The organism is Vibrio sp. R15-SG3-ISO1A (assembly GCF_059833955.1).
Genome location: NZ_JCBDGH010000057.1, coordinates 1 through 115,343 on the forward strand (window position 1 = coordinate 1; position 115,343 = coordinate 115,343).

Annotated in this window: 104 protein-coding genes, 5 tRNA genes and 1 pseudogene (1 of these 110 running past the window's edge); 48 read left to right on the forward strand and 62 right to left on the reverse strand. The window is 49.0% G+C overall.

The annotated features are described in order from the left end of the window. Window positions 1–44: 44 nt before the first annotated feature. Window positions 45–1,184, reverse strand: a pseudogene (locus AC6R0L_RS08010) (acyl-CoA dehydrogenase); the annotation flags it as partial. A gap of 321 nt (window positions 1,185–1,505) precedes the next feature. On the opposite strand from AC6R0L_RS08010, the gene lpcA reads away from it, so the two are divergent. Together lpcA and AC6R0L_RS08020 are read left to right on the forward strand one after the other, a co-directional pair. Beyond that, window positions 1,506–2,081, forward strand: a complete 576-nt coding sequence (gene lpcA, locus AC6R0L_RS08015; protein WP_334554503.1) for a D-sedoheptulose 7-phosphate isomerase — start codon at window positions 1,506–1,508, stop codon at window positions 2,079–2,081. A 35-nt stretch (window positions 2,082–2,116) separates the two neighbouring features. After that, window positions 2,117–2,962: a class II glutamine amidotransferase gene (locus AC6R0L_RS08020; RefSeq protein WP_500628811.1), complete on the forward strand. Its 846-nt coding sequence runs from the start codon at window positions 2,117–2,119 to the stop codon at window positions 2,960–2,962. A gap of 33 nt (window positions 2,963–2,995) precedes the next feature. On the opposite strand, the gene AC6R0L_RS08025 is transcribed toward AC6R0L_RS08020, so the two are convergent. Together AC6R0L_RS08025 and tsaA are read right to left on the reverse strand one after the other, a co-directional pair. Next, on the reverse strand, window positions 2,996–4,846 hold the full coding sequence (locus AC6R0L_RS08025) for a proline--tRNA ligase (RefSeq protein WP_500628812.1): 1,851 nt from the start codon (window positions 4,844–4,846) through the stop codon (window positions 2,996–2,998). 109 nt (window positions 4,847–4,955) lie between these two features. Next, the gene (tsaA, locus tag AC6R0L_RS08030; RefSeq protein ID WP_500628813.1) at window positions 4,956–5,651 is read right to left on the reverse strand and encodes a tRNA (N6-threonylcarbamoyladenosine(37)-N6)-methyltransferase TrmO; all 696 of its coding nucleotides are present in this window, start codon (window positions 5,649–5,651) and stop codon (window positions 4,956–4,958) included. A 119-nt stretch (window positions 5,652–5,770) separates the two neighbouring features. On the opposite strand from tsaA, the gene ykgO reads away from it, so the two are divergent. The 3 genes from ykgO to AC6R0L_RS08045 all read left to right on the forward strand — a co-directional run bounded on the left by ykgO (window position 5,771) and on the right by AC6R0L_RS08045 (window position 8,401). Continuing rightward, window positions 5,771–5,896 carry a type B 50S ribosomal protein L36 gene (gene ykgO / locus AC6R0L_RS08035; RefSeq protein WP_500628814.1) on the forward strand — a complete coding sequence of 42 codons (126 nt, stop codon included), beginning with the start codon at window positions 5,771–5,773 and terminating at the stop codon, window positions 5,894–5,896. Window positions 5,897–6,123: 227 nt separating this feature from the next. Beyond that, complete coding sequence (locus AC6R0L_RS08040) at window positions 6,124–7,710, forward strand: AbgT family transporter (protein ID WP_500628815.1); 1,587 nt, start codon at window positions 6,124–6,126, stop codon at window positions 7,708–7,710. Between the two features lie 163 nt (window positions 7,711–7,873). Beyond that, window positions 7,874–8,401, forward strand: a complete 528-nt coding sequence (locus tag AC6R0L_RS08045; protein ID WP_500628816.1) for a cytochrome b — start codon at window positions 7,874–7,876, stop codon at window positions 8,399–8,401. Window positions 8,402–8,520: 119 nt separating this feature from the next. Here the strand turns inward: AC6R0L_RS08045 and AC6R0L_RS08050 are convergent, their stop codons facing one another. From AC6R0L_RS08050 to metN, 3 genes are read right to left on the reverse strand one after another with little or no spacing between them, the layout of a single operon-like run. Continuing rightward, on the reverse strand, window positions 8,521–9,330 hold the full coding sequence (locus tag AC6R0L_RS08050; RefSeq protein ID WP_487901256.1) for a MetQ/NlpA family lipoprotein: 810 nt from the start codon (window positions 9,328–9,330) through the stop codon (window positions 8,521–8,523). 28 nt (window positions 9,331–9,358) lie between these two features. Further along, the gene (locus AC6R0L_RS08055) at window positions 9,359–10,036 is read right to left on the reverse strand and encodes a methionine ABC transporter permease (RefSeq protein ID WP_500628817.1); all 678 of its coding nucleotides are present in this window, start codon (window positions 10,034–10,036) and stop codon (window positions 9,359–9,361) included. Further along, window positions 10,026–11,060 (reverse strand): methionine ABC transporter ATP-binding protein MetN, encoded by a 1,035-nt coding sequence (metN, locus tag AC6R0L_RS08060; protein ID WP_500628818.1) that lies wholly within the window; start codon window positions 11,058–11,060, stop codon window positions 10,026–10,028. Before metN ends, AC6R0L_RS08055 begins: the two co-directional genes overlap by 11 nt. A gap of 300 nt (window positions 11,061–11,360) precedes the next feature. Between metN and gmhB the strand changes: the two genes are divergently transcribed. From gmhB to treC, 5 genes are all read left to right on the forward strand, one after another. Beyond that, window positions 11,361–11,912, forward strand: coding sequence for a D-glycero-beta-D-manno-heptose 1,7-bisphosphate 7-phosphatase (gmhB, locus tag AC6R0L_RS08065; RefSeq protein WP_487901255.1), 552 nt, complete (start codon window positions 11,361–11,363; stop codon window positions 11,910–11,912). Window positions 11,913–11,985: 73 nt separating this feature from the next. Further along, entirely contained in the window at window positions 11,986–12,318 is a 333-nt protein-coding gene (locus tag AC6R0L_RS08070) for an MliC family protein (RefSeq protein ID WP_500628819.1), read from the forward strand. Between the two features lie 66 nt (window positions 12,319–12,384). Beyond that, the gene (gene treR / locus AC6R0L_RS08075) at window positions 12,385–13,332 is read left to right on the forward strand and encodes a trehalose operon repressor TreR (protein ID WP_500628820.1); all 948 of its coding nucleotides are present in this window, start codon (window positions 12,385–12,387) and stop codon (window positions 13,330–13,332) included. 209 nt (window positions 13,333–13,541) lie between these two features. Further along, window positions 13,542–14,966, forward strand: a complete 1,425-nt coding sequence (gene treB / locus AC6R0L_RS08080; RefSeq protein ID WP_500628821.1) for a PTS trehalose transporter subunit IIBC — start codon at window positions 13,542–13,544, stop codon at window positions 14,964–14,966. 72 nt (window positions 14,967–15,038) lie between these two features. After that, the gene (treC, locus tag AC6R0L_RS08085; protein ID WP_500628822.1) at window positions 15,039–16,733 is read left to right on the forward strand and encodes an alpha,alpha-phosphotrehalase; all 1,695 of its coding nucleotides are present in this window, start codon (window positions 15,039–15,041) and stop codon (window positions 16,731–16,733) included. A 196-nt stretch (window positions 16,734–16,929) separates the two neighbouring features. Here the strand turns inward: treC and AC6R0L_RS08090 are convergent. From AC6R0L_RS08090 to AC6R0L_RS08105, 4 genes are all read right to left on the reverse strand, one after another. Further along, a tRNA-Tyr gene (locus AC6R0L_RS08090) sits at window positions 16,930–17,014 on the reverse strand. A gap of 67 nt (window positions 17,015–17,081) precedes the next feature. Further along, window positions 17,082–17,166: transfer RNA gene (locus tag AC6R0L_RS08095), tRNA-Tyr, on the reverse strand. Window positions 17,167–17,233: 67 nt separating this feature from the next. Then, window positions 17,234–17,318: transfer RNA gene (locus tag AC6R0L_RS08100), tRNA-Tyr, on the reverse strand. A 67-nt stretch (window positions 17,319–17,385) separates the two neighbouring features. Beyond that, window positions 17,386–17,470 (reverse strand) — tRNA-Tyr (locus tag AC6R0L_RS08105). A gap of 267 nt (window positions 17,471–17,737) precedes the next feature. Between AC6R0L_RS08105 and AC6R0L_RS08110 the strand changes: the two genes are divergently transcribed. After that, on the forward strand, window positions 17,738–18,808 hold the full coding sequence (locus tag AC6R0L_RS08110; protein ID WP_500628823.1) for an efflux RND transporter periplasmic adaptor subunit: 1,071 nt from the start codon (window positions 17,738–17,740) through the stop codon (window positions 18,806–18,808). Continuing rightward, complete coding sequence (gene vexH, locus AC6R0L_RS08115; protein WP_500628824.1) at window positions 18,808–21,918, forward strand: vibriobactin export RND transporter permease subunit VexH; 3,111 nt, start codon at window positions 18,808–18,810, stop codon at window positions 21,916–21,918. Before AC6R0L_RS08110 ends, vexH begins: the two co-directional genes overlap by 1 nt. 32 nt (window positions 21,919–21,950) lie before the next feature. Here the strand turns inward: vexH and AC6R0L_RS08120 are convergent, their stop codons facing one another. After that, window positions 21,951–22,550 (reverse strand): DUF6198 family protein, encoded by a 600-nt coding sequence (locus tag AC6R0L_RS08120; RefSeq protein ID WP_487903187.1) that lies wholly within the window; start codon window positions 22,548–22,550, stop codon window positions 21,951–21,953. 437 nt (window positions 22,551–22,987) lie between these two features. On the opposite strand from AC6R0L_RS08120, the gene glyA reads away from it, so the two are divergent. Next, window positions 22,988–24,238, forward strand: coding sequence for a serine hydroxymethyltransferase (gene glyA / locus AC6R0L_RS08125; protein ID WP_487903188.1), 1,251 nt, complete (start codon window positions 22,988–22,990; stop codon window positions 24,236–24,238). Window positions 24,239–24,342: 104 nt separating this feature from the next. Here glyA and AC6R0L_RS08130 read toward each other — a convergent pair whose 3' ends face one another. The 13 genes from AC6R0L_RS08130 to leuS all read right to left on the reverse strand — a co-directional run bounded on the left by AC6R0L_RS08130 (window position 24,343) and on the right by leuS (window position 37,455). Next, window positions 24,343–24,654 carry a hypothetical protein gene (locus tag AC6R0L_RS08130; protein ID WP_487903210.1) on the reverse strand — a complete coding sequence of 104 codons (312 nt, stop codon included), beginning with the start codon at window positions 24,652–24,654 and terminating at the stop codon, window positions 24,343–24,345. A gap of 174 nt (window positions 24,655–24,828) precedes the next feature. Continuing rightward, complete coding sequence (gene lipA / locus AC6R0L_RS08135; protein WP_334555136.1) at window positions 24,829–25,794, reverse strand: lipoyl synthase; 966 nt, start codon at window positions 25,792–25,794, stop codon at window positions 24,829–24,831. Between the two features lie 25 nt (window positions 25,795–25,819). Beyond that, window positions 25,820–26,470 carry a lipoyl(octanoyl) transferase LipB gene (gene lipB, locus AC6R0L_RS08140; RefSeq protein ID WP_334555137.1) on the reverse strand — a complete coding sequence of 217 codons (651 nt, stop codon included), beginning with the start codon at window positions 26,468–26,470 and terminating at the stop codon, window positions 25,820–25,822. A gap of 178 nt (window positions 26,471–26,648) precedes the next feature. Continuing rightward, window positions 26,649–26,927, reverse strand: coding sequence for a DUF493 family protein YbeD (gene ybeD, locus AC6R0L_RS08145; RefSeq protein ID WP_334555138.1), 279 nt, complete (start codon window positions 26,925–26,927; stop codon window positions 26,649–26,651). A 191-nt stretch (window positions 26,928–27,118) separates the two neighbouring features. Continuing rightward, window positions 27,119–28,297 (reverse strand): serine hydrolase, encoded by a 1,179-nt coding sequence (locus tag AC6R0L_RS08150; protein ID WP_500628825.1) that lies wholly within the window; start codon window positions 28,295–28,297, stop codon window positions 27,119–27,121. Window positions 28,298–28,387: 90 nt separating this feature from the next. Next, window positions 28,388–29,164 carry a septal ring lytic transglycosylase RlpA family protein gene (locus AC6R0L_RS08155; protein WP_334555140.1) on the reverse strand — a complete coding sequence of 259 codons (777 nt, stop codon included), beginning with the start codon at window positions 29,162–29,164 and terminating at the stop codon, window positions 28,388–28,390. A gap of 2 nt (window positions 29,165–29,166) precedes the next feature. Then, complete coding sequence (gene rodA / locus AC6R0L_RS08160) at window positions 29,167–30,288, reverse strand: rod shape-determining protein RodA (RefSeq protein ID WP_487903190.1); 1,122 nt, start codon at window positions 30,286–30,288, stop codon at window positions 29,167–29,169. Next, window positions 30,288–32,174 carry a penicillin-binding protein 2 gene (gene mrdA, locus AC6R0L_RS08165; protein ID WP_487903191.1) on the reverse strand — a complete coding sequence of 629 codons (1,887 nt, stop codon included), beginning with the start codon at window positions 32,172–32,174 and terminating at the stop codon, window positions 30,288–30,290. Before mrdA ends, rodA begins: the two co-directional genes overlap by 1 nt. A 7-nt stretch (window positions 32,175–32,181) precedes the next feature. Next, entirely contained in the window at window positions 32,182–32,652 is a 471-nt protein-coding gene (gene rlmH, locus AC6R0L_RS08170) for a 23S rRNA (pseudouridine(1915)-N(3))-methyltransferase RlmH (RefSeq protein WP_334555143.1), read from the reverse strand. Between the two features lie 3 nt (window positions 32,653–32,655). Continuing rightward, on the reverse strand, window positions 32,656–32,973 hold the full coding sequence (gene rsfS, locus AC6R0L_RS08175; RefSeq protein WP_334555144.1) for a ribosome silencing factor: 318 nt from the start codon (window positions 32,971–32,973) through the stop codon (window positions 32,656–32,658). 96 nt (window positions 32,974–33,069) lie between these two features. Next, window positions 33,070–34,083: a DNA polymerase III subunit delta gene (gene holA, locus AC6R0L_RS08180; RefSeq protein ID WP_487903192.1), complete on the reverse strand. Its 1,014-nt coding sequence runs from the start codon at window positions 34,081–34,083 to the stop codon at window positions 33,070–33,072. A gap of 20 nt (window positions 34,084–34,103) precedes the next feature. Continuing rightward, a complete protein-coding gene (locus AC6R0L_RS08185; protein WP_334555146.1) occupies window positions 34,104–34,724 on the reverse strand; it encodes an LPS-assembly lipoprotein LptE in 621 nt (206 codons plus the stop codon). 157 nt (window positions 34,725–34,881) lie between these two features. After that, on the reverse strand, window positions 34,882–37,455 hold the full coding sequence (leuS, locus tag AC6R0L_RS08190) for a leucine--tRNA ligase (RefSeq protein ID WP_500628826.1): 2,574 nt from the start codon (window positions 37,453–37,455) through the stop codon (window positions 34,882–34,884). 129 nt (window positions 37,456–37,584) lie between these two features. Here leuS and AC6R0L_RS08195 point away from each other — a divergent pair, with 129 nt between their 5' ends. After that, window positions 37,585–38,055, forward strand: coding sequence for a zinc ribbon-containing protein (locus tag AC6R0L_RS08195; protein ID WP_487903195.1), 471 nt, complete (start codon window positions 37,585–37,587; stop codon window positions 38,053–38,055). A gap of 13 nt (window positions 38,056–38,068) precedes the next feature. Here the strand turns inward: AC6R0L_RS08195 and lnt are convergent, their stop codons facing one another. The 5 genes from lnt to miaB form a co-directional block, all read right to left on the reverse strand. Beyond that, on the reverse strand, window positions 38,069–39,601 hold the full coding sequence (gene lnt / locus AC6R0L_RS08200; protein WP_500628827.1) for an apolipoprotein N-acyltransferase: 1,533 nt from the start codon (window positions 39,599–39,601) through the stop codon (window positions 38,069–38,071). A gap of 17 nt (window positions 39,602–39,618) precedes the next feature. Next, window positions 39,619–40,518, reverse strand: a complete 900-nt coding sequence (gene corC, locus AC6R0L_RS08205; RefSeq protein WP_334555150.1) for a CNNM family magnesium/cobalt transport protein CorC — start codon at window positions 40,516–40,518, stop codon at window positions 39,619–39,621. Between the two features lie 108 nt (window positions 40,519–40,626). After that, window positions 40,627–41,088, reverse strand: a complete 462-nt coding sequence (gene ybeY, locus AC6R0L_RS08210) for an rRNA maturation RNase YbeY (RefSeq protein ID WP_500628828.1) — start codon at window positions 41,086–41,088, stop codon at window positions 40,627–40,629. Beyond that, entirely contained in the window at window positions 41,085–42,197 is a 1,113-nt protein-coding gene (locus AC6R0L_RS08215; protein WP_334555152.1) for a PhoH family protein, read from the reverse strand. Before AC6R0L_RS08215 ends, ybeY begins: the two co-directional genes overlap by 4 nt. Window positions 42,198–42,303: 106 nt before the next feature. Next, on the reverse strand, window positions 42,304–43,728 hold the full coding sequence (gene miaB, locus AC6R0L_RS08220) for a tRNA (N6-isopentenyl adenosine(37)-C2)-methylthiotransferase MiaB (protein WP_487903199.1): 1,425 nt from the start codon (window positions 43,726–43,728) through the stop codon (window positions 42,304–42,306). Window positions 43,729–44,004: 276 nt separating this feature from the next. On the opposite strand from miaB, the gene AC6R0L_RS08225 reads away from it, so the two are divergent. Continuing rightward, on the forward strand, window positions 44,005–45,168 hold the full coding sequence (locus AC6R0L_RS08225; RefSeq protein WP_500628829.1) for a 2-octaprenyl-3-methyl-6-methoxy-1,4-benzoquinol hydroxylase: 1,164 nt from the start codon (window positions 44,005–44,007) through the stop codon (window positions 45,166–45,168). A gap of 56 nt (window positions 45,169–45,224) precedes the next feature. On the opposite strand, the gene crr is transcribed toward AC6R0L_RS08225, so the two are convergent. From crr to cysZ, 5 genes are all read right to left on the reverse strand, one after another. Then, a complete protein-coding gene (crr, locus tag AC6R0L_RS08230) occupies window positions 45,225–45,734 on the reverse strand; it encodes a PTS glucose transporter subunit IIA (RefSeq protein WP_334555155.1) in 510 nt (169 codons plus the stop codon). A 174-nt stretch (window positions 45,735–45,908) separates the two neighbouring features. Continuing rightward, window positions 45,909–47,633, reverse strand: a complete 1,725-nt coding sequence (ptsI, locus tag AC6R0L_RS08235; RefSeq protein ID WP_334555156.1) for a phosphoenolpyruvate-protein phosphotransferase PtsI — start codon at window positions 47,631–47,633, stop codon at window positions 45,909–45,911. Between the two features lie 195 nt (window positions 47,634–47,828). Continuing rightward, window positions 47,829–48,086 carry an HPr family phosphocarrier protein gene (locus AC6R0L_RS08240; protein ID WP_334555157.1) on the reverse strand — a complete coding sequence of 86 codons (258 nt, stop codon included), beginning with the start codon at window positions 48,084–48,086 and terminating at the stop codon, window positions 47,829–47,831. A 297-nt stretch (window positions 48,087–48,383) separates the two neighbouring features. Continuing rightward, window positions 48,384–49,352 (reverse strand): cysteine synthase A, encoded by a 969-nt coding sequence (gene cysK, locus AC6R0L_RS08245; protein ID WP_500628830.1) that lies wholly within the window; start codon window positions 49,350–49,352, stop codon window positions 48,384–48,386. 142 nt (window positions 49,353–49,494) lie between these two features. Beyond that, window positions 49,495–50,238, reverse strand: a complete 744-nt coding sequence (gene cysZ, locus AC6R0L_RS08250) for a sulfate transporter CysZ (protein ID WP_334555159.1) — start codon at window positions 50,236–50,238, stop codon at window positions 49,495–49,497. Between the two features lie 186 nt (window positions 50,239–50,424). On the opposite strand from cysZ, the gene zipA reads away from it, so the two are divergent. The 3 genes from zipA (at window position 50,425) to AC6R0L_RS08265 (ending at window position 55,190) form a co-directional block, all read left to right on the forward strand. Next, the gene (gene zipA, locus AC6R0L_RS08255; RefSeq protein ID WP_500628831.1) at window positions 50,425–51,387 is read left to right on the forward strand and encodes a cell division protein ZipA; all 963 of its coding nucleotides are present in this window, start codon (window positions 50,425–50,427) and stop codon (window positions 51,385–51,387) included. Between the two features lie 148 nt (window positions 51,388–51,535). Then, window positions 51,536–53,548 carry an NAD-dependent DNA ligase LigA gene (gene ligA / locus AC6R0L_RS08260; RefSeq protein ID WP_500628832.1) on the forward strand — a complete coding sequence of 671 codons (2,013 nt, stop codon included), beginning with the start codon at window positions 51,536–51,538 and terminating at the stop codon, window positions 53,546–53,548. Window positions 53,549–54,056: 508 nt separating this feature from the next. After that, window positions 54,057–55,190: a porin gene (locus tag AC6R0L_RS08265; protein WP_500628833.1), complete on the forward strand. Its 1,134-nt coding sequence runs from the start codon at window positions 54,057–54,059 to the stop codon at window positions 55,188–55,190. 129 nt (window positions 55,191–55,319) lie between these two features. Here AC6R0L_RS08265 and AC6R0L_RS08270 read toward each other — a convergent pair whose 3' ends face one another. The 3 genes from AC6R0L_RS08270 to AC6R0L_RS08280 all read right to left on the reverse strand — a co-directional run bounded on the left by AC6R0L_RS08270 (window position 55,320) and on the right by AC6R0L_RS08280 (window position 57,558). Next, the gene (locus AC6R0L_RS08270) at window positions 55,320–55,955 is read right to left on the reverse strand and encodes a YccT family protein (RefSeq protein ID WP_487903204.1); all 636 of its coding nucleotides are present in this window, start codon (window positions 55,953–55,955) and stop codon (window positions 55,320–55,322) included. Between the two features lie 185 nt (window positions 55,956–56,140). Beyond that, on the reverse strand, window positions 56,141–56,995 hold the full coding sequence (locus AC6R0L_RS08275) for a tetratricopeptide repeat protein (protein WP_500628834.1): 855 nt from the start codon (window positions 56,993–56,995) through the stop codon (window positions 56,141–56,143). A gap of 131 nt (window positions 56,996–57,126) precedes the next feature. Next, entirely contained in the window at window positions 57,127–57,558 is a 432-nt protein-coding gene (locus AC6R0L_RS08280) for a type IV pilin protein (protein ID WP_500628835.1), read from the reverse strand. Window positions 57,559–57,660: 102 nt separating this feature from the next. On the opposite strand from AC6R0L_RS08280, the gene AC6R0L_RS08285 reads away from it, so the two are divergent. From AC6R0L_RS08285 to tadA, 6 genes are all read left to right on the forward strand, one after another. Continuing rightward, window positions 57,661–58,164, forward strand: a complete 504-nt coding sequence (locus AC6R0L_RS08285) for a GspH/FimT family pseudopilin (RefSeq protein WP_500626603.1) — start codon at window positions 57,661–57,663, stop codon at window positions 58,162–58,164. Further along, window positions 58,145–58,801 carry a PilW family protein gene (locus tag AC6R0L_RS08290; protein WP_500628836.1) on the forward strand — a complete coding sequence of 219 codons (657 nt, stop codon included), beginning with the start codon at window positions 58,145–58,147 and terminating at the stop codon, window positions 58,799–58,801. Before AC6R0L_RS08285 ends, AC6R0L_RS08290 begins: the two co-directional genes overlap by 20 nt. After that, complete coding sequence (locus AC6R0L_RS08295) at window positions 58,798–60,036, forward strand: hypothetical protein (protein ID WP_500628837.1); 1,239 nt, start codon at window positions 58,798–58,800, stop codon at window positions 60,034–60,036. The genes AC6R0L_RS08290 and AC6R0L_RS08295 overlap by 4 nt, the downstream gene beginning before the upstream one ends. After that, window positions 60,026–60,451 (forward strand): type IV pilus modification PilV family protein, encoded by a 426-nt coding sequence (locus AC6R0L_RS08300; protein WP_500628838.1) that lies wholly within the window; start codon window positions 60,026–60,028, stop codon window positions 60,449–60,451. Before AC6R0L_RS08295 ends, AC6R0L_RS08300 begins: the two co-directional genes overlap by 11 nt. 266 nt (window positions 60,452–60,717) lie before the next feature. Further along, window positions 60,718–62,277 (forward strand): AbgT family transporter, encoded by a 1,560-nt coding sequence (locus AC6R0L_RS08305; protein ID WP_500628839.1) that lies wholly within the window; start codon window positions 60,718–60,720, stop codon window positions 62,275–62,277. Window positions 62,278–62,464: 187 nt separating this feature from the next. Continuing rightward, on the forward strand, window positions 62,465–62,992 hold the full coding sequence (gene tadA / locus AC6R0L_RS08310) for a tRNA adenosine(34) deaminase TadA (RefSeq protein ID WP_500628840.1): 528 nt from the start codon (window positions 62,465–62,467) through the stop codon (window positions 62,990–62,992). A gap of 375 nt (window positions 62,993–63,367) precedes the next feature. Here the strand turns inward: tadA and mltF are convergent, their stop codons facing one another. Continuing rightward, on the reverse strand, window positions 63,368–64,909 hold the full coding sequence (gene mltF, locus AC6R0L_RS08315) for a membrane-bound lytic murein transglycosylase MltF (protein WP_500628841.1): 1,542 nt from the start codon (window positions 64,907–64,909) through the stop codon (window positions 63,368–63,370). 371 nt (window positions 64,910–65,280) lie between these two features. Here mltF and purL point away from each other — a divergent pair, with 371 nt between their 5' ends. Next, the gene (gene purL / locus AC6R0L_RS08320; RefSeq protein WP_500628842.1) at window positions 65,281–69,174 is read left to right on the forward strand and encodes a phosphoribosylformylglycinamidine synthase; all 3,894 of its coding nucleotides are present in this window, start codon (window positions 65,281–65,283) and stop codon (window positions 69,172–69,174) included. A 173-nt stretch (window positions 69,175–69,347) separates the two neighbouring features. Then, on the forward strand, window positions 69,348–69,563 hold the full coding sequence (locus AC6R0L_RS08325; RefSeq protein WP_500628843.1) for a DUF3622 domain-containing protein: 216 nt from the start codon (window positions 69,348–69,350) through the stop codon (window positions 69,561–69,563). Between the two features lie 96 nt (window positions 69,564–69,659). Here the strand turns inward: AC6R0L_RS08325 and AC6R0L_RS08330 are convergent, their stop codons facing one another. The 4 genes from AC6R0L_RS08330 to purM form a co-directional block, all read right to left on the reverse strand. Beyond that, window positions 69,660–69,851, reverse strand: a complete 192-nt coding sequence (locus AC6R0L_RS08330; RefSeq protein ID WP_500628872.1) for a DUF4250 domain-containing protein — start codon at window positions 69,849–69,851, stop codon at window positions 69,660–69,662. Continuing rightward, window positions 69,851–70,057: a YaeP family protein gene (locus AC6R0L_RS08335; RefSeq protein ID WP_334555175.1), complete on the reverse strand. Its 207-nt coding sequence runs from the start codon at window positions 70,055–70,057 to the stop codon at window positions 69,851–69,853. Before AC6R0L_RS08335 ends, AC6R0L_RS08330 begins: the two co-directional genes overlap by 1 nt. A gap of 192 nt (window positions 70,058–70,249) precedes the next feature. Then, window positions 70,250–70,891, reverse strand: coding sequence for a phosphoribosylglycinamide formyltransferase (purN, locus tag AC6R0L_RS08340; protein ID WP_487903165.1), 642 nt, complete (start codon window positions 70,889–70,891; stop codon window positions 70,250–70,252). 2 nt (window positions 70,892–70,893) lie between these two features. Continuing rightward, window positions 70,894–71,934, reverse strand: a complete 1,041-nt coding sequence (purM, locus tag AC6R0L_RS08345; RefSeq protein WP_500628844.1) for a phosphoribosylformylglycinamidine cyclo-ligase — start codon at window positions 71,932–71,934, stop codon at window positions 70,894–70,896. Window positions 71,935–72,111: 177 nt separating this feature from the next. Here purM and upp point away from each other — a divergent pair, with 177 nt between their 5' ends. After that, the gene (gene upp / locus AC6R0L_RS08350; RefSeq protein WP_500626327.1) at window positions 72,112–72,738 is read left to right on the forward strand and encodes a uracil phosphoribosyltransferase; all 627 of its coding nucleotides are present in this window, start codon (window positions 72,112–72,114) and stop codon (window positions 72,736–72,738) included. Window positions 72,739–72,860: 122 nt separating this feature from the next. Here upp and rluF read toward each other — a convergent pair whose 3' ends face one another. From rluF to AC6R0L_RS08365, 3 genes are all read right to left on the reverse strand, one after another. Continuing rightward, window positions 72,861–73,868 (reverse strand): 23S rRNA pseudouridine(2604) synthase RluF, encoded by a 1,008-nt coding sequence (gene rluF, locus AC6R0L_RS08355; RefSeq protein WP_500628845.1) that lies wholly within the window; start codon window positions 73,866–73,868, stop codon window positions 72,861–72,863. Window positions 73,869–73,990: 122 nt separating this feature from the next. Next, on the reverse strand, window positions 73,991–74,572 hold the full coding sequence (smrA, locus tag AC6R0L_RS08360; protein ID WP_500626329.1) for a DNA endonuclease SmrA: 582 nt from the start codon (window positions 74,570–74,572) through the stop codon (window positions 73,991–73,993). Window positions 74,573–74,717: 145 nt separating this feature from the next. After that, the gene (locus AC6R0L_RS08365; protein ID WP_334555181.1) at window positions 74,718–74,858 is read right to left on the reverse strand and encodes a DUF3149 domain-containing protein; all 141 of its coding nucleotides are present in this window, start codon (window positions 74,856–74,858) and stop codon (window positions 74,718–74,720) included. A 238-nt stretch (window positions 74,859–75,096) separates the two neighbouring features. On the opposite strand from AC6R0L_RS08365, the gene AC6R0L_RS08370 reads away from it, so the two are divergent. After that, window positions 75,097–75,173 (forward strand) — tRNA-Pro (locus AC6R0L_RS08370). A 204-nt stretch (window positions 75,174–75,377) separates the two neighbouring features. Here AC6R0L_RS08370 and AC6R0L_RS08375 read toward each other — a convergent pair. Then, window positions 75,378–76,244 (reverse strand): TraB/GumN family protein, encoded by an 867-nt coding sequence (locus AC6R0L_RS08375; protein ID WP_500628846.1) that lies wholly within the window; start codon window positions 76,242–76,244, stop codon window positions 75,378–75,380. Between the two features lie 216 nt (window positions 76,245–76,460). Here AC6R0L_RS08375 and rfaH point away from each other — a divergent pair, with 216 nt between their 5' ends. Continuing rightward, on the forward strand, window positions 76,461–76,952 hold the full coding sequence (gene rfaH, locus AC6R0L_RS08380) for a transcription/translation regulatory transformer protein RfaH (protein WP_500628873.1): 492 nt from the start codon (window positions 76,461–76,463) through the stop codon (window positions 76,950–76,952). A 104-nt stretch (window positions 76,953–77,056) separates the two neighbouring features. On the opposite strand, the gene asnB is transcribed toward rfaH, so the two are convergent. The 4 genes from asnB to nagA all read right to left on the reverse strand — a co-directional run bounded on the left by asnB (window position 77,057) and on the right by nagA (window position 82,964). Further along, window positions 77,057–78,721: an asparagine synthase B gene (gene asnB, locus AC6R0L_RS08385; protein ID WP_487903170.1), complete on the reverse strand. Its 1,665-nt coding sequence runs from the start codon at window positions 78,719–78,721 to the stop codon at window positions 77,057–77,059. Window positions 78,722–78,944: 223 nt separating this feature from the next. Further along, the gene (locus tag AC6R0L_RS08390; RefSeq protein ID WP_500628847.1) at window positions 78,945–80,534 is read right to left on the reverse strand and encodes a cation:proton antiporter domain-containing protein; all 1,590 of its coding nucleotides are present in this window, start codon (window positions 80,532–80,534) and stop codon (window positions 78,945–78,947) included. Window positions 80,535–80,610: 76 nt separating this feature from the next. After that, on the reverse strand, window positions 80,611–81,825 hold the full coding sequence (gene nagC, locus AC6R0L_RS08395; protein ID WP_334555186.1) for a DNA-binding transcriptional regulator NagC: 1,215 nt from the start codon (window positions 81,823–81,825) through the stop codon (window positions 80,611–80,613). A gap of 2 nt (window positions 81,826–81,827) precedes the next feature. After that, a complete protein-coding gene (nagA, locus tag AC6R0L_RS08400) occupies window positions 81,828–82,964 on the reverse strand; it encodes an N-acetylglucosamine-6-phosphate deacetylase (protein WP_500628848.1) in 1,137 nt (378 codons plus the stop codon). A gap of 516 nt (window positions 82,965–83,480) precedes the next feature. Between nagA and nagE the strand changes: the two genes are divergently transcribed. Both nagE and glnS read left to right on the forward strand, forming a co-directional pair. Beyond that, on the forward strand, window positions 83,481–84,968 hold the full coding sequence (nagE, locus tag AC6R0L_RS08405) for an N-acetylglucosamine-specific PTS transporter subunit IIBC (protein WP_487903173.1): 1,488 nt from the start codon (window positions 83,481–83,483) through the stop codon (window positions 84,966–84,968). Between the two features lie 269 nt (window positions 84,969–85,237). Further along, complete coding sequence (glnS, locus tag AC6R0L_RS08410) at window positions 85,238–86,908, forward strand: glutamine--tRNA ligase (RefSeq protein ID WP_500628849.1); 1,671 nt, start codon at window positions 85,238–85,240, stop codon at window positions 86,906–86,908. A gap of 120 nt (window positions 86,909–87,028) precedes the next feature. Here the strand turns inward: glnS and fcrX are convergent, their stop codons facing one another. Then, the gene (fcrX, locus tag AC6R0L_RS08415) at window positions 87,029–87,478 is read right to left on the reverse strand and encodes a ferric iron uptake transcriptional regulator FcrX (protein ID WP_334555190.1); all 450 of its coding nucleotides are present in this window, start codon (window positions 87,476–87,478) and stop codon (window positions 87,029–87,031) included. A 203-nt stretch (window positions 87,479–87,681) separates the two neighbouring features. On the opposite strand from fcrX, the gene AC6R0L_RS08420 reads away from it, so the two are divergent. Continuing rightward, window positions 87,682–88,185, forward strand: coding sequence for a DUF4442 domain-containing protein (locus tag AC6R0L_RS08420; RefSeq protein WP_334555191.1), 504 nt, complete (start codon window positions 87,682–87,684; stop codon window positions 88,183–88,185). Window positions 88,186–88,244: 59 nt separating this feature from the next. Here the strand turns inward: AC6R0L_RS08420 and fldA are convergent, their stop codons facing one another. The 3 genes from fldA to AC6R0L_RS08435 all read right to left on the reverse strand — a co-directional run bounded on the left by fldA (window position 88,245) and on the right by AC6R0L_RS08435 (window position 89,919). Next, window positions 88,245–88,778: a flavodoxin FldA gene (fldA, locus tag AC6R0L_RS08425; protein ID WP_334555192.1), complete on the reverse strand. Its 534-nt coding sequence runs from the start codon at window positions 88,776–88,778 to the stop codon at window positions 88,245–88,247. Window positions 88,779–88,840: 62 nt separating this feature from the next. After that, window positions 88,841–89,062, reverse strand: coding sequence for a DUF2788 domain-containing protein (locus tag AC6R0L_RS08430; RefSeq protein WP_053440537.1), 222 nt, complete (start codon window positions 89,060–89,062; stop codon window positions 88,841–88,843). A gap of 92 nt (window positions 89,063–89,154) precedes the next feature. After that, entirely contained in the window at window positions 89,155–89,919 is a 765-nt protein-coding gene (locus AC6R0L_RS08435) for an alpha/beta fold hydrolase (RefSeq protein WP_500628850.1), read from the reverse strand. 105 nt (window positions 89,920–90,024) lie between these two features. On the opposite strand from AC6R0L_RS08435, the gene seqA reads away from it, so the two are divergent. Next, a complete protein-coding gene (seqA, locus tag AC6R0L_RS08440; protein ID WP_334555194.1) occupies window positions 90,025–90,564 on the forward strand; it encodes a replication initiation negative regulator SeqA in 540 nt (179 codons plus the stop codon). A 110-nt stretch (window positions 90,565–90,674) separates the two neighbouring features. Further along, complete coding sequence (gene pgm / locus AC6R0L_RS08445; protein WP_487903177.1) at window positions 90,675–92,321, forward strand: phosphoglucomutase (alpha-D-glucose-1,6-bisphosphate-dependent); 1,647 nt, start codon at window positions 90,675–90,677, stop codon at window positions 92,319–92,321. Between the two features lie 167 nt (window positions 92,322–92,488). On the opposite strand, the gene AC6R0L_RS08450 is transcribed toward pgm, so the two are convergent. After that, on the reverse strand, window positions 92,489–93,238 hold the full coding sequence (locus AC6R0L_RS08450) for a DUF1853 family protein (protein WP_500628851.1): 750 nt from the start codon (window positions 93,236–93,238) through the stop codon (window positions 92,489–92,491). A gap of 85 nt (window positions 93,239–93,323) precedes the next feature. Here AC6R0L_RS08450 and AC6R0L_RS08455 point away from each other — a divergent pair, with 85 nt between their 5' ends. Next, window positions 93,324–94,082 (forward strand): Nif3-like dinuclear metal center hexameric protein, encoded by a 759-nt coding sequence (locus tag AC6R0L_RS08455; protein WP_487903179.1) that lies wholly within the window; start codon window positions 93,324–93,326, stop codon window positions 94,080–94,082. A 72-nt stretch (window positions 94,083–94,154) separates the two neighbouring features. On the opposite strand, the gene AC6R0L_RS08460 is transcribed toward AC6R0L_RS08455, so the two are convergent. Continuing rightward, on the reverse strand, window positions 94,155–95,444 hold the full coding sequence (locus tag AC6R0L_RS08460; RefSeq protein ID WP_487903180.1) for a citrate synthase: 1,290 nt from the start codon (window positions 95,442–95,444) through the stop codon (window positions 94,155–94,157). Window positions 95,445–95,838: 394 nt separating this feature from the next. Between AC6R0L_RS08460 and sdhC the strand changes: the two genes are divergently transcribed. From sdhC to sucD, 8 genes are all read left to right on the forward strand, one after another. Then, complete coding sequence (sdhC, locus tag AC6R0L_RS08465; RefSeq protein ID WP_334555199.1) at window positions 95,839–96,231, forward strand: succinate dehydrogenase cytochrome b556 subunit; 393 nt, start codon at window positions 95,839–95,841, stop codon at window positions 96,229–96,231. Then, the gene (gene sdhD, locus AC6R0L_RS08470) at window positions 96,225–96,569 is read left to right on the forward strand and encodes a succinate dehydrogenase, hydrophobic membrane anchor protein (RefSeq protein ID WP_334555200.1); all 345 of its coding nucleotides are present in this window, start codon (window positions 96,225–96,227) and stop codon (window positions 96,567–96,569) included. Before sdhC ends, sdhD begins: the two co-directional genes overlap by 7 nt. Next, complete coding sequence (gene sdhA, locus AC6R0L_RS08475) at window positions 96,570–98,336, forward strand: succinate dehydrogenase flavoprotein subunit (protein WP_334555201.1); 1,767 nt, start codon at window positions 96,570–96,572, stop codon at window positions 98,334–98,336. It abuts the gene before it with no gap. Between the two features lie 14 nt (window positions 98,337–98,350). Further along, window positions 98,351–99,061 carry a succinate dehydrogenase iron-sulfur subunit gene (locus tag AC6R0L_RS08480; RefSeq protein WP_500628852.1) on the forward strand — a complete coding sequence of 237 codons (711 nt, stop codon included), beginning with the start codon at window positions 98,351–98,353 and terminating at the stop codon, window positions 99,059–99,061. 96 nt (window positions 99,062–99,157) lie between these two features. After that, complete coding sequence (gene sucA / locus AC6R0L_RS08485; RefSeq protein WP_487903181.1) at window positions 99,158–101,983, forward strand: 2-oxoglutarate dehydrogenase E1 component; 2,826 nt, start codon at window positions 99,158–99,160, stop codon at window positions 101,981–101,983. A gap of 28 nt (window positions 101,984–102,011) precedes the next feature. Next, window positions 102,012–103,220, forward strand: a complete 1,209-nt coding sequence (gene odhB, locus AC6R0L_RS08490) for a 2-oxoglutarate dehydrogenase complex dihydrolipoyllysine-residue succinyltransferase (protein WP_334555204.1) — start codon at window positions 102,012–102,014, stop codon at window positions 103,218–103,220. A 206-nt stretch (window positions 103,221–103,426) separates the two neighbouring features. Continuing rightward, window positions 103,427–104,593 carry an ADP-forming succinate--CoA ligase subunit beta gene (gene sucC, locus AC6R0L_RS08495; RefSeq protein WP_334555205.1) on the forward strand — a complete coding sequence of 389 codons (1,167 nt, stop codon included), beginning with the start codon at window positions 103,427–103,429 and terminating at the stop codon, window positions 104,591–104,593. Then, window positions 104,593–105,465 (forward strand): succinate--CoA ligase subunit alpha, encoded by an 873-nt coding sequence (gene sucD / locus AC6R0L_RS08500; protein WP_334555206.1) that lies wholly within the window; start codon window positions 104,593–104,595, stop codon window positions 105,463–105,465. The genes sucC and sucD overlap by 1 nt, the downstream gene beginning before the upstream one ends. An 82-nt stretch (window positions 105,466–105,547) precedes the next feature. Here sucD and AC6R0L_RS08505 read toward each other — a convergent pair whose 3' ends face one another. The 3 genes from AC6R0L_RS08505 to AC6R0L_RS08515 form a co-directional block, all read right to left on the reverse strand. Continuing rightward, window positions 105,548–105,829, reverse strand: coding sequence for a hypothetical protein (locus tag AC6R0L_RS08505; protein ID WP_487903182.1), 282 nt, complete (start codon window positions 105,827–105,829; stop codon window positions 105,548–105,550). Window positions 105,830–106,560: 731 nt separating this feature from the next. Further along, the gene (locus tag AC6R0L_RS08510) at window positions 106,561–106,860 is read right to left on the reverse strand and encodes a DUF3301 domain-containing protein (protein ID WP_500628853.1); all 300 of its coding nucleotides are present in this window, start codon (window positions 106,858–106,860) and stop codon (window positions 106,561–106,563) included. A gap of 12 nt (window positions 106,861–106,872) precedes the next feature. Continuing rightward, window positions 106,873–107,916: a DUF3549 family protein gene (locus AC6R0L_RS08515; RefSeq protein WP_500628854.1), complete on the reverse strand. Its 1,044-nt coding sequence runs from the start codon at window positions 107,914–107,916 to the stop codon at window positions 106,873–106,875. 76 nt (window positions 107,917–107,992) lie between these two features. On the opposite strand from AC6R0L_RS08515, the gene AC6R0L_RS08520 reads away from it, so the two are divergent. Together AC6R0L_RS08520 and truC are read left to right on the forward strand one after the other, a co-directional pair. Continuing rightward, a complete protein-coding gene (locus AC6R0L_RS08520) occupies window positions 107,993–108,313 on the forward strand; it encodes a YqcC family protein (RefSeq protein ID WP_500628855.1) in 321 nt (106 codons plus the stop codon). Beyond that, a complete protein-coding gene (truC, locus tag AC6R0L_RS08525) occupies window positions 108,304–109,038 on the forward strand; it encodes a tRNA pseudouridine(65) synthase TruC (RefSeq protein ID WP_500628856.1) in 735 nt (244 codons plus the stop codon). The genes AC6R0L_RS08520 and truC overlap by 10 nt, the downstream gene beginning before the upstream one ends. A 92-nt stretch (window positions 109,039–109,130) precedes the next feature. Here truC and dxs read toward each other — a convergent pair whose 3' ends face one another. From dxs to xseB, 3 genes are read right to left on the reverse strand one after another with little or no spacing between them, the layout of a single operon-like run. Further along, entirely contained in the window at window positions 109,131–111,014 is a 1,884-nt protein-coding gene (gene dxs / locus AC6R0L_RS08530; RefSeq protein ID WP_487902607.1) for a 1-deoxy-D-xylulose-5-phosphate synthase, read from the reverse strand. Between the two features lie 20 nt (window positions 111,015–111,034). Continuing rightward, window positions 111,035–111,919, reverse strand: coding sequence for a (2E,6E)-farnesyl diphosphate synthase (ispA, locus tag AC6R0L_RS08535; protein WP_500628857.1), 885 nt, complete (start codon window positions 111,917–111,919; stop codon window positions 111,035–111,037). A 20-nt stretch (window positions 111,920–111,939) separates the two neighbouring features. Beyond that, entirely contained in the window at window positions 111,940–112,182 is a 243-nt protein-coding gene (xseB, locus tag AC6R0L_RS08540) for an exodeoxyribonuclease VII small subunit (RefSeq protein WP_500628858.1), read from the reverse strand. A 216-nt stretch (window positions 112,183–112,398) separates the two neighbouring features. On the opposite strand from xseB, the gene pomA reads away from it, so the two are divergent. From pomA to thiI, 3 genes are all read left to right on the forward strand, one after another. Continuing rightward, window positions 112,399–113,163 carry a flagellar motor protein PomA gene (pomA, locus tag AC6R0L_RS08545; RefSeq protein ID WP_334555215.1) on the forward strand — a complete coding sequence of 255 codons (765 nt, stop codon included), beginning with the start codon at window positions 112,399–112,401 and terminating at the stop codon, window positions 113,161–113,163. 9 nt (window positions 113,164–113,172) lie between these two features. Then, window positions 113,173–114,120: a flagellar motor protein MotB gene (locus tag AC6R0L_RS08550; protein WP_500628859.1), complete on the forward strand. Its 948-nt coding sequence runs from the start codon at window positions 113,173–113,175 to the stop codon at window positions 114,118–114,120. A 221-nt stretch (window positions 114,121–114,341) separates the two neighbouring features. Beyond that, window positions 114,342–115,343, forward strand: the 5' portion of a protein-coding gene (thiI, locus tag AC6R0L_RS08555; RefSeq protein ID WP_500628860.1) for a tRNA uracil 4-sulfurtransferase ThiI. 447 nt of this gene lie beyond the right edge of the window; only the first 1,002 of its 1,449 coding nucleotides appear in the window; its start codon is at window positions 114,342–114,344; the stop codon falls past the right edge of the window.

Below are 115,343 nucleotides of genomic sequence, written 5' to 3' on the forward strand. Positions count from 1 at the left end.
GCTAAGGTTAAAAGAAACAGGATGACAGAACCCTCCAGCACCTACGGTAAGGTGATCCCGCGACCCACAGACAAACATTCGACCAGCATGCGCCAACCTTGACCGGCCATTGATGGGCCACCAATGATGAAATCTAAAGGTACAAACAGATCATTGGCTCGTGTCGGGCCGTTTTGGAAAGGCACGTTGAGCGGGAAGTGGCGATTGCCTATTTCCACCCCTTTTAGGTGTGTGGGAATCAGCGCGCAGGTGATGCCAAGTTCTTCCGTCTCGCCGAGTAAGCCGTCTGGATCGCGCAATTTAAAGGCGAGGCCGAGAACGGTGGCGACTGGGGCGAGCGTGATGTAGCGCTTGTTCCAAGTTAGGCGCATGCCGAGGACTTCTTTGCCCTCCCATTCGCCTTTACAGACAATACCGAAGTCTGGAATGGAGCCGGCGTCTGAGCCTGCTTCTGGGCTGGTCAGTGCAAAACAAGGGATCTCTTTACCTTCGGCTAAGCGTGGCAAATAGTAGTTTTTCTGTTCGTCGGTGCCGTAGTGTTGTAGCAGTTCGCCCGGGCCCAATGAGTTAGGCACGCCAACGGTAGAAGAGAGCACGCCTGAGACGCCAGTGAGCTTTTGCAATACCAGCGACTGAGCGTAGGCAGAGAACTCAAGCCCGCCGTACTGCTTCTTGATGATCATTGCGAAGAACTTGTTGTCTTTTAGGTACTGCCAAACTTGCGGTGGCAGATCGGCCAACTCGTGAGTGACCTGATAGTCGTTCACCATCGCACACACTTCATTGACGGGGCCATCGAGGAAAGCTTGCTCCTCGGCACTTAACGTTGGCGCTTTAATGTCGTGCAGCTTGTTCCAGTCTGGTTTGCCTTTGAAAAGCTCAGCTTCCCACCAAACCGTACCAGCATCCAACGCTTCTTTTTCGGTTTGAGACATGGCGGGCAGCACTTTCTTAAAGAGAGAAAGGGCTTTTTTACTGATCAGAGACTGACGAATCGATGGAACGGCCAAAACCGCAGTGGCGGCGATGTACAGTATCCAACTCAACGATCCTGCGCTGCCCCAGATGGAGAGCACGACCATCGTCAGTGTTAACGCAAACAGTGAAAGGATTAAGGAGCTGCGGTGGTACAAGCAGGTCGCCAGTACCACCGTAAAGCCTAATATTGAGAGCAAGATGTCCATGTGTATTTCCTTCTTCGACGCCCCAAAATGTAGGGTTAAGGGTTATACGTCGTTTATCTTATAAGAGGTCTAACCAGTTAGAGTGTAAACAACTCATTAATGAAATGTAAAACCCAATCGTGCTTAAAAAGTGATCTAAGTAGAGTGAAAATTCTAAAATTGTCGGTCCGTGCTGAATTTGTGGGCGAAGTAGGGGGAGGAATTGGCATTAGTTGACGCGCAGCTATCGACACTCTGGATGGTTCGAGTAAACTCGTAAACAATGGTATTTAGCTTTGTGGCTAAATTTCCCCATCGAAGATAACAATTAGAGAATTCCCTATGTACCACGATCTGATCAAAAGTGAATTAACTGAAGCGGCGAACGTCTTGAATGCCTTTTTAAGTGATGAGCACAACATTGCTCAAATTGAAGCCGCAGCGAAACTCATTGCCGATTCATTCAAGCAAGGGGGCAAAGTGCTCTCGTGCGGTAACGGCGGCTCACACTGCGATGCGATGCATTTCGCCGAAGAGCTCACTGGACGCTATCGTGAAAATCGTCCGGGTTACCCTGGGATTGCCATTTCAGATCCAAGTCACCTCTCTTGTGTTAGCAACGATTTTGGCTATGACTTTGTTTTCTCTCGTTATGTTGAAGCGGTCGGTTCGGCTGGGGATGTTCTGTTTGGCCTCTCTACCTCGGGCAACTCAGGGAACATTCTTAAGGCGATAGAAGCGGCAAAAGCGAAAGGCATGAAAACCATCGCTCTGACGGGTAAAGACGGTGGCAAAATGGCGGGGGTAGCGGATATCGAGATTCGTGTTCCTCATTTTGGCTATGCGGATCGCATTCAAGAGATCCACATCAAAATCATCCACATTGTGATCCAATTGATTGAAAAGGAGATGGCGTAATTACGCCATCACGTTGACAGGGAGTGGTTTGAAGCATGTGTGAATTGCTCGGTATGAGTGCCAACGTTCCGACCGATATTTGTTTCAGTTTCACTGGCTTAATGCAGCGTGGGGGAAAAACTGGCCCGCACAGTGATGGCTGGGGGATCACCTTCTATGAGGGGAAAGGTTTTCGTAATTTCAAAGACCCTAACCCTAGCTGTCAGTCGAAAATTGCCGAGTTAGTGCAAAACTATCCGATTAAGAGCCGCGCGGTCATCAGCCATATCCGCCAAGCCAACCGTGGTGGTGTGAATCTGGAAAATACCCATCCGTTTACCCGCGAGCTGTGGGGGCGTTACTGGACTTTTGCCCACAATGGCCAGTTGACGGACTACCAACAGATGGACACAGGTCGGCATCGTCCAGTGGGGCAAACTGACAGTGAGATGGCGTTTTGTTGGCTGCTCAAGCAGATGGAAGATCGTTACCCACAACCACCGCACGTTATGGTGGGAGTATTTCGTTTTGTGGCCATGTGTTGTGACATGCTCAAAGAGAAAGGGGTCTTCAATATGTTGCTCTCTGACGGAGAGTATGTGATGACGTATTGCACCAATCATCTGTATTGGATCACTCGTCGCGCGCCTTTTGGGCAAGCGACATTGATTGATGAAGATGTCACCATCAACTTTCAAGAAGAGACGACGCCCAACGATATTGTTTCAGTGATTGCGACTCAACCGCTGACGGACAATGAAACCTGGCATCGGATGAAGCCGGGTGAGTTTGGTATTTTTCACTTTGGCGAGCTGATTGATGGCAATGCGGATGCGCTGGTTGATGTGGCTTATGCCGAGAAGAAGGTCGCCAGTCAAGCGCCGACAGAGCCTTTGGAATAATAAGCTGGTGCCAGTTGGCACCAGCTTTAGTTGTTAAATGAATTCTCTCCAACGGTTTCGGGCTTTAGTTATTTTATTCTTGATTTCTTTTAGAGCCTCGGGATTGTTGTTTGCGAGGTTCACCAACTTATTAACATCGTCAACAGTGAGTTGCTTGCTTGGAATCTTTGCGATAGTACTAATGAATAGTTCAATAGCATTTTTGACCACTCTAAATTTATCATTACCGAGAGATCTGCACTTATATTCAATGTACCCTTCCTCTAGGCTTTTTCCACCAACAACAATCGTATGAGGTACACCTATTAGCTCCATATCTGCGAACATCACGCCGGGTCTTTCATTACGATCATCCAAGATAGTTTCCAACTTATAGACATTGGACAAACGTCGATATAATTTTGGGGCAAGCTCTTGAACATCTTCTGATTTTTTCATGTTAAGTGGCACGATCGCCACTTGGAACGGCGCAAGTGCGTCTGGCCAGATGATACCGTTTTTATCGTGGTTTTGTTCAATCGCTGAAGCCACAACGCGTGACACACCGATACCGTAACAACCCATCTCCAGGATGACGTTCTTACCGTCAGGGCCCAGCACGCCACAGTTCATCGCTTGTGAGTAAACATTGCCAAGCTGGAAGATGTGACCCACTTCGATACCACGCTTAAGCATTAGGGTACCTTTTCCACATGGGCTTGGATCGCCTTCGACAACATTACGCAGATCTTCAACTTGGCCAAGCTCAACGTCACGACCCCAGTTGATACCGAAGTAGTGCTTGCCATCAGCGTTCGCACCCGCACCGAAGTCGCTCATTACGGCAACAGTGCGGTCAACGATGAATGGCAACTCAAGACCAACAGGACCAAGAGAGCCAGGACCTGCGCCGATCAGTGCGCGAATCTCTTCTTCGCTTGCCATCTCTAGAGGAGCAGCAACTTGAGGAAGGTTTTCTGCTTTCACTTCGTTTAGTTCGTGGTCGCCACGGATGATTAGCGCGATGATGTCTGCGTCTACTTCATCAGAGGCTTTTACGAACAGCGTTTTGACTGTCTTCTCGATAGGTAGACCGTGTTGCTCTACAAGCTCTGCGATGGTTTTCGCGTTTGGCGTATCCACCAGCGTCATCTCTTGAGTTGGCTCAGCGCGCTCACCAGCAGGTGCGGCCGCTTCGGCTTTTTCGATGTTCGCTGCGTAATCAGACTCAGTCGAGAAGGCGATGAGGTCTTCGCCGCTTTCTGCAAGTACGTGGAACTCTTGAGAACCACTACCACCGATAGCGCCAGAGTCAGCCAGTACTGGGCGGTACTCAAGACCCATGCGATCGAAGGCTTTACAGTACGCATCGTGCATTGCTTGGTAAGATTTCTCTAGACCTTCTTTGTCGATGTCAAAGCTGTATGCATCCATCATGCAGAATTCACGTGCACGCATTACGCCAAAGCGTGGGCGACGCTCATCGCGGAATTTGGTTTGGATTTGGTACAGGTTGAGCGGCAGCTGTTTGTAAGAGCTCACTTCGTTGCGCACTAGGCTAGTGATCACTTCTTCTGCAGTTGGGCTTAGAACAAACGGACGCGTATGGCGGTCAGTAAAGCGAAGGAGTTCAGGACCCATCTTCTCGCTGCGGCCTGTCTCTTCCCATAGTTCAAACGGCTGAACAACGGGCATCAAGGTTTCGACGGCGCCTGCATTGTCGATCTCTTGACGAACGATGTTTTCGACTTTACGCAGCACACGCAGACCAGTAGGCAGCCAGGTGTATAGACCTGAAGCCAGCTTACGGATCATACCTGCGCGGAGCATGAGCTGGTGGCTCACGACCTCTGCGTCGTTTGGAGTCTCCTTAAGAGTAGAAAGAAGATAGTTACTGGTACGCATTCAATTTATCCGTTTAGTAAAGTTAGATACTCAAGCCAACAGGCTGAAGTATGAAGATCCCACAAAGGGAAAACAGTTAGCCGCTTATGATATCAGCCAAAGAGTGTTGTCAAAAGCTTTCAATCGCAGTAACTGTTATGAAGTTGTCGTTGACGGTGAACTTGACGTTCAGATCGAACAAATTTACCGCATATTCCTTGTCGTCGGGCTTATTCTTTTTGTAGGCCGGACGAGGGTCTTGCGCCAGTACTTGTTCGATAACAGTTTTGACATACTCCGCATCGTGGTGCTTGTCGAGCGAGGCTAGTGCAGTCGAGGAGAAGTGGACTTGAGAGGTTTCAGGCTCTGCTTCTGCGTAGCCTCCTTTGGCCTCAGCCACTGAATCTGAGTAGGGGATATAGGGCTTGATGTCGATAATCGGGGTGCCGTCGACCAAGTCGACGTTGCCCAGATCCAGATAGATCTGATCGCCTTGCTTGCTCACCCCTTTAACTTCGACTGCCGACATGCCGATACCGTTAGGTCTGAATGTCGAGCGCGAGGCAAACACACCAATGCGCTCATTGCCGCCCAAGCGAGGCGGGCGCACAGTGGGCTTCCATCCCGCTTGCAGATTCTGATCAAACAAAAACAGCAACCACACGTGAGAAAACTGCTCTATTCCACGCACGGCTTCTGGGCTATTGGCAGCCCCTTGCAGTTTGACGCGTGATCGCGCAGCAGGGACCAAGCGAGGTTGACGAGGAACGGCGAATTTCTCTTTGTAAGGGCTTTCGATAATGCCAATCGGTTCTATGGAATACATGGCTAAGGTCTTCAGTACGGATTGATACGGCAAAGTATCACAAATTTTGCTTGCTTTTCTTATTGATAATGATTATTAATTAATATGTTATAACATAACGATTGATGGAGAATTAAGAGATGAAAATCGTGAAATCATTAAAGAGTGCAAAAAGCCGTCATCCTGATTGCCAAATCATTAAGCGAAGAGGGCGCTTATACGTGATCTGCAAAACCAATCCTCGCTTTAAGGCGGTGCAAAAGTGACAAATGATTGATGGTGTTTATTTTATTTGTAGTTTTTTATGTTGATATCTATCGTTTAATTAGTGATATTTTTCATTATAAGCTAATTTATTTGGTTAATTATTCTTTCATTTGATACGTTTTGTAACATTTAGGATTTCTAATTGACCTTCTTGTCGAGTACTCTGCCCAAGCTTTTGTGACAGCCCTGTCACAAAAGCGTAGGAAAAACGACAAGGAGGGAACAGATGAGTTCATCTGCTTCAATGAAACAAAGCTCGCCGAAAAAGCCTATTTTTACCCGCTTTCTTGACACGGTAGAGTATTTGGGGAACCTATTACCCCACCCAATCACACTATTTGCTATTTTCTGTCTCGCGATTCTCGTGCTATCTGGCGTTGCCGGGTACTTCGAAGTGTCAGTCATCGATCCTCGTCCTGAAGGGGCAAGCGGTCGTGCCGCAGATGGAATGATTCATGTGGTCAGCTTACTGAACGCTGAAGGCCTTCAACTGATCGTGACCAACCTGGTGAAGAACTTCGTTGGCTTTGCGCCGCTCGGGACGGTATTGGTCGCAATGTTAGGTGTTGCGATCGCTGAACACTCGGGTCTACTTTCTGCCGCGATGCGCGGTATGGTGATGGGCGCGTCTAAGCGCATGGTTACTGTGACCGTGGTTTTTGCTGGTATCATTTCTAACACCGCGTCTGAGCTAGGCTATGTGGTTCTGATCCCACTGGCAGCGATGCTATTCCACTCTTTGGGTCGTCACCCCTTGGCGGGCTTGGCGGCGGCGTTTGCCGGTGTATCCGGTGGCTACTCGGCGAACTTGCTTATTGGTACGGTGGATCCACTGCTGTCTGGTATTACCGAGACAGCCGCTCAGATGATCGACCCAACTTACACCGTCGGTCCTGAGGTGAACTGGTACTTTATGTTCGTCTCCACCTTCTTTATCGCCATTACCGGTGCCTTCGTGACTGAGAAAATCGTTGAGCCAAAACTGGGTAAATACAATGACGAAGAAGCGGCGGAAGATCTGTCTCAAGACAAAATGGGTAGCCTGACGGCTATCGAAAAGAAAGGCTTGAAGTTGGCAGGTATTGCGATCCTAGTGGTATCGGCGCTGCTGGCTTGGACTATCGTTCCAGAAGATGGCGTATTGCGCTCAAGTACAGGTACTGTCGCGGGTTCTCCGTTCCTTAAGAGTATCGTGGCGTTTATCTTTGTCTTCTTCGCGATTCCTGGCTTTGTTTACGGCCGCGTAGTGGGCACGATGAACAATGACCGTGACGTGATTGATGCGATGTCTAAATCCATGTCATCAATGGGCATGTACATTGTCTTAGTCTTCTTTGCTGCGCAGTTTGTTGCATTTTTCAAATGGACGAACTTTGGTCAAGTGTTTGCCGTAGCCGGTGCCGGTTTCTTGCAAAATATTGGTCTTACTGGCCCAATGCTGTTCTTCGCCTTTATCTTGATGTGCGGCTTCATCAACTTGATGATCGGTTCAGCGTCAGCGCAGTGGGCGGTCACCGCACCGATTTTCGTGCCTATGTTGATGCTGGTTGGCTACGCACCAGAAACGATTCAAGCGGCTTACCGTATTGGTGACTCAACGACCAACATCATCACACCTATGATGAGTTACTTTGGTCTGATCCTCGCTGTGGCAACGCGCTACATGAAGAATCTCGGTATCGGTACTCTCATCGCGACGATGCTGCCGTACTCAATCTGCTTTATCGTTGGTTGGAGTGTACTCTTCTACGTATGGGTCTTCATCCTTGGTCTACCTGTTGGTCCGGGCGCGGCGACCTACTACACGCCGTAGTCGATGGACTCACACTTTTCCTAAGCCGAAGCATTTGCTTCGGCTTTTTTTCGCCTGCTCTTTACGTTTTTTGCTCTTTACGTTTTTTTACTTAGAAGTCTCTGGATTGATGGCTAGGGTGACCAGATAATAGACAGCATACTTTTAATAAGAGACCGTCATCATGAGCAATCCACATTCTAAACCCACCCTCTTTTTTCACTGGTTAACGGGCCTTGGTTTTATTGGCGTGTTAGGCCTTGGCTTGTATCTTGAGCAAATGGAGCGAAGCCCAGCCAAAGGCGAGTTAATGGGGATTCACAAATCCCTTGGCGTGATTATTTTGCTGATCGCTGTGTTGCGCGTGGCGTGGCGACTCAAAGAAGGGCCGATTGAAAGCTCGGCGGTGTTGACCCGAGTACAAGAGATTCTAGCCAAGTCGATTCATGGCATTTTGATGCTGGCGACACTATTGATGCCCATCTCAGGCATTGCCATGAGCGTCGGCGGCGGGCGAGCACTGGAGGTTTTTGGCGTCGAGATCCTTGCTGCAGGGGAAAAAATAGAGTGGCTGCAATCGCTAGGAGGGGCGGTGCATGGGTTTGCCCCTAAGATCATTATTGCGGCCTTGGTGCTCCACATTACTGCGGCGCTTAAGCATCAATGGGTCGATAAAGATGGCACTTTGAGTCGTATGTTGGGGCGTAAATAATCCACGATGACAGGCTGATGGGAATGCATTTCGATCAGAGAATGCCAAGATAGAAAAAGGGTCGACATGAACGTCGACCCTTTTTGGTATTTATTGGGGTATTGTGCACTTAGGTCAGATTACCAACCTTTAACGACACCACCTTGGAAGATGTCTGAAGCAGCGTTGTACACTTCGTCAGTTTGGTAAGCTTTTACGAAGTTTTGTACATTCTCTGCTGAGACGTTGTTTTCACGCGCAACGATAAGGTTCACGTATGGTGACTCTTTATCTTCAACAAACACACCGTCTTTCTCTGGCGTCAGGTTGATAGAGCTTGCGTAAGTGGTGTTGATGACAGACAGCGCAACATCATCAAGAGAGCGTGGCAGCTGGGCAGCGTCTAGCTCAAGAATTGAGATGTTTTTTGGATTTTCAACGATGTCGCGTACCGTTGCCAGTAGACCAACGCCTTCACGCAGTGTGATCAGACCTTGCTGCTCTAGTAGAATCAATGAGCGACCCAGGTTAGTTGGATCGTTAGGAACGGCGATACGTGCACCCTCTTCGATCTCTTCCACAGAGGTCACTTGCTTAGAGTAACCCGCGATTGGGTAAACGAAAGTGTTACCTGCGATAGCCAGCTTGTAACTACGGTCAGCAATTTGCTGATCTAGGTATGGTTTGTGCTGGAACGCGTTGATGTCGATTGAACCGTCATCCAGGGCTGCGTTAGGAGTAACGTAATCCGTGAATGTCACCAATTCCACATCCAGACCGAACTGCTCTTTCGCCACTTTTGCTGCTACTTCAGCAACTTGTGCTTCTGCACCCGCCATCACGCCGACTTTGATTTTGCTGTTGTCCGCTTCTTTTTCGCCACAACCAGACAGAACCAATGCAGATGCCGCAGCGGCAATCGCCAAAAGACCTTTAAGATTAAATTTCATGACCTTCTCCTTGTGAAAATCTTAATGTTTATCTGTGATCCACTCGGCGCACAATCGCATCGCCGATAGATTGAATAATTTGAACCAGTACGATGAGCATCACCACTGTCACGGCCATGATGACCACATCGTAGCGGTGGAATCCGTAACGTATCGCGACATCACCTAGACCGCCGCCGCCCACTGTCCCCGCCATTGCTGAGTAGCTCACCAATGTCACCAAAGTGATGGTGACGGAGTTGACGATGGTCGGCATCGCTTCAGGAAGCAATACTTTACTGATGATTTGCATTGGCGTCGCACCCATAGATTGCGCAGCCTCGACCAAACCGCTTGGTACTTCCAGTAGTGCGCCTTCAATCAGGCGAGCGACGAATGGAATCGCACCAATCGTGAGAGGCACGATGGCGGCGGTGGTACCGATAAAAGTGCCCACCAACAGTTTCGTCACAGGGATGATGGCAACCATCAACACCAAAAACGGCACGGAGCGACCAATATTGACGATTGCGCCCAACACACCATTGAGTTTGGTGTTTTCTAGTAGGCCACCTTTTTTGGTCGTGTGTAAGATAACGCCAAGAGGGATACCGACAGCAAAGCCCACGATACCCGCAACGGCGACCATGTAGAGGGTTTCCCACGTCGCGCCGATCAGCAGTTTACTGTTAAGCTCGAGCCATTGTGAAATCGAGTTAAAGGACATAGCCAAGCACCTCTACCTTTACATTGTGTTCACGCAGAAATTCGATTGCTGCGTTGTCGTCTTGCTCATTACCAAATAGCTCGGCGACCATCATGCCGAATTTTACGCCCCCGGCGTAATCTAAGTCTGAACTCAGAATGCTGACATCGATATTGAATTTACGCGCAATTTGGCTCATCAGCGGTGCATCGACGGTTGCGCCAGTGAATTCAAGGCGTACCAGAGGGTAGCTGTCTTCAACGCGGCTGCTTTGCAAGCGAGCCTCGTAATCTTCTGGGATCGATAAGTCGAGCGTAGAGCGGATAAATTGGTGCGCCAGCTCGGTTTTCGGGTGAGCAAAAATATCACCAACCGTGCCTTTCTCCACCAGTTCTCCACCACCGATGATCGCCACTTGGTGACAAATGCTTTTCACCACGTCCATCTCGTGAGTGATCAAAAGCATAGTAATGTTCAGCTTGCGGTTGATCTCTTTTAACAGCTCAAGAATCGATTGAGTGGTCGCGGGATCGAGCGCGCTGGTCGCTTCATCACATAGCAGCACTTTAGGATCTGATGCGAGCGCACGAGCGATCGCAACACGTTGTTTCTGACCACCACTGAGGTTTGACGGGTAGCTTTCATGCTTATCAGCAAGGCCGACCAGTTTCAGCAGTTCGGTTACCTTAGTGGTGATGGCGTTTTTGTCTTTGCCCGCCAGTTCAAGTGGCAGTGCGACATTATCAAACACAGTGCGGGATGAAAGCAGATTAAAGTGCTGGAAAATCATACCGATATTGCGGCGTGCTTGGCTCAGCTGTGATTTAGACAGTGTCGTCAAATCAACACCATCAACCTTGATTGAACCTGAGGTGGGCGCTTCCAACATGTTCACGCAGCGAATCAGTGTACTTTTCCCTGCTCCAGAAGAGCCAATAACACCGAAAATCGTTCCTTGAGGAACCGTAAGGTTAATGTCTTTCAGCGCATGGATTTCCTTGCTGCCCTGATAAAACACCTTGTTGACTTGATTAATTTCAATCATCAGTTAACCCGCTTGCAAATAACTTGGTGAGAAGTCGATTATTTTGAACTACCTCTCATTTGGTAGACGATGCTATGGGTTTGCAGGTTTAGTGTCAATAGATATTTTTACGGCTAGACGTCCAAACGCCTTTTTTCACTCTCTTGCGCGGAGATTGTTTCGTCATGAGATAGATAAGAAAGAAATAACGCGGGCAAATGGCCTTATTCACAGGCGCTAAAGCGATAGTGCTCGCCTTGCTGCAATTCGCTCGTTTTAAGGTATAATTCGAGCCAAACACAGCAGACAGAGACACATATTTTGGCAAAACCAGCAGTCTTTCTAGATAGAGATGGCGTCATCAACGTTGACCACGGTTACGTGCATGATGAGCATGATTTCGAGTTTATCGATGGCGTATTTGAGGCGACGAAGCAACTCAAGCAGATGGGCTACCTATTGGTGCTGGTGACCAATCAGTCGGGTATAGCTCGTGGCAAGTTTAGCGAAGATCGCTTCTTGTCGCTGACGCAATGGATGGATTGGAACTTTGTCGATCACGGTGTCGAGTTTGATGGCTTTTATTATTGTCCGCATCACCCTGATTATGGCGACGATCGGGATTGCGAATGTCGTAAGCCAAAGCCGGGGATGTTCCAGTCAGCGCAGCGCTTTCTCGATATCGATATGGCCAAATCGGTCATGGTCGGTGATAAGGCGCAAGATTTGATGGCGGCAGAGGCTGCTGGGGTAGGGCAGAAGATTTTGGTCCGCTCAGGCAAACCGGTGACCGAACAAGGTGAAGCGCTAGCAAGCGTGGTGCTTGATAGTCTTGCCGATGTGCCGCACTATCTAACAAATACCGTTAGCTAACAAAGACCGTTAACCAATAAAACCATTGACGGACAACGAACAGTCAAAGGCACAAACACTCAAGGAGTCGAGTATGAACAAGCATTTAGCCTTGTGGGCAGTCGCGGGATTGGTGTTGGGCTGCGCGCAAAGCGAGCAGGCGAGCGCGCCAGTAAAGTTCCATACCTACCAGTGTGATGAGGGCAAGCAGTTTTCAGCCGCTTACCTTTCTGGTGAAGAGGCCGCACTGGTTAAAGTAGAGGGCAAATCGCTGCGTCTCACTCAGCTACCCTCAGGTTCGGGCAGCCGCTACGCGCTAATGGACGATGGCCAAGAAGTGACGCCGGCTGTCAATTTGGCCATTAAAGGCAACGAAGCGCGTTTGAACTATCAAGATCAGCGCTTTACCCAATGTGTCACTGATTAAATCCAAGTTACTGCACCTCAATAGCCAAGGCATTCGCCTTGGCATGGCTTTTAATGACGTAGGAACATGAGCAAAAAACTCACCATTGTTGATATTGCCAAGCTGTCTGGCGTCGGAAAGTCGACCGTCTCACGTGTGCTGACCAATGACCCGAAAGTCAAACCGGAAACCCGCGCCAAAGTGGAGCGAGTGATTCAGGAGTCGGGTTATGTGCCGTCCAAATCGGCGCAATCAATGCGTGGTGGGCGACAAAAAGTCGTTGGGGTGATCATCTCTCGTCTTGACTCCCCTTCAGAAAACAGGGCGGTGAGCAGTATGCTTGCCGTCTTGTATCAACAAGGCTACGACGTGGTGATCATGGAGAGCCAGTTTGATCGCCAGATGACCAATGAACACTTAGAGGTGTTGAAAAGACGCAATGTGGATGGCGTTATCGTCTTTGGTTTTAGTGATTTGGACGTCGCGCGTCTAGCGCAGTGGCAGGCGCGCTGTGTGGTGATCGCGATGGAGACGGACGTTGTCTCTTCGATCAACTACGACAACCAAGGCGTCATCACGCACGCGCTCAATCACCTCCATCAACGTGCGTGCCGAAATATCGCGTTTATCGGCGTCGATCCCTGTGATAAAACCACAGGTAAACTGCGGTTGGACGCCTACTTGAGCTGGTGCAAGCACAACCAGATCGCCCCTTGCTATCAAACCGGTCAGCTCAGTCACGACAGTGCTTACGCGTTGGTGGATAAGGTATTGTCAGAGCGCACCGACGCGATTGTGTGTGCCAGTGACACCTTAGCACTTGGCGTCATCAAGCGTTTGCAAGAGCTCGGTCGTGATTCTGTCAACGTGACAGGCGTAGGCGGCAGCGAACTGCTCTCTTTCCTATTTCCGAATGTCTTTAGTATCGACCCTGGTTACGCTCAAGCGGGTGAAAAAGCGGCTAACGTATTGATCAATAAGATCAATGGTAGTTCTGATCAGGTTCACATCACTCAACAACCTATCCAATTTTAACTATCTGAATCTGTTGGTAATTTCTGATTTAGTGTGATCATTTTCAATTTATGGGACTGTTCCCATTTTAATGTCATGCGCTTTTTGGGATTATAATGTCGAATGAGTGGGAATGTTCCCATTAATATAATAACAATCAAACAGAGTCAGTTTGAATGTCTGCAATCGCAGACTAACATCAATAGAATCCAATTAGGGTGGACATGGAAATGAGTAAGATAGCCAAGCAAGACGTCGAACGTCTGATTGAGCGAGTCGGTGGACGTGACAACATCGCCAGTGTAAGTCACTGTTTGACGCGGCTACGCTTTGTGTTGAACGACACCGGTAAAGCCGATGAAAGAGCCCTTGAAGCGTTGCCAATGGTAAAAGGTTGCTTCACCAATGCCGGGCAGTTTCAGGTGGTGATTGGCACGGAAGTCGATGAAGTCTACAAAGTGTTGATTGAGCTATCCGGTCAATCTGCTGCGTCGAAAGAGGAAGCCAAACTCGCGGCAAGACAGAACATGAACCTGCTTGAGCGTGGTATTTCCCATCTTGCGGAAATCTTTGTTCCGCTACTGCCTGCGATCATCACCGGTGGTCTGATTTTAGGTTTCCGCAATGTGATTGGCGACATCCGGATGTTTGATGGCCAAACATTAACGCAAATCAGCCAGTTTTGGGCCACGGTGCACAGTTTCTTGTGGTTGATTGGCGAAGCGATTTTCTTCTTCCTACCGGTGGGTGTGTGTTGGTCAACGGTGAAAAAACTGGGTGGTACGCCGATTCTGGGCATTACGCTCGGGGTAACCTTAGTCTCACCTCAGCTCATGAACGCGTATTTGATCGGTAAACAAGTGCCCGAAGCGTGGGATTTTGGCCTATTTGTGATTGAAAAGGTCGGGTATCAAGCGCAGGTGATCCCCGCGATGTTGGCTGGGGTCGCCTTGGCGTTGATTGAGACCAACTTAAAGCGCATTGTACCCTCTTACCTCTACCTTGTTGTGGTGCCGTTTGTCTCCATTATTCTCTCTGTCGTGTTGGCGCACTCCCTGATTGGTCCATTTGGCCGCGTGTTGGGTAACGGTGTTGCGTTTGCTGCTAAGGCTGCCATGACCGGCGACTTTGCGGTGATTGGCTCGATGATATTCGGCTTTTTGTACGCGCCTTTGGTGATCACGGGTATCCACCACACCACCAATGCGGTTGACTTGCAACTGATGCAAGAATTAGGTGGCACGCCGATTTGGCCGTTGATTGCTCTATCGAATATCGCTCAAGCATCAGCGGTAGTGGGTATCATCCTCATCAGCAAAAAACACGGTGAGCGTGACATCTCTGTACCTGCTGCCATTTCTGCTTACCTAGGGGTCACTGAGCCAGCAATGTACGGCATCAACTTAAAGTACAAGTTCCCTATGCTAAGCGCGATGATTGGCAGTGCGGTCGCGGCGGCGATTTGTGGCAGTGCTGGCGTCATGGCGAACGGTATCGGGGTCGGTGGCTTGCCGGGTATTCTCTCTATCCAGCCCCAGTACTGGAGCGTTTACGCGATGGCGATGTTGGTGGCCATAGCTCTGCCTGCCATGCTGACACTCTTCTTCTATAAACGTGCGCAGTCTAAAGGCGAACTTGAGCCTGCGAACGCATAACGCTGACGGAGCGGCCTTGGCCGCTCCTTATTCTCAGCGCCCCTTCTTTGTTACTGAAATTTTAGGCGTGATATGACACGAACAACTCAAGAGGCCAATTGGTGGAGAACTGCCACCATTTATCAAATCTATCCAAAAAGTTTTTGTGATAGCGGGGCGAAAGGCACTGGTGATCTCCAAGGGATCATCGCTAAGCTGGATTACCTCAAACACCTTGGGGTTGACGCCATCTGGTTAACACCGGTTTATCAATCACCTATGGTCGACAATGGTTACGATATTTCTGACTACTATGCCATCAATCCCGAGTTTGGCACCATGGCGGATTTTGATGCGTTGCTCGCCAAGGCCCATCAGCGTGGGATTCGAATCATCATGGATATTGTTGTGAACCACACATCAACAGAGCATGCGTGGTTTCAATCTGCCCTTGGCGATAAACACAGCCCGTACCGAGACTACTATATCTGGAGAGATCCGGTTGACGGACAGGTGCCTAATAACTGGCAATCCAAATTTGGCGGCAGCGCATGGGAGTTAGATGAGCCAACAGGGCAGTATTACCTGCATCTCTTTGCGAAGGAGCAAGCGGATCTCAACTGGGAAAATCCGCAAGTGCGCGCTGAAGTGAAAGAGATCATCAGTTTTTGGGCCAAAAAAGGGGTCGACGGTTTCCGTTTGGATGTGATTAATTTGATTTCCAAGCAGCAAGACTTCCCCAATGATGAGTGTGGCGATGGCCGCCGTTTTTACACCGATGGCCCAAAAGTGCACACTTATCTACAAGAGATCAGCGACGCCGTCTTTCAGCAATATGGCAGTGTGACAGTGGGGGAGATGTCGTCCACCACACTGGAACATTGTCAGCAGTACTCGTCACTCGATGGACGTGAGTTGTCGATGGTGTTTAATTTCCATCATCTCAAAGTGGACTACCCCAATGGTGAGAAGTGGAGTCATGCACCGTTTGATTTTCTCGCTCTAAAGCAAATATTCAACCACTGGCAAACCGGGCTGAATGGCCAAGGGTGGGGCGCGCTCTTTTGGTGTAATCATGATCAGCCGCGTATCGTGAGCCGCTTGGGCGACGATTGCCGATATCGAGTCGAGTCGGCAAAGATGTTGGCGGCCTCCATCCATATGATGCAGGGCACCCCTTACATATACCAAGGGGAAGAGATTGGCATGACCAATCCCAACTATGACTCGATCTCTCAGTACCGAGATGTGGAGAGCATCAACATGTACGACATCATGGTCAACCAACAAGGACTGAGCGAGCAAGCCATGTTAGCCATCTTGGCGCAAAAATCGCGTGACAACTCTCGCACGCCAATGCAATGGAATGGTGAGCGTAATGCAGGTTTTTCCAAGGGCCAGCCTTGGCTCGATATCGCCAGCAACTACCAAGAAATTAACGCCGAGCAAGCTGTCGCCGACAAAAACTCTGTGTTCTACTTCTATCAACGCTTGATTCAACTGCGTAAAGCGATCGCGGTGATCACCGACGGGGATTACCTTGACCTCTATCCTACCCACACTTCCGTGTTTGGTTATCAACGCCGTAATGGCAATCAAACGCTGATTTGTCTGAACAACTACTATGGTGAAGAAACGCAGTGCGAGTTACCCGATGCATTTGAGCTCGACAAGGCGCGTTATCTTCTTGGCAATTATGCCGATCATTCAGCCGATTGCTCACAGCCCGTCACTCGTCATCAGGTATTAAGGCCATACGAAACGCGGATTATTCTCAGCGAAGTGTAGAGCGAGAGATAACCCAAACCGAGCGTTACCCCCGCTTTTTGCCCTGCTTGTCAGGGCATTTTTCTATCGGCTAAATGCGAAGTGAAAAAAGAAGCGGTGTTTGGAAAGGAACGCGACAGTATAGGAACGAAGAAGTATAGGAGCGCAGAAGTATAGATGCAAAAAAGCCAGCTCAATGAGCTGGCTTTCGTCAATATGGTGGAGGGGGACGGATTCGAACCATCGAAGGCAGTGCCGGCAGATTTACAGTCTGCTCCCTTTGGCCACTCGGGAACCCCTCCAGGGGTTTTTTATCCTTAACTGATGATTTCCCAACTCATCAATCAAGCGTGCTCGTTAGAGCGAATATGGTGGAGGGGGACGGATTCGAACCATCGAAGGCAGTGCCGGCAGATTTACAGTCTGCTCCCTTTGGCCACTCGGGAACCCCTCCAGGGTGTTTTTATCCTTAATCGATGATTTCCCAATTCATCAATCAAGCGTGCTCGTTAGAGCGAATATGGTGGAGGGGGACGGATTCGAACCATCGAAGGCAGTGCCGGCAGATTTACAGTCTGCTCCCTTTGGCCACTCGGGAACCCCTCCAGGGTATTTTTATCCTTAACCGATGATTTCCCAACTCATCAATCAAGCGTGCTCGTTAGAGCGAATATGGTGGAGGGGGACGGATTCGAACCATCGAAGGCAGTGCCGGCAGATTTACAGTCTGCTCCCTTTGGCCACTCGGGAACCCCTCCAGGAATTTTTATACTTAACGGATGATTTCCCAACCCATCAATCAAGTGCGGAGCGAATCATAGCAAACTCGACCAAGCTGTAAAGCCTTTTCTTAGCATTTTGAACTGAATGGTGCCTTTTTGGGCAAAGACGGGATTTATTCACCATAAAGGACACAAAAGTCGCGCTTCTCTTACTGTTTATTTCTCACTCTTTACATTACTTGACGTTGTATCTACGTATAAAGCGCTAGAATAAGTTGGGTTTAATTGGACTGAACTATCATCATGAAAAAGAAAATTTTTGTAAGTCTGTTGTCATTATCGATGTTGGCCAACACATCCGTCGCGTTCGCGCGTGGTCCGAGTATCAGTGTGATCACTGAGCCTGTGGATATTCATCAAGTATCGCAATCTCTTTCTTTGGTCGGCAAACTGAAAGCGGATCAATCGGTCACTATCGCCTCAGAAGTGGCCGGTAAAGTGGACACCATTGCGGTGCTGGCGAATCAAGAAGTTCAGCAAGGGCAACTGCTTGTTAAGCTTGATGACGATAAAGCACGCGCAGCGGTGGTGGAAGCGCAGGCTTACCTCAAAGATGAGCAGCGTAAACTCAAAGAATTTGAGCGTTTGGTGTCACGTAACGCCATTACGCAAACCGAAATCGACGCGCAAAAAGCGAGCGTCGATATTGCCAAAGCGCGCCTCGACGCCGCCAATGCCAATCTGAATGACCTCCATATTAGTGCCCCTTTTTCCGGTACGGTTGGCTTTATTGATTTCAGTCGCGGCAAATTGGTCAGCGTTGGCTCAGAGCTGCTGACGCTCGACGACCTCACCGTGATGCAGTTAGACCTTCAAGTGCCAGAGCGCTATTTATCGCAGATTTCACGAGGTATGAAGGTCAAAGCGACCAACGCGGCATGGCAAGGTCGCGTGTTTGAAGGCGAGGTGATCGGCATCGATTCACGCATCAATGCGGAAACCTTGAACCTGCGTGTACGTATTCACTTTGATAACCCAGACAACCTGCTCAAACCCGGCATGCTGGTTTCCGCAGAGATGGACTTTCCGCCGATTGAAGCGCCCATTATCCCAGTACAAGCGCTTGAATATTCCGGTACGAAGCGTTTTGTCTACGTCATCAATGAGCAGGGTAAGGCCACCCGAACCGAAGTTTTACTCGGCGCGCGCATAGGCAACCAAGTGGTGATTGAACAAGGACTCGACATCGGTGAGAAGATCGTGGTGCAGGGCATTGTTAATATGCGTGATGGCGTGACCGTGAGTGAGCTTGGGCCGGATGGTAAGCCGCTCAAAAGCCAGGTTGAGCGTGCAGCACAAGAAGGGGCGAACTGATGCTGTTATCCGATGTATCGGTTAAAAGACCGGTTGCCGCCATCGTACTGAGCTTGCTGCTGTGTGTGTTTGGCATTGTGTCGTTTAGCAAACTGGCGGTGCGTGAAATGCCTGACATCGAAAACCCTGTGGTATCGATCAGCACTCGCTACAGTGGCGCGTCCGCCACCATCATAGAAAGCCAGATTACCTCAGTGTTGGAAGATCAGCTCTCGGGTATCAGCGGTATTGATGAGATCTCCTCGACCACACGCAACGGGATGTCACGCATCACCATTACGTTTGAGTTGGGGTATGACCTCAACACCGGGGTGAGCGATGTGCGTGATGCGGTGGCTCGTGCCCAGCGCTCTTTGCCGGACGAAGCCGACGATCCTGTGGTGTTTAAGAACAATGGTTCCGGTGAGGCGTCACTTTACATCAACTTAAGCTCGTCCGAGATGGATCGCACCCAGTTGACGGACTACGTTGAGCGGGTATTGCTCGACCGTTTCAGCTTGATCACAGGGGTAAGTTCGGTCGATATTTCTGGCGGCTTGTACAAAGTGATGTACGTTAAGCTCAAGCCAGAGCTTATGGCCGGACGCGGCGTAACGACATCGGACATTACCTCGGCGCTGCGCAGTGAAAACATTGAAAGCCCCGGCGGCGAGGTACGTAACGATCAGATCGTCATGTCAGTGCGTACCGCGCGCAGCTACAATCAGGCCGAAGATTTTGAATACCTGGTGGTGAAAAGCGCCAGCGACAATACGCCCATCTATCTAAAAGATGTCGCCGATGTCTTTATTGGTGCCGAGAATGAAAACTCGACCTTTAAAAGCGACGGTGTGGTTAACGTCAGCATGGGCATTGTGCCGCAGTCGGATGCGAACCCCTTGGATGTGGCGACTTTGGTCCACAAAGAGGTCGACAATATTCAGCAGTTTTTACCTGCGGGCACTCGTTTGGCGATTGACTACGACTCAACAGTCTTTATTGAACGTTCAATCTCCGAGGTTTACAACACGCTATTTATCACGGGCGGTTTGGTGATCTTGGTGTTGTACATCTTTATCGGCCAAGCGAGAGCGACCTTGATCCCCGCCGTCACTGTGCCCGTTTCACTGATTTCTTCGTTTATCGCTGCGTACTATTTTGGTTTTTCCATCAACTTGATCACGCTGATGGCGCTGATTTTGTCAATTGGTCTGGTGGTGGATGATGCCATCGTGGTGGTGGAAAACATCTTCCACCATATCGAGCAAGGTGAGAAGCCACTGCTTGCGGCGTATAAAGGCACGCGTGAGGTCGGCTTTGCGGTCATTGCCACCACCTTGGTATTGGTGATGGTGTTTTTGCCGATCTCCTTTATGGATGGCATGGTAGGGCTTCTGTTTACCGAGTTCTCCGTGTTGCTGGCGATGTCAGTGATCTTCTCGTCATTGGTGGCATTAACGCTGACTCCGGTGCTTGGCAGCCATCTCTTGAAAGCCAACGTCAAACCGAATCGTTTCAATCTGTTTGTTGATCGCATGTTTGCCCGCCTCGAATCGGCGTACCGTGCTCTGCTGCGTGGCGCATTGAAGTGGAAATGGGCCGCACCTCTGGTGATCATAGCTTGTATTGGCGGCAGTTGGGGCTTGATGCAACAAGTGCCCGCACAGCTCACCCCCTCAGAAGACCGCGGGGTCATTTTTGCTTTTGCGCGTGGCGCGGATGCGACCAGTTACAACCGCATGGCGGCGAACATGGACATCATCGAAAAGCGTTTGCTGCCTCTTCTTGGCCAAGGTTTCTTGAAGTCGTTCAGTATTCAATCGCCAGCGTTTGGCGGCAATGCCGGTGACCAAACCGGTTTTGTTATCATGATTCTGGAAGATTGGAATGACCGTGACATCACCGCACAAGAGGCGCTGGGTGAGGTGCGTAAAGCCCTATCAGGAATCGCCGATGTGCGCGTATTCCCGTTTATGCCTGGCTTTAGAGGCGGTTCGAGCGAGCCGGTGCAATTTGTACTAGGTGGATCGGATTACTCTGAACTAAAAACGTGGGCGGAAAAACTTGAAGCGATCGCCGAAGCGTCCCCGTATATGGAAGGGGCAGACATTAACTACTCTGAGCGTACACCAGAGTTGGTAGTCTCGGTTGACCGTCAACGCGCAGCAGAGCTTGGGATCAGCGTTCAGGATATCTCAGATACTCTTGAGATTATGCTGGGCGGCAAAAGCGAAACCACCTTTGTGGAACGCGGTGAAGAGTACGACGTCTATTTACGCGGTGATGAAAACAGTTTCAACAATGCCGCGGATTTGAGCCAAATCTACATGCGTACCTCGGGCGGTGAGCTAGTGACGCTCGATGCCTTGACTAAGATTGAAGAGGTGGCGTCATCCACACGCCTGTCTCACTACAACAAGCAAAAAGCAATCACCATCACTGCCAACCTCTCGGACGGCTACACCTTAGGTGAGGCGCTGGACTTTCTTGATCAGCAAGCGGTGGATCTGCTGCCTGGGGATATTTCGGTCAGCTACTCGGGTGAGTCAAAAGACTACAAAGAGAATCAGTCGAGCATATTGATGGTGTTTGGTTTGGCTTTGCTGGTGGCGTATTTGGTGTTGGCGGCGCAGTTTGAAAGCTTCATCAACCCGTTGGTTGTGATGTTTACCGTACCGATGGGCGTGTTTGGTGGCTTCCTAGGTCTGGTGATTATGGGCGAGGGGATGAACATCTACAGCCAGATTGGCATGATCATGTTGATTGGTATGGTGACCAAAAACGGCATTTTGATCGTCGAGTTTGCGAACCAGCTTCGAGACCGCGGGTTTGAATTTGAGCAAGCAATTGTTGATGCGGCGGCCCGTCGTCTTCGTCCGATTATGATGACGGCGTTCACCACGCTAGCGGGCGCTATCCCATTGATACTCTCGACAGGCGCTGGCTATGAAAGTCGCGTTGCGGTCGGTACGGTGATCTTCTTTGGTATGGCGTTTGCCACCTTAGTGACCTTGTTTGTCATTCCGGCGATGTACCGATTGATCTCGGCCAACACGCGCTCACCGGGCCATGTTGAAGCGGAGCTCAACAAAGAGCTCAGCCAAGACGTCACGGTGCGTAAAGCGCATTAATGATTCAGCCCGCACGTTCGCGGGCTGTTTTTTTAGCGGTATTGAACGGTGTAGCGCGTCGGTTTGTGGTTCATAGCGAGCACGAGGTTGAGCAAAAAAGCGCCCAAAATCGACAAGCCAATAATGTAAGGCGTCACAAAGAAGAACGAAGCCACTAAAATCAGCACATCAATCGCCAACTGAGTTTTACCCACTGAGATAGCGAAACGATCTTGAATCCATAAACAGAGCACGTTGAAACCGCCAAGGCTTGAGCGGTGACGAAATAGGATCAGCATCCCGAGCCCCATCAGCAAGCCCCCCGCCAGCGCACAGTAAATCTCATTAATGGTCTCCAGTTTTATCACTAAATAGAGGTGGTCAGCGAAAATGGAGACCAGAGCACCTGAAATGGCACTATTGACCGCAAACCGAGCGCCAAACCGCTGCCAAGCGAGCGCGTAAAATGGCAGGTTCATGGCAAAGTAGAGTGTACCGAATGACCAAGTGCTGAATTGGCTGACCAACAGAGCGAGACCTGTTGTACCGCCAGTGAGTAGCTGAGCGGATTGGAGAAAGAATACCCCTTGAGCGACAAGAAATGTCCCGGTGAGAATCGCGATCCAATCTTCTTTACGTGAGTGTTTTTCCATCAATTTGAAGCTTTCATCGGAAATAATGGCGCGCATACTAGTGAAAAAATTAGGTTTTCGGTAGCTTGAGAAGGAAATTTAAGGTAAACCTATGTAATCACTGTTTTACGGGGTGTAAAGGAGAAAATTGACACTCATGATCGACGTTAACTGGGTTGAGCATCGGTGGCTGAGATCTCTGCTTATTGTGCAAGCAGAGTAGGATTCAGACAAAGTGATTGATTGACGTTATGTCGCGTATGAGAATCTTCGTAAAACATTATGAAAAAACTGCATGAGAAAAAGTGTATTTTTCTCTTTATGACCCAGATCAAATTATGTAGAATGCGCGTCATTAACCCGATGCAAACGTTTGCGTCAGCGTAAAAACGTTATTCTCAGGGTCGTAAGTCGGTTTTTTTGCCAATTTAAGTCTTAATCTGAGTCAGGAGATACAGATGCTAAAGCGTGATATGAACATCGCAGATTACGATGCGGAACTGTTCGCAGCTATCCAAGAAGAAACTCTTCGCCAGGAAGAGCACATTGAACTGATTGCTTCAGAAAACTACACCAGCCCACGTGTAATGGAAGCTCAGGGCTCTCAGCTCACCAACAAATATGCAGAAGGCTACCCAGGCAAGCGTTACTACGGTGGTTGTGAGTACGTCGATAAAGCAGAAGCGCTAGCGATTGATCGTGCTTGTCAGCTATTTGGTTGTGAATACGCGAACGTACAGCCTCACTCAGGTTCACAAGCCAACAGTGCAGTTTACATGGCGCTGCTTAACCCAGGCGATACGGTCTTGGGCATGAGCTTGGCACACGGTGGTCACCTAACGCACGGTTCTCCTGTTAACTTCTCTGGTAAGCACTACAACGTCATTCCTTACGGCATTGATGAAGCGGGCCAAATCAACTACGACGAAATGGAAGCGCTAGCACTTGAGCACAAGCCTAAGATGATCATTGGCGGTTTCTCTGCGTACTCTCAAATCGTTGATTGGAAACGCATGCGTGACATTGCAGACAAAGTGGACGCGTACCTATTTGTCGACATGGCGCACGTTGCGGGTCTGATTGCCGCTGGCGAATACCCAACGCCAGTGCCTCACGCGCACGTTGTGACGACCACGACACACAAAACCCTAGCGGGTCCACGCGGTGGCCTTATCCTGTCTAACGCTGGCGAGGAGATGTACAAGAAGCTGAATTCAGCGGTCTTCCCTGGTGGTCAAGGTGGTCCTCTAATGCACGTTATCGCGGGTAAAGCGGTGGCGTTTAAAGAAGCGATGGAGCCTGAATTTAAAGCGTACCAAGGTCGCGTGGTGAAAAATGCCAAAGCGATGGTGGCTCAGTTCCAAGAGCGCGGTTACAAAATCGTGTCTAACGGTACAGAGAACCACCTGTTCTTGGTCGACTTGATTGACAAAGACATCACAGGTAAAGATGCGGATGCGGCGCTAGGCGCAGCCAACATCACCGTCAACAAAAACTCAGTTCCGAATGACCCTCGCAGCCCGTTTGTGACCTCGGGTATTCGTGTGGGTACACCAGCGATCACTCGCCGCGGTTTCAGTGAAGAAGATGCGAAAGCGCTCGCGAACTGGATGTGTGACGTACTGGATAACATCGGTAACGAAGAAGTGATTGAAGCGACGAAAGCGAAGGTGCTAGAGATCTGTAAGCGTCTACCTGTTTACGCGTAATCTCACCGTTCGATATCGAGCCTGTTTTGCAGAGCGACGGCTGAGCGAAACAAAGAAAAACGCCCTTTATGTGAATACATAAAGGGCGTTTTTGCGTTTAAGGGTTATTTAGAGATGCTGAGCAGGGTGCCAGATTTACACTTGAAGGAGTAATACTTGCTGCTTTCGCTGAACTTGCCGAGCCCTTCACCGTCGCAGTAATCAATGTTGATGTCGCGCATGGTTTCCAGCGTGTTCTCGCTGTCTAGCGCAAATTTAGACCCGTCGGAACAAATAATACGTACACGGCCGTCATCACTGACTGAATAGAGATCGACTTCGGTATTGCACAGCTCAAAGGAGGCTTCACGAAAGTTATCTTGTTTGGTATTGGAGGCGCAGCCAGAGGTGATTGTGACAACGGCAATCGCGGCCATGCTAAGTGCAGTCAGTTTCATCGTATTCCCTTTGATTCATAATCTTTTCATTAGCTTAGAGAATCTCTTTAAGGCATTCAAGCTTTGGGGTGATTATTTGAGGCAATAAGTTGGACTAATAAAAAGGCTGACCTATCGGCCAGCCTAGATAAATTCGATGGGTTTTACGCTGTGTTAGCTGACTTCAATGCCTTGCGCTTGAAGGTCGGCATGGTAGGAAGAGCGAACAAAAGGACCACACGCTGCGTGAGTAAAGCCAAGCTCTAGAGCAATCTCTTTCAACTCATCAAACTCTGATGGCGGCACGTAACGTTCCACTGGTAAGTGGTGGCGGCTTGGCGCAAGGTACTGACCTAGCGTGAGCATGGTCACGCCGTGCGCACGCAAATCTTTAAGTACTTCGACGATCTCTTCTTTGGTTTCACCCAGTCCCATCATCAAGCCTGACTTAGTCGGGACATCTGGATGCTGCTCTTTAAACTTGCGTAGCAGCTCAAGTGACCACTTGTAATTCGCACCCGGGCGCGCTTTACGGTAAAGACGTGGCGCGGTTTCAAGGTTATGGTTGAAAACATCGGGTGGATTGTCTTTGAGCAGATCCAGCGCGACATCCATGCGGCCACGGAAATCCGGCACTAAGGTTTCAATACGAATGTGCGGATTGAGTGCGCGAATCTCGCGGTTACAATCGGCAAAATGCTGAGCACCACCATCACGCAGATCATCGCGATCCACTGAGGTGATCACCACGTATTTGAGTTTCATGTCGGCGATGGTTTTCGCCAATTTTTTCGGTTCTTCGGCTTCTGGCGCAAGAGGGCGGCCGTGGGCCACATCGCAGAATGGACAGCGGCGAGTACAAATCGCGCCCAGAATCATAAAGGTGGCGGTGCCGTGGTTAAAACACTCGGCCAGGTTTGGACACGAGGCTTCTTCACAAACGGAGTGCAGGTTGTTTTTGCGCATCGCTGACTTGATGTCTTGAATTCGTTGACTGTCTGAAGGCAGCTTGATCTTCATCCACTCAGGCTTACGCAGGACTTCCTTCTGCTCAGTCGGCATGTTCTTGACAGGGATCAGGGCCATTTTGTCAGCGTCGCGATACTTAACGCCTTTTTCCATTTGAATCGGTTTACTCATGCTTCTCTTTACTTCTCTTTACTTTTTATGGCGTTACTCGTGTGGTGCTAAATTCAACTTGATCATAACCAAGTAAAGTAACGAGCTCTTTTATCAGCGACTCTTCAACGTCAGGGAGAGAGGCCGCTGTGTTTAGCTGACGAACCTGCACCATTTCCATTCCGGCATAGCCACAGGGGTTAATGCGCAGGAACGGCGACAAATCCATATCGACATTGAGCGCTAGGCCATGAAACGAGCAGCCTTTGCGGATTCGCAGTCCCAACGAACAGATTTTACGTCCGTCGACATACACGCCAGGTGCATCAGGGCGCGCGTTGGATTCAATGTTGTACGCTTTGAGCGTTTGGATAACGAGGTTTTCGATATGTGTGACCAAATCACGCACGCCGAGTTTTTTGCGCCGTAGGTTAATCAGAAAATACGCCACTAACTGACCAGGGCCATGGTAGGTCACTTGCCCGCCACGATCGCTTTGCACCACAGGAATATCACCGGTACTGAGCAAGTGCTCTGCTTTTCCCGCTTGTCCTTGAGTAAACACAGGATTGTGTTCAACCAGCCACACTTCATCTTGGGTGTCGTCGTTTCGGCTGTCAGTGAAGTCATGCATTGCGCGCCAAATCGGCTCGTAATCTTGTCTTCCTAATCGTCTGACCACCAACTGGTTGTGCATAGCTGCGCCCGTTATCCATTAATAAAGTCGAAAGATTATAAACTGCTTCTGCTAAAGGCACTACAACCTAGCCACACATTTTTAACCTATCAGTTTGGTTAGAATAATTATCTATCTGATATCTAAAAAGAAAGCAGCTTGCGCTGCTTTCAAAAAAATTTTAATAAATCAAAAATAATTACAGAACCATGCGAACAATGTCGATCTCACCCAGTTCTTTGTACAGGGTTTCGACCTGTTCAATTGAGGTGGCGGTGATGTTGACGGAAACCGAGTGGTAGTTGCCTTTGGCGCTCGGTTTCACACTTGGGCTGTAGTCACCAGGAGCATGACGCTGGATGACTTCCAGTACTTTCTCTGGTAGCTCAGGTTTAGCGTGGCCCATGACTTTGTAGGTAAATGAGCAAGGGAACTCGAGTAAATCCTTTAGCTTTGCATCCGAATTAATAGTCAGCATATTGTTACTCCAAACTGGACTGTCGATTTTTGCAGCGGTGCATAGTACTGCGAAAATCATCAAACCTCAACCGAGCCTGATTGGCGGCCACGTTAGGTGGTTGGCGTACCGACCACGGGCGTATTAGGCTGCGGGGATAAAAATAGAAAAGCCGCCCTTGGCGGCTTTAAGCATGACAGCAGGGTTAGCCTTTATAGGAAGCTTTTAAACAGCATCACTATGTAGTCCCACAGGCGGCTGAACAAACTGCCTTGCTCGACACTTTCCAGTGCCAGCAGTGGGTATTCAGCCACATCTTCGCCTTCAAGTTGATAGTATAGCTTACCAACGACGTCACCCTTGTTAATGGGGGCTTCGAGCTCTTTTTCAAGGATAAAGCTGGCTTTCAGCTCTTTCGCTTGACCACGAGGTAGAGTCACAAAGGTGTCTTGATCGAGACCGAGCTTCACGGTGTCTTTGTCGCCCATCCAAATCTTCTCTTCGACAAAGGTTTCCCCAGCTTGGTGCGGTGCGACGGTTTCAAAGAAGCGGAAACCGTAACTCAACAGCTTTTTGCTTTCCGACTTACGTGCATTGGCGCTCTGTGTGCCCATCACGACAGCGACAAGTCGCATTTTCCCTTCGGTCGCAGAGCTCACGAGACTGTAGCCTGCGTTGCTGGTATGGCCGGTTTTGATGCCGTCCACGCTCATGCTTTTATCCCACAGCAAGCCGTTTCGGTTGTACTGAGTAATGCCGTTGTAGGTGTAGCTCTTCTCAGAGTAGATGCGGTACTCTTCCGGAACATCACGGATTAGGGCTTGGCCCAATAGCGCCATGTCATACGGTGTGGAGTAGAGGTTTGGGTTATCGAGGCCGTGAACGTTGGCGAAATGCGTGTTGTCCATGCCCAGTGAGTTTGCCCAAGCGTTCATCAAGTCTACAAATGCATCCTCAGAACCTGCAATGTGCTCGGCCATCGCAACACAGGCGTCGTTGCCCGATTGAATAATGATGCCACGGTTCAGGTCTTCCACTTTGACTGTGGTGCCGACTTCGATGAACATTTTTGATGACTCAGGGAAGTTCTTCGCCCAGGCATTTTCGCTGATGGTGACGTCATCACTGAGGTTGATGTTGCCACGTTCAAGTTCTTGACCAATCACATAGCTGGTCATCATCTTGGTCAGGCTTGCCGGTGAAAGCTTGGTATTCATCTCTTTCTCAGCAAGGATTTTGCCTGAATGGTAATCCATCAACACGTAGCCCTTAGCGGCAATTTGCGGCGCGTCAGGCACAACAATCGGCGAGGCAATCGCTGAATTCGCGAGGGTTGCACAAAGTGCAACGGAAGAAATAAAAACAGATTGAGTTAGCGTTGTTTTTTTCATATCAAAGTCAGAATTATTTTTCACTGTCCATATGTTAACAGAAACAATCACTCAAACCAGTGCAAGGACGACCACACACTGGGTTGAGGACTACTGGTTGCGAATAAAGGCGCTGGAGTAACCCAGCTCTTTCACTTGTTCTAACGTTTGCTCTGTGAGCAAGTAGTCTTTAAAAGGGCCTAAAAAGACACGGTGAATTTTATCGCCCGAGGTGACGTGGCTTTTCACCGACAATTTTTGACTCAGATCTTGCGCTAAAGTTCGCACGCGATCTTCATGTTGTGAAGAGGCGACCTGGACAACATAACTGGGCTGACTTTTTTTCTTCAGCTCTGAGTCCGGCTTTTCTGAGGTGATCACTTCGATCTCCACATTGGCCACACCCGTTTTCACCACGTCTAGTTTGACCGCCGCCGCGTAACTGAGGTCGATAATTCGTCCCTGATGAAACGGTCCACGGTCATTGACGCGGACGATGGTGGTTTTGCCATTGTCTAAATTGGTCACTTTGACGTAGCTCGGCAGAGGCAAGGTTTTATGGGCCGCCGTCATTGAGTACATATCGTACACCTCACCATTGGAGGTGAGATGACCATGAAACTTTTTGCCGTACCAAGAGGCTTGTCCCTTTTGCTTAAAGCCTTCGGGCTCTTTGATGATCGAATAACTTTGGCCGCGCAGGGTATAACTTTTATTGCCGCCTAAGCTGTAGGGCTCATACTGCGGGTGTGCATCCTCAATATGGTCGACAGAAATCGGTTTCGATGGCGCGACGTCATCCTCGATGCTGTAGCGTTTGGAGGATGAACAGCCTGCAAGCACCAGGAGCGATGCCAACATGACGAAAATAGGGTGCGTAATGGCCATGATTAGGTTGCCTTTGAAAATGCTTTTCTATGGGTATGGATCGACATCAATATGCCAAAACCCGCCATGAGCGTCACCATCGAGGTGCCGCCATAGCTGATTAACGGTAACGGCACGCCAACCACGGGCAAAATGCCACTCACCATACCAATATTGACAAATACATAGACGAAGAAGCTTAAAACGATACTGCCTGCCATCATACGACCAAAGGCGGTTTGGGCTTTACTCGCTAAAAACAGACCTCGACCAATAATAAACAGATAGAGACTGAGCAGCACTAAGATGCCGATCAATCCCCACTCTTCGGCGATCACCGCAAAAATAAAGTCGGTGTGGCGCTCGGGTAAGAACTCTAGCTGAGATTGAGTACCTTGTAACCACCCTTTACCGTTAATTCCGCCTGAGCCGATGGCTATTTTACTTTGGATTATGTGATAGCCCGCGCCAAGTGGATCGGATTCTGGATTGAATAGGGTGCGCACGCGAACTTTCTGATACTCGCGCATGAGGAAAAACCACAAGATCGGTAAAAAACCACCAACGGCGCACAGCGCGGCGAAAATAATGCGCCAACTGATCCCGGCAAGGAAAATGACGAAAATCCCCGATGCTGCGATGAGAATCGAGGTGCCAAGGTCGGGCTGTTTAGCGATCAAAATCGTCGGCACGAACACCATTACCAGTGACGCAACCAAGGTTTGAAAACTCGGTGGCAGCGCACGTTTACCGATATAGCGCGCCACCATCAGCGGCACCGCCAATTTAAGCAGCTCTGATGGCTGAAAACGCACAAAGCCCAAGTTGAGCCAACGCTGCGCGCCTTTAGAGGCCTCACCAAAAAACAGTACGCCAAACAACAAGATAACGCCGCCGATAAACATGACAGGCGCTAAGGCTTCATAGGTCCTGGGCGGCACTTGGGCGAGCAACAACATCACACCCAGTGACAGCGCCATGCGCATCGCTTGGCGGTCCATCATCGCCAGGCTTTGACCACTGGCGCTGTACATCACCACTAAGCCAAAACCCATCAGGACGAGTAGACCAAGTAGCAAAGGCAGATCGAGATGAAAGCGCTCAAAAAGCGCTCGGTTCTGACCGGTGGCTGGATTGAAATCCATTACTGTGCCGCCTCCTGTTTTTTCTCAACGAGAACATGATCAAACACGCTACGGACCACAGGTCCCCCTTGTGATGAGCCGCCGCCGGCATTCTCTAGTACTATGGTGACAATCACTTCAGGATCCTCCAGTGGCGCAAAGCCAGTGAACAAGGCGTGATCTCGCAGGTGCTCGGCCAGCTCTTCTGCGTTGTACTCTTGATCTTCTGCAAGCCCAAACACCTGCGCGGTACCGGATTTACCCCCACTGACGTATTCTGTGTTGGTAAAGGCGCGTCGCGCGGTGCCTTTCTTACCGTGGTTTACCAAACGCATTCCTTCAATCGACATCTCCCAAAATTTGTCCTTCACGCCAGTGATGGGTGGGTAGGTGTCGATGTCGGCCAGTTGACGCTTCGCAAACTCTTCACCATTGTCAATGGTGGCGCGCAATAGATGCGGGGCGATGACTTTTCCTCGGTTAACCAGCACAGACGTCGCCTTGGCAATTTGCATAGGCGTTGCGGTCCAATAGCCTTGACCGATACCAACAGGAATCGTATCACCTTGATACCAAGGCACGCGATGCCTTGCCATTTTCCATTCTCTGGTTGGCATGTTCGCTTTGCTCTCTTCGTGAATATCGATGCCGGTGTAGTCGCCAAAGCCAAACATCATCATCCATTGAGAGATGCGATCTATACCCATGTCGTAAGCGATTTGGTAGAAGAAGGTATCGACGGATTCTTCTATCGATTGCACGATGTTCACGCGACCATGCCCCCAACGCAACCAGTCACGAAAAGGTTTCGTCTTCGAATTGGGGATCTTCCAGTAGCCTGGGTCATTGCGGGTGGTGTAGGGGGTGACGACACCCTCTTGCAGCGCCGCGACAGCCATAAATGGCTTGATGGTTGATGCTGGCGGATAGATACCCAGCGTCGCACGGTTGACCAACGGACGATTCTTATCGGTCAATAGCGCGTTGTAATCTTTGCCTGAAATACCATGCACGAAGGCATTAGGATCGTAACTTGGGCTTGAGACCATGGCGAGCACGCCATTGTCGTGTGGGTCAAGTACCACGGCACTGCCGCGTCGGTCGGCGAGTAACTCATGGATGTAGAGCTGCAAGTCGATATCAAGGTTGAGCACGATGTCTTTGCCGGGCTCAGGTGGTACGTATTTCAATGTACGAATTACGCGCCCACGGCTGTTGACTTCCACCTCTTGGTAGCCCGCAATACCATGCAGTACGTCCTCATAGTAGCGCTCGATGCCGAGTTTACCGATGTCACGAGTGGCTTGGTAATTGGCGTCTTTCTCTTCACGTATCAAACGCTGCATATCACGATCGTTGATTCGAGAGACGTAGCCAATCACGTGAGTGAGGACTTCACCATAAGGGTAGTGACGTTTGAGCGCCGCGTTCACGGCGACACCAGGAAACTTGTGCTGATGCACGGAAAACTTAGCCACTTGTTCTTGAGTGAGCTGAGTAAGAATCGGCACCGATTTGAAGCGGCGAGTTTGACGACGCTCGCGCTCAAAGCGTTCAATCTGATCGTCTGTGATGGTGACGATGCTTTGTAATCGACTCAGGGTATCTTCCATATCGTCGATTTGCTCTGGGGTGATCTCGAGGCTAAATACTGGGCGGTTTTCTGCCAGCAGCTTGCCGTTTCTGTCATAGATCAAACCACGATTGGGGGCGATCGGCACCACTTTGATGCGGTTGTCGTTAGATCGAGTTTTGTAATCTTGGTATTGATTGATCTGGATGTTGTAGAGGTTACCAACCAGTAGCCCCATCATGACGACAATGCCTAAGAAAGCGACAATAGCACGGCCTTTGAATAGCCGCGCTTCTTCCTGATAATCCCTAATTTGGCTACGCTTTCGCAACATCTATTGGTTATTCTCGATGATATGGGTGGTTGGCGGTAATGCTCCACGCTCGGTACAGGCTTTCTGCCATCACAATGCGTACCAGAGGGTGAGGTAAAGTTAACGCGGACAGTGACCAGCTTTGATCCGCGGCGGCTTTGCACGCAGGGGCTAAACCTTCTGGGCCACCGATCAAAATCGATACGTCACGACCATCTAGCTTCCAACTCTCCAGTTGTTCTGCAAGTTGGGGGGTGTCCCATTTTTTACCAGGAATATCGAGAGTAACAATTCGGCTGCCTTTTGGCACGGCGGCGAGCATGGCTTCGCCCTCTTTTTGCAAAATCCTTGCAATGTCGGCGTTTTTACCTCGTTTTCCTGCTGGAATTTCCACCAACTCTAAAGGCATATCGTGAGGGAAACGGCGGCGGTACTCTTGAAATCCCTCTTCTACCCATTTGGGCATTTTGGTGCCGACTGCAATGAGTTGAAGTTTCATCGATCAGCTCCAGAGTTTTTCCAGTTGGTAAAGCTCGCGCTGCTCTTCTTGCATGACGTGAACAATGGTTGAACCCATATCCAGCACCACCCATTCACCTAGGTCTTGACCATCAATACCGAGTGGCACTAGGCCGGCCAGTTTGGACTCTTTTGCAACGTGATCAGCGATGGACGAGACATGACGCTTCGACGTGCCTGTGCAGACAATCATAAAATCGGTAATGCTTGATTTTCCTTGTACGTCGAGCACAGTGATGTTTTGCGCTTTCATGTCGTCGGCTTTGTCGACAAGAAACTCGTTAAGCTGTTCTAGTTGCAAGTGTTGTTCCTCTCTTGTTTGGATGAGCGTATGGCTAGCGGCGATGACAGGGCTCTGCACGGCCTACTCTGTTGGGGCCGAAGTATACCACGCATTTCAAATGTGCACTTGTGGCAAGCAAATTTCCAGACTCAGTTGATGTATTTGTGGCCAAGGGCTCTGCTCATATTGCGTTTTGGCAGTCAGTTCAATCTGGGCCAGCAGTTGCAGGAGTCGCATAAGGCGCGCAGTATCCAATCTTTGCAAAGCGCTGGAATAGAGCGGACGTTTGGAGGACCAAACTTTGTAGCGTTCCAGCACTTGCGCCAATGGCAGGGTTTGCATCAGCGATTTCATCGCCAGTAGTTGCTCAAGCTCTTTTTGAACCGTGCGGACAAGGATCACAGCCTCGACGTCTTCCGCTTCAAGCTGGCGCAAAATACGATCGGCACGATTGGCTTTGCCTGCCAGCAGGGCATCAATCCAATGAAATGCGGTGAAGTGATTGTGACGGCTCAACGACTCTTCAAGTCGCACTAAGGTCAGCTTGCCATCGGGATAGAGCAGAGCAAGTTTCTCTAGGCTTTGCGTCAGAGCGAAGAGGTTTCCCTCGTGCCACTGAGCAAGCATCTTGGTCGCTTCGGCATCCGGCTGCAAGCCTAGGGCGCGGCAGCGAGTTTGGACGAATTGGGGCAATCTGGCTAAATCAGGCGTGACGCAGCTGACCCAGCATCCCTGTTGGTTGAGCGTCTTAAACCACTTGGCGTTTTCTTGGGCTTTGGTCAGTTTGGTGCCGATGATGATCAACAACAGATCGCTGTGAAGAAGCTCGGCAATGGCCAGCAGTTCTTTGGCCATTGCGGCATTGACACCCGACTCTGGAAGTTCCAGCTCGATCACTTGCCGGGCGCTGAATAGGCTCATCGCTTGGCACGCATCATAGACGGGCGCCCAGTCAAAGCGGCTGTCGACCGTATAGCGGTGACGCTCTTCAAAACCCGCTTCACGGGCTTTGGCGTGTATGGCTTGGCGAGACTCTTGAATCAGCAGCGGCTCGCTGCCGAATATCAAAAACAGCGGATCAAGTTGGTGGTTTAGGTGCTGAGCTAACCTATCTGCAAAAATTCTCATGCGCGATAACGAACTCGGGATTACTCAGTGACCGGAGCGGGCGCATCATCGCTGTAAAAGGTCTTGACGCGATATTGCTCTTCTTGCGCTTTGAGTTGTACTTGTTCTTCGTTCTCTAGCTCGATTTCGTTGGCTTCGATATCGGCTTTAAGGCGCGCCATTTGGCGAATGATTTGGGTGGCTGCGAGCTTGCGCATCTCATCTTCGATCATGTCGCGCTCAACCGATTTCGCTAGCGCTGACAGCGGGTTATCCAGGTAGCTACGGGTGACGCTCGTAGAGAAGGTTTTGGTGCCAAGATCGGGCACGGTAACGCGATAGGAGGCACGGAAGGTGAGCTCTTTCTCCGCCGCACGCGTGTTTTGGTAAAGCGAGAGGGTGCGCTCGCCAACGCCTTCACTGATCAGGTGCAAATTGGCGATGTTTTCCGCCGGTGGCACGATCTCGATTTCACTCATACGTAGCTGCGCTTTCATCATGCGGGTAAAGGTGCTGTATTTGTCGTAACTGGTCAATGACATCTTATCGAGCTCCTCTGGAACCGAGTAATCACCACGTAAGTGGAAACCACAACCAGCAAGAAGCGAGGCAACCAACAGTGCGCTGGTTAGCTTAACGGATGAGATTGAAAATAGACGCATGAGTGAACGGCTCTTTGGTTAAGAATACTAATAGTATGAACGAAAGTGTTATAGACCACAGTGGTTGGATAACTTCGGTGAGCGCTCTGTCAAAAATAAAACGCTCATCGAAGTTAAGCAGGGCACTAGGCCCTGCTTAAGACTCGAACTAATGGGATTAGTTCGCCACGATGTTGAGAAGTTTGCCCGGGACGTAAATCACTTTACGAATCGTCAAGCCTTCTGTGAACTTGGTGACGTTCTCATCACCCAAACCGAGTGCTTCCACTTCTTCTTTGCTGGCATCGGCCGCCACAGTGAGTTTGGCACGTAGTTTACCGTTGACCTGAACGACGATCAGTTTCTCGTCTTCAACCAGCGCTTTCTCGTCATGTTGTGGCCAAGCCGCGTTGTCGATGTCTGTGATGTTGAGCGCATTGCCCATTTCAAAACAGATGTGCGGAGTGATAGGGTAAAGCATCACGACCACGGCTTTCAGTGCTTCATCCAAAATCGCACGATCTTGCGCTGAGTCTTGTGGCGCTTTTGATAGCTTGTTCATTAGCTCCATGATTGCGGCAATAGCGGTATTGAAGGTTTGACGACGTGCAACATCATCGGTCACTTTAGCAATAGTTTTGTGGACATCACGACGCAATGCTTTTTGGTCACCCGACAAGGAAGACGCATCCACTGCTTCAGCTGTGCCTTTTGATGTGTGCTCATTGACCAGTTTCCACACGCGTTTCAGGAAGCGGTTCGCGCCTTCTACACCAGACTCTTGCCATTCCAATGTCATATCGGCTGGCGAGGCAAACATCATAAATAGACGTACGGTGTCAGCCCCGTACTTGTCGACCATCTCTTGTGGGTCAATGCCGTTATTTTTCGACTTAGACATCTTAATCATGCCTGAGTGCGTTACATCACGGCCCGCGTTGTCTTTGGCCGAAATAATGCGACCTTTACCGTCACGTTCGACAGCCACATCGGTCGGCGCTACCCACTCTTTACCGCCTTTTTCGTTCTCAAAGTAGAAGGCGTCTGCCAGTACCATGCCTTGACACAGCAGTTGCTTGAACGGCTCGTCAGAGGTGACGTAACCAGCATCACGCAGGAGTTTGTGGAAGAAGCGAGAGTAGAGCAGGTGCATACACGCGTGCTCGATACCACCAACGTATTGATCAACTGGTAGCCAGTAGTTGGCTTTTTCAGGATCAAGGATGTCGTCCGCTTGTGGTGAACAGTAACGCGCGTAGTACCAAGATGATTCCATAAAGGTATCGAAGGTGTCTGTTTCACGCAGCGCAGGTTCGCCGTTGAATGTGGTCTTCGCCCACTCTTTGTCGGCTTTGATAGGGCTTGTTACGCCGTCCATGACCACGTCTTCTGGCAGAATGACTGGTAGTTGGTCAGCTGGTACTGGGTGAACTTCACCGTCTTCAGTCGTTACCATTGGGATTGGCGCCCCCCAGTAACGCTGACGAGATACACCCCAGTCACGCAGACGGAAGTTAACAGTTTTAGTCCCTTTGCCTTCTGCTTCTAGCTTGGCTGCGATTGCGTCGAATGCCGCTTGGAATTCTAGGCCATCGAATTCACCGGAATCGAACAGTACGCCTTTTTCTGTGTAGGCCGCTTCAGAGATGTCGAGCTCACTGCCATCAACGGGTTTGATAACCGGTACGATATCGAGACCGTATTTGGTCGCGAACTCATAGTCACGTTGGTCGTGCGCCGGTACCGCCATAACTGCGCCTGTACCGTAATCCATCAGGACGAAGTTCGCCACAAAGATTGGCACTTCACGACCGTTCAATGGATGAATAGCAGTAAGGCCCGTCGCCATACCTTTCTTCTCCATGGTCGCCAGTTCCGCTTCCGCGACTTTATTGTTCTTACACTCATCGATAAACGCAGCAAGCTCTGGGTTGGTTTGAGCCGCCAGAGCAGCAAGAGGGTGACCTGCCGCGATGCCCACGTACGTCACACCCATGAGTGTGTCAGGGCGTGTTGTGTAGACTTCTAGGTCTTGTTGACCCTTGACTTTAAACTTGAGTTCAACACCTTCAGAGCGACCGATCCAGTTGCGCTGCATGGTTTTCACCATTTCAGGCCAGCCGTCTAGATTGTCGAGGTCGTCTAGTAGCTCTTGAGCGTATTCAGTGATCTTGATGAACCACTGTGGAATTTCTTTTTGCTCTACAGGCGTGTCACAACGCCAGCAGCAGCCGTCTTCAACCTGCTCGTTGGCAAGAACGGTTTGGTCGTTTGGACACCAGTTAACAGAAGAGGTCTTCTTGTAAACGAGGCCTTTTTGATAAAGCTTAGTGAAGAACTCCTGTTCCCAACGGTAGTACTCTGGCGTACATGTCGCGAACTCACGGTTCCAGTCATAACCGAAGCCAAGAAGCTTAAGCTGGTTCTTCATGTATTCGATGTTTTCGTAAGTCCAAGGCGCTGGTGCCGTGTTGTTTTTCACCGCCGCGTTTTCAGCCGGAAGACCAAATGCATCCCAACCGATAGGCTGCATGACGTTTTTGCCTTGCAGACGTTGGAAACGAGAGACCACATCACCGATGGTGTAGTTACGCACGTGACCCATGTGTAGACGACCACTTGGGTAAGGGAACATAGACAGACAGTAGAATTTTTCTTTATTTGGGTCTTCACTTACAACAAAGGTCTTGTTGTCATCCCAGTGCTTTTGAACTTTCTGTTCAATATCTTGCGGGTTGTATTGCTCTTGCATCGATGATATCCGGTTATCTTGGAAATTGTGAGTTCAGTTCGAACAGACATAAATAGATCGTCATAGAATACCTAAAGGAGAGGTGCACAACAATAGCGGAAATTCTGGATTATTCCTAAGGAGGTCACCATGGCAAAACAGAAAGCCGGTTATGAGGAGATGTTTGAGGATGTTCTCGAAGCCCTCAAACATAGCCCGGAAGAAGTCAACCATGTGCTAGAGACATCAGGTAAGGTGGTCGAGGCGGCGAACGATTTAACTAAAGACGAATTGGCGCTGGTTTCCGCCTATGTCAAATCAGACTTGAAGGAGTTTGCCGACAACTATGACCGCTCGAAAAGCAGCCCTTTCTATCTGATGATTGCAGACTCGATTTGGCAAGGCTTGCTTGAGATAACCGATCGAACCAAAGTGGAGTGGGTGGAGCTATTTACAGACTTGGAGCACCAAGGACTTTATCAGGCCGGTGAGGTGATAGGGCTTGGGGTGTTGGTTTGTGATGATTGTGGCCATAAAACCGAATACAACCACCCCACTACTATCATTGCTTGTACTAAATGCGGTTGCAAAGGCTTTACGCGGCAAGCGCTACAACCTTAACCGCGTGGTTGTTTTACTGAGTGATGGGGCGTTCGCCCCGTCTTGAAGACAGAAATGCCCCCAACAGACTCAATGCCGCCCAGCAATACAATGGCCACGTACCCCATTGATGGTACGGCGTTTGCCCTGTGGTGGAGACCACTTGTGCAGTGAGCACTGCGGTTTCAAACTGCGGGATTTGCGCGGTGATCTTTCCTTGATAGTCTGTGACCGCCGTGACGCCATTATTGGTCGAACGAATCACAGGCTTACCCAGCTCTAACGCACGCATTCGTGCAATTTCCATGTGTTGCAGCGGGCCAATCGAGTGACCAAACCACGCGTCATTGGAGAGAGTCAAAATGAAGTCGGTCTCATCGTTAACGTTTTGCCTTACTTGGTCGTTAAAGATGATCTCATAACAGAGCGCGGGCGCGAAATGGCGACCGTTGGCGTACACGTTGGGTTGGATAAACGCGCCGCTACTGAAAGAAGACATCGGCAGATTAAAGAAAGGAGCCAGCGGGCGTAATATCTCCTCAAAAGGCACGAACTCACCAAAGGGTAGAAGATGATGCTTGTGGTAGCGCTCGCTCAGATCATAACGGTACTCATCACGCCCAGACTTACCTAAGGTCAAGATGCTATTGAAGAACTGACGCTGTTCACCCATATTGACGACGCCGGTGATCACGGCGCTGTCGTTCATCTTCGCCGCTGAGTCTAAGTTGGAAAGGAAAGAGGCGATTTCAAATTCAAACGCAGGAATCGCCGCTTCTGGCCAGATGATGATATCGGCATTCCAGTTTTCACGGGTCAAATCGGTGTACTTCATCATGGTCGGCCAACGCTGACTCGGAACCCATTTGATTGCTTGGTCAATGTTGCCCTGAATCAACGCAAAACGAGTACTGCTGTCAGGGTTTGGTGTTACCCACTGTGCACTGCGCAGACCGAAGCCTGTTGCGAGAATGACAAGGGGAATCCACAGGATTGACCATTGGCGTCGAAGCCACGCAAAGGCTAGGGCACTCGCGCTTAACACACACAAAAGGGTAATCAGCTCAACGCCACCTAGCGGGGCGAACTGGGCAAGCGGGCTATCGATTTGACTGTAGCCGAGCCACAACCATGGAAAGCCAGTCATTACCCAGCCTCGTAACCAATCCATGAGCAGCCAAAGAGCCGGAAAGGCAAGGAAATAGCGGCGCCTTGAAAGTGCAGGAAACCACTTATTTATCAGGTAACAGGCGAGTGCCGAATAGAGAGCAAGATAGCCGACCAACAGCGCCATTAAAAACAGACTGGCGATTTTTGGCATGCCGCCGAAGGTATCAATACTGACATGAACCCAGCTGATGCCGGTGGAAAATTGACCAAGTCCCCAAGCATAACCAATCGCAAAACTGCGTTTACTCGACTGCTGGTGGATGAGAAGCAGCAGCAGTGCAGGGCTGATAATCGCTAAGGGCCACAGTTGATAAGGTGCAAAAGCAAACGTGGTTGCGGCGCCAACAAAAACGGCCGCGAACGGCCGTTTTAGGCGATGAATGAGGGGATTCATCATGGATGTGATCTCTAATACTACTCTTGAGTAGGCTCAGGTTGAGCGTCTTCTTCTGGGATCGTCACTTGAAGTTGCAGTACGCGGCGGTTGTCCGCGGCGGTGACTTTAAAGCTGTAGTTGTCGATTTCCAGCACTTCCCCTCGTGAAGGTAAGTGACCGAACGCCGTCATGACTAAGCCGCCCACAGTATCGACTTCCTCATCGCTGAAAGAAGTACCGAATGTGGTGTTAAAGGTTTCGATCGTTGTCAGCGCCTTCACCGCAAAGGTGTGTTTGCTCAACTTGCGGATATCGATCTCTTCCTCATCGTCGAACTCGTCTTCGATTTCACCGACGATTTCTTCCAAGATGTCTTCGATCGTCACCAATCCAGACACACCACCGAATTCGTCGACGACAATCGCCATGTGGTAACGCTCTTCACGAAACTCTTTAAGGAGTCGGTCAACGCGTTTACTTTCAGGAACAACCACCGCAGGGCGGATCACTTCCTCAATGTTAAATGGCGAGCTGTCAGAGCCTAAGTATTTTAATAAGTCCTTCGCTAGTAGGATGCCTTCAACGTGGTCTTTGTCTTCACTAATGACAGGGTAGCGAGAGTGTTGTGCATCGGTAATCAGCATTACTAGCGCATCCAGATCGTCATTGCGGTCAATAGTGACCATCTGAGAGCGAGGCAGCATGATATCACGCACTCGCATCTCGGAAATCTCCATGACGCCTTCGAGCATGTCGCGGGTGTCATGGTCAATTACGTCGTTTACTTCCGAGTCGCGGAATACTTCCACTAACTCTTGGCGATCTTTTGGGTCGCCCTGGAAGATTTGGCCCAGGCGTCCGAAGAAGGACTTTCTACTCGGACCTTCAGATTTTTCTTTCTTACCTTCTAAGGCAGAGGGAGAATTGTCGTCGTTCATTGTTTCTCATTTTAGTCACGCTACCAAAGTGTGGTAGCTCACATAGCACTCGCGCTCATGGAGGTAATTGAGCGTAAAGTGACGATGCTGAGTGCCGAAAGCCGACACTCAATCTTCCGTTTCATAAGGATTGGCGATGCCCATTTTGTCTAGAATCTCGATTTCGAGAGACTCCATTTCTTCGGCTTCGTCATCCTCAATATGATCATAACCTAGCAGATGCAAGCTACCATGTACAACCATATGCGCCCAATGTGCCATCAAGGGTTTACCTTGTTCATTGGCTTCTTGTTCAACCACTTGGCGGCAGATGATCAGGTCGCCCAGCAAATCCATCTCGATGCCCGGTGGTGCTTCGAAAGGAAAAGACAACACATTGGTTGGCTTGTCTTTGCCGCGATATTCGTGATTGAGCTGTTGGCTCTCTTCGCTATCTACGATGCGAATCGTCACTTCCGCATCCGATTGAAAAAGGGTGACCGCGGCGTTTAGCCATTGGCTAAACTGCTCGAATGTCGGTAGCCCCGTTTCTTGTTCGACCGCGAGTTGCAGATCGAGTTCGATGCTCATGACTCTTTACTCTCTGTCGAAGGGGCAACGTGTGCCTGTGGCGCAGACGCGACCTGAGTGTCGAGCAGTTTCGCTTCGCGCTCTTCACGGCGACGCTTTTCATACTCTTTGCGCTCTTTTTGATCTTGCGCTTCCCATTTTTCATAGGCGTTGACGATACGAGCGACGACAGGGTGGCGAACCACGTCATCAGACTGGAAGAAGTTAAAGCTGATTTCCTCAACGTCACTGAGCACTTCAATCGCATGACGCAGGCCAGACTTCGCGCCGCGTGGTAAGTCGATTTGCGTGACATCACCAGTGATCACAGCACGTGAGTTAAAGCCGATACGAGTCAAAAACATTTTCATCTGTTCGACGGTGGTGTTCTGGCTCTCGTCGAGAATGATAAACGCATCATTCAAGGTTCGGCCGCGCATGTACGCAAGCGGCGCCACTTCAATGACATTACGTTCAATCAGTTTCTCGACCTTCTCAAAACCGAGCATCTCAAACAGCGCATCGTAAAGTGGGCGCAGATAAGGGTCGACTTTTTGGCTCAAATCACCCGGTAGGAAACCGAGCTTTTCACCGGCTTCGACCGCAGGACGCGTGAGTAGAATACGGCGAATTTCTTGGCGCTCTAATGCGTCGACTGCAGCGGCGACCGCAAGGTAGGTTTTACCTGTACCGGCAGGGCCAATACCAAAGCTGATGTCGTGCGTCACCATGTTGACGAGATACTGGGCTTGGTTTGGCGTACGTGGTTTGATGACGCCCTTCTTCGTTTTGATGAAGACTTCTTTGCCATGCTCAATATTCGACTCAAGATTTTGCTCAAGGACGCCCGTTTCTTTGATCGCAAGATGGATTTCGTCAGGCTCAATATCAGGAATGGTGCCACGTACTGGCGCCGTGTTGACGTAGAGTGTTTTGACGATTTCAAGCGCTGCCGCGGCAGTATGAGGCTTACCTACGATGGTAAAAAAGTTGCCTCGGTAGCTGATCTCTACCCCTAAACGTCGCTCAAGGTGTTTGATGTTGTCATCGAATGGACCGCATAGACTGGCGAGTCGGCGGTTATCTGAAGGTTCTAGATCGATTTCTAGCGTAACGATTTTATTGCTCAAAGTTGCCTCACATAATTGGCCATTTAAGAAAGCCCGATTGAGACCGGGCTTACAATGGCGACAGTTCCTATTACTAAGATGGCTACTTAGTTAGGCATTTTCAAGACTAAGGCGTAAAGGTTGCTACACCTAGCTCATCTTCGCGTTTGGTTTTTGCCATCATCTGTGTCGGTGAAATGACGCTGCGCAGATCCATGTCTTTCTCTGTGCGGATGATTTCACCACGTAGCGAGTTGGCAAACACGTCAGTGATCTTAACGTCAACAAACTGACCGATCAGTTCGGCATTGCCTTCGAAGTTCACCACTCGGTTGTTCTCTGTACGAGCGCGAAGCTCCATTAGATTCTTTTTCGATGGCCCTTCAACCAGCACACGTTGCTCAGTGCCAAGCATCAAACGTGAATAGCGCATCGCTTGACTGTTGATCACTTGCTGCAATTCGTAGAGGCGCTCTTTCTTCTCTTGCTCTGATACATCACAAGGGTAGTCCGCCGCTGGCGTGCCAGGACGTGGTGAGAAGATAAAGCTAAAGCTCATGTCGAAGTCGACATCTTTAATCAGCTTCATGGTGTCTTGGAAGTCTTTGTCTGTTTCTCCTGGGAAGCCGACAATGAAATCTGAGCTGATTTGAATGTCAGGACGCGCTTTACGCAGCTTGCGAATAATCGATTTGTACTCGATAGCAGTGTGCGGGCGCTTCATCATCGTTAAGATGCGATCGCTGCCGCTTTGCACTGGAAGGTGCAAGAAGCTGACAAGCTCTGGCGTGTCTTCGTAAACTGCGATAATGTCATCGGTGAACTCGAGCGGGTGGCTGGTTGTAAAGCGGATGCGATCAATGCCATCGATCGATGCGACCAGACGGAGCAATTCAGCGAAGCTGCAAATTTCACCATCATGAGTAGGGCCACGATAGGCGTTCACGTTTTGGCCAAGCAAGTTGACTTCACGTACGCCTTGCTCCGCTAACTGTGCGATTTCAAACAACACGTCATCCATAGGGCGGCTGACTTCTTCACCACGGGTGTATGGCACAACGCAGTAGGTACAGTATTTCGAGCAACCTTCCATGATAGAGACGAACGCCGTTGCCCCTTCAGCGCGAGGCTCAGGCAGACGGTCAAATTTCTCTATTTCTGGGAAGGAGATGTCCATCACTGGCGCATCATCGGATTGCGACTGTTTGATCATCTCTGGCAAGCGATGCAGAGTTTGCGGGCCAAAGATGACGTCAACGTAAGGAGCACGCTCACGGATGTGGTCGCCTTCTTGAGTGGCAACACAGCCACCAACGCCAATCACCACATCTGGCTTTTTATCTTTCAACGTTTTCCAACGGCCGAGCTGGTGGAAGACCTTTTCTTGTGCCTTCTCACGGATAGAACAGGTGTTCAGTAGCAACACGTCTGCTTCGTCTGGTTCTTCTGTGAGTTCATAGCCGTTTGCGGCATTCAGGAGATCGGCCATTTTTGATGAATCGTACTCGTTCATCTGACAGCCCCAGGTTTTTATTAGCAGTTTCTTACTCATGTTGTTCGCTCGATCGTTAGTTTAAATTAAGGGAGCAAATCGCCCATTGGTTCCAGTTGGCCAAGGTATTGAGTGACTCAATTGGCCGATTTTTCACCGCCTGTGCGGCGTTAAGCGGCGTATTGTACTGCTTTCAATGGCGAGTGACCAGAAGCAATTCTAGCCTTGTGGTTACAAGGGTTTGCCCGTATCCCCATCAAGGTTTTTAGTTACAAATTGGCCCTCAAACCGTACAATCGAAAACAGCCTTTGAATCAATACGATGAAGTACAAAATATGAACAAGTATGATGTGGCCGTGATTGGCGGAGGAATGGTAGGCGCAGCTGTCGCGCTCGGGTTTGCGGAGCAAGGTCGACGTGTCGTGGTGATTGAAGGGAAGGCGCCGACGCCGTACGCACCGCAACAAGCGATGGATGTCCGCGTCTCCGCGATATCGAATCATTCGGTTGCCCTACTTGAATCGCTAGGGGCATGGCAAGCCATTCAGTCGATGCGCGCCTGTCCTTATAAACGTCTAGAAACGTGGGAACATCCCGAATGTCGAACCCGCTTTCACAGTGACGATGTCGCTTGTGAACAATTGGGCTACATCGTTGAGAACCGCATCATTCAATTGGGGCTCTGGTCGCAGTTCTCTGCATGGCCGAATCTGGCGTTGCGCTGCCCCGTGACGGTCGAGCACATCGAATATGGCCCAGTGAATCAAGTGACGCTATCAGACGGAGAGGTTATCGAAGCCGGGCTGATTGTCGGGGCCGATGGTGCTCATTCTCGCGTCAGACAGAGTGCAGGTATTGGCATCACCGCTTGGGACTATAGGCAGCATTGCATGCTGATTAATGTCAAAACCGATCTCCCTCAACAAGACATCACTTGGCAGCAATTTACGCCGTCGGGACCGCGCTCATTTTTACCTCTATGTGGTCATCAAGCCTCTCTGGTCTGGTACGACACACCAAAGCGTATTCGTCAGTTAAAGGCGATGACGCCGCTTCAACTTGCCAGCGAAATAAAGACTCATTTTCCCGCTGAGCTTGGCGGTATTGAGGTGATCCAGTCTGGCTCATTCCCGTTAACTCGCCGCCATGCACAGCGCTACTATACGCCCCACTGCGTCTTGGTTGGGGATGCCGCGCACACCATCAATCCACTGGCAGGGCAGGGGGTGAATCTCGGCTTTAAAGATGTGGAGGCTTTGCTGAACGTGACGCGCGATCATGAAGAGATTCTTTTGTCGCACTTAACGCAATATGAGCGTCGTCGTCGGCCTGATAATTTGCTGATGCAAACAGGGATGGATCTGTTTTATAAAGGGTTTAGCAATGACAAGGTACCGCTTAAGTGGATAAGAAATGCGGCGCTGAAAGTGGCAGAACACTCTGGCCCCATCAAGCATCAAGTATTGCGTTATGCGTTGGGTATGGGCGCTTCACTCTAGGCCAGAAAACAAAAAACGCAGCGTAAAGCTGCGTTTTGTCATTCTCGTGACGCTAATTACTTAGTCACACGTAGTACAGGTGTTTCACCAACAGTGACAGAACCAGACAGTTTGTTCAACTCTTTGATTTCATCCATGTTAGAAATAACAACAGGTGTTAGCGTTGATTTTGCTTTTTCTTCTAGAAGTGCTAGATCGAACTCAATGATAGTGTCGCCAGCTTTCACTGTTTGACCTTCTTCAGCGATACGCTTGAAGCCTTCGCCTTTCAGTTCAACGGTATCGATACCGAAGTGAACAAAAAGCTCAACACCGTCGTCAGATTCGATAGAAAACGCGTGGTTTGTTTCGAAGATCTTACCGATAGTACCGTTTACAGGAGCAACCATTTTGTCGCCTGCTGGTTTGATTGCAATACCGTCGCCAACGATTTTCTCAGCGAAAACCACATCAGGCACGTCTTCGATATTTACGATTTCACCAGAAAGTGGCGCGATGATCTCGATTGCACCAGCGTCAGCGCTGTCATCTGATACTAGCTTCTTAAGTTTGTCAAACAGACCCATTGTGTCATGCTCCTAACGTTTAATTTAATTCTGTCGAATTATAGTATACCAATCTCACGAGATAGACGACTATTTTTAGTCGTCTATCTCCTTCTTACCTAAACAGATTCGTTCATTACAAACGCCTGATTAGGCAACAAGGCTCCCCCCAGATCGGAGATTGGTATTAGCCGGTTATAGTGATTTTTCAGCGATGAACTTTTCAACTACCGCTTCAATTTCAGCCGCTGTTGGTAGAGACAGTGCCTCTTCCGCCATTGCTTTCACTTCCGCGTAGTTCGAGTTACGAATCACTTTCTTCACTTTAGGAATAGAGATGCCGCTCATTGAGAACTCATCCAGCCCCATACCTAATAATAGTAGCGTTGCGCGCTCATCGCCCGCTAGCTCACCACACATACCTGTCCATTTGCCTTCCGCGTGCGATGCATCAATGACTTGTTTGATGACCGTAAGAACCGCTGGTGACAGTGGGTTGTATAGGTGAGAAATCATTTCGTTACCACGGTCTACCGCGAGTGTGTACTGGGTAAGATCGTTGGTACCGATTGAGAAGAAGGCCACTTCTTTTGCAAGGTGTGGTGCAATCGCTGCCGCTGCTGGTGTTTCCACCATGACACCGATTTCGATCTCTTCATCAAATGCCAGACCTTCTGCACGAAGCTCTGCTTTGTATTCTTCAATCGCCGCTTTCAGTTCACGAATCTCTTCTACAGAGATGATCATTGGGAACATGATGCGTAGCTTACCGTGTGCAGATGCACGTAGGATGCCACGCAGCTGGTCGCGTAGGATTTCACGACGGTCTAGGCTGATACGTACAGCGCGCCAACCCAAGAATGGGTTCATCTCTTGTGGGAGATCCATGTACGGCAGGTCTTTGTCGCCACCGATATCCATAGTACGGATGATAACGGCTTCACCGTTCATCGCTTCTGCCACTTCTTTGTACGCTTGGTACTGCTCTTCTTCTGTTGGTAGCGCATCGCGGTCCATGAACAAGAACTCAGTACGGTACAGACCAACGCCTTCACCGCCATTGCGCAGTACGCCATCACAGTCTTTCACTGTACCGATGTTGCCGCACACTTCGACGCGGTGACCATCTAGAGTTTCAGCGTGAAGATCTTTCAGTTTTGCCAGCTCTTCTTTTTCAGCAAGGAATGCGGCTTTAACAGCTTTAGCTTCTTCTAGCTCAGCGTCAGATGGGTTGACGACAATCTTGTTGTTCATAGCGTCAAGAATCAGCATGTCGCCGTTCTTCACTTTTTTGGTAATGTCGTTGGTGCCCACGATCGCTGGCAACTCAAGTGAACGTGCCATGATTGAAGTGTGAGAAGTGCGACCACCGATATCACAAGCAAAACCCAGTACGTAGTTAAGGTTGATCTGTGCCGTTTCTGATGGAGTCAGATCGTACGCAACTAGAATGACTTCTTGGTCAATATCGCTAAGAGAGACAATATTGATGCCTAGCGCGTTTTTCACAAAACGTGTACCGATATCACGGATATCTGTCGCACGCTCTTTGAGGTATTCGTCGTCTAAAGATTCAAGTGCTGCAGCTTGCTCTTCAATCACAGTGTGAATGGCATTGTCTGCATGCATCTTGTCATTTTTGATCAGCGCTAGGATTTCTTCTTCTAGCTCTTCGTCTTCAAGAAGCATGATGTGACCTTCAAAGATCGCTTCTTTTTCTTCACCGAAGGTTTCTAGTGCTTTCTGCTTGATGGTTTCAAGCTGAGCCGCTGATTTGTCACGTGCTTCAAAGAAACGTTTTACTTCAGCGTCGACTTGATCGTCAGAAATAGTGTGAGTGTTTAGGACAATTTCATCTTCTTGAAGGAGTAGTGCTTTACCGATAGCAATACCTGGAGATGCTAGGATGCCTGAAATCATAGCCTTACCTTAAATTGGTCAACTTTTGAACGGGAGAAATGGGTGCGCTAACGTTTATGTGTAGCTTAATCTTGGTGCTATTTCCAATATGATGGGATAGTTCGGCGCAAACGAGGTGGCCTGTTCATCGACCGGATCAGATTGGTATAAAGCCATTTTGCGTTGGCAAAATGGCTTTAATCAATAGCAGACCGATTAGTGTAGTTGGTCCATTAGAGCAACTAGGTGGTCAACTGCTTTCTGAGCCTGTGGGCCTTCAGCAGAGATAGTGACTACAGTACCTTTCACTAGGCCTAGAGTTTGTAGCTTAAATAGGCTCTTAGCGCTTGCACTTTTACCGTTAGAAGTCACAGTGATGTCCGCGTCAAATGCTTTTGCTTCTTTCACGAACTGTGCAGCTGGACGAGTGTGAAGACCGTTTTCTGCTGTGATTTCTACTTGCTTCTCGTACATGTTGTATACCCCAATTGATTTATTTTTAGATAGTTTATTAATTAGAAACAGCTTAACTCGGATTAAACGGTTGCGCTAGGCGACAGACGTTGTTTTCGTGTCAGAACTGATACTAATTGTATACTAGGTGCCGCGTGGTTAGTCTTTGCTGTTTTTCGCCGCAACTATAAAATCGTTTTAATGTTTTATTTTGATGCTAGAAATAAAACATCCCGATATTACCAAAGGTGGAGCCAGGATCAACAAAAAAGCCCCTGAACGGGGCTTTTTTAGACGAAAAATTGATTTCACCACATATTACTGTTGGTTCTCTTTCTCGGTAAAGATGCCTGCAAATAGCGCTGAGCTTAGGTAACGCTCACCCGAGCTTGGCAATACAGTCACGATGGTTTTACCTTCAAATTCAGGTAGTTGAGCAAGGCGGTTTGCAGCAACCACAGCCGCGCCTGACGAGATACCCGCAAGGATACCTTCCTCTTCCATAAGACGACGAGCCATCTCAATTGCTTCTTCAGAAGTAACGGCTTCCACGCGGTCAATCAACGCTAAATCGAGGTTGCCTGGAATAAAGCCAGCGCCAATACCTTGGATTTTGTGTGGTGCTGGTTTGATTTCTTCACCCGCGAGCGCTTGTGCAATCACAGGCGATTCCGCTGGCTCTACCGCTACGGAAACAATGTTTTTACCTTTTTCGCCTTTGATGTAGCGGCTTGTACCTGTGATGGTACCGCCGGTACCGACGCCTGCAACGAAGACATCGATTTCACCGTCTGTCGCGTCCCAGATTTCTGGACCAGTGGTTTTTTCGTGAATCTGTGGGTTAGCTGGGTTATTAAACTGCTGAAGAAGCAGGTACTTGTCAGGGTTGCTCGCCACAATCTCTTCAGCTTTGTTGATCGCACCTTTCATGCCTTTGGCTGCTTCAGTTAGCTCTAGGTTCGCACCTAGGGCTTTCAGCAGTTTACGACGCTCTAGGCTCATCGACTCAGGCATCGTTAGGGTTAATTTGTAACCACGCGCCGCCGCGACGAAGGCAAGAGCAACACCGGTATTACCACTGGTTGGTTCAACAAGTTCAACGCCCGGCTTTAGCTTGCCTGCTTTCTCAGCTTCCCAAATCATGTTCGCGCCGATACGACACTTAACACTGAAGCTTGGGTTACGCGCTTCGATTTTAGCCAAGACTTTGCCGTTGCTCACTTTGTTAAGGCGAACAAGAGGGGTATTACCAATAGTCAGTGAATTATCTTCGTAGATTTTGCTCATGATGTAGTCCTTCATCGAAATATTGGCAGCGTGTTTGTCACGCCACCAATCATGTTCTATTTAAGTTTGACCCGATAGAGATTAGGTCAGGGTCAAAAACTAGAAAAGGATTAAAAAGTTATATGATATGAACTTGATAAACTCAGTTTCTTGCTTTGAACTCGGTCACCCACATCGATGTCGCACCGCACACCGCGACAGGCATAACTATCAGGTTCAAAATAGGAATGGTGGTGAACACGGAGACCAGCGCACCAAAGGTATAGGCTTTGCTTTGTTTTTGTTTCAAATTGTGTCGCATGTCATTAAACGGCACCTTGTGATTATCGAACGGATAATCGCAGTACTGAATCGCCAACATCCAAGCGGTAAACACAAACCACAGAATGGGGCCGAGCGTCTGGCCTAAGGCTGGAATGAGCAGCAAAATAAACAATCCAATGGCTTTGGGCAGAACGTAGAGCAGTTTGCGCCATTCTCGTGCCAACACACGCGGCACATCTTTGATAACGCTGAGCATGCCATCGTCATTGATCTTTTGCCCCGTTAGGTGCTCTTCCACCTTTTCTGCGAGCAGACCATTGAAAGGTGCTGCGATAAAGTTCGCTAAGGTGCTAAAGAAGTAGGAGAAGGTCGCCAAAATCGTGAGTACCAGCAACGGCCACAGAAGATAACTCAACCAAGAGAGGAAATCGGGCAATTGGCCAATCCACTCCGCAATCCAACTATCCAGATGAGAGAAGAGATAAAAGAGCGCGCTTCCGACCAAAATAATGTTGGCGAGGAGAGGTAAAAGGACAAACTGACGAATGCCGGGTTGCAGAGTGAGTTGCAAACCGTGGAAAAAATAACCAAATCCGGTTTTTGACTGTTGAGTGTTGTTCATGAAAATGTGCCTAACAGGGTTTTTATGGTGTGTTAACAAGGAAAAGCGTGTTCAAAATCACATCATTATGGGAACTTCTAACATTAAGTTGTTCTAAAACCTATGAGAGTTTTGGTAGAGTAACTCAAATCAGATTATTTGAAACCAGTTTGGCTGATTTAGCAGCTGAATGATTGAGAGTGAAAGATGCAGGAATTGCGATTTGTACTGATCATTGTGGGCGCTTTGGCCATTGCCGCGCTGCTGTTCCACGGATTATGGACAAGCAAAAAAGAAGGCAAAACAAAATTTGGCAACAAGCCAATTGGAAAACTGGCGACGCCAGAGCAAGACGAATCCGTACCCGAGCGCTCTTTTGCTCCCGAAGATGATTTTGAGATTGTTCGCGTGACTAAGACCAGTCGCAACACCAGCAATAAATTTGCTTCAGACTCCGGTGAGACAATGGATGATCCTCTGCTAAATGATCCGCTTCTCGACGCATCCATCAGTGACTCAACGTTTTCAAGCGATGCCACTCGAGATGAGCCAACCTTTAGTGAGTGGAAAGACGATTTGGTAGAGGAATCTCAAACCACTCCGCTGCAAGATACTCCCCGTCAAGCGCCAGCGGAAGAGCTAGACATTCCCTCTATGTCTGCAAAGCCTCAAGAGCCCCGTGATGTGAGCTCTGTCTCCACCACAGAATCCGCGCCGACCGAGATTGATGATAGTGATGACGAAGATGAGATGCAGGTGATTGTCATCAATGTGCATTGCGCTGGAGAGACGCCATTTGTGGGCACCAAGCTGTTTGATAGCATGCAGCAAAATGGGCTGATTTACGGTGAAATGGACATTTTCCATCGTCATGCGGATCTCTCTGGTACCGGCAAAGTACTGTTTAGCGTTGCCAACATGATGCACCCTGGCACACTCAAGCATGATGATCCTGCAACATTCACCACTAAAGGGATCTCATTCTTTATGACATTGCCTTGCTACGGTGATGGTGAACAAAACTTCAAGTTGATGCTGAAAACCGCGCAGCAAATTGCCGATGATTTAGGCGCCAACGTGCTGGATGATGCGCGTAATCTCATGACGCCGAACCGACTTGATGCGTATCGCGCTCAAATCAAGGTGTTTAAGCTCGCACAGCAACCCTAGTCAGCAAAACAAAGCGTGCTACCATAAAGGCTCCTGATGCGGAGCCTTTTTCGTTTTACCTTATTCGCTTTAGAGTCACTGATTCATATTGGATTAAGATCAAAGGCAAAGGCCCTGCAAGTGGCCAAGATATAGAGCAGAGAGACTGATGTCCCAAGAAATCGAACAGAAAGTTGAGGCCCTTCGTAGTGCGCTTCATCATCATGGCATTAAGTACTACGTAGAAGATAGCCCTGAAATCCCCGATGCAGAATACGATCGTATGATGCGTGAGCTTATAGAGCTAGAGCAACAGCACCCTCATTTGCGAACACCCGATTCGCCGAGCGCTCGGGTAGGGGGCATGGCCTTATCTCAGTTTGAGCCTGTGACTCACGAGATCCCAATGTTGTCGCTCGACAATGCGTTTGATGACAGCGAGTTAGATAGTTTCTATAAACGCATGACAGATAGACTGGCGGGCCAGAGCGTGGCTGCGTTTTGCTGTGAACCAAAACTGGATGGCTTAGCGGTCAGTTTGCTGTATGAAAATGGCGTGCTAACCCAAGCGGCGACGCGGGGTGACGGCGCGACGGGGGAAAACATCACCGACAACGTCCGAACCATCAAAGCGATTCCACTTAAACTGCGTGGTGAAGGTTGGCCTGCACGTATTGAAGTTCGTGGTGAGGTGTTCATGCCTACCGCTGGTTTTGAGCAGTTCAATGAGCAGGCGAAAGCCAAAGGGGAGAAAGTGTTTGTCAATCCGCGTAACGCGGCGGCAGGCAGTTTACGCCAGTTGGACTCTAAAATCACCGCGACTCGCCCTCTTAGTTTCTATGCCTATAGTGTCGGTGTGGTGCAAGGTGCGACCCTGTCTTCGAGTCACTACCAGCGCTTTATTCAACTCAAGGAGTGGGGCCTACCCATGTGCCCTGAGGTGCGTTTGGTAGAGAGCATGGAAGAGGTGAAAGCCTACTATCAGGACATTCTCACTCGCCGCCAAACCTTGCCGTATGAAATCGACGGTGTGGTGATCAAGGTCGATGATGTGGCGCTTCAGCAGCAACTCGGTTTTGTCGCACGTGCGCCGCGCTGGGCGATCGCCTACAAGTTCCCGGCGCAAGAAGAGATCACTGTGCTCAATGACGTTGAGTTCCAAGTCGGGCGGACGGGCGCGATAACACCTGTCGCAAAGCTTGAACCTGTGTTTGTTGGTGGCGTGACGGTGAGCAACGCTACTCTGCACAATGCTGACGAGATCGCGCGTCTTGGTGTCATGATTGGTGATCAGGTGGTGGTTCGCCGCGCTGGGGATGTGATTCCACAAATCGTCTCTGTGGTCGAAGCTAGCCGCCCTCTTGATGCAAAAGTGATCGAATTTCCGAGTGCTTGCCCTGTGTGTCACTCCCATGTTGAGCGCGTGGAAGGCGAAGCGGTAACGCGCTGTAGTGGCGGATTGGTATGCCAGGCGCAGCGCAAAGAAGCCTTGAAGCATTTTGTCTCACGTAAGGCTTTGGACGTCGATGGACTTGGCGTCAAGGTGATTGAGCAGTTGGTTGACAAAGAGATGGTGACAACGCCTGCTGATCTGTTCAAGCTCTCTGCTGGTGTACTGACAGTGCTGGATCGCATGGGGCCTAAATCAGCGCAAAACGTAGTCGACGCACTGCAAAAATCGAAATCCACCACATTACCAAGATTCCTCTATTCACTGGGGATTAGAGAAGTGGGGGAAGCGACGGCTGCGAACCTAGCGATGCATTTTAAAACGCTACCCGCGATCAGCGAAGCCACCTTGGAACAGCTGATAGAAGTCCCAGATATTGGCCATATTGTCGCGAGTCACATCTTGGCGTTCTTCTCTGAGGAGAAAAATCAGCAAGTGGTCGAGGATTTGTTAGCGCAAGGGATACATTGGCCGGATATCGCTGAACCTGACGAGGATGCGCCCGCGCCTCTGGCCGGTAAAACAGTTGTGCTAACTGGGTCACTTTCTCAGTTGACACGCAGTGATGCAAAAGCGGCACTGCAAACGTTAGGCGCGAAAGTGACCGGCAGTGTGTCTAAAAATACCGATATTCTGTTTGCTGGTGAAAACGCAGGATCTAAGCTCGCCAAAGCACAAGATTTAGGTATCGAGATCAAAACAGAACAAGACTTACTTGATTTGATGAAATAACCTCGCACCGCCAAGCTCCTCTTTATTGAAGCCCTTAGTGATTTCGCTAAGGGCTTTTTGTTTGTCTCGTATTATCTACCTTCCGCCGACTTCAATAATCGCAATAATTAGTCAGTGATCTTGTTCATAGTCTTATGTTCGAATCTTACAATGAAGATAATTTGCGATCGATCTCACGCCTATTGATGTTGTTTTTTATTTAAGTTGTTGATTTTATTTGTTTTGATTGGTGTCGCCTGAAAAAACAAAAAATGAGAGGTGGATCTTGTCTATTAATGGAACTTTGCTATTGCTCATATTTTTTTAGAAAAAAATTAAGTTCTATTTGGATATTTTTAGTCGCGAAGTTAGCCTGAGTTCATGGATACACAGTGTGTATGCAGGAATAGAAAATCGGATGCGAAAGGTTTGCAGAGGGTTTTCAACATAGGAAATGATTTCTCCCTTCGGCGGCCAACTTAAGGTGAGGAAGCAAAAGACAGCTATATCCATTTTTAGGAGTTTTTCCATGGACAAAATGTTTAAACGTTCACTCGTAGGTGCTGCAGTTGCTGCTGTAGCGATGTCAGGATCTGTACTTGCAAAACCAGCTACAGACAGCGTTGACCTGTACGGTCAAGTTGCACTGTCTATCTGGCAGTTCGGTGAAGATAAAATCGCATCAGGAGACCAACCTCTACAGTTTGAAAATGAATCACGCTTCGGTCTTCGTGGTACCAAAGAGCTTGCTCGCGGTCCTAAACTGATTTGGCAAATGGAAGGTGGTAACGTTGGAGATGCTGGCGCAAATAGCGGTCTAGGTGTTCGCGATACCTTCGTTGGTTTTGAATTTGACGATGGCGGCAAACTTCGCGCGGGTCGTTTGTTGACACCGTTGTACGAGATTGTCGACTGGCCATACTCAGGTCAGCGTGCGGGTGCTGTGTTTGACTGGGGCGGCGATGTGGTTGGTGGCGCGCGTTACGACCGTCAATCGAACATGGTTCGTTACGACTCAGCAAGTTTCGGTGGCTTTAAATTTAACCTAGCTGCTGGTCGCGGTACTGAGTCAGACAAAGATTCTAACTTCTACGGTGTGGGTGCACACTTTACAACGGGTGGATTCACTGTTCACGGTGGCTTAGAAGTTGGTGAGAACCGCAGTGTCAGTGACTTCAATACTGCTGTTAACCGTTACCTAAATCAAAACCCTGGCAGCCGTCCAGATCTAGATTTGGGGGAAGATGGCAAGTCAAGTGCTATCTCTGATACATTTGCAGCAATCATTGGTTTTGAATACTACATCAACGACTTTGGCGTATACGGCGCTTATAAGATGGAAGAAGCTGAATACTCAAATGTTGTCGTTAAAGATGTTGCTGCTCCAGAGCTGAACGGTGCTGAAATTGAGCAAGACAGTTATTCGTTTGGCGTCGTTTATAGTGGTGTTGAAAACTGGAACTTCAAAATGAACTACGCGGCAAACCTAAATGCTGACCTTAATAGTTCTGAAGTGAAAGGAAGTAAAGATTACATCATTTCAGCTCAAGCGATGTACTTCTTAGATGATTCAGCATTGACTTACTTCCGTCCTTACATGATCTCGAAAGACGATTCTGATGCAGAGTTTGGTTGGGGTCTAGGTCTAGAGTACTACTTCTAAGTAGCACTAAATTTCATTGCCTTATAAAAAATAGCCAGCATTTGCTGGCTATTCTCTTTTTCACAAGAGCATAATAAAAACACCGTAGTTACGGTGTTTTTTATTGGTAAAATGTATTGTCGAGTAAACTTATTCTAAATTGCTAATTGCCCAAGTTAAAAATTTCTTTTTATCTTCTTTGGACGCATTATTGTAAGCATTCTTTAATGTTTCATAGCTTGTACTTGAGGCGGTATTTTCCAGTTTACTCTCAGAAATAGAAACGTGAGAGAAGTTTTTTAAGCTCGCTACTTCGGTACTCATGTTGTACTTTTCTACTTCTTGTACCATATCGGGCATAAGCTTAAACCCAATTGATATTTTGTCTTTCTTTATTTTATTTGGTTCATTGTTGTTGCTATCTATCAGTTGAAAGGTCGGATTAGCATTGAAGTCCATACCTTGATCAAACGTCTGAATCTTAGGGATAACAAGCTTGAAGCGTGCATTTGCGTCATCAAATGTTGCCACCAAAGGTTCTGATTTGAATTTGGTTTTTTCAGAACCAGACTCTCTGACTAGATGGGCAAGTCTAAAGACGATTTGATTAACACCGTCTTCAAGAACTAGATTATCTTTATAATCAAATCCCATACTTGAGTATCCGGCATCCTCGCCATTTACTGTGAGTAATTGAACCCCTCTTGGAATATCAATGCTTACTTCCGCTAAGGCTAATGTTGGAACCATTAGTATAGAGGGTAACAAGGTGTGAACTAATTTCATAATCGCTCCATCAACTGTGATTCTGACCTAAATAATGAAGGTAGAGAGAAGAATATAATAGTTATTTTTTGATGCAAAAAATACTAAATAATTACAACAATGAGATCTGGATGGAGTGTTGAAAGAGTCGAATTTTGCCGTGCAGAACGTCGTTGGAGGAGAGGGACGTTCTGCACTATCGGTGTTTAATACAACACCGAATACAATTGGCGGCGGTACTGACTGGCGATGGCGTTTCCTTGACCTAATGCCGACAGGATATCCATAAAGATCTTTTTCAGATCACCGCCTTCGGTGTTGAGGTCTTTCTTAAGAAATGTCCAAAGTAGTGCAAGGGCTTCTTCATCGCGCTTAACTTGGTGGTAGCAAAGTGCCAATTCGGATGCCAATTTGGCGTTGTCTGGGTCATTCGCTAAGTCAGCTTCGAGAGATTGAATCTCTGGGCTGTTGGCGGATTGCTCATGCAACTCTAATTTTGCGATTAAGCCTTTGTAGTAGTTATCCTGGTACTCAAGCGGAATATGGCTCAGCATGGCTTTTGCCTCATCAAACACTTGGGTCTCGAGTAAGCAGTCTGCGATGGCGAGTTTCACGTCACCTTTTTGTTGCCACTCTTCACCAAGACTTTGAAGAATCGGCAGTGCTTGAGTGTACTGCTTTTGCTCAATCAGAGTCAGCGCTTGACTGAGCGCCAGCTCTTCTTGGCTTGGCAAATGCTTGCTCAGCATGGCTTGAATCGCTTCAATACCCTGCGGGCCACCTAAGCCGTCGACGGCTTGACCATTCATAAACAGGGCAATGGTCGGGAGCGCTTGCACGCCAAATTGCGAGGCGATCATTTGCTCTTGTTCGCAATTGAGGAGCGCTAAGGTAAAGGCGCCGTTGTATTCCTGGGTTAGCGACTGAAGCTGCGGAATGATTTGCGCACTCTCTTGGCTCATTGGTGCCCAAAAGTGAATTAACACCGGCGTTTGCATTGAGCCTTCCAATACTTGTCGAAAGTTCTGCTCATTTAATTCAACGATATAGGGTGATTGCATGTGATCATTCCTTGCTAGTAGATGTGTTCGTAGTCACGATGTCTATAGGCAACATATGGGCGAAAGCCAAAGAGTTCAAGCACGCAACGCGATTCTGTGCTCTTTATGCCTTTGAGTTGCAAACATTGCGCTTATTTCCAGCAGCTAGCGGGTGAGCGCAGACCCAACTGATTGAGTGTCAGCGCGGTGTAAGTCGCACCGCCACACGCATCGCTCGCTTGTGCGCCACTGGGCGTTGCCGTAATCGTATAGGAGGCGGCGCTCGCGACAATGCTGAGTGAGTAACGTGCTGTGTCGGACTCGCACACCGTACAGCTCGACCCTGACATAATCGATGATGCCAAGGTGAGGTAGCTGCCATCGTAACCTTTCTCAAGCGCGAGTTGGATGCGGCTCAAATCGGCTAATGCTGTAGTGCGATGCGCTTTTAAGGCGTAGCTCTGCATCGCGGGATAGGCAATCATGGCCAATATCGTCACGATCGCAACTGCGATGAGTAATTCGAGCAATGTCATGCCATGTAAGTGATTTTTTCGGTTGTTGCAGCGATTTTTTCGAATCATTTCTAATGCTTCCTCTTTGATTTATAAACTATTTTTATGGGCTGATAGCATGTGCGCAAGATAAAAATGGCATATGCGATGGTTTACATAATGAAATGGGAAATGACTCGCGGCTTTACCTTGCTTGAGCTGCTCTGCACGATAGTGGTGCTCGGAATTGTGCTTACGGTGGCCGCGCCGAGTTTTCAAACCATGAGTGCAAGCAATCAAATGAAGCGCGTCGCGGGTGAGCTAGAGCACTTTCTTGTTCAAGCGAAGTCGGAAGCGGTGTGGCGCAACCAAGATCTGTGGGCTCACATTGAATCCTCTGTCACGCCAAGTTTGCCCGGTCAGTGGAGACTGCTACTCACAGACTCCGACACCTCGGGAGGAACGCCCATTCTTTACCTTGATGGCGCAAGCTTTCGAGATGTGGTGATCCTCTCTAACTATACCTCTGATCAAATCAAATTCGATGGTGTGCGTGGCAAAGTGAAAGATGGCAATTTGGAGTTTTATATTGCCAATACCACCAATCAGAACTTGAAACTGAAAAGTGCTTATGGTGCGAGCCGAGTGATGATATGCGCAGTAGGAGGCAGTCATTATGGCTATGCGCAATGCTAAACCGAGGGGCCACTTACAGCGCGGTGCGTCATTGGTCGAGTTGCTGATCGCATCGGCCCTTGGATTGATTGCCATCATGCTGGTGGGCAGCGTGTTTATTCGGGGCCAAGCGGTGGCAACCGAGCGAGGCAAAGCGTTGCTGCTGGCGCAAAATCTATCGACTGCGATGGCACAAATGAAAGAGGACATGCAGCGCGCAGGCTATGACGGCCTTACGGATACCTATCACCAGTTGTCAGGCGCATCGGGTGTCATTCATACCCAGTCTTCACCGGAGTTGGTGGGGTATGTGTACCGCGTTGCCTCGTCTGGCGCGAGTGCGTTTCGTAATGTGGTCTACAAACGTGAGCCAAGCTCATCCGGGACGCTCGGCCACTCGCTCAAAATCTGTGAGAAACACACGCCAGCGCCACTTTCTGTCAGTGACGCAACTGACTCTGGACTGCATGGAAACTGTTACAACGTTTTTGATCCAAAACAGATTTCCCTCACCGCGTTAACCGTCAACACAGAGACGATTCGAGGAGGCTCGACACGCAGCCAACAGGTCAATGTCATATTGCGCGCGCAGTTGGTGGGTGACACGAGCGTGACGTTCGACACTTCTTCGGTGACTTTGCAGAGGAATTGGCAATGATTAGGTACAAACAGCGTGGGGTGGTGACTCTATTCGTCACATCGATTTTGTTGGTGATCGCACTGGTGATGGTGTTGGCTTCTTATCGACATGTCTTTTACCAGATCAAGCGCTCACACAATGAAGTCAAAGCTAGACAAGCTCATTGGCGAGCAGAAGGTGGCATCGAGTGCGTCTATGCCTATTTAAAAGGAAGCCCCAACCTCGTGCCCGATTTGACGGCGCCGGGGCATGGGTTGCTCGATTCAATTTGTAAAGAGACGTTAGCGCTCGATGACTTGTACCTGCGCGCTTTAACCGCGTCCGATTATGTGATTGAGTCACAAGGCCCAACTCACGAACTTAAAAAGTCGTTTTATTGGGGTAGCATGACGGGGCTTGGCGCGATTCAAACCACCGCAGATCTGCGTATCCGTGGCAGTGCGGCGATCGCAGCTGATGCGCCTAAAAAGCCGAATGGAGAAGGCGAATATGAGTGCGTTGCGATTCGCTATAAACACCGTGTGACGTTTGAGTCACCCACAGGTGCTTCATTGAGCACCGAAGACCCTATGCCAAATGGCCCTTATCCTGGGTTCTCCGGTGACTGTGCCAGTAGCCACAAAACCTCGACCACTGAAGGGAGCAATACCACCGATGACCCAGACCTCTTTGCGCAGGATTATCTCAAAGACGACGATCTTGACCCGTTTTATAACTATTTTGGTGTCACCAAAACGACGTCAAACATCTCAAATATTAAAGCGGATTACTACGTAATTACGAATCCCGAAGTCTCGGATGGTCAGACTTGCCATCAACAACTGGCGGATGCTTTTGCCAGTTATGACAAAGTGTGGGTAGAAGGCCACTGCGTCCTCAGTGCGCCGCTCACTGTCACAGGGCCGCGTTCACTGGTCGTCGCCAATGGCATATTTGCCTCGACAGGTTCAACCAGTTACTCAGGCTCATTTTTTCATATGGTGGATCGTACCAGTCCCGCTTTTAGCGATGAGAATTTGGCGAACTATTGGTCTGAAGTCAGCTTTTTTAGCGCGATAGAAAGTCTGCTCTCAACCCACACTGTCTACTTGGACAATGGCGCGTTTCACCCCAAAGGGGGGATGCATTTCGATTCACCCAATGGTGAAGTGGTGCTCAATGGCTCGTACGACCTCGACTACTCGTCAGCCAATAGTCTCTACCAACGGCCGAAAACCCTAATGTGGAACAATGGAGGTTGGTATGCAAAATAGCCAGCGTGGTTTTAGTTTGGTGGAAGTAATGATTGCGTTTATTTTGATTGGTGTCGCCTCGTTGTCACTGATCAAGCTGCAAGCATACGTTGAGCAGCGCTCCGATTTTGCCGTCAAGAGTATTCAAGCACTGAATATCGCAGAAAGTCAGTTGGAGTGGTTTCGCAGTCGCGGCGCATCAGCGGCGTTGTCTAGCATACCTCCCGCCGATTTTACGAGCATAACCAGTGGCAGTGACGCGACCACATACGCTCCATTTACCGTGCGTTGGCAAACCAGTGAGCCTGCTGCAACCTTATCCAACGCATTGAAAACCATCACAGTGACAACCGAATGGCGAGATAGGTTGGATACCGCTCAAACCCTATCCGTGACCACTATGATGTCAAGCTACAGTGAGTTTGCTGATGACTGAATAACTCTCGTGATTAGGTGTTGTCAATTGATGGTTGCGCTGAATAAATTTCCAATTAGTGAACGAGTTGTGAGGTATTTGGTGGGGTTTTTGTGGTGTTTGTGTTGCACGTCTTTGACGTTTTTGCAAAACATGTCTCCAATTATGGAAAAAACCTTAGAATCTTGTGCTTTTTGTAAGCGGGTTTTATAGAATGCTTGGCTGATAATAGACCGTCAAAAAACATAACAAGGTCTAGGGCAACAACATCAAACTATGGAGTTACCATGAGTAACCAAGCAATCAATTCAGCGCCATCTGCTAAGCCGAGTGGGATGGATCGCTTTTTAAACTTTATCGAGCGCGCAGGCAACAAAATTCCTGATCCGGCGATCTTATTCTTTTGGGCATTGGTGATCACTTGGGCAGCATCAGCGCTGTTGTCTAATGTGTCATTTGATCTGATCAATCCTCGTACAGGTGAGGCATTGGCGATCAACAACCTGTTGACGGGGGAGGCATTAGCCAGTTTCCTCGCGAATATGGTGACGACTTTCACCGGATTCGCACCCTTAGGTATCGTGCTTGTGGCGATGTTGGGTGTGGGTGTGGCTGACTCTTCTGGTTTTATCACCACAGGTCTTAAGAAGATGCTGAACTTCACGCCAGCAAAACTTCTGACGCCAATGCTGATTCTGGTTGCCATCGTGTCGCATACGGCGGCAGATGCGGGTTATGTTTTGGTTATTCCTCTCGGTGGTATTATTTTCCATGCCGCTGGCCGTCACCCACTTGCGGGTATCGCTGCTGCTTTTGCGGGTGTGTCAGGTGGTTTCTCTGCTAACTTTATCCCTTCTGGTATTGACCCTCTGTTAGCGGGGTTCACTCAAACTGCCGCACAGGTGCTTGATCCTCAATACGTCGTCAACCCACTGGCCAACATCTTCTTCACTGGGCTTTCATCAGTGATCATTGTTGCGATTGGTTGGTACGTGACAGAGAAAATCATCGAGCCTCGCCTAGCAAAAACACCGATTGATGATGATGCGGAGAAAGCCCCGGATCTCGGTTCATTTACAGAGCTGGAATCGAAAGCGTTTCGTTATGCCGGTTGGTCGATGATGGCGGGTATTGCACTGCTGATTGCAGCGATTATTCCGGAGTCTTCTGCACTGCGCTCACCAGAGGGTGAAATTACTGCGTTCTCAGCGCCGCTGATGAAGTCTATCGTGCCACTGATCTTTATTCTGTTTATCATCCCTGGTTACGTTTACGGTAAGGTTGCCGGTACGTTTAAGACCAGTAACGACGTTATTAAAGCGATGTCCGACACCATGGCGACCATGGGCGCGTACATTGTGATGTCGTTCTTCTGTGCTCAATTCCTTTCTGCTTTCGCACAATCGAACATCGGTACTATGTTGGCGTTGTACGGTGCAGAAGGCCTGAAAGCGATGAACCTGCCGGGTGAAGCGACCATTATTGGTATGATTCTACTGACAGCCGCTGTGAACTTGTTGATTGGCTCTGCGTCGGCGAAATGGGCATTGATTGGTCCAATTCTTGTGCCAATGTTGATGGCTGTAGGCATCTCTCCTGAGCTGTCTCAAGCGGCGTACCGTGTTGGTGACTCAGTGTCTAACATCATTTCACCGTTGATGGTCTTCTTCCCATTGGTGGTGGTGTACTGTCAACGCTACGTGAAGTCGACGGGTATCGGTACTCTAGCATCGTTGATGATGCCATTCTCAATTGCGATGCTGATTGGCTGGTCTATCTTCTTGCTAGCGTACTGGGCTATCGGTATCCCACTTGGTATTCAAGCGCCTTACACTTACGTGATGTAAGCGCGGCGACTTGGTTTCACTATGAGCCAAGTCTCCTAAATTAAAGATTTACGCCAGCGATCCCGCTGGCGTATTCTTTCCCACAACCCACAACCCACAACCCACAACCCACAACCCACAACCCACTTCCCATTTCACCCACAAACCACTAGGATCAAGCCTCTTAATTACCATCGAGGATTCTCCTTTGTCTACCGACACATTTACCCCCCAAGATGAACTCTTTATGCGTCTTGCGATGGAGCAAGCCAAACTGGCTGAACAGCAAGGTGAAGTCCCCGTCGGCGCGGTGCTGGTCAAGGAGGGGAAGGTTATCGCGACAGGATGGAATCAGTCGATTGGTCAACACGATGCAACCGCACATGCGGAGATTCAAGTGTTGCGCCAAGCAGGGCAACAGCTTGGCAACTACCGCTTATTAGACACCACGTTATACGTCACACTAGAGCCTTGCCCTATGTGTGCAGGAGCCCTGCTTCACAGCCGCGTTAAACGGATTGTGTTTGGCGCACCGGACTTAAAAGCGGGGGCCGCAGGTACGGTATTAAACTTGTTTGAACACCAAGCCGCGTACCATTACGCAGACGTCGAGCATGGATTGTTGGAGTCGGAATGCCGAGAGCAGCTTCAGGCCTTTTTTCGCCGACGTAGAAAAGAGAAAAAAGCGGCCAAGCAAGCGTTAAAAAATGACGATGCGTCAGAGTCGATGGAGTAGGTGGGGGAGTTTTTAAGCAAACATCTTAAGTAAGATGTTTGCTCTGTAGGGTTTATGCACAAATGAGTTGCATAAATGCACGGTGACGTGCGATGACTTTCTTCTTGTTGTTGCTGATCATTCGCTTTCGGCGATTCGCTGATACAGTCTTGTTAAGGCGTTTTGACTGCAGTTTACGTCGACGCATAAAACAACCTCCTAGCTAATGTTAACGACAGACACTCATGTGTCACCTAAGGAAACTTTGTCCTAGGTGTCGATTCTTATAACCGTCCAATGTTACCGTTTTAAGAATGTTACGTGAGTGATTAGGCACAGGATAGAAATGGGCTTAGCGCGCGAGAGTTCGCGACGCTAAGCTCTGTGCTCGGCTTATTATTGATCGAGATGGCTGTCAGCGGAAGAGGCGCTTTCGATTTCTTGTTCGATGACGGCCTCGCCTTCCGGCTCTTCTTCGTCTGGCAGTTCGATCACCACCAGATCGTCAACGGTCAAGTCCTCAATGCTGGACTCCTTCTGTTCAACGTGACCAATAATGCTCTGATAGTAGCGACGAATATTCTCCACATAGTTGCGTGCTTCATCACCCCGGGCGTAGCCATAGCGAGTGGTACTGTAGTACTTCTTAAGGCGAAGCAGGGGCAGTCTGTCTTTGACATCTGACCAAGCATCGGGGTTGCCGCCTTGTTTTTTCGTCAGGCGGCGGGCGTCCATTACATGACCATAGCCGACATTGTACGACGCCAACGCAAACCAAATTTTCTCGTGGCTTTCGATGGTGTCTGGAATGCGCGCCACCATGCGCCGCAAATACTCAACGCCACCTCTTACCGATTGCTCTGGATCGAGTCGGTTGGTCACGCCCACACTTTTGGCTGTCGGCAGCGTCAGCATCATCATGCCACGAACCCCGGTTGGTGATTTGGCGCGAGGGTTCCAGTGTGATTCTTGATAAGCCAGTGCTGCGACCAATCGCCAATCAAACTCATCGGAGTATTTCTTAAACAGTGGCGACCACGTCGGTAGCGTGGAATCCAACGCGCGGATAAAGGCGCGGGTATCGACGTAATCAAAGCTGTCGATATGGCCGATGTATTTCTCTTCCAGTGAGGCGAGATGCCCGGATTGTTGTAGATGACCAAAGAACTCGATCAGCAAGGCGTAGAGGCTTTCGTCTTGGCTGCGTCGTAAGAACCAGGAGATGGGCTGATCTTCGGTCAGCTCAAACGCCAGTGCCACATCGGGATAAATCCGCTGTGATAGCGAGATCTCGACCGAGTCTGCGACGGTAAATAGCAGTTCACCATCAGAGACCTGCTTGAGCAGGTCATTGACATCGACATTGGCGTCGACCTTATAGGTAAACTCCGGGTAGTCGATTTGAATCTCTCCTAACGTCTTATTGAAGTGAGAGTCACTGACAATACTTAAAACGGGCTTGCCGTCGTTCTCTTCAATGAGCTCGGCCTGTCGCTCAATCAACTGCTCTAGATTTCGTGGTCGCCACTGCCCTTTGCGATACACCAGTTGTTGACTGACGTAATAATAGGCGGGGGCAGGGCGAAAACGGCTCATGCGCTCAGGTGATTGACTGAGGCCCGCCGCGATAATATCGATCTCACCCTTTTCCAGCGCTGGGTAGAGGCTCGAAATGCGATAGGCAGGTTTCATCTCCAATTGCACACCAAGCTCGTTGGCAAATTCACGGGCGATTTCGTAATCAAGGCCTGCCGGGCCATCAGGACCAATATAATAGGAGAGCTGGTTATTGAGGGTGCCAACGCGAAGCACTCCACGTTCGCGAATTTGGTCTAATTCGCTTTTCGGCTTAGATTCAATTTGGCATCCCGTCAAAAAAAGCGCAGAAAAAAGCAGCGCGCACAAGGCTTTCAGCGGGCTAAAGTCATACTTGTTCATTAAAGAGAGTCTCATACTTCCAGTAGGGCATTTATATCAAAGTGTCATCACAAGGCAAGAAACTATCGACGGCGAAGCCGAAGAGTTCAAAAAAACATCATGTTCACAGGCCATGATGGCTCATGCTCTTCCGTACAGGGTGAGCTTGTGGACGGGACAGGAAAGAAAGGCTTTGCGGCGATTGTGCTGGCGGTACGCCGATGAAAAAAATGACGCAAACGGTTGCGTTTGGTGTTACATCACAAAACCAATTGCTATATAATGCGCTCGCAAACGCAGAGGTGCGATTGGCATAGGTTTGAACTGTTTTTTATAACGTATTGAATTTATTCCAATATCATCTTAATCAATTGCATAAGAGACCTAAGCACATGAGAATTTTGCGTGGCTCCCCAGCTCTTTCTGAGTTTCGTGTTAACAAACTAGTAGAACTTTGTCGTGAACAAGACCTGCCTGTGACAGGTATTTACGCTGAGTTTATGCACTTTGCTGACCTTACCGCAGATCTGTCTGACGCTGAACTAGCAAAGCTAGAAAAGTTGTTGACCTACGGCCCAACGATCGAAGAGCACGCACCTGAAGGTCTTTTGTTGCTTGTGACTCCTCGTCCGGGCACCATCTCTCCTTGGTCTTCTAAATCCACCGACATTGCGCATAACTGCGGCCTTTCAAGTGTTAAGCGTTTAGAGCGTGGTACGGCATACTACATTGAATCATCGGTCGCGTTAAACGACGCACAAGTGGATGCGGTGAAAGCACTTATCCATGACCGCATGATGGAATCCGTATTTACTCAGCTTGATGCTGCCTCTGCACTGTTTAGCGTTGCTGAACCTAAGCCTGTTGCTCACGTTGATATTCTTGCGGGCGGTCGTCTTGCGCTTGAAGAAGCAAACGTTTCCTTGGGCTTGGCACTGGCGGAAGATGAAATTGATTACCTAGTAGAAAACTTTACTAAACTGGGTCGCAACCCGAACGACATCGAACTGATGATGTTTGCTCAAGCAAACTCAGAGCACTGTCGTCATAAAATCTTTAACGCAGACTGGACGATCGACGGTGTTGATCAAGAAAAGTCGCTGTTTAAGATGATCAAGAACACCTTTGAAACGACACCTGATCACGTTTTGTCTGCTTACAAAGATAACGCAGCAGTCATGACGGGTTCAAAAGTAGGTCGTTTCTTCCCAGATCCTGACACTCGTCAATACACCTACCACCACGAAGATGCTCACATCCTAATGAAGGTTGAGACGCACAACCACCCAACCGCTATCTCGCCTTGGCCAGGTGCGTCTACCGGTTCTGGTGGTGAGATTCGTGACGAAGGTGCAACGGGTATTGGCGGCAAGCCTAAAGCCGGTCTGGTTGGTTTTACTACCTCTAACCTACGTATTCCAGGTTTTGAACAGCCATGGGAAACCGATTTTGGTAAGCCAGGTCGTATCGTCAACGCCCTTGATATCATGCTAGAAGGCCCTCTTGGTGGTGCGGCATTCAACAACGAATTTGGTCGTCCAAATCTACTGGGTTACTTCCGTACTTACGAAGAGAAAGTGACCTCTCACGCGGGTGAAGAGATCCGTGGTTACCACAAGCCAATCATGATTGCTGGTGGTATGGGTAATATCCGTGACGAGCACGTTCAGAAGAAAGAGATCCCTGTGGGTGCAAAACTCATCGTACTGGGTGGTCCTGCGATGAACATTGGTCTTGGCGGTGGTGCGGCCTCTTCAATGGCGTCAGGTCAGTCTGCGGAAGATCTTGACTTTGCTTCTGTACAGCGTGAAAACCCAGAGATGGAACGCCGCTGTCAGGAAGTGATCGACCGTTGTTGGCAGCTTGGTGAGAGCAACCCAATCGCGTTTATCCACGATGTGGGCGCAGGCGGTATCTCAAATGCACTACCAGAGCTGTGTGATGATGGCGAACGTGGTGGTTTATTCCAGCTACGCGACGTACCAAATGACGAGCTAAGCATGAGCCCACTTGAGATCTGGTGTAACGAGTCTCAAGAGCGTTACGTTATGGCAGTAGCACCAGAGAACATGGACGTATTTGATGCGATCTGTAAGCGTGAACGTGCGCCTTACGCGGTGGTCGGTGTCGCAACTGAAGAGCGTCACCTAACGCTAGAAGATTCTCACTTCGACAACACGCCAATCGATATGCCAATGGACATCTTGTTGGGTAAAACGCCGAAGATGCACCGTGATGCGAAAACACTTAAAGTCGATAGCCCAGCGATTGATCGCGATGGCATCGAAATTAACGAAGCGGTTGATCGCGTTCTACGCCTACCAACAGTGGCAGAGAAAACCTTCCTGATCACTATTGGTGACCGCTCGGTAACCGGTCTTGTTGCGCGTGACCAGATGGTTGGTCCTTGGCAGGTTCCAGTGGCAAACTGCGCGGTAACCGCAGCAAGCTACGACTCTTACCACGGTGAAGCGATGTCTATGGGTGAGCGCACACCAGTGGCTCTTCTAGACTTTGGTGCATCAGCACGTCTAGCAGTAGGTGAGTCTCTAACAAACATTGCAGCGACAGATATCGGTGATATCAAGCGCATCAAACTGTCAGCGAACTGGATGTCTCCAGCAGGTCATCCAGGCGAAGATGCCGGTCTTTACGAAGCAGTGAAAGCCGTCGGTGAAGAGCTATGTCCAGCGCTAGGTCTTACTATCCCGGTGGGTAAAGATTCCATGTCGATGAAGACTAAATGGGAAGATAATGGTGAAAGCAAAGAGGTGACCTCACCACTTTCATTGGTGATCACCGCATTTGGTCGTGTTGAAGATGTTCGTAAGACAGTAACGCCTCAGCTACATACTGACAAAGGCGAGACGTCACTGGTTCTTGTTGACCTTGGTAACGGTAAGAACCGTCTAGGCGCGACAGCACTGGCACAGGTTTACAAACAACTGGGTGATAAGCCTGCGGACGTGGATAACGCAGAGCAGCTAAAAGGCTTCTTTGACGCCATGCAAACGCTAGTTCGTGATGACAAGCTGGTGGCTTACCACGATAAAGGGGATGGCGGTCTGTTCGTGACCTTGGCAGAGATGGCCTTTGCGGGTCACTGTGGCGTGAAAGCGGACATCGCAAACCTAGGCGACGATGCACTTGCCGCGCTATTTAACGAAGAGCTAGGCGCGGTTGTTCAGGTGAAGAACGTTGACCTAGACACAGTGAAAGCGGTATTGGCAGCCAACGGCCTAGAGGCATCTTCTCACGTTATTGGTTCAGTGGAAGCAACAGATAACTTTGTTATCACCGCGGGTGAGACGGTTATCCTTGAGCGCTCTCGTACAGAACTTCGCACTATCTGGGCTGAGACCACACATAAGATGCAAGGTCTACGTGACAACCCTGCCTGTGCTGACCAAGAGTTTGAAGCGAAGAAAGACAACTCTGATCCAGGTCTGAACGTTAATCTAAGCTTTGATGTCAACGAAGATGTTGCTGCGCCTTACATCGCAAAAGGTGCGAAGCCGAAAATGGCTATCTTGCGTGAGCAGGGCGTCAACTCTCACGTTGAAATGGCAGCGGCATTTGACCGTGCTGGCTTTGAAGCGACCGACATCCACATGAGCGACATCCTAACGGGTCAGGCAGCGTTGGATGAATACCAAGGTCTTGTGGCGTGTGGCGGCTTCTCTTACGGTGACGTACTAGGTGCTGGTGAAGGTTGGGCGAAGTCTATCCTATTCAACCCACAAGCGCGTGAGCAGTTCCAAAGCTTCTTCAACCGTGACGATACCTTCTCTCTTGGTGTGTGTAACGGCTGTCAGATGCTATCGAACCTGAAAGAGCTGATCCCTGGCGCTGATTTGTGGCCACGTTTTGTTCGCAACGAATCTGAGCGTTTTGAAGCTCGCTTTAGCCTAGTGGAAGTACAGAAATCGGATTCTGTGTTCTTTGATGGTATGGCAGGCTCTCGTATGCCTATCGCGGTTTCTCACGGCGAAGGTCGCGTTGAAGTACGTGATGCGGACCACCTAGCGGCGATTGAAGCGTCTGGTACGGTTGCAGTACGTTACGTTGATAACCACGGTAACCCAACACAGCAATACCCGAACAACCCGAACGGTTCGCCAAATGCGATTACCGGTCTTACTACACAAGATGGTCGTGTGACCATTATGATGCCACACCCTGAGCGTGTATTCCGCACGGTTGCCAACTCATGGGCACCAGAAGGTTGGGGTGAAAACGGTGCTTGGATGCGTATGTTCCAAAACGCACGTAAGAACATCGGCTAAGCCTGATTAATTTAGTCAAAAGCGTAGCGTGAATTCGCTGCGCTTTTTTATTTTTAGCGAAAAGTGTTTTTAGCGAAAAAACTACTAGCCAGCGATGCTTTTTTAAGCTCTAATAGCGCACTTTTTTGCGAAGGGCCCAATCATTAGGGTCGCTTGGTCTGAGGAAACAATTTATGAATGCCAACAAAAAATATGCGTTGCGTGTTACTCAACAAGAGTCACAGTGGTGTGCGACAATCACTCGCCAAGTGACATCACGTAAAACTCACGTTTCAAAAAGTGAAACAGGGTTTGAGTCTGAACAAGCTGCACAAGCTTGGGGTGAAGAGCAATTGGCGGTATTCGCCAAAGCGCAAGCCGGTCACAACGCGCGTAAAAAAGCCAAGTAATCACTGTTGTCGACCTTATTGTGCCTACCTGAGTGTAGGCACGTTTGTTTTGAGCGCTAGCCAAAACAATCTCGCGCTCGCAGAGAGGCGGTCGCGTTAACGAAACTGCCCCGCCTCAGGCAAGTATTCAAATCCTGCGCTGGCAAGCTTTGCTTCAAGGGCAGCACGGTCAATATCGAAATACGCTACAAGCTTGTCCAGATCCCCTGCAAAATCATCGCGCAATTTCATGTTGACGATGCTCATCAGCATCACGCTATCCATCTTGGCAAAATTGCTCAAATTCATCATGCATCCTCAAAATCAGAAATCAGCAGATTGGCCGCTGCGAAGGCCGCTTTTTCTCGTACCGATTTAGGCAGCGCGTCATCCGCTGCAATGTCATTAAGCGCTTTGAGCGCGCAGGTGATGGCTTGTGGGACATAGGCTTGATCGCCACTACCGATCTGGGCATAAAGCTCACGAATCATGTCACAGCACTGATAAACTTGCATGTTGGTATCCTTAACAAATGATAACTGCTCTCAAATATACACAGGGACGAGAGGAAACTCAAAGCGCCCGGTTGCGCTAGCGCAAACTCGTGAAGCCTTAGTCGATTTTTTCACCAACAGGGTGAGGTGGGAGAAACGCAGCGAAAAAAAAAGCGAGCATTAACGCTCGCCAATTGGATTGAAACGGTTTGATTACTCTTCGGCGTAACCATGCATGCCGAGCAGCTTGCCATCGAGGTAGGCTTCTTTGCCATCTTTCATCACGAGGCGCTCTTCCACCATCCACTTTACGACCAGAGGGTAGATTTTGTGCTCTTGCGTTTGCACACGCTCGGTGAGGGTTTCGACGGTGTCTTCATCAAAGATCGGTACTTTCGCCTGTAAAATGACAGGCCCGCCGTCAAGTTGCTCAGTGACAAAATGGACACTGGTACCATGCTCTTCGTCACCGGCGTGAATGGCACGTTGGTAAGTGTTGAGCCCTGGGTATTTGGGTAACAGCGATGGGTGGATGTTGATCATTCGCCCCATAAAGTGACGAACGAACTCGCCACTTAAAATGCGCATGTAACCTGCCAAAACCACAACGTCAGGCTTGTATTCATCCATCTGTTTCATCAACTCGCGATCAAAGGCGTCGCGAGTATCGAATGAGCTTGGATCAAGAAAGTGTGCGCCAGCACCGGCTTTTTTCGCACGTTCCAAAGCGTAAGCGGTTGCTTTGTTTGAAAAAACAGCGGTTACTCGGCCATTATCGATGTTGGTTTCACAAGCATCAATAATCGCTTGCAAGTTAGAACCATTCCCTGAAACTAAAACAACAACGCTTTTCATCTTTAGTTGATCTCTACTTGTTCTTCGCCTGCTTGCGCTGTTGCAATCTCACCAATTACCCAAGCGTTCTCGCCTTCGGCTTTCAACAGTTCAACCGCTGCGTCCGCTTGTGCTTTAGGTAGGGCGACAATCAGACCAACACCACAGTTAAATGTGCGGTACATTTCGTGGGGTGTGACGTTGCCTTTCTCTTGTAGCCATTTGAAGATAATTGGCCATTCCCAGCTGTTACCATCGATCACCGCTTTGGTGCCTTCAGGCAGTACGCGAGGGATGTTTTCCCAGAAACCGCCACCAGTGATGTGCGAGATGGCATGAATGTCATGCTGCTCAATCATCTTGAGTGCCGATTTGATGTAAATTTTGGTGGGTTCGAGTAGGTGCTCACCAATCGTTTTGTCAGCTAACTGTTCGTTTTTGTCAGCACCAGAGACTTCAAGAATCTTACGAATGAGTGAGTAACCGTTTGAGTGTGGGCCGCTTGAACCGACCGCGATCAGCGCGTCGCCAGCAGCGACTTTCGTGCCGTCAATCACGTCTTCTTTTTCGACGACGCCAACACAAAAGCCTGCTACGTCATAGTCTTCGCCTTCATACATCCCTGGCATTTCTGCGGTTTCACCACCGATCAGTGCACAACCTGCTTGCACACAGCCGTCTGCAATACCTGACACAACATCCGCTGCCGTATCGACATCCAACTTACCTGTTGCGTAGTAATCCAAGAAGAACAGCGGCTCTGCACCTTGAACAATCAGGTCGTTGACACACATTGCCACAAGGTCAATACCGATGGTGTCATGCTTTTTCATATCCAAAGCAAGGCGCAGCTTAGTGCCCACACCGTCTGTCCCTGAGACGAGAACTGGATGCTTGTACTTGGTTGGCAGTTCGCACAGCGCGCCAAAACCACCAATACCACCCATTACTTCAGGGCGACGTGTACGTTTTACCGCACCTTTAATACGGTCAACAAGTGCGTTGCCTGCATCAATGTCAACGCCAGCATCTTTATAGCTAAGAGAAGTGTTATCAGCACTCACGGGGAAGTCCTCGGTTAGAAAGTTGGATGTGAAAACGGCGCTATTCTACCAGTGGTCAAAGCTAGATAGCAAACGTTTGCGCAAGTTTTTTCTTTTGCGCTACGACAAGAAATTGTGAACGAAATCGTTTATAATCGACAAGTTTATTTGAAATTTGCCATAGATCCGGAGATGGAAATGAAAGTTGTTGAAGTTAAACACCCTCTTGTGAAACACAAAATTGGTCTTCTACGAGAAGGTGATATCAGCACTAAGCGTTTTCGCGAGCTTGCAACAGAAGTCGGCAGCTTGCTGACCTATGAAGCGACCGCAGACTTTGAAACAGAAAAAGTAACCATTGACGGTTGGAATGGTCCGGTAGAAGTGGATCAAATCAAGGGTAAGAAAGTCACCGTTGTACCGATTCTTCGTGCTGGTCTAGGTATGATGGACGGCGTGCTTGAGCACATTCCTAGTGCACGCATCAGTGTGGTGGGTATTTACCGTGACGAAGAGACGTTGGAGCCTGTGCCTTACTTCAACAAACTGGCGTCAAACATTGATGAGCGTATCGCGTTGGTTGTTGACCCTATGCTTGCTACCGGCGGCTCTATGATTGCGACGATTGACCTTCTTAAAGAGCAAGGTTGTCAGTCATTCAAAGTGTTGGTGTTGGTTGCTGCGCCAGAAGGCATCGAAGCTCTAGAAAAAGCGCACCCAGATGTGGAACTATACACCGCTGCTATTGACAGCAGACTGAACGATAAAGGTTACATTGTCCCTGGTCTTGGTGATGCCGGTGACAAGATTTTCGGCACTAAGTAATCGTTGATATCTAAGTCACTTTATACGCTAGTGTGTTGACTGACCTGTAAAGACTAAAAAGGAGCATTGAATGATGCTCCTTTTTCATTGCAGCAAAGCGCTGAACGGATACTTCGCCTGCGTTACTTCTTCAAACTTAGCGTGCCGCCGGTGCGTGGTTTTGCCGGTTTGGTCGTGGGGCCTGAGTGTTTGGTGGCGGGCTTTTGGTTCGGATTGTGGTGATGGGCTCGGCCCTTTTTCGAATTAGGCGCGTGACGAAGATCATCGGCATTGCGACCTTTAAACGTTCGCGGCTTTTGATTGCGTCGCGCTTTGGATTCTTGATTCTCTTCTCGACTATCAAAGAGCTTTGCATCGGTTGCGCGGCGAATTCTGCGCCCTTTGCTGTCAACCTTTGAGGCTTCTTCAGTCCCGCTTGAGCCCTCACACATTGCGAGAATCGTCTCAACCTCTTGATCAGACAAGTAGCGCCATTGACCGTTAGGAATGCCATCCAAGGTAATGTTCATGATGCGAACTCGGCGCAACTTGAATACTTCGTATCCCAGCGCTTCACACATACGGCGTATTTGACGGTTCAACCCTTGTGTCAGCACGATTCGAAATGAAAACTTGGTTTCCTTGGTGACACGGCACGGTAGCGTGACGGTATCTAAAATCGGGACGCCGCTGCTCATCCTATGAATAAAGTCATCGGTGATGGGCTTGTCGACACGCACGACGTACTCTTTTTCGTGATGGTTACCCGCACGAAGAATTTTGTTGACGATATCGCCATCATTGGTCAGAAAGATCAACCCGTCCGACGGCTTATCTAAGCGACCAATTGGGAAGATACGCTTTTTGTGGCCAATAAAGTCAACAATGTTACCCGGTACATCTCGCTCGGTTGTACAGGTGATGCCAGTCGGTTTATTTAAAGCGATATAAATCGGTTTATCGGTGGCACCACTGATAGGTTTTCCATCGACTTGAACATCGTCTCCGGGAAGCACCTTGGTGCCCATTTCCGGCACTTGGCCATTAATGGTGACTCGACCTTGCTCTATCAGTCGGTCTGCTTCTCGACGTGAACAAAAGCCGGTTTCACTGATGAATTTGTTAAGGCGTTTCGCGCTATCTTGGGACATGAGCATTCTCTTTACGTTTCACAACGGCAACCCGTGATGTGGTGGTGGATGGATCCGAAATCGGGGTCGGGGAGTGTATCACTCTGTCTATCTTAGACCAACCATAACGATCGGAAATGGTTTTACCCGAGCCGTTTTTGATGACGCTCACGAGTCTCTTGTTTCTTGTCGGCACTTTTTCTCAGCATGACGTAGACCGCACCCGTGCCGCCGTGAAAACGCTGTGCACTGTGTACACATTGGACGTCATTGATTTGTGATAGCCACTTTGCAAGATAACTTTTCATCATGGCGGGGGGATTGGATTTTTCGCCTCGACCATGAATGATCAGCACCGTGCGAATATCCATGCGCATGCACTGTTTGAGAAAGGTGAGCACTTCGTCACGCGCTTGTTTGAGCGTCTTACGGTGTAAATCTAACCTTGCTTGAAGTGGGTACTTACCCAGGCGCAGTTTACGAAAGACCCCATCTTGTACACCATCGCGCTTGTACTCAATGATGTCTTCGGGTTTGAGCATCGGCGCATGGTCAATGGAGAGGTACTCGGGAGCATCATCGCTGAGCCACATAGCCGCTTCGCGTTTAGCCAACTGCGCTTGGGTGACCTGATGTATTTTGACGTGTTGAGTGGTGTCTTGCTTGATGGGTTTAACGTCTCCCATCATTTGCTGAAACAGTGCAAAATCGTCGTCGTTAGACATGACGGTATCTCAGAGTATTCAATCAATATAGCTATTATACTGACGTAAGCCTGTTGTGATCAGTAAGAAATAAAAAACCGAAGTAAACAGTGTGTCTACTTCGGTGCATAGCGAATGTCTATTCGGAGAATAGAGCTAAGCGATTCTAGTGAGGAGATTTGTCATTCATCACCTTGTAGACGAAGAAAGCTCCGTAAAAGAGCATGAGACTAAAGGCACCCAAGATGACAATCATTGAAGATAGACCTACTGCATTACCAAAGAGAAGATCAAGCCAAAAGTCCATAGTTCCTCCGCCAAATACAAAGTGTGTTGACGGAATTTAAGGTAATGGCTGGTCATTAATTCAACACTGATCTAGATCAAGTGTTATCCGAAGGTTGCGTTTTTGTTCTGCTTGCTGTGTGTTTGCTCACATTTTGTGGCCCGTTGCTCGCGTTTTAGTCAAACAGTGCGGATTTGGAAAAAAGTGCGGGAAATGGCTTGCGTTGGCAAACAGAATCCGTAATATACGGCTCCGTTCTCGGTGAATAGCGCAGCTTGGTAGCGCATCTGGTTTGGGACCAGAGGGTCGGGGGTTCGAATCCCTCTTCACCGACCATTTTCTTAAAGCCCCGCTAGCAATAGCGGGGCTTTTTACGTTTATACAACTATGCTACGCATTACGGGTCGTGGGGCTGGTGCGCCGGTCCGATGGAGCGCCAGTCCGATCGAATCCCTCTTCACCGACCACTTTCTTAAAGCCTCGCTAGTGATAGCGGGGCTTTTTTACGTCTAGACGAGAGATTTATCGCCTCTTACTCCATTAATACTTAAATTCACAGCCTGCGGGGGTGGTTTGGGCGAGTTGCTCAATCTCGAATCCTTGAGCTTGCAGCAGTTCAATCAAGTTGTGCTTTCCGACCAGGTGCAATGCGCCCACCACAATCACGTAGCTGCCGTTGGCATTGGGTAGCCAGTTTGGGCTGCTGAGTTTGGTGGCCCAGTCGAGGTTTCGGTCAATTAAAAATGCTTGCTCAAAGTCGGGTGACATCTTGGTTAACTGAGCAAACTCTTCGAGCTGCGCTTGGTCACCCGAGATCCAACTTTTGATTAAACATTTTGCCATGTGTTCAGAGTGATCAAAGTCATCGATCATGCTTGTCAACATCTCTTGGCCTACGTCAGGATCGCTTGCCAGCATATCGATTTGAAATTGCATGCTTTCTAAAGAGAGCACCGGAACATTAAGATTGTTCGCTTGGGTCAGCAGGTAGGCATCGACGCCTTTACTGGCTTGAAATCCGAGGTACTCAATTTGGCGCATCTGAATGGTCAGCGCACTAGCCCAAGGAGGCGAGGCAAGCAGTTGCGCTTCATTGAGGCTCAGCAAATTGGCAATGCCAGAGAGCTCTTGTTTTTGCTTGGCGGATAAGATCTCTGCGCTGCTGATCGTCTGCTGCGGGTAGCTGACGGCTTGACCGTTGTGGATATCGGTTTCGACGATCAATCCGTCACTATGTTCGAGAGCTGCGCTGATAGGGGACGGGAGTGGGTACATACTGTCGTCACCGACGTGAACCGAACCAATGATATGAAAATCTAACGCCCCTTTACTGGCGTGCCAATAGAGCGGCTCCGCTTGCAGAGTGCAGCAGAACAAAGTAACACAAGAGAGTAGCCATTTATGCATTCGAAGTATCCTAGTGGGAAGGCCAACAACTGGCTCGGACTGTGACTAGGTTATAGCATAATTTTGCTCATCGAGAGCAGAGAGCACAACACCATGTTCCCTGAGGCGAAAGCATACAGACAAAACCCAGAACTAAGGTGATGACAAACGCTCACGAATTCCCCCATGGTCACGAGAATGGTAGGATGGCGCAAAACGATAGATTGGCGAACTAAGATGAAGCAGTGGTACTTACTTTATTGCAAACGTGGCGAACAAGAACGCGCTCAACAGCATTTAGAAAATCAGAAGGTTGAGTGTTATTACCCCGTGATCACACGAACTGCGATTCGCCGAGGTAAGCGACAAACCAAGCCAGAACCCCTTTTCCCGTGTTATGTATTTATCTGCTTTGACCCACAACAGGGACCGGCGTTTACCACCATACGCTCGACGCGCGGTGTGGTGGATTTTGTCCGCAGGGGCGCAATGCCTCAAGTGGTTTCACCAGATTTGATTGAAGGGTTAAAGTCGATGGAATCGATGCAGCCACAAGACAACCAAGGGATCCCTAAAGCTGGGCAGCCTGTGTCGGTGTTAACGGGCCCGTTTGCTGGGGTTGAGGCCATCTTTAAAGAATCAGATGGGGAGCTGCGATCGATTTTATTGGTCAAGCTTCTCAATCAACACGTGGAAGTGAGTGTGGGCAACCAAGATTTCGATGTTTAGTCAGCAAGATGTCCAGTTTAGTGAGTTCGATTGGTAAAAAAGGCTCCCCAGTTTCACTGGGGAGCCTTTTTGTCACTAGGGTGTCATTACCGCTCTAGCGTGATTTAGTAAGCTTCGTTGTGCACACTTTTCACTGCGCGACCTGATGGGTCTGCGAAGTTTTTGAACGACTCATCCCATTCAATCGCTTTTGCCGATGAACACGCCACCGATGGACCACCAGGTACACACTCGGCTGCTGAAGGAAGTGGGAACAACTCTTCAAAGATTTCGCGATAGACGTAGCCTTCTTTGGTGGTTGGCGTGTTGTACGGGAAACGGAACGCAGCGGTTTCCATCTGCTGATCTGTGACTTTCTCTTCCGCTACCGCTTTTAGCGTATCGATCCAGCTGTAACCCACGCCATCTGAGAACTGCTCTTTCTGACGCCATGCAATTGATTCTGGCAAGTAGTGTTCGAAACACTCACGCAAGATGTGTTTTTCCATCTTACCGTTACCACACATTTTATCTTTCGGGTTGAGACGCATCGCGACGTCGATAAACTCTTTGTCCAAGAATGGCACGCGACCTTCCACACCCCAAGCCGCAAGGGACTTGTTTGCGCGAGCACAGTCAAACATGTTCAGAGCGAGCAACTTGCGCACGGTCTCTTCATGGAACTCTTTCGCGTTGGGGGCTTTATGGAAGTAGAGGTATCCGCCGAAAATCTCATCGGCTCCTTCGCCCGAGAGCACCATTTTAATTCCCATAGCTTTGATCTTACGTCCCATTAAGAACATCGGGGTTGACGCACGTATCGTGGTCACATCGTAAGTCTCAATGTGGTAAATCACATCACGAATCGCATCAAGCCCTTCTTGGATGGTGTAGGTCATCTCATGGTGAACGGTCCCAATTTGCTCTGCTACTTCACGGGCTGCCTTGAGGTCGGGCGCGCCTTCCAAGCCGACCGCAAACGAGTGCAGTTGTGGCCACCAAGCTTCAGACTGTTCATCATCTTCAATACGCATGGCGGCAAAACGTTTCGCCACGGCGGAGGTGATGGACGAATCTAGCCCTCCGGACAAAAGTACGCCATAAGGCACGTCGGTCATGAGCTGACGTTTAACCGCGGCTTCTAGCGCTTCTGTGAGCTCTTCTTTGCTGGTGGTGTTGTTTTCAACGGCGGCAAATTCATTCCAATCGCGGATGTAGTAGCGTTGAGGCTCTGCATCGCTGCTACCGTAGTAACTGCCCGGTGGGAATTCACTCACGGTGCGACAAACGGGCACCAAAGCTTTCATTTCCGATGCAACGTAATAGTTGCCGTGCTCATCGTAGCCTTGGTAAAGCGGGATAATACCGATGTGATCTCGGCCAACTAAGTATTGATCTTTCTCTTCATCATAAAGAACGAAGGCAAAAATACCGTTTAGCTCTTCCAGTAGGTCCGCTCCCATGTCTTGGTAAAGAGCGAGGATCACTTCACAGTCAGAGTCGGTTTGAAAATCGTATTTACCTTCGTAACGAGCACGAATTTCTTTGTGGTTGTAGATTTCACCATTGACAGCAAGGATGTGTTTTTTATCTGGGCTGTAGAGCGGTTGTGCCCCACTGTTCAGACCGACAATTGCCAAGCGCTCATGCGCAAGGATCGCGTTATCTGATGAGTAGATACCGGACCAGTCTGGACCACGGTGACGCAGCTTTTTAGACATTTCCAACGCCACAGGGCGCAAAGCGGACGCATCACTTTTTATATCTAAAATACCAAAAATCGAACACATACTACTTCCCTTTGAATTTCGTTTAATCTGTTAACTTCAATTTGCCATTCTGATTAAAAAATGCAACCAAGATTGATAAAAAAAATATCAAAGAGGCTTTGCTGTTAAAAAATTTCTAATTTAATGGGCATTATTATAAATGAGATCTAGGTTTTGCCTGTTTTTTGCTCAAAATAAAAAGGCTACCTCGAGAGGTAGCCTGTCACCTTGACGAGCAAGGGCGCTAGCGGATAGGGCTAAATTGCGGTTTTAGCTGCTCACACACATGGCGCGCAAAACCGCTACCTGCTTCGTTGTATATGTTAAAGGCGGCATCGACGCCTTGCTCAACGAGAGCATCCAATTGATCTGAATACTCGGCAATTGCCGCGATCTGCCCTTTAAAGTGGCGTTGTTGCAACTGTTGCAGCGCGATCTGATTTCCTTGGTGATGCGGCATTGCCAGCAGCACGAGTTTGACGTTGGCAGTGTCTAAAATACGCTCCCAAAAATCAGGGTCGGTTGCATCTCCGGCGATCACGTTACGCCCTTGCGCTTTGTGCTGGCGAGCGGCATCTTCACGCACCTCGATACCCAGACTGATCTTGCCGTAACGAGCTCGAATCTCATCATAGGCACCGGTACCAATTCGACCCATGCCTAAAATCAGCACTTGAGCATGGCCCGGGTTAATACGTTGGTCTCGACTATGCAGCGATTCTGCGGCGTGCTCCTTGAGCCAGCGGCTTGAGCGTTGATAGAGGGCATGGCCGTAGCGGTTGATAGGTGCCGCAATCACAAAAGAGATGGAGACCGCAAGGGCAAGCGCCACCAGGATATCACCGCTCATCCAACCCATTTTAAATGCAAGGCCGCCGACGATAAGGCCGAACTCACTGAAGTTAAACAAACAGAGCGAGGCGAGTAGAGAAGTGCGGACGCGGAATTTAAAGGCGTTGATGATAATGAAATAGAGCGCGCCTTTTAACGGCAGCAACAGCAAGAAGAGGATAGCTAGAGCAAACCCGGCTAGTGTTGGCTGCTCAGACAGACCAATGTTGAGGAAAAAGCAGACCAAAAACAGCTCTTTGAGGTTAAATAGGGACTTTGCTAACTCAGACGCTTTGGCATGACCTGCCAGTAGCATCCCCAAGATCAACGCCCCTAAATCAGGCTTCATGCCCACCAGTTCGAACAGCCCCGCGCCCACCACTAGCGCAAAGAAGATGCCGAACAGAACCAGCATTTCGCCGTGGCCAACCCAGTCTAAAACCTTATAGAATAGGGGGCGAAGCAGCGGTAAGGTAAATAGTGCTACCGCATACCATTCAGGCAGCTTGCCGGTTGAAGCGGTGAGAAACACCACGGCAAAGATATCTTGCATGATCAACATACCGATGGCCAAGGTGCCATAGGTCGCGTTCATTTCCCCTTTCTCTTGCAATGATTTCACTGCAAATACGGTACTTGAAAAGGAGAGTGCAAAGCTCAGCAGGACAATTTGCTCCACCTCCATGCTCGCCAGGGAACTGATCCCAAGAAATTTAAAGCAAAAAAGCGCAACAGAAAAAATTGCGGTAGACAGAAGATTGTGCAGTGTCGCGCCGGCCCAAATTTCTTTGGAGAGTAAGGTTTTGATGTCGAGCTTAAGTCCGATGGTAAACAGCAGCAGCGTGACACCCAGGTCGGCCAGCAGCACCAAGGTGTCATTCGATTCAAACCCCAAGGCGTGCAGGCCAAAACCAGCCAGCAGAAAGCCTACCAAGGGAGGCAGGTTACACTTGAGCGCGAGAAAGCCGGCGAGAAACGCGGCGGAGATCAGTACGAGTTCCATAGCGGTGTAAATAATCCTATAAAAACGGGCTACGTCTAGTAGCCCGGTATTCTATCTAACTTCAAGTGATAAGACGTTAATCTTCTAACAATTTTTGTAACAAAACACCGTTCAGCATAGCACGCTTGATCATTGAAAAGGCGCCTAATGTCGGTTGCTTATCAATTTGTGAGGCCACGATAGGCAAATCTTTATGGAAGGTCGTGAGGGATTGATTTTCAACATTGCGGCGAATGGCTGGGAAGAGGATCTCTTCACACTGGGTGATTTGACCGGCAATCACGATTTTTTGCGGGTTAAACAAGTTAATGGTAATGGCGATCGCTTTACCTAACTGGTTGCCGACTCGAACCAAGCTCTGTTTCGCCAGCTCATCGCCTAAGTTGGCGTGTTCACAGACATCCGCAATAGTGATGCTGTCGAGTGTGGTTAAGGTCGACTCATACCCTTGTTTGATGAGTTTGTTGACGCGCTCGACAATGGCAGGGTTTGCCGCCACCGTTTCGAGGCAGCCAAAGTTCCCGCATTGGCACTGCTCCCCGAGAGGATCGATTTGGATGTGGCCAATTTCGCCAACGTTGCGGTTGAAGCCAAGGAACACTTGCCCATTGACGATGATTCCCGCGCCCGTTCCTCTGTGTACGCTGACTAAAATTGAGTCTTGGCAATCTTGGCTGGCGCCAAAGTAGTGTTCCGCCAGCGCCATCCCTCTCACATCGTTACCTACAAAGCATTCGACGTGGAAACGATCGCGAATCATCTCTGCTAGGGTAAAGTTGTTGATCGAAATATTCGGCATGTACTCGACCACACCGGTTTCAGGATTGACTAGACCGGGCAAGGATATACCGATGGCGATCAACTGATTGATGTGGCTTTGCTGACTTTGAATAAAGGCTTTAAGTTGAGACTCCAAGCCTTCTGCCAGTTCGTCTTGGGTGGTGTAATAAAACTCTTGATAATCGCTTGCGAGCTCTTTAGCACCGAGATCATAGAGGCTAAACTGCAAATAGTCTCGACCGATACGGACAGCCACAGAGTGGAAGGGCTCCACTTCTGTGGTAAGAGAAATCGCACGGCGTCCTCCGGTTGAGGCTTGCTGAGCGACTTCTTTAATCAAACCACGTTCTAAGAGTTGGCGGGTGATTTTGGTAACACTGGCGGGCGCGAGCTGACTGACATCGGCCACCTGGATGCGAGAGATTGGCCCTTGTTGGTCAATCAGCCGATACACTGCTGCGCTGTTGAGCTGCTTTACTAGATCTACGTTACCTATTTGTCCGCCATTCATTCTCAATTCTGCTCGTATTGTCCGTTTACTACCGTCGCCTGGACGTTGAAGTCGCGGTCGAATACGGTGAGGTTTGCCACTAAGCCTTTTTTAATTCGACCCAGTTTATTGTCTACACCGATTGCTTTCGCAGGGTAAAGGGTTGCCATGCGAAGGGCTTCGTCCAGAGCGATACCGACGTGCTCAACCGTGTTTTGAACTGCTTCAATCATGGTTAAGGCTGAACCGCCTAGTGTGCCATGTTCATCTACACACTTGCCATCCCGGTAATATACTTTCTTACCTACAAAAATAAAGTAATCCATGTCAGCGCCTGCAGGAGCTGTGGCATCGGTCACTAATACTAATTTTTCACCCTTAATTTTGTGTGCAATTCGGATGTTGGCGTAATCGACGTGGAAACCGTCTGCAATGATACCCGCGTAAACATCTGGCGTGTCATAAATCGCACCGACCACCCCTGGCTCTCGGCCAACCATTGGGGTCATGGCATTAAAGAGGTGAGTGGCAAACGTCACCCCTGAATCGAAGCTTTGACGAGCTTGTGCATAGGTGGCATTGGTGTGACCAATCGAGACCACGATGCCGGCTGCACTTAAGCGTTCAATATGAGCGGCGTCATTGTGCTCTGGCGCGAGTGTGACTTTAGCGATGATATCGGCGTTGTCACACATAAAGTCAATCATGCTGTCATCGGAAGGGCGAATATAGTCGACACTATGAATGCCTTTTTTCGCTACGTTGAGATAAGGCCCTTCAAGGTGAAGACCGAGCGATTGGTTTTGATATTGAGCGTGATACTCGCGAGCCGCCGCGACGGCGGCGCGCATGTCTTCATCGGAAGAGGTAATCAGAGTCGGCAGGTAACTGGTACAGCCTGATTTTAAATTGGCTTGATGCATGATTTGCATAGTCTGCGCTGTGATTTCATCATTCAGCATTACGCCGCCACACCCGTTCAGTTGCAGATCGATAAAACCTGGACTGACGTTTGCGCCTTTTAGGTCGATGGTTTTGATCGTCTGTGGCAGAGCGTCTTCGGGGCAAACTGCCTCAATGAGCCCTTGGTTCACAATCACAGCGTGGTTCGTTAGAACGTCACTGCCGGTGTAGAGTTTGCAGTTGGTTAGCGCATACATGGTCAGCAAATCCTTATAGGTATAGACCCGTCAACGAGTTAGGGTCACATTTCTCATTCTTTTATAGATCAAACTGAAGAGCAATGAATTGATCCGACAACTTTATTTGAAAACTTCAATTAGATCGCGAAATATCTTTACCAGCCGAAGCGTCATTTTACGCTGACTTGGTTCAGTTTTGAATTCTGTCCTAAGACAGTGTCAGGGCGAGTTTCTGTTTGTCTTTCTCTTTAAATGTCGTAATAACATCATGTTATCCATGAGTTTTTACTATATTTCCGCCTCTGACTTATGCACTGATACTAGCCGATAAATCTCATTTATTCGCATTGTAAAATAAGTTTTATGATCTGGCTAGCAAAAACCTCGAAATACCCCTGTATCTGGTGATTATGATCACAAATGATGAGCTTTTAATTTGCGGAGCAAAATTAATATCATAAACTGACAAGGACTAAATTGAGCAACTAAAAAAAGTTACTCGACCAATTAAAAATCCTATAGGGGGAACTTAAGGTGAATATTCTTGGTTATTTCCAAAAAGTAGGTAAAGCGTTAATGGTGCCTGTCGCCACGCTACCTGCTGCAGCAATACTCATGGGTGTTGGATACTGGATCGATCCAAACGGTTGGGGCGCAAACAGCGCACTTGCTGGTTTCTTGATTCAGGCTGGTGCCGCTATTATCGACAACATGTCATGGCTATTTGCTGTGGGCGTGGCTTACGGTTTATCTAAAGACAAAGACGGTGCGGCTGCTCTGGCTGGTCTCGTCATGATGTACGTAGTGACGAAACTGCTTTCTCCAGGTGCCGTTGCTCAAATCCAAGGTATTGATGCAAGCGAAGTCCCTGCGGCATTCGGTCGTATTCAAAACCAGTTCGTGGGTATCCTAGTGGGTATCATTTCGGCAGAAATCTACAACCGCTTCTCACATGTTGAGCTACACAAAGCGCTCGCGTTCTTCTCCGGTAAGCGTCTTGTACCTATCATGACATCGTTCGCAGGTATCTTCCTATCGTTCGTATTGATGTACGTATGGCCATCAGTATACGGCGGTCTAGTGAGCTTTGGTGAAGGTATCCAAGGTCTGGGCGAAGTCGGTGCTGGTATCTACGCATTCTTTAACCGTCTACTTATCCCTGTCGGTCTACACCACGCATTGAACTCAGTATTCTGGTTCGACGTGGCGGGCATCAACGATATTCCTAACTTCCTAGGTGGTGCGAAATCCATCGCTGAAGGTACGGCAATCCCAGGTGTAACGGGTATGTACCAAGCGGGCTTCTTCCCCATCATGATGTTTGGTCTACCTGGTGCAGCGCTAGCTATTTACCACACGTCTAAAGCGAAGAACAAAGAAAAAGTCGCGTCTATCATGATCGCAGCAGGCTTTGCTTCTTTCTTCACAGGTGTGACTGAGCCTCTAGAGTTCTCATTCATGTTCCTAGCGCCGCTACTGTACGTATTGCACGCGTTGCTAACAGGTATCTCTGTTTACATCGCTGCATCAATGGAGTGGATTGCAGGCTTCGGCTTCTCGGCTGGTCTAGTGGATATGGTACTATCAACGCGTAACCCACTTGCGGTTAAGTGGTACATGCTGATTGTACAAGGTCTTGTGTTCTTCGGCCTCTACTACGCAGTATTCCGCACCGTTATTCTGAAGTTTGGTCTAAAAACGCCAGGTCGTGAAGACGACGAAGCTACTGAAGTTTCAGGTTCTGAGAACTCATCTGAGTTGGCTAAACAGTACCTAAAAGCGCTAGGTGGCCATGAGAACCTAACTAACATCGACGCTTGTATCACTCGTCTACGTCTGACTATCAAAGATACCAGCATTGTTGATGAGAAAGTGCTGAAGAACCTAGGTGCAATGGGTGTGGTTAAACTTGGCGCGAACAACCTTCAAGTTATCCTTGGCCCACTTGCGGAAATCATTGCCGGCGAAATGAAAAACATTCCAGCCGATGAAGATTTGACGCCAGTACAACTGCCTTCTTAATCGAGTCTAAAGACGATTAAAACGGAGCCTCCCAATTGGGAGGCTCTTTCTTTTACGGCCCAGAATCTCGTTTGGGCCGGGCTATGTTGGTTGAAAACTGCGCGCTTTATCGGGCATCGTTTATCAACACTCATTATTTCTCAAGAAAAGACCTGTTCTTGTTGTGTATCCGCTTAGAATTGTGGATCATTACCCGCTATATGCCCTAAAGGACTTTTCCCTTTAGAGAACTTTTTCTGAACAATACTAAAACAATTGAGGTGCTATAGATGAGTGAAGCTGAAGCTCGTCCATCGAATTTCATTCGCCAAATCATTGATAAAGATTTAGCGGATGGTAAACACACTAGCGTGCATACTCGTTTTCCGCCGGAGCCAAACGGCTACCTTCATATCGGTCACGCTAAGTCAATTTGCTTAAACTTTGGTATTGCTCAAGACTATCAGGGCAAGTGTAATCTGCGTTTTGATGACACGAACCCAGAAAAAGAAGACGTCGAATACGTTGAGTCGATTAAGAATGATGTGAGCTGGTTAGGCTTTGAGTGGGATGGTGAGGTTTGTTACTCATCCAACTACTTTGACAAGCTGTACGAGTACGCGGTTGAATTAATTAACAAAGGCTTAGCGTATGTTGAAGAGCTAAGTCCTGAGCAGATTCGTGAGTACCGTGGTACCTTGACTCAACCGGGCAAACCTAGCCCATATCGTGACCGCAGTGTTGAAGAGAACCTCGCGCTATTTGAAAAAATGCGTGCGGGTGGTTTTGAAGAGGGAACGGCTTGTCTACGCGCCAAAATCGACATGGCCTCGTCGTTTATGGTGATGCGTGATCCTGTGCTTTACCGCGTTCGATTTGCGACTCACCACCAGACCGGTGACAAGTGGTGCATTTACCCAATGTACGACTTCACACACTGTATCTCTGATGCCCTTGAAGGGATCACTCACTCTTTGTGTACGTTGGAGTTCCAAGATAACCGACGTCTGTACGACTGGGTGCTAGAGAACATCACGATTGACTGTCAGCCACACCAGTATGAGTTCAGCCGTCTGAATCTTGAATACACAGTCATGTCTAAGCGTAAGCTAAGTCAATTAGTGACAGAGAAGTTGGTGAGCGGCTGGGATGATCCTCGTATGCCAACCATCTCTGGTTTGCGTCGCCGAGGATTCACGCCGGGCTCCATTCGTGAGTTTTGTAAGCGCATTGGTGTGACCAAACAAGACAACATGATCGAAATGAGCTCGCTTGAGTCTTGTATTCGTGATGACCTGAACGAAAACGCACCACGTGCGATGGCGGTACTGGACCCTGTTAAAGTGGTTATCGAAAACTTTGACGCAGAGCGCGTAGAGACATTAACGGCCGCCAACCACCCTAACAAGCCTGAGATGGGTGAGCGCCAAGTGCCGTTTACTCGTGAGGTTTGGATTGAGCGTGAAGACTTCCGTGAAGAAGCCAACAAAAAGTACAAGCGTTTAGTTCTTGGTAAAGAAGTGCGTCTTCGCGGTGCTTACGTCATTAAGGCTGAGCGTATCGAGAAAGACGAGCAAGGTAATATCACCACCATCTACTGCAGCTACGATGACCAAACACTCGGCAAAAATCCTGAGGATGGCCGTAAAGTGAAAGGTGTGATTCATTGGGTCTCAGCAGATAAGGGCTTACCGGCTGAAATTCGCCTTTACGATCGCTTGTTTACTGTGCCAAATCCAGCCGCAGCGGACAACTTTGCTGAGACGATCAATCCTGATTCACTGATGGTGATGAATGGGTTTGTTGAGCCAAGCCTAGCCAACGCTGAAGCGGAGAAAGGTTACCAGTTCGAGCGTATGGGCTATTTCTGCGCGGACGCGAAAGACTCTAAGCCTGAGTCGTTGGTCTTTAACCGTACCGTTGGCTTGCGTGATACTTGGGCTAAGATTGAAGCTCAGTAAGCGCAACGAATCCTATTAGAGTCGCCAGTGAGCGATAAAAAATGCCAGTCTTGATGACTGGCATTTTTTTAATCAGCAGAAAAGAGACAGTGCCTAGTTAGCTTTAGCACTGATCTACTGTTATTTTTTAGGTTTGTGCGCGTCAGGGTTGTCTTTACAACTGCCATCGCCACACTTACCGTATAGGTACAAGCTGTGGTTGGTCAGCTGGACATTGTACAGAGAGGCGATCTCTCGTTGACGCTCTTCGATGATTTCGTCTGAAAATTCAATCACTTCACCACAGTCTAGACACACTAAGTGGTCGTGATGGTGTTGAGTGCTCAGTTCGAAGACTGATTTTCCACCTTCAAAGTGGTGACGGGTCACAATGCCAGCATCATCAAATTGGTTTAAAACGCGGTAAACAGTAGCCAGACCGATTTCTTCACCCAGATCGATGAGTTTCTTGTACAAATCTTCAGCACTGATGTGCGCGCAGTCTGGTTGCTGTAATACTTCTAAAATTTTGAGTCGCGGAAGAGTGACTTTAAGACCGGCATCCTTCAGCGCTTGGTTGTTATCTGACATATACTTTCCTGTTGATGTTCTGCGGCATTAAACAGAATCCAATATTCCAATCATTATAGGGTACTCGTTAATAACAATAAACCCGAATCTCAAAGGGTTACTCATGTTTTATCATAAACTAGCGAACGGTCACTTATAGTACTGGTCTAATGAGTTACAATTTGTTAACGTTTTGGCAATGTAATCAGTTTAGGATTTCACGGATGTCTACGCTACTTGAAAAGATCTATAAACCCAGTGTTGTGAAGTTTGCCCTTAATATTTGGCCACCGTTTTGGGGGGCTGGGATTCGTATTGTGTCGATCAGTGAAGACTTTCGTGAGGTGAAGATGAAGCTCAAGTTACGCTGGTGGAACAAAAACGCCAATCGTACCCAATATGGGGGCAGCATTTTTTCCCTGACTGATCCCGTCTATTCGTTAATGCTGATGGGGATTTTGGGCAAGCAATATTACGTGTGGGACAAAGAGGCGAGCATCAACTTCATCAAGCCGGGACAAAGTGATTTACACGCCGATTTCTTGATCTCTCAGCAGATGCTTGATGACATCCTGACTCAAACCGCAGGGGGCGACAAGTGCTTTCCAGAGTTCATTACGCATGTAAAAGACAGCAACGGTATGGTGGTATCGGAAGTACAACGTAAGTTGTATGTACGTAAAAAACCGAAGTTTAGGGATGAGGAACAGGCGCCTCAATCGGCATGACATATTGGATTAAATACAAAAAAACCATCCAAAGATGGAGGTTTTTTTAAAAGGTCAGCTTAGTCTTCCAACTCAGCTAAGCACATCTCTTCATGGATTTGCTTACACCAGTTGTTAACGCGCTCTTCAGTCAATTCTGGTTGGCGATCTTCGTCGATACACAAACCGACAAATTGGCTATCGTCACCTTCAACTAGGGCTTTTGATGCTTCAAACTCGTAACCATCGGTTGAGGTGTAACCGAGAATCGTACCGCCTTTTGCTTCAACGATATCACGTACTGTGCCCATGGCGTCGCAGAAGTACTCTGCGTAATCTTCTTGATCGCCACAACCAAATAACGCAACTAACTTGGTCGAGAAATCGATTTGCTCTAGCTCTGGGAAAAAGTCATCCCAATCACATTGTGCTTCACCGTAGTACCAAGTAGGAATACCCAAAAGCAGAAGATCGAAGTTATCAATGTCTTCTTTACTGCTTTTGGCAATATCTTGAACGTGAACCAGTTGTTTACCCAGTTGCTTTTGAATCATCTTCGCAACAGCTTCAGTGTTACCTGTGTCGCTACCAAAGAAGATACCTACACTTGCCATAGATTCGTTACCTTTACTTTTACGTGTTGTGGCGGGCCAAATGGCGAACCGCGTTTGGCCTGTTACCCCAGACCACCACCTTCCCAGCTAAGCTGAATGATGCCTTTGGCAATAAAGCCAGCGCAGCCTAGGAATAGGACTAACCATACAATTCGACGACCAAATGGTGGGACATTTCCCGCTTTGAGTACATCTTTTATCGCCATACCGATGAGAAAAAAGATAGACGCAAAAAGCAAGTCGAGACCTATCGACTCAAGCATGTTCATATAGTCGTAAAGCATGGAATCCCTTATGCCAAATTACTTGCGCTGCACTATACCATTGTTAACTCGTAAAGTTAACGGTCAGGAGAGATTGAACGCGTATTCGATGGCTAGCCAATAAACTTGCGAATAGCGCGTAATACTTCCGCGGGCTTTTCTGCGTGCAACCAATGGCCTGTATTGGCAATGACGTGTGCTTTAGCGTGGCGAAATTGCGCCTGAACCGCTGGTTGATGCTCGGCGGTAAGGTAATCCGAATCGCCTCCTTTGAGAAAGAGGGTCGGCACATCTACAGGGGATAAGGATTGCCAGCCTAAAATATCCCAGTAATTGTTTTTAAGGCTCGTTACGTTGAAGCGCCACGCGAGATGATCGCCTTCTTTATACAGCGACTTGCTCAGAAACTGCCTGACGCCATCGATGTCAATGTGCTGTGCGAGAAGGGATAGGGCTTGCTGACGAGATTGTGGCCGATCTGCGAGTACGGCTTCTAATCCTTTAAAGACATTATCATGTCTTGCTTGGGTATATTGCACAGGCGCCATGTCGAGCACGATCAGCTTATGTACTCGAGTTGGGGCCAATTCGGCCAGCGCCATGGCGACTTTACCGCCCATCGAGTGCCCCACGACGACTGCAGTTTCAATGCTCAAATGATCGAGCAAACGCAGGACATCACTGGCCAACACATCGTAATTGTGTTCGTCGCTGTGAAAAGATTGGCCATGATTTCTAAGATCAACACTTAGCACTTGGTGGTCTTCACGCAGATCGCGCGCCAGTAAACCGAGATTGTCCAAGTTACCAAATAAGCCATGAAGCAGAACAACGGTGGGTCCTTGTCCTTCAAGTTTGTAGTTGAGCAATGGTGACATTTTAAAACTTCGTTTTTTGTTTATTCGTGTGGGTTTAACGTAGAGTCTGCGCGAAGATCTCGCTATAATCCCCCAGAGTTTAAACATAGAGATTGTGAAAAGCGAATGAAAACAATTGAGGTTGATGAGGATCTATACCGTTACATCGCAAGTCAGACCCAGCATATTGGGGAGAGTGCTTCTGATATTCTCCGTCGTTTACTAAACGCTGACCGCCAGCAAACGGAGTCGCTCGCAACAACGCCCACAGCAAAGAAAGGCGTGGTTGTCAGTAAAGACGCTGTGTTTGAAGAGCGTGTGGATAGCGTCAAAGCGATGCGCTCACTGCTGATTTCCGATGAGTTTGCAGGGCTGAAGAAAGCGATTGACCGCTTTATGCTAGTACTCTCTACTCTTCATCGAATCGACCCAACTGGTTTTTCAGAAGCAACACAAGTGAAAGGTCGTAAACGTGTCTATTTCGCTGACAATGAAGCGACCTTGTTGGAAAGTGGCAATACGACCAAGCCTAAGGCGATTCCTGGCACGCCATTTTGGGTGATCACCAACAACAACACGAGCCGTAAACGCCAAATGGTTGAGCAATTGATGGCTCGCATGAATTTCCCCGCCGATCTGATTGAGAAAGTGATTAACTCGATTTAGAAACTTGTAATCACCGTCAAAGAAATCGGATTTAAACCTCATAATGCACGAATAACTTCAAGTATTATGAGGTTTTTTGTTTTCTTCCCAATTTAAGAAAGGATGTCGACATGGCTATGCACCCGAGAGCGGGACAAAAGGCTCAGCAGCAAGATCTGCATAATATCCCTGCCTTAGTGGCAAACTACTTTTTACTTCAACCTGAAGCGAGCAACCCAGATCATAAAGTGGAGTTCGGTACGTCAGGCCATCGTGGTAGTGCAGACAAATCTACGTTTAACGAGCATCATATTTTGGCGATTGCCCAAGCCATCGCAGAAGTGCGTGCCGAGAAAGGCACCACCGGGCCATTGTTTGTCGGTAAGGACACACACGCGTTGTCAGAGCCAGCGTTCTCAACGGTGGTTGAAGTGCTTGTTGCCAATGGCATCAAGGTGATTGCGCAGCAAGACAACGGCTACACGCCGACGCCTGGTGTCTCTCATGCGATATTGAGTTACAACCTCCAGCATGAGCAAAAAGCGGACGGTATTGTGATCACGCCTTCTCACAACCCACCACAAGATGGCGGAATTAAGTACAACCCGACGCATGGCGGCCCAGCAGAAGATGCCCTAACCAAAGCCATTCAGGATCGCGCGAACGTGCTGATCGCAGAGGGTTTACAAGGCGTGAAGCGCATGCCGTTGGCAGAAGCGAAAACCTCTGAACTGTTTTCTGAAGTCGACTTGGTGAAACCGTATGTGGACGACCTAGTCAATGTGATTGACATGGAAGCGATTCAAAAAGCCAATTTGACCCTCGGCGTTGATCCACTCGGTGGCAGTGGTATTGATTACTGGCGTCAAATCGCATCCACTTACAACCTTAACCTCACTTTAGTTAGCGAAGCGATAGATCCCTCGTTCCAGTTTATGTCGTTAGACAAAGACGGTGTGGTTCGTATGGACTGCTCATCGCCGTACGCTATGGCGGGGCTGCTCGCACTGAAAGATCAATATGATCTCGCGTTTGGCAACGACCCAGACTACGATCGTCACGGCATTGTGACGCCAAAAGGACTTATGAATCCTAACCACTTCCTGGCTGTCTGCATTGATTACCTATACCGTCATCGTGAAGGATGGGGACAAGATGTCGCCGTGGGCAAGACCTTGGTCTCAAGTGCCTTGATTGACCGTGTTGTGGCGGATTTAGGACGTGAGCTGTGTGAAGTACCTGTCGGTTTCAAATGGTTTGTGGATGGCCTGTATGAAGGTAAGTTTGGCTTTGGCGGTGAAGAGAGTGCTGGGGCGTCATTCTTACGTAAAGATGGGACACCTTGGTCAACAGATAAAGATGGCATCATCTTGTGTTTGCTTGCCGCTGAGATCACTGCCGTCACCGGCAAGAATCCACAGCAGTACTACGAAGAGTTGGCGGCAAAGCATGGCGAGTCTCAATACAACCGAATTCAAGCGGTCGCAAATGGGCCACAGAAAGACGTGTTGAAAAAGCTATCTGCGGAAATGGTCAGTGCGCAAACCTTGGCGGGCGATCCTATCACTGCTCGCTTGACCCATGCGCCAGGTAATGGTGCGGCCATTGGCGGTCTCAAAGTCACGACCGATAACGGTTGGTTCGCGGCTCGTCCATCCGGTACGGAAGACATCTACAAGATTTATTGTGAGAGTTTCAAAGGGGCTGAGCATCTTAAGCAGATTGAAGCGGAAGCGCAGCAAATCGTGAATCAAGTGTTTGCTGACGCAGGGCTATGATAGCGACGCTCTCGGTTTAAGTCACAGAGAGACTCCAAACTAGGCTACTTTCGGGTAGCCTTTTTTATTTGTGCTGCTTTATTACCTGCCACATGATATCCAATGTTATCTTTCACTTAGCGACTTGCTATCAGGTTGTGAGCGTCATAGTCACTCTGTTTTTGACGTCAGTTTGGCCAAGTATCAGGAACAATAAACCAAAACTCTCCGTCTTGCGTTTGTGCATGGACAAATCGTTCTGAGTCGAGCGTCACTACCTCTCCCTCCTCGCCGTTGCCCACCGCCCATTGATGCTTATCCAAAGCGAACAGTGGCTTATTGATCTGTTCCCATTGGCTTGCATAGCACCAGTAGCCACTGATTTGACTTGGGTTAAGCGCATAACCTAGGCAGTGGCTAGGAATGGTTTCTGGTTGAAATGGATTGATGTAGAGGCGGCCCTGAAGTAACAACTTACTCTCCAGTGTTTGATACTGTGGGTATTGCTCCACAAATGCCGCCGTTTGGCTCATCAATAGTTGGTGATTGAGCATTCTGTCGAGTTTTTTATCCAGTTGATCGTGTGCATTGGGCCCATACCATCGACCGTTGTGGAGTAAGTAAAACTTAATGGCCAGCTCCCAGTGTTGATGTTGAGAGGCTTGGTGGTCATAAACTATCAAATCAATCGCGCCCAAGGTTCTTCCCTCTGGGCTTTGAATTTGTAACTCATCCAACACGACGTCATAGCGCTTGCTGTTGTTTAAGGCTTGAGTCACCAAATATTGATAGACGAACCCCAAACGTGCGTTGCCAGTATAGGGCTGCGAGTCCAAAGGGCCAGGATAGAGGGTCGTGAGTGAGCAAAACGGCGGGGTAAGCTCAAACAAGGGCGGCGTTGCGGTCAGCCATTGATAGAATCGGGTGAATCGTGTCATCTTTCTTTAGGGCTTGGTTGTCACTGCGGACTAGCTTGACATACACTGGCCGCTAAGCAAACAACCGATAATGTGGAATGTGGTCATGAATCACTTACAACTCGAAGCAATCCTCAATCAAAAGTTATCGCCAGAGCAAATTAAAGACTACGCACCGAATGGCTTACAAGTGGAAGGCGCAGCTGAGATCACTAAGGTCGTGACGGGCGTCACCGCATCGCAAGCCTTGATTGAGCAAGCGGTCGAGCGAGGCGCGCAGGCGCTACTCGTCCATCATGGTTATTTTTGGAAAGGTGAGCCAGAACCCATTCGAGGGATGAAAGGAAAGCGCATTCGAACCTTGATCAAAAATGACATCAATTTGTACGGTTACCACTTACCTCTTGATATTCATCCGGAGCTTGGTAACAACGCTGAGCTTGCCAAGTTACTGGATATCGATGTAGAAGGTGGACTGGAAGGGCACCCTCAATCCGTCGCCATGTTTGGTCGTTTAAGGCGTCCTATGACAGGCGCTGAGTTAGCACACAAGATTGATGCAGCACTCAATCGCCCGCCACTGCATATTCTGCCTGAAAGCGGCGACAGTGTGATTGAAACCATTGGCTGGTGTACCGGAGGTGGTCAGGATTTCATTGAGCTGGCTGCCAACCAAGGTCTGGATGCGTTTATTTCTGGTGAGATTTCAGAGCGAACGACGTACACAGCGCGAGAGCGGGGTATTCACTATTTTAGCGCGGGTCACCATGCGACTGAGCGATATGGGGTGAAAGCTCTAGGGGAGTGGTTAGCCGCGCAACACGGCTTAGAGGTTGAATTTATCGACATCGATAATCCAGTATAACTGGACGCGAATACTCAAAAAAAACAAAAAAGGGTTGAGACGATCTCAACCCTTTGTGTTTCTTATGACAGGCTATTCACGTTCATGAATAGGCTGAAAGTCGCGTTGCACTTCACCAGTGTAGAGCTGACGTGGTCGGCCGATACGGTTGAGTGGGTCGCTGTGCATTTCGTTCCAGTGTGCGATCCAACCAATAGTACGAGAAAGCGCAAAGATAACGGTAAACATCGAGACAGGAATGCCAATCGCTTTAAGAATGATGCCTGAGTAGAAATCGACGTTCGGGTACAGTTTCTTCGAAACGAAGTACTCATCGGATAGCGCAATACGTTCTAGCTCCATCGCGACATCAAGCAATGGGTCTTGAATGTTGAGTTCTTTAAGTACGTCGTGACAAGTTTCACGCATCACGGTTGCACGTGGGTCGTAGTTTTTGTACACACGGTGACCAAAGCCCATCAGGCGGAATGGGTCATCTTTGTCTTTCGCGCGTTCAATGTATTCTGGGATGTTGTCGACGCTGCCGATCTCTTCGAGCATCTTCAAACACGCTTCATTCGCGCCGCCATGTGCAGGGCCCCACAATGAGGCGATGCCTGCCGCGATACAAGCAAACGGGTTCGCGCCAGAAGAACCAGCAAGACGTACTGTCGAGGTTGACGCGTTTTGTTCGTGGTCAGCGTGCAGAGTAAAGATCTTATCCATAGCACGCGCGACAACAGGGTTCACTTCGTACTCTTCGCAAGGGTTTGCAAACATCATGTGTAGGAAGTTCTCTGCGTAGCTGAGATCGTTGCGTGGATAAATGAATGGCTGGCCAATCGAGTATTTGTAACACATGGCCGCCAATGTTGGCATTTTCGAAAGTAGACGATACGCTGTGATTTCGCGATGTACGTCGTTGTTGATGTCGAGTGAGTCGTGGTAGAAGGCGGCAAGAGCGCCGACTACACCACACATGACGGCCATTGGGTGAGCATCACGTCTAAAGCCGTGGAAGAAGCTAGCGATTTGCTCATGAACCATCGTATGACGGGTTACTGTCTTTTTGAATTGCTCATATTGTTCACGTGTTGGGGCTTCACCATAAAGAAGTATGTAACACACTTCTAAATAATCAGCGTTGTTAGCTAACTGATCAATGGGGTAACCGCGGTGCAAAAGAATACCTTTGCCGCCGTCGATGTAGGTGATTTGAGATTCACAAGATGCAGTGGCAAGAAAACCCGGGTCAAAAGTAAAGAATCCATTTGCTCCAAGTTTACGAACGTCAATTACAGGAGTACCTAGGGCACCTTCCATAATTGGCAGCTCGATCGGCGCTTGACCTTCGACATGAAGGGTCGCTTTCTTATCTGCCATAACAATCTCCTTTGTTTATTATTAATCCATCCAGGATGTTTGTGTGACATTTTTGTACGTGTCTTCCGTATTAAAGTCAATTCTTCTACTCTGATGTGTGCACTTGTTTTGATTTTTTGAAGCTGTAAGGTTAAAAATCTGTTCTGTGTAGCAAAAATTGTTACATCAATTGTATTAGAATGTTGCGAGCCGTATAGTGACGCTGTAAATTTTGGTGTAAACCTAATAAATTCAAGGCTTGAAACAAATGTGAGGTGACGTTTCGAATCTTGTTGTTAACAATTATTTTACAATTCAGTTGGGGTATATTACCTGTTGGGTGTTAAATAAATGTTAGCTTTTGTGGGTTTGCAACCAAATTTCATCCATAACAATAAATGCTCAATGGAGCTGAGTGAGCAAGCCCGTGAAAGAAAGAAAGTCAAGACCTGTTAATTTAGATTTGCAGACCATTCGCTTTCCGATCACAGCAATCGCATCGATTTTACACCGGGTCTCTGGTGTGATTACGTTTGTCGCGGTCGGGATTTTACTTTGGTTATTAAACATTTCCTTATCATCCCCTGTCGGTTACGCGCAAGCTGCTGACATCGTCGATGGCTTCTTCGTGAAGTTCATTTTATGGGGCATTCTGACGGCATTGGCCTATCACATTGCAGGTGGTATTCGTCACCTGTTGATGGATCTGGGTCATTTCGAAGAGCTGGAATCTGGCGCGATGAGCGCTAAGGTTGCATTCGCAGCAACAGCCGTGTTGTCTCTACTTGCGGGGGTAATGGTATGGTAAAACACATCTCATCCTTTGGTCGTAACGGTGTGCACGATTTCTTACTCATTCGTGCTACGGCCATCATCATGACACTCTATACGATTTATCTGGTGAGCTTTTGTGCCTTCACCGATATCTCTTACATATCCTGGACTCAGTTCTTTGGTGGTACGTTTACGAAAGTATTCACCATGCTCGCCCTCGTGTCTGTCCTAATCCACGGTTGGATTGGTTTGTGGCAGGTGCTGACCGATTACATCAAATGCGCCAAGTTACGTGGTGCGCTTCAGTTGGGTGTGATCGCGATTCTATTGGGTTATTTCTTCTCTGGTCTATTTGTATTGTGGGGTGCGTAAGTGTCTATTCCAGTTCGTGAATTTGATGCCGTAGTAATCGGCGCTGGTGGTGCAGGTATGCGTGCTGCACTGCAAATTTCAGAGCAAGGCCTGACGTGTGCTTTGCTGTCCAAAGTCTTCCCAACTCGTTCTCATACTGTATCAGCGCAAGGCGGTATTACCGTTGCGCTCGGTAACTCGCATAAAGACGATTGGCAATGGCACATGTACGACACCGTTAAAGGGTCGGACTATATTGGCGACCAAAACGCCATTGAGTACATGTGTAAAAACGGACCAGAGTCTGTCATCGAACTAGAGAAAATGGGTCTGCCATTCTCTCGTTTCGATAATGGCAGCATTTACCAACGTCCTTTCGGCGGTCAGTCGAAAGAGTTTGGTGGCGAACAAGCCGCTCGTACTGCTGCTGCCGCTGACCGTACGGGCCACGCGTTATTGCACACCCTGTATCAGCAAAACGTCAAACACAAAACCACCATTTTCTCTGAGTGGTACGCACTTGATTTGGTAAAAAACCAAGACGGCGCCATCATGGGGTGTACCGCTATTTGCATGGAAACGGGTGAAATCTGTTACTTCAAATCCAAAGCTACGGTACTTGCGACAGGTGGTGCGGGGCGTATTTATGCCTCAACGACTAACGCACACATCAACACAGGTGATGGTGTGGGTATGGCGCTTCGTGCTGGTGTGCCAATGCAAGACATGGAAATGTGGCAGTTCCACCCAACTGGTATTGCCGGCGCGGGTGTTCTGGTTACAGAAGGTTGTCGCGGTGAAGGTGGTTATCTTCTTAATAAAGATGGCGAGCGCTTTATGGAGCGCTATGCGCCGAATGCGAAAGACTTGGCAGGTCGTGACGTGGTCGCGCGCTCAATGATGATTGAGATTCGTGAAGGTCGCGGTTGTGACGGTCCATGGGGTCCACACATCAAACTCAAGTTGGATCACTTGGGTAAAGATGTGCTTGAATCGCGTCTACCAGGCATTTGTGAGCTTTCTAGAACCTTTGCTCACGTCGATCCGGTTAAAGAGCCTATCCCTGTTATCCCGACCTGTCATTACATGATGGGTGGCGTACCAACTCAAGTGTCCGGTCAAGCGATCAAACAGCTGGCAGATGGCAGCGATGTTGAAGTTCAAGGTCTGTTTGCTTGTGGTGAAATTGCCTCTGTATCTGTGCACGGTGCTAACCGTCTCGGGGGTAACTCGCTGCTTGATTTGGTGGTCTTTGGTCGAGCGACGGGTCTACACCTTGGCGAGACTTTGGCGGCTCAAGCAGAAGCACGCCCAGCGACAGAGTCTGACATCGAAGCGTCACTGGCGCGCACTATGCGTTGGGAGAACAGTAAAGGTGGTGAAGACCCAGTTCAGATCCGCAAAGATTTGCAAACGTGTATGCAAAACAGCTTCTCTGTCTTCCGTGAAGGCGACGCGATGGCAACGGGTCTCGAAGAGCTTAAAGTCATTCGTGAGCGTTTAAAAGACGCACACCTTGCGGACAAATCTTCTGAGTTCAACACCCAGCGTATCGAATGTTTAGAGCTAGACAACCTCATGGAAACGGCGTTCTCTACTGCCGTTGCAGCGAACTACCGTACGGAAAGTCGTGGAGCGCATGCCCGTTTTGACTTCCCTGAGCGTGATGATAACAACTGGCTATGTCACTCAATTTATAACCCGGAAACCGAAGCGATGACCAAGCGTGATGTCAACATGACACCAGTTCATCGTGAAGCATTCCCGCCGAAAGTACGTACATACTAAGGGAGGATTGAATCATGAAACTAAACTTCTCTTTGTACCGCTACAACCCAGATGTAGACAGCAAACCTTATATGAAGGACTACACTCTAGAGGTCGACGAAGGCTCTGACATGATGGTGTTGGATGCTCTGATTCTGCTGAAAGAGCAAGATCCTACGATTGCATTTCGCCGTTCATGCCGTGAAGGTGTCTGTGGATCTGACGGTCTGAACATGAATGGTAAAAACGGATTAGCCTGTATTACACCGCTGTCGGCATTGCAAGGTGACAAGATTGTCATCCGTCCACTGCCGGGATTGCCTGTCGTGCGTGATCTAATCGTTGACATGACACAGTTCTATGATAACTATTCGAAAGTTAAGCCATTCTTGATTGACGACGGCGCACTTCCCCCATCAAGAGAGAACCTACAATCTCCTGATGAACGTGCTCATTTGGATGGATTGTACGAATGTATTATGTGCGCATGTTGTACGACATCCTGTCCGTCTTTCTGGTGGAATCCTGACAAATTTATAGGCCCTGCGGGCCTACTTGCCGCTTACCGTTGGCTGATTGACAGCCGTGATACGGCGACAGATGAACGCTTATCAAATCTTGATGACGCATTTAGCGTTTTCCGTTGCCACGGCATCATGAACTGTGTAAGTGTTTGTCCGAAAGGGTTAAATCCGACGAAAGCGATTGGTCACATTAAGACCATGCTCGTGAACCGCTCGGTTTAATGGACAATAAAAATTGCCGGTCATAATGTCGTGACCGGCTCTTATTAGCTCGGCGCAGACCGAAGCAAACGTGAAAACTACTGGTTAAGGGAAAATATGCACAACGGCGTGATGAAGGCATGGCTCGAGTCTTCACACTTGGCTGGCGCCAATGCAACGTATGTAGAGGACCTCTACGAACTGTATCTAAGTGATCCCGATCTGGTAAGTGAGGAGTGGAAACGCGTGTTCGATGGCTTGCCTAAGCCTGACAACGAAGTGGTTGAACAGCCACATTCGCGTGTCCGTGACTACTTCCGACGACTCGCTCAAGAAACAAAGCATTACAATGTCCAAGTTAGTGATCCAGATGTCGACGCTAAACAAGTAAAAGTACTTCAGTTAATTAATGCTTACCGCTTTCGTGGACACGAAGCGGCTCAATTAGACCCCCTAGGATTATGGCAACGCCCACCTGTGGCTGAGCTTGATCCTGCTTTCCACTCTCTCACAGAAGACGATCTAGAAGAATCCTTCAACGTAGGTTCATTTGCTATTGGTCAAGAGACCATGCCGTTGAAAGACATCTACTCTTCGCTGAAAAAAATCTACTGTGGTTCAGTGGGTGCTGAATACATGCACATGACCGACACCGAGCAAAAGCGTTGGATTCAACAACGTCTCGAGTCGGTCGTCGGCCAGCCGACGTTCAGCCAAGACGAGAAGCGAACATTCCTTGACGAGCTTACCGCAGCGGAAGGCCTAGAGCGTTACCTTGGCGCGAAGTTCCCTGGCGCGAAGCGTTTCTCACTCGAAGGTGGGGATGCCCTAATCCCTATGACCAAAGAGCTGATTCGTCACGCAGGCTCAAGTGGTATGCGTGAAGTCGTGATTGGTATGGCGCACCGTGGCCGTTTGAACATGTTGGTCAACGTGCTCGGTAAAAAGCCACAAGATTTGTTTGATGAATTCGCGGGCAAACACGACGAAACATGGGGAACGGGTGATGTGAAATACCATCAAGGTTTCTCTGCTGACTTCGCTACCCCAGGTGGTGATGTCCACCTCGCGCTTGCTTTTAACCCGTCTCACCTTGAAATCGTCAACCCAGTTGTCATGGGCTCAGTGCGTGCACGTCAAGACCGTTTAGGTGATAAAGACGGCAGTACCGTTTTGCCAATCACCATTCACGGTGACTCAGCGATTGCCGGTCAAGGTGTTGTGGCAGAGACGTTCAACATGTCTCAAGCACGCGGCTTCCAAGTGGGTGGTACGGTTCGTATCGTGGTGAACAACCAAGTCGGCTTTACGACGTCTAACCCAAGAGATACGCGCTCAACCATGTACTGTACGGACATCGCTAAGATGGTCCAAGCACCGATCTTTCATGTCAACGCAGACGATCCAGAAGCGGTGGCGTTTGTGACGCGTATCGCCCTTGACTACCGTAACGAATTCAAACGCGATGTGGTGATTGACCTGGTTTGTTACCGTCGTCACGGTCACAACGAAGCGGACGAGCCGAACGCGACTCAGCCGCTGATGTATCAAAAAATTAAGAAGCACCCCACACCACGTAAGCTCTACGCCGATGTGTTGATGGAGCGCGGTGATTTCGGTATCGACGTGGCCACGCAACTGGTCAATGAATACCGTGATGCGCTTGATCGTGGTGAAGTGGTGGTCAAAGAGTGGCGCCCGATGGCTCTGCACTCAGTGGACTGGTCTCCATACCTTGGACACGAGTGGGATATGCCGTGGAGCAATACCTTTGATAAAGCGCGTCTGCTTGAACTAGGCAAACGTATTTGTCAGTACCCAGAGAGCCACAAGCTCCAGAGCCGAGTGAATAAGCTCTACAACGATCGTCAAGCTATGTTAAGCGGTGAGAAAGCGGTCGACTGGGGTATGGCTGAAACCTTAGCCTATGCCACCTTGGTTGACGATGGTAAGCGTATTCGTATCTCCGGTCAGGATTCAGGTCGTGGCACCTTCTTCCACCGTCATGCAGTACTGCACAACCAAGCGGACGCCAGCACGTATGTGCCACTGTCTAACATCCACGACAAACAAGGCCCGTTCCAGGTATTTGACTCGGTGCTGTCTGAAGAAGCCGTGCTTGCGTTTGAATATGGTTATGCGACCGCTGAGCCGGGCGGCCTGACGCTATGGGAAGCGCAGTTTGGTGACTTTGCCAACGGCGCGCAGGTCGTGATTGACCAGTTTATCTCGTCTGGTGAACAGAAGTGGGCCCGTTTGTGTGGTTTGACGATGTTGTTGCCGCACGGCTATGAAGGTCAAGGACCAGAGCACTCTTCTGCACGCTTAGAACGTTATCTACAGCTATGTGCAGAGCAAAACATGCAAGTGGTTGTGCCGTCAACGCCAGCTCAGGTGTACCACATGATTCGCCGTCAAGTGGTTCGCCCGATGCGTCGTCCTCTGATTGTGATGTCTCCGAAGTCGCTGCTGCGTCATCCTTTGTGTACGTCTACCATGGATGAATTGGCCGATGGCACATTCCAAGCGGCAATTGGCGAAATCGACAACTTAGAGCCAGCCAAAGTGAAACGTGTCGTGTTCTGTTCCGGTAAGGTCTACTTTGACCTGCTTGAGCAGCGTCGTAGCAATGAACAAGACGACGTCGCGATTGTTCGTATCGAACAGCTTTACCCATTCCCACTGGAAGAGGTGAAAGCCGCTATCGAACAATACACCAACGTGGAAGATTTTGTCTGGTGTCAGGAAGAGCCGCAAAACCAAGGGGCTTGGTACTGCAGTCAACACAACTTCCGTGCTGCTATTCCGAAAGGCGCAGATCTTAAATACGCGGGCCGTCCTGCGTCAGCATCTCCTGCGGTCGGCTATATGTCAGTACACTTGAAACAGCAAAAGGCGCTCGTTGAAGACGCGCTAAACGTGAATACAAAAACTTCGGATTAAGAACTAGAAGTTAAAGGAAGAAACCGATATGACAATTGAAATTCTGGTTCCAGATTTACCTGAATCTGTTGCTGACGCTACGGTCGCGACGTGGCACAAACAACCTGGTGACGTTGTAGAGCGTGACGAGGTGTTGGTGGATATTGAAACGGACAAAGTGGTTCTAGAAGTCCCAGCGCCAGAAGCGGGTGTACTTGAAGCCATTATTGAAGTCGAAGGCGCAACCGTGCTCTCGAAGCAGCTTCTTGCCAAACTTAAGCCAGGTGCGGTCGCCGGTGAGCCAACGACTGACACAACAGAAGCGTCAGAAGCGTCACCAGACAAGCGTCACAAGGCGTCATTGAGCGAAGAAAGCAATGATGCACTTAGCCCAGCAGTGCGTCGCCTACTCGGTGAGCATGGCCTTGAAGCGAGCCAAGTTAAAGGCACGGGCGTAGGTGGTCGCATCACGCGTGAAGATGTTGAAGCACACCTTGCGAACGCGAAAGCAGCACCTCAAGCGGCAGCGCCTGCAGCCGTTGAAGCCCCAGCAGCGGCACGTAGCCAAAAACGTGTGCCTATGACGCGTCTTCGTAAGACAGTGGCTAACCGTCTACTGGAAGCGAAGAACAACACCGCGATGCTGACAACGTTTAACGAAGTGAACATGAAACCTATCATGGACCTGCGTAAACAGTACAAAGATCAGTTCGAAGAGCGCCACGGTACTCGCCTTGGCTTTATGTCTTTCTACGTCAAAGCGGTGACGGAAGCATTGAAGCGTTTCCCAGAAGTGAACGCGTCTATCGATGGTGACGATATCGTTTACCACAACTACTTCGACATCAGCATGGCGGTATCGACGCCACGTGGCCTAGTGACGCCAGTATTGAAAGACTGTGACACCCTAGGCTTTGCAGATATCGAGAAAGGCATCAAAGAGCTTGCGATTAAAGGTCGTGATGGCAAATTGACGGTCGACGAATTGATGGGCGGTAACTTTACTATCACTAACGGTGGTGTATTTGGGTCATTGATGTCAACGCCAATCATCAACCCACCTCAGTCAGCAATCTTGGGTATGCATAAAATTCAAGATCGTCCAATGGCGGTGGATGGCAAAGTCGAGATCTTGCCGATGATGTATCTCGCGCTTTCATACGACCACCGTCTGATTGATGGCCGTGAGTCCGTTGGCTTCCTAGTGACCATCAAAGAGCTATTGGAAGATCCAGCACGTCTGTTATTAGACGTTTAATATCGCTGAAACGTCTAGCTGTCTTAGATAGCTAGACGTCTAAAGTTTCAAAGGCTAGACTCGCTCAACTGTCTGGCCTTCATTTGAATCGCAGTGTCGGTAACGAGATATGCGGTTGATTTGAGAAGACCCTACAGACGTAATGCAGTTCGCTGCGACGTTATGGAAATAATAATCCCTTAAGGGAACATAAACGGAATATCAAAATGAATTTGCATGAATATCAAGCCAAACAGCTGTTTGCAGAATTCGGTTTGCCTGTACCTAAAGGTTACGCGTGCAGCACGCCTCAAGAAGCGTACGAAGCAGCCGGTCGAATTTCGACAACCAAGAAAGTAGTCAAATGTCAGGTTCACGCGGGTGGACGTGGTAAAGCGGGCGGTGTAGAACTGCACGAAACCAAAGACGGCGTAAAAGAGTTTGCGCAAAAGTGGCTAGGTAAGAACCTAGTGACTTACCAAACTGATGCGAATGGCCAGCCGGTTACTAAGATCTTGGTTGAAGAAGCGTCTAACATCGCCAATGAACTCTACCTTGGCGCAGTTGTCGACCGAGCAAGTCGTAAAATCGTATTCATGGCCTCAACCGAAGGCGGTGTGGAAATCGAGAAAGTGGCAGAAGAAACGCCAGAACTGATCCACAAAGCGGCGATTGACCCATTGGTTGGCCCTCAAGCTTATCAAGGCCGTGAACTTGCCTTCAAACTCGGCCTTGAAGGTGACCAAATTAAACAATTTGTGAAGATCTTTATGGGTCTTGGCACTATGTTCTCTCAATATGATCTTGCTCTGCTTGAGATCAACCCGTTGGTGATTACCGGTGAAGGCAGCCTGCTTTGCTTGGACGGTAAGATTAACATCGACTCCAACGCACTTTACCGTCAGCCTAAACTGCGTGAAATGCACGATCCTTCACAAGAAGATGAGCGTGAAGCACACGCTGCTCAGTGGGAGCTAAACTATGTTGCACTTGATGGTAACGTTGGCTGTATGGTCAATGGTGCTGGCCTAGCGATGGGTACGATGGATATCGTTAACCTACATGGTGGCAAGCCTGCAAACTTCCTAGATGTGGGTGGCGGCGCGACGAAAGAGCGTGTTGCTGAAGCCTTTAAGATCATCTTATCTGATGACAATGTTAAAGCCGTACTCGTCAACATCTTTGGTGGTATCGTGCGCTGTGACATGATCGCAGAGGGCATCATCGGTGCGGTTAAAGAAGTAGGTGTAAACGTACCGGTTGTGGTTCGTTTAGAAGGTACAAACGCCGATCTCGGTCGTGAAGTGCTTGCGAATTCTGATGTTGATATCATTGCAGCTGAGTCGCTCACCGACGCAGCTCAGAAAGTTGTTGCTGCTGCGGAGGGCAAATAATGTCTGTACTAATTAACAAAGACACCAAGGTAATTTGTCAGGGTTTCACCGGCGGTCAAGGCACTTTCCACTCTGAACAAGCGATTGCTTACGGTACGCAAATGGTCGGTGGCGTTTCTCCGGGCAAAGGTGGCCAAACTCACCTCGGCCTACCGGTATTCAATACCGTACGTGAAGCCGTTGAGGCGACAGGCGCAACAGCCACTGTGATTTATGTACCAGCACCTTTCTGTAAAGACGCGATCTTAGAAGCGATCGATGCGGGTATTGAGCTTATCGTTACCATTACCGAAGGCATCCCAACCACGGACATGATCGACGTGAAAGTGAAGTTGGAAGAAACCGGCGTTCGCATGATTGGTCCAAACTGTCCAGGCGTTATTACTCCTGACGAATGTAAGATCGGTATCATGCCGGGTCACATTCATAAGAAGGGTAAAGTCGGTATTGTGTCTCGTTCTGGCACGCTTACTTACGAAGCGGTTAAGCAGACGACAGACGAAGGCTTTGGTCAGTCAACATGTGTGGGTATCGGCGGCGACCCAATTCCAGGTTCAAACTTCATTGATATCCTGAAATTGTTCCAAGAAGACCCTGAAACGGAAGCGATTGTAATGATCGGTGAGATCGGCGGTACTGCGGAAGAAGAAGCGGCGGCGTACATCAAAGAAAATGTCACTAAGCCAGTTGTTTCTTACATCGCGGGTGTCACTGCGCCTCCTGGCAAACGTATGGGCCACGCGGGTGCGATCATTTCAGGTGGTAAAGGAACAGCGGAAGATAAATTTGCTGCACTTGAAGCGGCAGGTGTTAAGACGGTGAAATCACTGGCTGAGATCGGTAAAGGTCTCCGCGAAGTGACGGGCTGGTAATCTTAGCATTACGCTCACGTATACAAACAAAGGCTTGGCAGTGAAATGCCAAGCCTTTTTATTTGTCGGGCTCGTTGGATTATTAGCCTAGCTTCGCTTCAATGGCTGCTAATCGGGCGGTGAGCTCGCGTACTTGCTGCTCAAGTTGAGCAACGCGATCTTCTTCAAGAGGCGGCTTTGCCGCGACTTCAACTTTTGGTACGCGCAGTGACGCTTTCCAGCTTTTAATTGTTGTGATCAGCGCTGGCATGGGAATGGGAGTAGAAAGCCGAGCTTTGACCAAGGCAACCGTCGGCTCTTTACCTTCTTGGCTGAGTTGTTCTAATACCTGTTTGAGCTCTTGGCTCACATCCTGAGTAAGCATAGTGACTCCTTGTGTGTAATCGATCACATGATACTCGGCGACGATGAAGAAAACGAATAGAAAATTTGGTAATTGCGTGTGCGAGATCTCGCACAAAGCGTGTGAGAAAAATTCGTCATTTTGCTAGCTCTTATATCAATAGTGAAATATAACTGTTTGATAGTATTTGATTATTTTTGTTGTTTATGAGTTGTAAATATAAAAGAAATGACCATCAGACTTGTCCAAAATCGTCAATCACGTAAATTAATCCCTGTCGGAAGGATGCTGACACGGAACAGGAAACAGCACGGATTGCACTCTTCAGGATGAAGAGAGATTGGCCAGGATGGACAATCGCGCAGGATGCTAGGATAGCCGTACGGACACGGTTTCGCTGATAGGACATTAGCGATCAAGGAACGAAATGGACCCCTCTAGGATGAGGCAGGACAGCATCAGGAAGATGCCAAGGACACCGCTCAAGGAACAAGTGATGAGCGCTAACGGGGAAGGTTAGCACAAAGGACAAACAGGACACCGCTAGGATGGCGAAGTAGGAAGAGACTGACGGATCACAGTCACTATTAAGGAAGATGCATGGAGCACCTTTTGTAGCCGGACTGCTGCGAGTAAGACTATAGCCCCGATACGTAAGTATCGGGGCTTTTCTTATTCCACGCTTTTTCCTATCGATGCTTTTGCCTACGGACGTTAGTCTAGCGGCCCTACGTGTTTAATCCTTAGTGCGTCTACAGGCGATGTGGCTCTAACCAGATATCACGCAGGTGAAACCCTTGCATGGTGATCGTTCCTTGATAACAGTCGTCACCAAGCGACGAAAATTCAAATAGGTAAATCGTATGCCAACGCCACTGACCCTGTGGCGTTTTTAGTTTGTGTCCATCTAGCGCCACACTTAAGAGCTGTAAGCCTAATTGGTCGCACTTACGTATGGCGATTGCTTTGGCGATCTCGGCCTGACGACGATGTTGCCAAAAAATAAAACAGCCAAAGCTCAGTGCTAGGATGGCCAGCAAGTTGTCAATCATACGCCCTCTTTTCTACTCGGCTTTGGTCGCTTTCTGAAGGTTCAGCAGCGCTTGAGCCAACTCAGGGGAGGGGCTGGTGTGGAGCAACGGCAGCAGGACCATACGCAGCTCAGGGAGCATCACCAGATCGGCAAACAGCTGATTAAAGAGTGTTTGATTACCAGTTTGCGCCAGTCGCAGCAAGAACTGCTCTGCGATGTCTTGATCTGACAGCCAGTGCCAGCAGCGGCCAGCAATAGCGATGAGCACTTCTTGATGACTGAGCAGCGGCGAGGCTAAGAGGGTTTCAACCAAGCGGTGACTCAGTTGATGGTGACTGCCCGATAACGCGCGAGTCAGTGCGGAGAGCAAAAACAGATCCGGCGTTTTGGCCTCCATCTCCTTGTGCGCCATTTCACTGAGTCGCTCGGCTAATTTGCTGGGTAGTGGGGACGTATGTTCGAGCACCCCAAGCAGAGCATACAGGGGCTGGCTAGGCAGCGATGTGAGGGACTTACGTATATGCACGCCATTTTGGTCACGTCCTAGACGTGCGCACATATCACTGATCCCTTGAAGTCCGACAGTCTGCCACTGTTCAAAGCCTAATCCACCTGAGAAATAGTGTTGCGCGTGTTCATAGTACTGACTACAAGGAAGGTCGAGTTCGGCGCGAATTTGACTATGGAAAACCGCCATCTTGTCATCGCTGGGTTTGAACGTATAGGGGTTGTTGGATAGCTTCTGTTGCTGCTCCTCACTCATCTCTTGATTTAAGCGTGAGCCCATCGCCTCGATGACGTATTTAATAAATTGGCCAATGTCCGCTTGTTGAAACAAGCCACGCTCATCCAACTCGAATTTTAAAAACCAAATCCAAGGTTGCTTGTGTTCATTCCAATAGGCGATCGCGAGGTGTGCTTTACGTTGAAGTGGGTAAGGGTAGGGTTTCTGTCCTTGTTCCACATCAGAAAATGTCTGAGCATCAATGACGCTGATGCGACGGCCTAAATCGAAGACACGGTAGTCGCAATGGCTGTTTTTCAGCAGGTCAGTGAGTGAGTGAATGGTATCCATCGATGAATTGTCCTAACTTTCTTTCCTCTATAAATGGTACTCTTATCATTAATTTCAAGGTTTCACGTTTAGGTTTATGACACAGCAACAACAATTGCTCACCTTGTTTGCGTCTATTCAAGCGCAACTGCAAGCATTACAACTTTGGCAACATACTCGACCTGATGAGCCACAACTTGTGAGCGCACAGCCCTTTGCGATGGATAAGCTTGCTCCTGAAGCTTGGCTTCAATGGATCTTTGTCGACAAAATGACCGCGATGATCGAGAACGGTGAGCCTCTTCCGAGCGGTTTTGCTATCGCGCCCTATTTTGAGCAGTGTTGGCAGTCAAACAGCGACTATCAGCCGTTGCTTGAACTGATAAGACAGGTGGATGAGGTGTGTCAATGCCGCTAGAGATTCTTTACCAAGATGCGTATTTTGTCGCGGTCAATAAGCCTGCGGGTATGTTGGTGCACCGCAGTTGGCTAGACAAGCACGAAACGCAATTTGTGATGCAGACGCTTCGCGATCAAATTGGTCAGCATGTATTTCCTCTTCATCGCTTAGATAGACCCACATCGGGCGTGCTGATGTTTGCGTTGTCCAGTGAAGTGGCAGCAGAGGCGATGCCGATGTTCGCTGAACATCAAATGGAGAAAACGTACCATGCCGTTGTGCGCGGTTGGATTCATGAGGCGGCTCGCCTCGACTACGCGCTTAAGTTAGAGTTGGATAAAATCGCCGACAAGTTCGCGAGCCAAGAAAAGGAAGCGCAAGAGGCCATTACCGATTATCGTCCACTGGCAACAGCGGAGGTGCCTTATTCCACAGGACCGTTCCCTACGTCTCGCTACGCGTTAATGGAGTTAAAGCCTCTTACCGGTCGCAAGCACCAGCTTAGACGCCATATGGCCCACCTGAGGCACCCTATCGTCGGTGATACTACACATGGTGATGGTAAGCATAATCGATTATTTCGTGACGTCTTTGATGCACACAGGTTGATGCTGCATGCCTCGCGGTTGAGTTTTGTTCATCCTTATACCCAAGAGCCCATCACCATCGTTGCGCCAGTCGATGAGTGTTGGCTGAGGATCATGGCGTCGATGTCTTGGCCGCTCGAACGTTTAACGGATTGATGAGAACACAAACGCAAAGAGCGCAGACTGGGTCTGCGCTCTTTTATGACTTGAATTGTTAGGGCAAGTGCGTGAAATGGTAAAGTACGCGCTTAGCAAGCAAGATAATCGCGAATCGCGCGCTCTATGCCCTTTGCATCTAGGCCAAGCTCTTGATGCAACTCTTCTTGTGTACCTTGAGCAATAAACTCATCCGGTAAACCCAGGTTAAGCACAGGTTTGAGTAGCTTATTCTTCATCATGAACTCAATCACGCCTGCACCTGCGCCGCCTGCAATCGCGTTTTCTTCAATGGTAACCAGCACATCGTGTTGCGCTGCCAGTTCACGAATCAGAGCTTCATCAAGCGGTTTAACAAAGCGCATGTCAGCAACTGTGGCATCTAGGCCCTCAGCCGCCTCGAGTGCGTTCGCAAGGAAGGTACCAAAACTCAAGATAGCGACACTCGGGCCCTCTTGAGAGTGGCGAGATTGACGAACGACTCGCCCTTTACCGATCTCCAGTGCCGTGAACTCGGTTTCAATCTCAACGCCCATGCCGCTGCCTCTCGGATAACGAACGGCACTAGGACCTTGATGCTGATGGCCGGTGTAAAGCATTTGTCGGCATTCATTCTCATCACTCGGCGCCATGATGACCATATTCGGAATGCAACGCATAAAGCTTAAGTCAAACGCCCCTTGGTGGGTCTGACCGTCAGCGCCCACCAGACCAGCGCGATCGATGGCAAACATGACGGGCAAATCCATGATCGCGACGTCATGAATCAGTTGATCGTAACCGCGCTGCAAGAAGGTCGAGTAGATCGCGACGATAGGGTGATTGCCCGCAATCGCCATGCCCGTTGCTAAGGTCACAGCGTGTTGCTCTGCGATCGCAACGTCGAAATACTGTTTGGGGAACTCTTTAGAGAAGCGCACCATACCAGAGCCTTCGCGCATGGCTGGCGTGATGGCCATCAATTTCGGGTCGATGGCCGCCATGTCACACAGGAAGTCACCGAAGATTTTTGAGAATGTCGGCTTACCGCCGCTGCTTTTTGGCAGCGAGCTGTGGCTTGGATCAAATTTAGGCACACCGTGATAACCGATGGGATCTTTTTCTGCGGGTTCATAACCTTTGCCTTTTTTGGTCATGATATGCAAAAACTGCGGCCCACTGAGTTCACGCATGTTTTTCAGCGTTTTCACTAGTTCATTAACGTCATGGCCGTCAACAGGACCAATGTAGTTAAAGCCCAGCTCTTCAAACAGAGTCCCTGGTACCACCATGCCTTTTAGATGCTCTTCGGTACGACGAACCAGTTCTTTAATCGGCGGCACGCCAGAGAGGACTTTTTTGCCCCCCTCACGAATCGAGGTGTACAAGCTGCCAGACAGCACTTGCGCAAGATGGTTGTTAAGTGCACCAACGTTTTCTGAAATGGACATTTCATTGTCGTTGAGGATCACCAGCATGTCAGGGTGAACGTCACCGGCGTGGTTCATCGCTTCAAACGCCATACCTGCGGTGATGGCACCATCACCAATCACACTAACGACTTTACGATCTTTCCCTTCACGCCCAGCGCTGATCGCCATGCCGAGCGCGGCACTGATCGATGTGGATGAGTGTCCGACAGAGAGGGTGTCATACTCACTCTCTTCACGCCAAGGAAAGGGGTGCAGACCGTCTTTTTGACGAATAGTCGGCATTTGCTCACGGCGACCCGTTAGAATCTTGTGTGGGTAAGCTTGATGACCGACGTCCCAAATCAACTTGTCAAATGGCGTATTGTAGACATAGTGTAAAGCGACCGTGAGTTCCACCGTACCAAGACCGGAGGCAAGGTGACCACTCGATTGGCTCACCGAGTTGAGTAAGTAGGTGCGTAGCTCGTCACACAACGCTGGCAGCACATCTTTCGGCAGCGAGCGTAGCTCCTGCGGCGTGTCAGCCAGTGCAAGTGTCGGATACTTTGAAATATCAAGAGTCATAGTTATGCGCGCTTATAGTGTTAGTTCTTGCGCTCGATGACATATCGGGCGAACTCTTCCAGTAATTCTGTATTGTAGGGGATCGCTTCCAATGCTTGAAGCGCCTCATTAAACAGAGTGTGAGCTTTGTTGATGGCTCCCTCTAATCCTAGCAAAGCGGGATAGGTACTTTTGTTGAGCGCTTGGTCTGAGCCTTGCGGTTTGCCGAGCGTTTGCGTATCACTGATGATGTCCAAAATGTCATCTTGGACTTGAAACGCCAGCCCAATGGCATCGGCGTAACGATCAAGATGTGGCAGTACCTCGACCCCTCGTTCACCGGCGGCGAGGGCGCCAAGACGAATTGCAGACTTCATCAGTGCCCCCGTCTTATTCCGATGGATGGTTTCGAGCTCCTCAAGAGACACAGCGCGGTTTTCCGCTGCTAAATCCAACGCTTGACCTAAACACATACCACTAGCGCCCGAGGCATTCGCTAACTCCTGTACCATCTTTATACGCAGACTTTCGGCCTCAGGGTGCAATGGGCCTTGCGCCAAAATGGTAAAGGCGAGCGTTTGCAATGCGTCTCCCGTGAGCACAGCGGTCGCTTCGTCGAACTTAATGTGGCAAGTCGGTTGGCCACGGCGAAGCTCATCGTCATCCATCGCGGGTAGGTCGTCATGAATCAAGGAATAAGCGTGGATGCATTCCACCGCCGCTGCGGGCGTGTCCAATGATTCCAACTCACATCCGAGCATCTGGCCGGTGATGTACACTAAAAAAGGTCGCGCGCGTTTTCCACCGAGCAGTAAGCCATAGCGCATGGCCTCCAGTAGCGGAAGATGCTGGTGTGGGTAGCGATCGAGCCAAGCTTGCAGCTGAGCGTTATTGCGCTGTTGAAGAGAGGTTAAGGCCTCAATCATAGGAGAATCTTCTAAAACCGTTATTCAGGCTGGGTATCAAAATCAACGAGCGGCGCGTCATCGTCATTACGAAGTAGCAGGCTGACACGTTGTTCTGCATCGCTCAATTTAGCTTGACCAGCACGAGCAAGAGTGATGCCGCGTTCGAATTTCTTTAATGCGTCGTCGAGCGATAAATCGCCATTCTCTAAATTTGCAACAATTGTATCCAGTTCTTCAATTGTTGCCTCGAATGTCATATTTTCGGGTTTCTTGCTCGCCATAACTTTTCTACATTTGTAAAGATGGACGAAAGTTACCTTAGCCGCCAATGATGGTCAAATTTAACCGAGTAAATTTGTCAGAAAAATCGAGCTTGCGCGGTGGCTCCGGTCAAGCAAAGATGGATGTTGTGACGCGAAACTTATAAAAAACTAAAGATCTGAACATGTTGCCGATATAATTTGGTAGAAGCTTGGAGTTAGCATGAGGAGTGCTTTGTGGATTTAGCAACGCTTTTGGGATTGCTTGGCGGATTTGCCTTCGTCATCATGGCAATGATACTTGGCGGAAGCATCATGATGTTTATCGATGTCACATCGATATTGATCGTGGTCGGCGGTTCGACCTTTGTTGTACTGATGAAGTTTACCATGGGGCAATTCTTTGGCGCGGCGAAGATTGCTGGTAAAGCCTTCATGTTCAAGGTAGACGAGCCAGAAGATCTCATCGCTAAAGTGGTTGAAATGGCTGACGCTGCTCGTAAAGGTGGCTTCCTTGCACTCGAAGAGATGGAAATCACCAACAGTTTCATGCAAAAGGGCATCGACTTATTGGTCGACGGTCATGACGCTGATGTCGTGCGCGCCGCGTTACAAAAAGACATCTCCTTGACGGACGAACGACATGAATTCGGTACCAGCGTATTTCGCGCCTTTGGTGACGTAGCGCCGGCGATGGGCATGATTGGTACCTTGGTCGGTCTGGTGGCGATGCTGTCGAACATGGACGATCCTAAAGCAATCGGTCCTGCTATGGCGGTGGCGTTGTTGACAACGTTGTACGGTGCGATCTTGTCTAACATGGTGTTCTTCCCAATTGCCGACAAACTTTCCCTGCGCCGAGAGCAAGAGAAGTTAAACCGTCGCTTGATCATGGATGGCGTACTGGCTATTCAAGACGGTCAAAACCCTCGTGTTATCGACAGCTATCTGAAAAATTACCTCAATGAAGGTAAGCGTGCCCTTGACGTCGATAACGAGTAAGGAATAAAGATGGACGACGAGAACGATTGCAAATGTCCGCCACCTGGTCTGCCCTTGTGGATGGGGACGTTTGCCGACTTGATGTCGCTGCTCATGTGTTTCTTCGTACTGCTGTTGTCATTCTCTGAAATGGACGTACTGAAGTTCAAACAGATTGCGGGATCAATGAAGTTTGCGTTTGGTGTGCAAAACCGCTTGGAAGTGAAAGACATCCCGAAGGGGACCAGTATCATTGCTCAAGAGTTCAGACCAGGTCGACCTGAACCAACGCCGATTGACGTCATCATGCAGCAAACCATCGACATCACTCAGCAAACGCTGGAGTTTCATGAAGGCGAGTCCGATCGCGCCGGGGGAACCCAACGTGACAAAGGTAAGCTGACTGGCGGTAAATCACCCGACACGTCAACGCAAGACAACCAGAACTCTGAATCAGACAACGAACAACAGCAATCGGCAGAGAAGTCGCAAGAGCTTGAAACCTTGATGGAAAGCATCAAGAAAGCGCTAGAACGTGAAATTGAGCAAGGGGCGATTGAGTTAGAAAATCTTGGCCAACAAATCGATATCCGAATTCGTGAAAAAGGTGCCTTCCCTGAAGGTTCTGCCTTCTTGCAGCCTAAGTTCCGTCCTTTAGTGCGCCAGATAGCGGATCTTGTTAAAGACATTCCTGGTGTGGTGCGCGTCTCTGGCCATACGGACAACCAAAGGTTGGATTCGGAGCTCTACCGCTCGAACTGGGATCTCTCCGCTCAGCGTGCGGTATCAGTAGCACAGGAAATGGAGCGTGTGAGAGGGTTTGACCATAGCCGTTTAGAAGTGCGTGGTATGGCGGATACTCAGCCGCTCGGACCCAATGACACCGAAGCGCAGCGCTCACGCAATCGCCGAGTTGAAATCAGCATTTTGCAAGGGGAAGCCCTGCTCAGCGATGAAGTGCCTGTACTGGACAACTAAGCTAAAGCAAAAGTAAGCAAAAGTAGTCAGGGCAAAAACAGTTAGGATAAAAGCGCGATTCGAGAGGCGGAAACTTAGCGTCATCGAGAATGGTCAAAAGGCGAGCGATGGCTCGTCTTTTTTATGCGCACTCATTCGTGTATAATCCTGCGCCCTTAGCCAGCGCAACGCGTTAAGGCTAACCTCTATTTATGTGCGAAACAGAACTTGTGAAGTGAACTATGAAATTTATCGTTAAGCCCCATCCAGAAATCTTCGTAAAAAGTGAATCGGTGCGCAAGCGCTTCACCAAGATTCTAGAGTGTAATATTCGCAACATTATCAAAAGCCGAACGGAGTCTGTAGCGGTATTTAACCGTCGTGATCACATCGAAGTGACCTCCGAGTCTGATAAGTACTACAACGAAACCATCGAAGTGTTGACGCACACGCCGGGCATTCATCATGTCTTAGAGGTTAAGCAGTCAGAGTTTAAAGACTTGCACGACATCTACGAGCAAGTGCTAGAACTTAATCGCCCCAACATTGAAGGTAAGACGTTCGTGGTGCGCGCAAAGCGTCGTGGCAAGCATGATTTCAGCTCTATCGAGCTGGAACGCTATGTCGGTGGTGGCCTTAACCAAGCGGTGGAAAGTGCCAGCGTTAAGCTGCAAAACCCAGATGTGACAGTCAAGGTTGAAGTCGCAGGCGACAAACTTAACCAAGTCATCGCACGCCACAAAGGCTTGGGCGGCTTCCCACTAGGGACGCAAGAAGATGTGCTGAGTCTGATTTCAGGTGGTTTTGACTCAGGTGTTTCTAGCTACCTGCACATCAAGCGTGGCTCAAAAGTGCATTACTGCTTCTTTAATTTGGGCGGTCCGGCGCATGAAATCGGCGTTAAACAAGTCTCTTACTACTTGTGGAATAAATACGGATCGTCGGCCAAAGTGCGCTTTATTTCGGTCGATTTTGAACCTGTGGTCGCAGAGATCTTGGAAAAGATCGACGATGGTCAAATGGGCGTGGTGCTAAAGCGTATGTTTATGCGCGCAGCCGGTATGATTGCTGAGAAGTTTGGTATTCAGGCCTTGGTCACAGGTGAGGCGCTTGGCCAAGTATCAAGCCAAACCTTAACCAACCTGCGTCATATTGACGGCGTGACCGATACCTTGATTCTTCGTCCGCTGATCAACTGGGACAAAGAAGACATCATCAACCTAGCGCGTAACATCGGCACCGAA

Bases quoted from the DNA above. Each gene is read 5' to 3' on its own strand.
- lpcA (WP_334554503.1), top strand. From the start codon at position 1,506: ATGTACCACGATCTGATCAAAAGTGAATTAACTGAAGCGGCGAACGTC.
- AC6R0L_RS08020 (WP_500628811.1), top strand. From the start codon at position 2,117: ATGTGTGAATTGCTCGGTATGAGTGCCAACGTTCCGACCGATATTTGT.
- AC6R0L_RS08025 (WP_500628812.1), bottom strand. From the start codon at position 4,846: ATGCGTACCAGTAACTATCTTCTTTCTACTCTTAAGGAGACTCCAAAC.
- tsaA (WP_500628813.1), bottom strand. From the start codon at position 5,651: ATGTATTCCATAGAACCGATTGGCATTATCGAAAGCCCTTACAAAGAG.
- ykgO (WP_500628814.1), top strand. From the start codon at position 5,771: ATGAAAATCGTGAAATCATTAAAGAGTGCAAAAAGCCGTCATCCTGAT.
- AC6R0L_RS08040 (WP_500628815.1), top strand. From the start codon at position 6,124: ATGAGTTCATCTGCTTCAATGAAACAAAGCTCGCCGAAAAAGCCTATT.
- AC6R0L_RS08045 (WP_500628816.1), top strand. From the start codon at position 7,874: ATGAGCAATCCACATTCTAAACCCACCCTCTTTTTTCACTGGTTAACG.
- AC6R0L_RS08050 (WP_487901256.1), bottom strand. From the start codon at position 9,330: ATGAAATTTAATCTTAAAGGTCTTTTGGCGATTGCCGCTGCGGCATCT.
- AC6R0L_RS08055 (WP_500628817.1), bottom strand. From the start codon at position 10,036: ATGTCCTTTAACTCGATTTCACAATGGCTCGAGCTTAACAGTAAACTG.
- metN (WP_500628818.1), bottom strand. From the start codon at position 11,060: ATGATTGAAATTAATCAAGTCAACAAGGTGTTTTATCAGGGCAGCAAG.
- AC6R0L_RS08070 (WP_500628819.1), top strand. From the start codon at position 11,986: ATGAACAAGCATTTAGCCTTGTGGGCAGTCGCGGGATTGGTGTTGGGC.
- treR (WP_500628820.1), top strand. From the start codon at position 12,385: ATGAGCAAAAAACTCACCATTGTTGATATTGCCAAGCTGTCTGGCGTC.
- treB (WP_500628821.1), top strand. From the start codon at position 13,542: ATGAGTAAGATAGCCAAGCAAGACGTCGAACGTCTGATTGAGCGAGTC.
- treC (WP_500628822.1), top strand. From the start codon at position 15,039: ATGACACGAACAACTCAAGAGGCCAATTGGTGGAGAACTGCCACCATT.
- AC6R0L_RS08110 (WP_500628823.1), top strand. From the start codon at position 17,738: ATGAAAAAGAAAATTTTTGTAAGTCTGTTGTCATTATCGATGTTGGCC.
- vexH (WP_500628824.1), top strand. From the start codon at position 18,808: ATGCTGTTATCCGATGTATCGGTTAAAAGACCGGTTGCCGCCATCGTA.
- AC6R0L_RS08120 (WP_487903187.1), bottom strand. From the start codon at position 22,550: ATGGAAAAACACTCACGTAAAGAAGATTGGATCGCGATTCTCACCGGG.
- glyA (WP_487903188.1), top strand. From the start codon at position 22,988: ATGCTAAAGCGTGATATGAACATCGCAGATTACGATGCGGAACTGTTC.
- AC6R0L_RS08130 (WP_487903210.1), bottom strand. From the start codon at position 24,654: ATGGCCGCGATTGCCGTTGTCACAATCACCTCTGGCTGCGCCTCCAAT.
- lipA (WP_334555136.1), bottom strand. From the start codon at position 25,794: ATGAGTAAACCGATTCAAATGGAAAAAGGCGTTAAGTATCGCGACGCT.
- lipB (WP_334555137.1), bottom strand. From the start codon at position 26,470: ATGCACAACCAGTTGGTGGTCAGACGATTAGGAAGACAAGATTACGAG.
- ybeD (WP_334555138.1), bottom strand. From the start codon at position 26,927: ATGCTGACTATTAATTCGGATGCAAAGCTAAAGGATTTACTCGAGTTC.
- AC6R0L_RS08150 (WP_500628825.1), bottom strand. From the start codon at position 28,297: ATGAAAAAAACAACGCTAACTCAATCTGTTTTTATTTCTTCCGTTGCA.
- AC6R0L_RS08155 (WP_334555140.1), bottom strand. From the start codon at position 29,164: ATGGCCATTACGCACCCTATTTTCGTCATGTTGGCATCGCTCCTGGTG.
- rodA (WP_487903190.1), bottom strand. From the start codon at position 30,288: ATGGATTTCAATCCAGCCACCGGTCAGAACCGAGCGCTTTTTGAGCGC.
- mrdA (WP_487903191.1), bottom strand. From the start codon at position 32,174: ATGTTGCGAAAGCGTAGCCAAATTAGGGATTATCAGGAAGAAGCGCGG.
- rlmH (WP_334555143.1), bottom strand. From the start codon at position 32,652: ATGAAACTTCAACTCATTGCAGTCGGCACCAAAATGCCCAAATGGGTA.
- holA (WP_487903192.1), bottom strand. From the start codon at position 34,083: ATGAGAATTTTTGCAGATAGGTTAGCTCAGCACCTAAACCACCAACTT.
- AC6R0L_RS08185 (WP_334555146.1), bottom strand. From the start codon at position 34,724: ATGCGTCTATTTTCAATCTCATCCGTTAAGCTAACCAGCGCACTGTTG.
- leuS (WP_500628826.1), bottom strand. From the start codon at position 37,455: ATGCAAGAGCAATACAACCCGCAAGATATTGAACAGAAAGTTCAAAAG.
- AC6R0L_RS08195 (WP_487903195.1), top strand. From the start codon at position 37,585: ATGGCAAAACAGAAAGCCGGTTATGAGGAGATGTTTGAGGATGTTCTC.
- lnt (WP_500628827.1), bottom strand. From the start codon at position 39,601: ATGATGAATCCCCTCATTCATCGCCTAAAACGGCCGTTCGCGGCCGTT.
- corC (WP_334555150.1), bottom strand. From the start codon at position 40,518: ATGAACGACGACAATTCTCCCTCTGCCTTAGAAGGTAAGAAAGAAAAA.
- ybeY (WP_500628828.1), bottom strand. From the start codon at position 41,088: ATGAGCATCGAACTCGATCTGCAACTCGCGGTCGAACAAGAAACGGGG.
- miaB (WP_487903199.1), bottom strand. From the start codon at position 43,728: ATGAGTAAGAAACTGCTAATAAAAACCTGGGGCTGTCAGATGAACGAG.
- AC6R0L_RS08225 (WP_500628829.1), top strand. From the start codon at position 44,005: ATGAACAAGTATGATGTGGCCGTGATTGGCGGAGGAATGGTAGGCGCA.
- crr (WP_334555155.1), bottom strand. From the start codon at position 45,734: ATGGGTCTGTTTGACAAACTTAAGAAGCTAGTATCAGATGACAGCGCT.
- ptsI (WP_334555156.1), bottom strand. From the start codon at position 47,633: ATGATTTCAGGCATCCTAGCATCTCCAGGTATTGCTATCGGTAAAGCA.
- AC6R0L_RS08240 (WP_334555157.1), bottom strand. From the start codon at position 48,086: ATGTACGAGAAGCAAGTAGAAATCACAGCAGAAAACGGTCTTCACACT.
- cysK (WP_500628830.1), bottom strand. From the start codon at position 49,352: ATGAGCAAAATCTACGAAGATAATTCACTGACTATTGGTAATACCCCT.
- cysZ (WP_334555159.1), bottom strand. From the start codon at position 50,238: ATGAACAACACTCAACAGTCAAAAACCGGATTTGGTTATTTTTTCCAC.
- zipA (WP_500628831.1), top strand. From the start codon at position 50,425: ATGCAGGAATTGCGATTTGTACTGATCATTGTGGGCGCTTTGGCCATT.
- ligA (WP_500628832.1), top strand. From the start codon at position 51,536: ATGTCCCAAGAAATCGAACAGAAAGTTGAGGCCCTTCGTAGTGCGCTT.
- AC6R0L_RS08265 (WP_500628833.1), top strand. From the start codon at position 54,057: ATGGACAAAATGTTTAAACGTTCACTCGTAGGTGCTGCAGTTGCTGCT.
- AC6R0L_RS08270 (WP_487903204.1), bottom strand. From the start codon at position 55,955: ATGAAATTAGTTCACACCTTGTTACCCTCTATACTAATGGTTCCAACA.
- AC6R0L_RS08275 (WP_500628834.1), bottom strand. From the start codon at position 56,995: ATGCAATCACCCTATATCGTTGAATTAAATGAGCAGAACTTTCGACAA.
- AC6R0L_RS08280 (WP_500628835.1), bottom strand. From the start codon at position 57,558: ATGATTCGAAAAAATCGCTGCAACAACCGAAAAAATCACTTACATGGC.
- AC6R0L_RS08285 (WP_500626603.1), top strand. From the start codon at position 57,661: ATGACTCGCGGCTTTACCTTGCTTGAGCTGCTCTGCACGATAGTGGTG.
- AC6R0L_RS08290 (WP_500628836.1), top strand. From the start codon at position 58,145: ATGGCTATGCGCAATGCTAAACCGAGGGGCCACTTACAGCGCGGTGCG.
- AC6R0L_RS08295 (WP_500628837.1), top strand. From the start codon at position 58,798: ATGATTAGGTACAAACAGCGTGGGGTGGTGACTCTATTCGTCACATCG.
- AC6R0L_RS08300 (WP_500628838.1), top strand. From the start codon at position 60,026: ATGCAAAATAGCCAGCGTGGTTTTAGTTTGGTGGAAGTAATGATTGCG.
- AC6R0L_RS08305 (WP_500628839.1), top strand. From the start codon at position 60,718: ATGAGTAACCAAGCAATCAATTCAGCGCCATCTGCTAAGCCGAGTGGG.
- mltF (WP_500628841.1), bottom strand. From the start codon at position 64,909: ATGAACAAGTATGACTTTAGCCCGCTGAAAGCCTTGTGCGCGCTGCTT.
- purL (WP_500628842.1), top strand. From the start codon at position 65,281: ATGAGAATTTTGCGTGGCTCCCCAGCTCTTTCTGAGTTTCGTGTTAAC.
- AC6R0L_RS08325 (WP_500628843.1), top strand. From the start codon at position 69,348: ATGAATGCCAACAAAAAATATGCGTTGCGTGTTACTCAACAAGAGTCA.
- AC6R0L_RS08330 (WP_500628872.1), bottom strand. From the start codon at position 69,851: ATGAATTTGAGCAATTTTGCCAAGATGGATAGCGTGATGCTGATGAGC.
- AC6R0L_RS08335 (WP_334555175.1), bottom strand. From the start codon at position 70,057: ATGCAAGTTTATCAGTGCTGTGACATGATTCGTGAGCTTTATGCCCAG.
- purN (WP_487903165.1), bottom strand. From the start codon at position 70,891: ATGAAAAGCGTTGTTGTTTTAGTTTCAGGGAATGGTTCTAACTTGCAA.
- upp (WP_500626327.1), top strand. From the start codon at position 72,112: ATGAAAGTTGTTGAAGTTAAACACCCTCTTGTGAAACACAAAATTGGT.
- rluF (WP_500628845.1), bottom strand. From the start codon at position 73,868: ATGTCCCAAGATAGCGCGAAACGCCTTAACAAATTCATCAGTGAAACC.
- smrA (WP_500626329.1), bottom strand. From the start codon at position 74,572: ATGTCTAACGACGACGATTTTGCACTGTTTCAGCAAATGATGGGAGAC.
- AC6R0L_RS08365 (WP_334555181.1), bottom strand. From the start codon at position 74,858: ATGGACTTTTGGCTTGATCTTCTCTTTGGTAATGCAGTAGGTCTATCT.
- AC6R0L_RS08375 (WP_500628846.1), bottom strand. From the start codon at position 76,244: ATGCATAAATGGCTACTCTCTTGTGTTACTTTGTTCTGCTGCACTCTG.
- rfaH (WP_500628873.1), top strand. From the start codon at position 76,461: ATGAAGCAGTGGTACTTACTTTATTGCAAACGTGGCGAACAAGAACGC.
- asnB (WP_487903170.1), bottom strand. From the start codon at position 78,721: ATGTGTTCGATTTTTGGTATTTTAGATATAAAAAGTGATGCGTCCGCT.
- AC6R0L_RS08390 (WP_500628847.1), bottom strand. From the start codon at position 80,534: ATGGAACTCGTACTGATCTCCGCCGCGTTTCTCGCCGGCTTTCTCGCG.
- nagC (WP_334555186.1), bottom strand. From the start codon at position 81,825: ATGAATGGCGGACAAATAGGTAACGTAGATCTAGTAAAGCAGCTCAAC.
- nagA (WP_500628848.1), bottom strand. From the start codon at position 82,964: ATGTATGCGCTAACCAACTGCAAACTCTACACCGGCAGTGACGTTCTA.
- glnS (WP_500628849.1), top strand. From the start codon at position 85,238: ATGAGTGAAGCTGAAGCTCGTCCATCGAATTTCATTCGCCAAATCATT.
- fcrX (WP_334555190.1), bottom strand. From the start codon at position 87,478: ATGTCAGATAACAACCAAGCGCTGAAGGATGCCGGTCTTAAAGTCACT.
- AC6R0L_RS08420 (WP_334555191.1), top strand. From the start codon at position 87,682: ATGTCTACGCTACTTGAAAAGATCTATAAACCCAGTGTTGTGAAGTTT.
- fldA (WP_334555192.1), bottom strand. From the start codon at position 88,778: ATGGCAAGTGTAGGTATCTTCTTTGGTAGCGACACAGGTAACACTGAA.
- AC6R0L_RS08430 (WP_053440537.1), bottom strand. From the start codon at position 89,062: ATGCTTTACGACTATATGAACATGCTTGAGTCGATAGGTCTCGACTTG.
- AC6R0L_RS08435 (WP_500628850.1), bottom strand. From the start codon at position 89,919: ATGTCACCATTGCTCAACTACAAACTTGAAGGACAAGGACCCACCGTT.
- seqA (WP_334555194.1), top strand. From the start codon at position 90,025: ATGAAAACAATTGAGGTTGATGAGGATCTATACCGTTACATCGCAAGT.
- pgm (WP_487903177.1), top strand. From the start codon at position 90,675: ATGGCTATGCACCCGAGAGCGGGACAAAAGGCTCAGCAGCAAGATCTG.
- AC6R0L_RS08450 (WP_500628851.1), bottom strand. From the start codon at position 93,238: ATGACACGATTCACCCGATTCTATCAATGGCTGACCGCAACGCCGCCC.
- AC6R0L_RS08455 (WP_487903179.1), top strand. From the start codon at position 93,324: ATGAATCACTTACAACTCGAAGCAATCCTCAATCAAAAGTTATCGCCA.
- AC6R0L_RS08460 (WP_487903180.1), bottom strand. From the start codon at position 95,444: ATGGCAGATAAGAAAGCGACCCTTCATGTCGAAGGTCAAGCGCCGATC.
- sdhD (WP_334555200.1), top strand. From the start codon at position 96,225: ATGGTAAAACACATCTCATCCTTTGGTCGTAACGGTGTGCACGATTTC.
- AC6R0L_RS08480 (WP_500628852.1), top strand. From the start codon at position 98,351: ATGAAACTAAACTTCTCTTTGTACCGCTACAACCCAGATGTAGACAGC.
- sucA (WP_487903181.1), top strand. From the start codon at position 99,158: ATGCACAACGGCGTGATGAAGGCATGGCTCGAGTCTTCACACTTGGCT.
- odhB (WP_334555204.1), top strand. From the start codon at position 102,012: ATGACAATTGAAATTCTGGTTCCAGATTTACCTGAATCTGTTGCTGAC.
- sucC (WP_334555205.1), top strand. From the start codon at position 103,427: ATGAATTTGCATGAATATCAAGCCAAACAGCTGTTTGCAGAATTCGGT.
- sucD (WP_334555206.1), top strand. From the start codon at position 104,593: ATGTCTGTACTAATTAACAAAGACACCAAGGTAATTTGTCAGGGTTTC.
- AC6R0L_RS08505 (WP_487903182.1), bottom strand. From the start codon at position 105,829: ATGCTTACTCAGGATGTGAGCCAAGAGCTCAAACAGGTATTAGAACAA.
- AC6R0L_RS08510 (WP_500628853.1), bottom strand. From the start codon at position 106,860: ATGATTGACAACTTGCTGGCCATCCTAGCACTGAGCTTTGGCTGTTTT.
- AC6R0L_RS08515 (WP_500628854.1), bottom strand. From the start codon at position 107,916: ATGGATACCATTCACTCACTCACTGACCTGCTGAAAAACAGCCATTGC.
- AC6R0L_RS08520 (WP_500628855.1), top strand. From the start codon at position 107,993: ATGACACAGCAACAACAATTGCTCACCTTGTTTGCGTCTATTCAAGCG.
- truC (WP_500628856.1), top strand. From the start codon at position 108,304: ATGCCGCTAGAGATTCTTTACCAAGATGCGTATTTTGTCGCGGTCAAT.
- dxs (WP_487902607.1), bottom strand. From the start codon at position 111,014: ATGACTCTTGATATTTCAAAGTATCCGACACTTGCACTGGCTGACACG.
- ispA (WP_500628857.1), bottom strand. From the start codon at position 111,919: ATGATTGAGGCCTTAACCTCTCTTCAACAGCGCAATAACGCTCAGCTG.
- xseB (WP_500628858.1), bottom strand. From the start codon at position 112,182: ATGGCGAGCAAGAAACCCGAAAATATGACATTCGAGGCAACAATTGAA.
- AC6R0L_RS08550 (WP_500628859.1), top strand. From the start codon at position 113,173: ATGGACGACGAGAACGATTGCAAATGTCCGCCACCTGGTCTGCCCTTG.